This window comes from Streptomyces similanensis (assembly GCF_039543625.1).
Lineage (GTDB): Bacteria > Actinomycetota > Actinomycetes > Streptomycetales > Streptomycetaceae > Streptomyces > Streptomyces similanensis.
The window spans coordinates 1-114,668 of sequence record NZ_BAABKC010000006.1 but is presented as its reverse complement, the minus strand read 5'-3'; the positions used below and the strand labels follow the sequence as shown (position 1 = coordinate 114,668).

Annotated in this window: 98 protein-coding genes, 1 tRNA gene, 1 pseudogene and 1 riboswitch (1 of these 101 running past the window's edge); of the genes and pseudogenes, 56 read left to right on the top strand and 44 right to left on the bottom strand. The window is 72.9% G+C overall.

Translation table 11 applies throughout. The annotated features are described in order from the left end of the window. Positions 1-12, top strand: the 3' end of a protein-coding gene (locus ABEB07_RS02135; protein ID WP_176150401.1) for a ferritin-like domain-containing protein. Its footprint begins 732 nt before the window's first position; 12 of the gene's 744 nt are visible here — the last part of the coding sequence; the start codon falls outside the window, past its left edge; it ends in the stop codon at positions 10-12. Positions 13-74: 62 nt separating this feature from the next. Here the strand turns inward: ABEB07_RS02135 and ABEB07_RS02130 are convergent, their stop codons facing one another. From ABEB07_RS02130 to ABEB07_RS02115, 4 genes are all read right to left on the bottom strand, one after another. Then, positions 75-344 carry a hypothetical protein gene (locus ABEB07_RS02130; protein ID WP_176152113.1) on the bottom strand — a complete coding sequence of 90 codons (270 nt, stop codon included), beginning with the start codon at positions 342-344 and terminating at the stop codon, positions 75-77. A gap of 228 nt (positions 345-572) precedes the next feature. Further along, positions 573-800 (bottom strand): DUF3107 domain-containing protein, encoded by a 228-nt coding sequence (locus ABEB07_RS02125; protein WP_019980336.1) that lies wholly within the window; start codon positions 798-800, stop codon positions 573-575. Positions 801-971: 171 nt separating this feature from the next. Further along, entirely contained in the window at positions 972-1,616 is a 645-nt protein-coding gene (locus tag ABEB07_RS02120) for a TetR/AcrR family transcriptional regulator (RefSeq protein WP_176150402.1), read from the bottom strand. Positions 1,617-1,913: 297 nt separating this feature from the next. Further along, complete coding sequence (locus tag ABEB07_RS02115) at positions 1,914-2,141, bottom strand: hypothetical protein (protein ID WP_164589892.1); 228 nt, start codon at positions 2,139-2,141, stop codon at positions 1,914-1,916. A 195-nt stretch (positions 2,142-2,336) separates the two neighbouring features. Here ABEB07_RS02115 and ABEB07_RS02110 point away from each other — a divergent pair, with 195 nt between their 5' ends. From ABEB07_RS02110 to moeZ, 12 genes are all read left to right on the top strand, one after another. Further along, a complete protein-coding gene (locus ABEB07_RS02110) occupies positions 2,337-3,428 on the top strand; it encodes an alpha/beta fold hydrolase (protein WP_164589894.1) in 1,092 nt (363 codons plus the stop codon). 8 nt (positions 3,429-3,436) lie between these two features. Then, complete coding sequence (locus ABEB07_RS02105) at positions 3,437-5,101, top strand: DUF3152 domain-containing protein (RefSeq protein ID WP_345666738.1); 1,665 nt, start codon at positions 3,437-3,439, stop codon at positions 5,099-5,101. Positions 5,102-5,158: 57 nt separating this feature from the next. After that, a complete protein-coding gene (locus ABEB07_RS02100; RefSeq protein ID WP_343235777.1) occupies positions 5,159-5,251 on the top strand; it encodes an Ms4533A family Cys-rich leader peptide in 93 nt (30 codons plus the stop codon). Positions 5,252-5,450: 199 nt separating this feature from the next. Beyond that, on the top strand, positions 5,451-7,169 hold the full coding sequence (locus ABEB07_RS02095; RefSeq protein WP_345666737.1) for an ABC transporter substrate-binding protein: 1,719 nt from the start codon (positions 5,451-5,453) through the stop codon (positions 7,167-7,169). A gap of 4 nt (positions 7,170-7,173) precedes the next feature. Further along, a complete protein-coding gene (locus ABEB07_RS02090) occupies positions 7,174-8,184 on the top strand; it encodes an ABC transporter permease (protein WP_345666736.1) in 1,011 nt (336 codons plus the stop codon). After that, positions 8,181-9,188 carry an ABC transporter permease gene (locus ABEB07_RS02085; RefSeq protein WP_345666735.1) on the top strand — a complete coding sequence of 336 codons (1,008 nt, stop codon included), beginning with the start codon at positions 8,181-8,183 and terminating at the stop codon, positions 9,186-9,188. Before ABEB07_RS02090 ends, ABEB07_RS02085 begins: the two co-directional genes overlap by 4 nt. After that, entirely contained in the window at positions 9,185-10,849 is a 1,665-nt protein-coding gene (locus ABEB07_RS02080) for an ABC transporter ATP-binding protein (protein WP_345666734.1), read from the top strand. Before ABEB07_RS02085 ends, ABEB07_RS02080 begins: the two co-directional genes overlap by 4 nt. Positions 10,850-11,091: 242 nt before the next feature. Continuing rightward, a complete protein-coding gene (locus ABEB07_RS02075) occupies positions 11,092-12,813 on the top strand; it encodes a DUF3492 domain-containing protein (protein ID WP_345666733.1) in 1,722 nt (573 codons plus the stop codon). After that, positions 12,810-14,081, top strand: coding sequence for a hypothetical protein (locus tag ABEB07_RS02070; RefSeq protein WP_345666732.1), 1,272 nt, complete (start codon positions 12,810-12,812; stop codon positions 14,079-14,081). The genes ABEB07_RS02075 and ABEB07_RS02070 overlap by 4 nt, the downstream gene beginning before the upstream one ends. A gap of 625 nt (positions 14,082-14,706) precedes the next feature. After that, positions 14,707-15,669 carry an NAD-dependent epimerase/dehydratase family protein gene (locus ABEB07_RS02065; protein WP_345666731.1) on the top strand — a complete coding sequence of 321 codons (963 nt, stop codon included), beginning with the start codon at positions 14,707-14,709 and terminating at the stop codon, positions 15,667-15,669. Next, positions 15,657-16,439: a spherulation-specific family 4 protein gene (locus ABEB07_RS02060; RefSeq protein WP_345666730.1), complete on the top strand. Its 783-nt coding sequence runs from the start codon at positions 15,657-15,659 to the stop codon at positions 16,437-16,439. Before ABEB07_RS02065 ends, ABEB07_RS02060 begins: the two co-directional genes overlap by 13 nt. Positions 16,440-16,502: 63 nt before the next feature. After that, entirely contained in the window at positions 16,503-17,681 is a 1,179-nt protein-coding gene (moeZ, locus tag ABEB07_RS02055) for an adenylyltransferase/sulfurtransferase MoeZ (RefSeq protein ID WP_164583728.1), read from the top strand. A 114-nt stretch (positions 17,682-17,795) separates the two neighbouring features. Here moeZ and ABEB07_RS02050 read toward each other — a convergent pair whose 3' ends face one another. Both ABEB07_RS02050 and ABEB07_RS02045 read right to left on the bottom strand, forming a co-directional pair. Then, positions 17,796-19,343 (bottom strand): alpha/beta hydrolase, encoded by a 1,548-nt coding sequence (locus tag ABEB07_RS02050; protein ID WP_345666729.1) that lies wholly within the window; start codon positions 19,341-19,343, stop codon positions 17,796-17,798. A gap of 162 nt (positions 19,344-19,505) precedes the next feature. Further along, on the bottom strand, positions 19,506-22,532 hold the full coding sequence (locus ABEB07_RS02045; protein WP_345666728.1) for a lysylphosphatidylglycerol synthase transmembrane domain-containing protein: 3,027 nt from the start codon (positions 22,530-22,532) through the stop codon (positions 19,506-19,508). A 186-nt stretch (positions 22,533-22,718) separates the two neighbouring features. On the opposite strand from ABEB07_RS02045, the gene ABEB07_RS02040 reads away from it, so the two are divergent. The 5 genes from ABEB07_RS02040 to nudC all read left to right on the top strand — a co-directional run bounded on the left by ABEB07_RS02040 (position 22,719) and on the right by nudC (position 33,117). Continuing rightward, positions 22,719-23,111 carry an MGMT family protein gene (locus ABEB07_RS02040; RefSeq protein ID WP_176150413.1) on the top strand — a complete coding sequence of 131 codons (393 nt, stop codon included), beginning with the start codon at positions 22,719-22,721 and terminating at the stop codon, positions 23,109-23,111. 237 nt (positions 23,112-23,348) lie between these two features. After that, positions 23,349-26,825 carry an ATP-dependent helicase gene (locus tag ABEB07_RS02035; protein WP_345666727.1) on the top strand — a complete coding sequence of 1,159 codons (3,477 nt, stop codon included), beginning with the start codon at positions 23,349-23,351 and terminating at the stop codon, positions 26,823-26,825. 133 nt (positions 26,826-26,958) lie between these two features. Continuing rightward, positions 26,959-30,528, top strand: a complete 3,570-nt coding sequence (locus ABEB07_RS02030; protein WP_345666726.1) for a UvrD-helicase domain-containing protein — start codon at positions 26,959-26,961, stop codon at positions 30,526-30,528. A gap of 47 nt (positions 30,529-30,575) precedes the next feature. Beyond that, the gene (locus ABEB07_RS02025; protein ID WP_345666725.1) at positions 30,576-31,979 is read left to right on the top strand and encodes a dipeptidase; all 1,404 of its coding nucleotides are present in this window, start codon (positions 30,576-30,578) and stop codon (positions 31,977-31,979) included. 193 nt (positions 31,980-32,172) lie between these two features. Then, a complete protein-coding gene (gene nudC / locus ABEB07_RS02020) occupies positions 32,173-33,117 on the top strand; it encodes an NAD(+) diphosphatase (RefSeq protein WP_176150417.1) in 945 nt (314 codons plus the stop codon). A gap of 118 nt (positions 33,118-33,235) precedes the next feature. Here the strand turns inward: nudC and ABEB07_RS02015 are convergent, their stop codons facing one another. Continuing rightward, complete coding sequence (locus tag ABEB07_RS02015) at positions 33,236-33,478, bottom strand: mycoredoxin (protein WP_345666724.1); 243 nt, start codon at positions 33,476-33,478, stop codon at positions 33,236-33,238. 187 nt (positions 33,479-33,665) lie between these two features. On the opposite strand from ABEB07_RS02015, the gene ABEB07_RS02010 reads away from it, so the two are divergent. The 4 genes from ABEB07_RS02010 (at position 33,666) to ABEB07_RS01995 (ending at position 37,224) form a co-directional block, all read left to right on the top strand. Next, a complete protein-coding gene (locus ABEB07_RS02010) occupies positions 33,666-35,879 on the top strand; it encodes an ATP-dependent DNA helicase UvrD2 (protein ID WP_345666723.1) in 2,214 nt (737 codons plus the stop codon). A 165-nt stretch (positions 35,880-36,044) separates the two neighbouring features. Further along, a complete protein-coding gene (locus ABEB07_RS02005) occupies positions 36,045-36,362 on the top strand; it encodes a hypothetical protein (RefSeq protein ID WP_176150427.1) in 318 nt (105 codons plus the stop codon). A gap of 173 nt (positions 36,363-36,535) precedes the next feature. After that, positions 36,536-36,904 (top strand): WhiB family transcriptional regulator, encoded by a 369-nt coding sequence (locus tag ABEB07_RS02000; protein WP_030183342.1) that lies wholly within the window; start codon positions 36,536-36,538, stop codon positions 36,902-36,904. Next, positions 36,901-37,224 (top strand): hypothetical protein, encoded by a 324-nt coding sequence (locus tag ABEB07_RS01995; protein WP_164587617.1) that lies wholly within the window; start codon positions 36,901-36,903, stop codon positions 37,222-37,224. Before ABEB07_RS02000 ends, ABEB07_RS01995 begins: the two co-directional genes overlap by 4 nt. 178 nt (positions 37,225-37,402) lie before the next feature. Here ABEB07_RS01995 and ABEB07_RS01990 read toward each other — a convergent pair whose 3' ends face one another. Further along, positions 37,403-38,785 (bottom strand): ABC1 kinase family protein, encoded by a 1,383-nt coding sequence (locus tag ABEB07_RS01990; RefSeq protein ID WP_345666722.1) that lies wholly within the window; start codon positions 38,783-38,785, stop codon positions 37,403-37,405. Continuing rightward, entirely contained in the window at positions 38,778-39,995 is a 1,218-nt protein-coding gene (locus ABEB07_RS01985) for a TOMM precursor leader peptide-binding protein (protein WP_345666721.1), read from the bottom strand. Before ABEB07_RS01985 ends, ABEB07_RS01990 begins: the two co-directional genes overlap by 8 nt. Positions 39,996-40,257: 262 nt before the next feature. Between ABEB07_RS01985 and ABEB07_RS01980 the strand changes: the two genes are divergently transcribed. The 4 genes from ABEB07_RS01980 to ABEB07_RS01965 all read left to right on the top strand — a co-directional run bounded on the left by ABEB07_RS01980 (position 40,258) and on the right by ABEB07_RS01965 (position 44,182). Next, positions 40,258-40,875, top strand: a complete 618-nt coding sequence (locus ABEB07_RS01980) for a M48 metallopeptidase family protein (RefSeq protein ID WP_176150430.1) — start codon at positions 40,258-40,260, stop codon at positions 40,873-40,875. Positions 40,876-41,002: 127 nt separating this feature from the next. Beyond that, positions 41,003-42,718: a TerD family protein gene (locus ABEB07_RS01975; RefSeq protein ID WP_345666719.1), complete on the top strand. Its 1,716-nt coding sequence runs from the start codon at positions 41,003-41,005 to the stop codon at positions 42,716-42,718. Between the two features lie 12 nt (positions 42,719-42,730). Next, positions 42,731-43,411 (top strand): AIM24 family protein, encoded by a 681-nt coding sequence (locus ABEB07_RS01970; RefSeq protein ID WP_164587765.1) that lies wholly within the window; start codon positions 42,731-42,733, stop codon positions 43,409-43,411. A 15-nt stretch (positions 43,412-43,426) separates the two neighbouring features. After that, a complete protein-coding gene (locus ABEB07_RS01965) occupies positions 43,427-44,182 on the top strand; it encodes an AIM24 family protein (protein ID WP_176150432.1) in 756 nt (251 codons plus the stop codon). A 138-nt stretch (positions 44,183-44,320) separates the two neighbouring features. Here the strand turns inward: ABEB07_RS01965 and ABEB07_RS01960 are convergent, their stop codons facing one another. Continuing rightward, complete coding sequence (locus ABEB07_RS01960) at positions 44,321-44,836, bottom strand: NUDIX hydrolase (protein WP_176150433.1); 516 nt, start codon at positions 44,834-44,836, stop codon at positions 44,321-44,323. Then, positions 44,833-46,338 (bottom strand): zinc-dependent metalloprotease, encoded by a 1,506-nt coding sequence (locus tag ABEB07_RS01955; RefSeq protein WP_176150434.1) that lies wholly within the window; start codon positions 46,336-46,338, stop codon positions 44,833-44,835. The genes ABEB07_RS01960 and ABEB07_RS01955 overlap by 4 nt, the downstream gene beginning before the upstream one ends. A 191-nt stretch (positions 46,339-46,529) precedes the next feature. Here ABEB07_RS01955 and ABEB07_RS01950 point away from each other — a divergent pair, with 191 nt between their 5' ends. The 4 genes from ABEB07_RS01950 (at position 46,530) to ABEB07_RS01935 (ending at position 49,754) form a co-directional block, all read left to right on the top strand. Next, positions 46,530-47,642 (top strand): SDR family oxidoreductase, encoded by a 1,113-nt coding sequence (locus tag ABEB07_RS01950; protein WP_176150435.1) that lies wholly within the window; start codon positions 46,530-46,532, stop codon positions 47,640-47,642. Between the two features lie 162 nt (positions 47,643-47,804). Further along, positions 47,805-48,266, top strand: a complete 462-nt coding sequence (locus tag ABEB07_RS01945; RefSeq protein WP_345666717.1) for a molybdenum cofactor biosynthesis protein MoaE — start codon at positions 47,805-47,807, stop codon at positions 48,264-48,266. Positions 48,267-48,429: 163 nt separating this feature from the next. Next, positions 48,430-48,594 carry a hypothetical protein gene (locus tag ABEB07_RS01940; RefSeq protein ID WP_203634725.1) on the top strand — a complete coding sequence of 55 codons (165 nt, stop codon included), beginning with the start codon at positions 48,430-48,432 and terminating at the stop codon, positions 48,592-48,594. 62 nt (positions 48,595-48,656) lie between these two features. Next, on the top strand, positions 48,657-49,754 hold the full coding sequence (locus ABEB07_RS01935) for a YlbL family protein (RefSeq protein WP_345666716.1): 1,098 nt from the start codon (positions 48,657-48,659) through the stop codon (positions 49,752-49,754). Positions 49,755-49,820: 66 nt separating this feature from the next. Here the strand turns inward: ABEB07_RS01935 and ABEB07_RS01930 are convergent, their stop codons facing one another. After that, positions 49,821-50,363 carry a PPA1309 family protein gene (locus ABEB07_RS01930; protein ID WP_176150438.1) on the bottom strand — a complete coding sequence of 181 codons (543 nt, stop codon included), beginning with the start codon at positions 50,361-50,363 and terminating at the stop codon, positions 49,821-49,823. 175 nt (positions 50,364-50,538) lie between these two features. Between ABEB07_RS01930 and ABEB07_RS01925 the strand changes: the two genes are divergently transcribed. The 3 genes from ABEB07_RS01925 (at position 50,539) to ABEB07_RS01915 (ending at position 55,697) form a co-directional block, all read left to right on the top strand. Continuing rightward, on the top strand, positions 50,539-53,454 hold the full coding sequence (locus ABEB07_RS01925) for a UPF0182 family membrane protein (RefSeq protein ID WP_345666769.1): 2,916 nt from the start codon (positions 50,539-50,541) through the stop codon (positions 53,452-53,454). Between the two features lie 214 nt (positions 53,455-53,668). Further along, positions 53,669-55,501, top strand: a complete 1,833-nt coding sequence (locus ABEB07_RS01920; protein ID WP_345666715.1) for a TPR domain-containing protein — start codon at positions 53,669-53,671, stop codon at positions 55,499-55,501. Between the two features lie 122 nt (positions 55,502-55,623). Further along, a tRNA-Met gene (locus tag ABEB07_RS01915) sits at positions 55,624-55,697 on the top strand. A gap of 170 nt (positions 55,698-55,867) precedes the next feature. Here ABEB07_RS01915 and ABEB07_RS01910 read toward each other — a convergent pair. After that, positions 55,868-56,284, bottom strand: coding sequence for a Fur family transcriptional regulator (locus tag ABEB07_RS01910; RefSeq protein ID WP_345666714.1), 417 nt, complete (start codon positions 56,282-56,284; stop codon positions 55,868-55,870). Between the two features lie 144 nt (positions 56,285-56,428). Here ABEB07_RS01910 and ABEB07_RS01905 point away from each other — a divergent pair, with 144 nt between their 5' ends. Next, entirely contained in the window at positions 56,429-57,880 is a 1,452-nt protein-coding gene (locus ABEB07_RS01905; protein WP_345666713.1) for a catalase, read from the top strand. 85 nt (positions 57,881-57,965) lie between these two features. Here ABEB07_RS01905 and ABEB07_RS01900 read toward each other — a convergent pair whose 3' ends face one another. Further along, the gene (locus ABEB07_RS01900) at positions 57,966-58,367 is read right to left on the bottom strand and encodes a CBS domain-containing protein (RefSeq protein WP_176150442.1); all 402 of its coding nucleotides are present in this window, start codon (positions 58,365-58,367) and stop codon (positions 57,966-57,968) included. 147 nt (positions 58,368-58,514) lie between these two features. Then, complete coding sequence (hisN, locus tag ABEB07_RS01895) at positions 58,515-59,315, bottom strand: histidinol-phosphatase (protein WP_345666712.1); 801 nt, start codon at positions 59,313-59,315, stop codon at positions 58,515-58,517. A gap of 140 nt (positions 59,316-59,455) precedes the next feature. Here hisN and ABEB07_RS01890 point away from each other — a divergent pair, with 140 nt between their 5' ends. Further along, complete coding sequence (locus tag ABEB07_RS01890) at positions 59,456-60,091, top strand: TetR/AcrR family transcriptional regulator (RefSeq protein WP_345666711.1); 636 nt, start codon at positions 59,456-59,458, stop codon at positions 60,089-60,091. A gap of 56 nt (positions 60,092-60,147) precedes the next feature. On the opposite strand, the gene ABEB07_RS01885 is transcribed toward ABEB07_RS01890, so the two are convergent. The 4 genes from ABEB07_RS01885 to ABEB07_RS01870 form a co-directional block, all read right to left on the bottom strand. Then, positions 60,148-60,471 carry a DMT family transporter gene (locus ABEB07_RS01885; RefSeq protein ID WP_164584426.1) on the bottom strand — a complete coding sequence of 108 codons (324 nt, stop codon included), beginning with the start codon at positions 60,469-60,471 and terminating at the stop codon, positions 60,148-60,150. 136 nt (positions 60,472-60,607) lie between these two features. Continuing rightward, positions 60,608-61,618 (bottom strand): ribosome small subunit-dependent GTPase A, encoded by a 1,011-nt coding sequence (gene rsgA / locus ABEB07_RS01880; protein WP_345666710.1) that lies wholly within the window; start codon positions 61,616-61,618, stop codon positions 60,608-60,610. Positions 61,619-61,634: 16 nt separating this feature from the next. Continuing rightward, a complete protein-coding gene (aroA, locus tag ABEB07_RS01875; protein WP_345666709.1) occupies positions 61,635-62,963 on the bottom strand; it encodes a 3-phosphoshikimate 1-carboxyvinyltransferase in 1,329 nt (442 codons plus the stop codon). Between the two features lie 142 nt (positions 62,964-63,105). Continuing rightward, positions 63,106-63,828 (bottom strand): M50 family metallopeptidase, encoded by a 723-nt coding sequence (locus ABEB07_RS01870; RefSeq protein WP_164584429.1) that lies wholly within the window; start codon positions 63,826-63,828, stop codon positions 63,106-63,108. Positions 63,829-63,878: 50 nt separating this feature from the next. On the opposite strand from ABEB07_RS01870, the gene ABEB07_RS01865 reads away from it, so the two are divergent. The 10 genes and pseudogenes from ABEB07_RS01865 (at position 63,879) to ABEB07_RS01820 (ending at position 74,350) form a co-directional block, all read left to right on the top strand. Continuing rightward, positions 63,879-64,694 (top strand): SOS response-associated peptidase, encoded by an 816-nt coding sequence (locus ABEB07_RS01865; RefSeq protein WP_345666707.1) that lies wholly within the window; start codon positions 63,879-63,881, stop codon positions 64,692-64,694. Positions 64,695-64,740: 46 nt separating this feature from the next. Beyond that, entirely contained in the window at positions 64,741-65,427 is a 687-nt protein-coding gene (locus ABEB07_RS01860; RefSeq protein ID WP_345666768.1) for an alpha/beta hydrolase family protein, read from the top strand. 327 nt (positions 65,428-65,754) lie between these two features. Beyond that, entirely contained in the window at positions 65,755-66,450 is a 696-nt protein-coding gene (gene sigR, locus ABEB07_RS01855; protein ID WP_164585309.1) for an RNA polymerase sigma factor SigR, read from the top strand. After that, positions 66,447-66,761, top strand: a complete 315-nt coding sequence (gene rsrA / locus ABEB07_RS01850; RefSeq protein WP_176150448.1) for a mycothiol system anti-sigma-R factor — start codon at positions 66,447-66,449, stop codon at positions 66,759-66,761. Before sigR ends, rsrA begins: the two co-directional genes overlap by 4 nt. A gap of 195 nt (positions 66,762-66,956) precedes the next feature. Then, positions 66,957-68,261 (top strand): annotated as a pseudogene (locus ABEB07_RS01845) (HD-GYP domain-containing protein); the annotation flags it as partial. Between the two features lie 317 nt (positions 68,262-68,578). After that, positions 68,579-69,799 (top strand): HD-GYP domain-containing protein, encoded by a 1,221-nt coding sequence (locus ABEB07_RS01840; protein WP_345666767.1) that lies wholly within the window; start codon positions 68,579-68,581, stop codon positions 69,797-69,799. A 105-nt stretch (positions 69,800-69,904) separates the two neighbouring features. Further along, the gene (locus ABEB07_RS01835) at positions 69,905-70,885 is read left to right on the top strand and encodes a tetratricopeptide repeat protein (RefSeq protein WP_164589843.1); all 981 of its coding nucleotides are present in this window, start codon (positions 69,905-69,907) and stop codon (positions 70,883-70,885) included. 59 nt (positions 70,886-70,944) lie between these two features. After that, entirely contained in the window at positions 70,945-71,595 is a 651-nt protein-coding gene (def, locus tag ABEB07_RS01830) for a peptide deformylase (protein WP_164589842.1), read from the top strand. Positions 71,596-71,891: 296 nt separating this feature from the next. Next, complete coding sequence (cyc1, locus tag ABEB07_RS01825; protein WP_345666705.1) at positions 71,892-72,977, top strand: epi-isozizaene synthase; 1,086 nt, start codon at positions 71,892-71,894, stop codon at positions 72,975-72,977. After that, positions 72,974-74,350: a bifunctional albaflavenone monooxygenase/terpene synthase gene (locus tag ABEB07_RS01820; RefSeq protein ID WP_345666704.1), complete on the top strand. Its 1,377-nt coding sequence runs from the start codon at positions 72,974-72,976 to the stop codon at positions 74,348-74,350. Before cyc1 ends, ABEB07_RS01820 begins: the two co-directional genes overlap by 4 nt. 53 nt (positions 74,351-74,403) lie before the next feature. Here the strand turns inward: ABEB07_RS01820 and ABEB07_RS01815 are convergent, their stop codons facing one another. Beyond that, the gene (locus ABEB07_RS01815) at positions 74,404-75,369 is read right to left on the bottom strand and encodes a helix-turn-helix domain-containing protein (protein ID WP_176150452.1); all 966 of its coding nucleotides are present in this window, start codon (positions 75,367-75,369) and stop codon (positions 74,404-74,406) included. 93 nt (positions 75,370-75,462) lie between these two features. On the opposite strand from ABEB07_RS01815, the gene ABEB07_RS01810 reads away from it, so the two are divergent. Beyond that, complete coding sequence (locus tag ABEB07_RS01810; protein WP_176150453.1) at positions 75,463-75,735, top strand: hypothetical protein; 273 nt, start codon at positions 75,463-75,465, stop codon at positions 75,733-75,735. Here the strand turns inward: ABEB07_RS01810 and ABEB07_RS01805 are convergent. The 7 genes from ABEB07_RS01805 to nagB all read right to left on the bottom strand — a co-directional run bounded on the left by ABEB07_RS01805 (position 75,648) and on the right by nagB (position 83,970). After that, the gene (locus ABEB07_RS01805) at positions 75,648-76,667 is read right to left on the bottom strand and encodes a ribonucleotide-diphosphate reductase subunit beta (RefSeq protein ID WP_345666703.1); all 1,020 of its coding nucleotides are present in this window, start codon (positions 76,665-76,667) and stop codon (positions 75,648-75,650) included. The two genes, ABEB07_RS01810 and ABEB07_RS01805, sit on opposite strands and share 88 nt — an antisense overlap. Beyond that, positions 76,667-79,066 carry a ribonucleoside-diphosphate reductase subunit alpha gene (locus tag ABEB07_RS01800; protein WP_345666702.1) on the bottom strand — a complete coding sequence of 800 codons (2,400 nt, stop codon included), beginning with the start codon at positions 79,064-79,066 and terminating at the stop codon, positions 76,667-76,669. The genes ABEB07_RS01805 and ABEB07_RS01800 overlap by 1 nt, the downstream gene beginning before the upstream one ends. Before the next feature lie 121 nt (positions 79,067-79,187). Beyond that, a riboswitch (cobalamin riboswitch) is annotated at positions 79,188-79,324 on the bottom strand. A gap of 62 nt (positions 79,325-79,386) precedes the next feature. Further along, positions 79,387-79,893, bottom strand: a complete 507-nt coding sequence (locus tag ABEB07_RS01795) for a GNAT family N-acetyltransferase (protein WP_345666701.1) — start codon at positions 79,891-79,893, stop codon at positions 79,387-79,389. Positions 79,894-80,066: 173 nt separating this feature from the next. Beyond that, positions 80,067-81,695, bottom strand: coding sequence for a monocarboxylate uptake permease MctP (mctP, locus tag ABEB07_RS01790; RefSeq protein WP_345666700.1), 1,629 nt, complete (start codon positions 81,693-81,695; stop codon positions 80,067-80,069). Further along, positions 81,692-81,955, bottom strand: a complete 264-nt coding sequence (locus ABEB07_RS01785; protein ID WP_176150458.1) for a DUF3311 domain-containing protein — start codon at positions 81,953-81,955, stop codon at positions 81,692-81,694. Before ABEB07_RS01785 ends, mctP begins: the two co-directional genes overlap by 4 nt. A 177-nt stretch (positions 81,956-82,132) precedes the next feature. Continuing rightward, positions 82,133-82,897 (bottom strand): GntR family transcriptional regulator, encoded by a 765-nt coding sequence (locus tag ABEB07_RS01780; RefSeq protein WP_164589833.1) that lies wholly within the window; start codon positions 82,895-82,897, stop codon positions 82,133-82,135. Between the two features lie 287 nt (positions 82,898-83,184). Further along, complete coding sequence (nagB, locus tag ABEB07_RS01775; protein ID WP_176150459.1) at positions 83,185-83,970, bottom strand: glucosamine-6-phosphate deaminase; 786 nt, start codon at positions 83,968-83,970, stop codon at positions 83,185-83,187. 823 nt (positions 83,971-84,793) lie between these two features. Here nagB and ABEB07_RS01770 point away from each other — a divergent pair. Further along, positions 84,794-86,260 (top strand): sensor histidine kinase, encoded by a 1,467-nt coding sequence (locus ABEB07_RS01770; protein ID WP_176152119.1) that lies wholly within the window; start codon positions 84,794-84,796, stop codon positions 86,258-86,260. A 235-nt stretch (positions 86,261-86,495) separates the two neighbouring features. On the opposite strand, the gene ABEB07_RS01765 is transcribed toward ABEB07_RS01770, so the two are convergent. Then, positions 86,496-86,753, bottom strand: coding sequence for a WhiB family transcriptional regulator (locus ABEB07_RS01765; RefSeq protein WP_003992873.1), 258 nt, complete (start codon positions 86,751-86,753; stop codon positions 86,496-86,498). A 319-nt stretch (positions 86,754-87,072) separates the two neighbouring features. Beyond that, positions 87,073-88,041: a diacylglycerol/lipid kinase family protein gene (locus ABEB07_RS01760; protein ID WP_176150460.1), complete on the bottom strand. Its 969-nt coding sequence runs from the start codon at positions 88,039-88,041 to the stop codon at positions 87,073-87,075. A 136-nt stretch (positions 88,042-88,177) separates the two neighbouring features. Here ABEB07_RS01760 and ABEB07_RS01755 point away from each other — a divergent pair, with 136 nt between their 5' ends. Next, positions 88,178-88,660, top strand: coding sequence for a hypothetical protein (locus ABEB07_RS01755; protein WP_345666698.1), 483 nt, complete (start codon positions 88,178-88,180; stop codon positions 88,658-88,660). Positions 88,661-88,859: 199 nt separating this feature from the next. On the opposite strand, the gene ABEB07_RS01750 is transcribed toward ABEB07_RS01755, so the two are convergent. The 3 genes from ABEB07_RS01750 to ABEB07_RS01740 all read right to left on the bottom strand — a co-directional run bounded on the left by ABEB07_RS01750 (position 88,860) and on the right by ABEB07_RS01740 (position 90,922). Continuing rightward, positions 88,860-89,978, bottom strand: a complete 1,119-nt coding sequence (locus ABEB07_RS01750) for an RNA polymerase sigma factor SigF (protein WP_345666697.1) — start codon at positions 89,976-89,978, stop codon at positions 88,860-88,862. A gap of 17 nt (positions 89,979-89,995) precedes the next feature. Then, positions 89,996-90,412, bottom strand: coding sequence for an ATP-binding protein (locus tag ABEB07_RS01745; RefSeq protein WP_009190566.1), 417 nt, complete (start codon positions 90,410-90,412; stop codon positions 89,996-89,998). Between the two features lie 249 nt (positions 90,413-90,661). Continuing rightward, entirely contained in the window at positions 90,662-90,922 is a 261-nt protein-coding gene (locus ABEB07_RS01740; RefSeq protein WP_164588660.1) for a UBP-type zinc finger domain-containing protein, read from the bottom strand. 81 nt (positions 90,923-91,003) lie between these two features. On the opposite strand from ABEB07_RS01740, the gene ABEB07_RS01735 reads away from it, so the two are divergent. Further along, complete coding sequence (locus tag ABEB07_RS01735; RefSeq protein ID WP_345666696.1) at positions 91,004-92,599, top strand: Na+/H+ antiporter; 1,596 nt, start codon at positions 91,004-91,006, stop codon at positions 92,597-92,599. 37 nt (positions 92,600-92,636) lie between these two features. Here ABEB07_RS01735 and ABEB07_RS01730 read toward each other — a convergent pair whose 3' ends face one another. Continuing rightward, positions 92,637-93,602 (bottom strand): 1-aminocyclopropane-1-carboxylate deaminase/D-cysteine desulfhydrase, encoded by a 966-nt coding sequence (locus ABEB07_RS01730; protein ID WP_425588935.1) that lies wholly within the window; start codon positions 93,600-93,602, stop codon positions 92,637-92,639. Between the two features lie 248 nt (positions 93,603-93,850). Between ABEB07_RS01730 and ABEB07_RS01725 the strand changes: the two genes are divergently transcribed. The 3 genes from ABEB07_RS01725 to ABEB07_RS01715 all read left to right on the top strand — a co-directional run bounded on the left by ABEB07_RS01725 (position 93,851) and on the right by ABEB07_RS01715 (position 97,535). Further along, positions 93,851-95,257, top strand: a complete 1,407-nt coding sequence (locus ABEB07_RS01725) for a family 2B encapsulin nanocompartment shell protein (protein ID WP_164588692.1) — start codon at positions 93,851-93,853, stop codon at positions 95,255-95,257. Between the two features lie 118 nt (positions 95,258-95,375). Next, positions 95,376-96,545 carry a family 2 encapsulin nanocompartment cargo protein polyprenyl transferase gene (locus ABEB07_RS01720; protein WP_345666695.1) on the top strand — a complete coding sequence of 390 codons (1,170 nt, stop codon included), beginning with the start codon at positions 95,376-95,378 and terminating at the stop codon, positions 96,543-96,545. Positions 96,546-96,863: 318 nt separating this feature from the next. Then, positions 96,864-97,535, top strand: coding sequence for a GNAT family N-acetyltransferase (locus ABEB07_RS01715; RefSeq protein WP_345666694.1), 672 nt, complete (start codon positions 96,864-96,866; stop codon positions 97,533-97,535). 136 nt (positions 97,536-97,671) lie between these two features. Here ABEB07_RS01715 and ABEB07_RS01710 read toward each other — a convergent pair whose 3' ends face one another. Further along, complete coding sequence (locus ABEB07_RS01710; protein WP_345666693.1) at positions 97,672-98,418, bottom strand: VOC family protein; 747 nt, start codon at positions 98,416-98,418, stop codon at positions 97,672-97,674. A gap of 322 nt (positions 98,419-98,740) precedes the next feature. After that, positions 98,741-99,136: a superoxide dismutase, Ni gene (gene sodN / locus ABEB07_RS01705; protein WP_055688839.1), complete on the bottom strand. Its 396-nt coding sequence runs from the start codon at positions 99,134-99,136 to the stop codon at positions 98,741-98,743. 145 nt (positions 99,137-99,281) lie between these two features. Between sodN and sodX the strand changes: the two genes are divergently transcribed. After that, a complete protein-coding gene (gene sodX, locus ABEB07_RS01700) occupies positions 99,282-99,716 on the top strand; it encodes a nickel-type superoxide dismutase maturation protease (RefSeq protein WP_345666763.1) in 435 nt (144 codons plus the stop codon). Here sodX and ABEB07_RS01695 read toward each other — a convergent pair. Beyond that, complete coding sequence (locus tag ABEB07_RS01695) at positions 99,620-100,249, bottom strand: CGNR zinc finger domain-containing protein (protein ID WP_345666691.1); 630 nt, start codon at positions 100,247-100,249, stop codon at positions 99,620-99,622. The two genes, sodX and ABEB07_RS01695, sit on opposite strands and share 97 nt — an antisense overlap. 100 nt (positions 100,250-100,349) lie before the next feature. Between ABEB07_RS01695 and ABEB07_RS01690 the strand changes: the two genes are divergently transcribed. After that, a complete protein-coding gene (locus ABEB07_RS01690) occupies positions 100,350-101,126 on the top strand; it encodes a class I SAM-dependent methyltransferase (RefSeq protein ID WP_345666690.1) in 777 nt (258 codons plus the stop codon). 79 nt (positions 101,127-101,205) lie between these two features. Here the strand turns inward: ABEB07_RS01690 and ABEB07_RS01685 are convergent, their stop codons facing one another. The 3 genes from ABEB07_RS01685 to ABEB07_RS01675 are packed head-to-tail and all read right to left on the bottom strand — an operon-like array spanning position 101,206 to position 103,952. After that, the gene (locus tag ABEB07_RS01685; protein WP_345666689.1) at positions 101,206-102,012 is read right to left on the bottom strand and encodes an amino acid ABC transporter ATP-binding protein; all 807 of its coding nucleotides are present in this window, start codon (positions 102,010-102,012) and stop codon (positions 101,206-101,208) included. Next, positions 102,009-102,950, bottom strand: a complete 942-nt coding sequence (locus ABEB07_RS01680; protein WP_345666688.1) for an amino acid ABC transporter permease — start codon at positions 102,948-102,950, stop codon at positions 102,009-102,011. The genes ABEB07_RS01685 and ABEB07_RS01680 overlap by 4 nt, the downstream gene beginning before the upstream one ends. A 33-nt stretch (positions 102,951-102,983) precedes the next feature. After that, on the bottom strand, positions 102,984-103,952 hold the full coding sequence (locus tag ABEB07_RS01675; RefSeq protein WP_345666687.1) for an ABC transporter substrate-binding protein: 969 nt from the start codon (positions 103,950-103,952) through the stop codon (positions 102,984-102,986). A gap of 555 nt (positions 103,953-104,507) precedes the next feature. Between ABEB07_RS01675 and ABEB07_RS01670 the strand changes: the two genes are divergently transcribed. Together ABEB07_RS01670 and ABEB07_RS01665 are read left to right on the top strand one after the other, a co-directional pair. Continuing rightward, positions 104,508-105,731, top strand: a complete 1,224-nt coding sequence (locus ABEB07_RS01670) for an NAD(P)-dependent malic enzyme (RefSeq protein WP_164588948.1) — start codon at positions 104,508-104,510, stop codon at positions 105,729-105,731. A 231-nt stretch (positions 105,732-105,962) separates the two neighbouring features. Continuing rightward, positions 105,963-106,928 carry a zinc-binding dehydrogenase gene (locus ABEB07_RS01665; protein ID WP_164583104.1) on the top strand — a complete coding sequence of 322 codons (966 nt, stop codon included), beginning with the start codon at positions 105,963-105,965 and terminating at the stop codon, positions 106,926-106,928. Positions 106,929-107,018: 90 nt separating this feature from the next. Here ABEB07_RS01665 and ABEB07_RS01660 read toward each other — a convergent pair whose 3' ends face one another. The 5 genes from ABEB07_RS01660 to ABEB07_RS01640 all read right to left on the bottom strand — a co-directional run bounded on the left by ABEB07_RS01660 (position 107,019) and on the right by ABEB07_RS01640 (position 114,595). After that, a complete protein-coding gene (locus tag ABEB07_RS01660; protein WP_345666686.1) occupies positions 107,019-108,041 on the bottom strand; it encodes a PadR family transcriptional regulator in 1,023 nt (340 codons plus the stop codon). A 1-nt stretch (position 108,042) separates the two neighbouring features. Further along, a complete protein-coding gene (locus ABEB07_RS01655) occupies positions 108,043-108,894 on the bottom strand; it encodes a DUF4097 family beta strand repeat-containing protein (protein WP_345666685.1) in 852 nt (283 codons plus the stop codon). Positions 108,895-109,089: 195 nt separating this feature from the next. Continuing rightward, entirely contained in the window at positions 109,090-109,278 is a 189-nt protein-coding gene (locus ABEB07_RS01650) for a DUF6104 family protein (RefSeq protein WP_030597201.1), read from the bottom strand. Positions 109,279-109,391: 113 nt separating this feature from the next. Further along, positions 109,392-113,222: a multifunctional oxoglutarate decarboxylase/oxoglutarate dehydrogenase thiamine pyrophosphate-binding subunit/dihydrolipoyllysine-residue succinyltransferase subunit gene (locus tag ABEB07_RS01645; RefSeq protein ID WP_345666683.1), complete on the bottom strand. Its 3,831-nt coding sequence runs from the start codon at positions 113,220-113,222 to the stop codon at positions 109,392-109,394. Positions 113,223-113,503: 281 nt separating this feature from the next. After that, positions 113,504-114,595, bottom strand: a complete 1,092-nt coding sequence (locus ABEB07_RS01640) for a HAMP domain-containing sensor histidine kinase (RefSeq protein WP_345666761.1) — start codon at positions 114,593-114,595, stop codon at positions 113,504-113,506. Positions 114,596-114,668: the final 73 nt, after the last annotated feature.

The following is a 114,668-nucleotide window of genomic DNA, read 5'->3' as shown; positions in this document are numbered from 1 at the left end:
CTGGCCGCCTGAGCCCGGCTCCCGCGCGGCCGCCCTCCGCGGTCAGGCGAGGCGCCGGCGCCGTCGGCGGCGGATCACGCCGTCGCCGATCGTCGGCGCATCCTCCTCGCGGGGCGCAGCAGCAGGGAGAGCGAGGCGGCCGAGACGACCACCGCGCCGAGCAGGCTCGGCAGGACGGAGGCGGAGCCCAGCGCGCTGTGGGTGACGAAGTCGCCGAACAGGGCGCCCGCGACGCCGGTCGACAGCACCAGCGGCCGGGACGGCAGCCGGTGCGCCAGGCGGTGGAACGCCGCCAGGCCGAACAGCAGGCCCAGCACGGCGGAGCCGAGCGCCTCGAAGAACAACACGGTTCCCTCCCACACGGTCGGCCGGTGCTGACGGTCATATGCCGTCATACCCCTGACCTGCGGAACACAACCCTCCCCTATGGGCTGTTTGTGCGTTTCCCGTGAGCCGGCCGCGCACCGGGCGCCCGCTCGGAGAGAACCAGAGAGAACCAGCGAACCCGAGAGAACAGGGGAGGGGCCCGGCGGCAACCGCCGGGCCCCTCCCCTGTTCTTCCGCCTTAGCGCCTACAGCGCGCCGAAGCCCACCTTGCGCGGGGCCGGCTCGCCGAGCTCGACGTACGCGAGACGCTCGGCCGGGACCAGCACCTTGCGGCCGTGCTCGTCCACGAGGGACAGCAGCTGCGACTTGCCGGCCAGCGCCTCGGCCACCGCCCGCTCGACCTCCTCGGCGCTCTGACCGCTCTCCAGAACGATCTCGCGGGGCGCGTGCTGCACGCCGATCTTGACCTCCACGGCTATGTCCCTCCGACGGTCAGTGAAGTGCGCGACCTTCCGCGCCGTACCCAGCACACATTAGCCCGGTGAGGGGACGAACACGCTCCGCCGGGGCACGCCAGGAGCGAACAGCGCGCGGGAGAACGGCCGGAACCGGCCGTCGGCGCCCCGCCGTGCGGACGGCGGCGCTCAGTGCTGCTGGTCGCTGCCGTGCATCGGGAAGCCCGCGATGCCGCGCCACGCCAGCGACGTCAGCAACTGCACCGCCTGGTCCCGGGGGACGCTGCGGTCGCTGTGCAGCCAGGAGCGGGCGACGACCTGGGCGAGCCCGCCGAGACCGGAGGCGAGCAGCATCGACTCCGCGCGGGAGAGCCCGGTGTCCTCGGCGATGACCTCGCAGATCGCCTCGGCGCACTCGTTGGTGACCTTGTCGACGCGCTCGCGCACCAGGGGCTCGTTCGTCAGGTCCGACTCGAACACCAGCCGGAAGGCGCCGCCGTCGTCCTCGACGTACGCGAAGTAGGCGTCCATCGTGGCCCGGACGCGCTGCTTGTTGTCGGTGGTCGACGCGAGTGCGCTGCGCACGGACTGGATGAGCGACTCGCAGTGCTGGTCCAGCAGCGCGAGATAGAGGTCGAGCTTGCCGGGAAAGTGCTGGTAGAGCACCGGCTTGCTGACGCCGGCGCGCTCGGCGATGTCGTCCATCGCGGCCGAGTGGTAGCCCTGCGCCACGAAGACTTCCTGGGCGGCGCCCAGCAGCTGGTTCCGCCGGGCACGGCGCGGCAGGCGCGTGCCTCGCGGGCGTGCCGCCTCTGTCTGCTCGATGGCTGTCACGCCGCCTCCCGAAGTCGTCCCTTGTGCGGTGTGCGCCGCGCCGCCATCGTACTTTTCGGTAACCGTACTGTGCGCGGTGCGAGCACGAAATTTCACGGACCGGACGGTTCCGAAACGGCGCAGAACGTTTCACATGGTTCCAGGCCGGGCGCGGCCGCATCCCCGTCCAGCCGCCCGTCGAGCCGCCCGTCCGGCCGTGGGCCGCCCGCGCCGCCGCACGGCGGGGGCGGGCCGCCGGTGCGCGGGGCACCGGCGGACGCCCGCGTCACCGGCGGCCGCTCCCGGCCGCCCGGAGCCTCACCGGTAGTCGTCCTCGTCGAGGGAGACCACCCGGGCCTGCTCGATGAGGTCGCCCTCGCTCCCGCGGGCCGGGTCCACCTCCGTCAGCGAGTCGTCCTCCTCCGGCGCGACGTCGGTCTTCTGTTCGGCGGCGTCGCCCTCCGGTGCCTCGACGTCGATCTCGGTGCCGTTCTCGGCGGCGGTCTCGTCCTCGAACGTGTCGGGATCGGTCGGGTCGAATGCCATTGCTGGGCTCCCTTCTGGTGGACGTCCCCGCGAGAAGCGGGGGCTGTGCGGGTGCCCTCTGTACGAGCGTAGGAGACACCCGATCCGGACGCCATGCCGTGCGGGGCCCGAAGAGGGGCCCTCGGCGGCGATGCAGAGCCTCTTTGTGACGGCGAACACATGAACCACTACGTGATCGTCTCGTAACATTGCCGCATGTCCTCGACCGAGCTGCCTCCCGTGCCGCCCGCCAACGTTCTTCCCCGGGTGGCGCCCGTCGCGGTCGAGGAGGGCGAACGGCTGCGTTCGGTCGAACTGCCGGGCATCACCCTCACGGTGCGCTCCCGGCCCCCCGCCCGCGAGGACCTGCCGCCCGCGCTCTACGTCCACGGACTCGGCGGCTCCTCGCAGAACTGGTCGGCGCTGATGGCCCTGCTGGACGACACCGTCGACGGCGAGGCGCTCGACCTGCCGGGCTTCGGCGACTCCCCGCCGCCGGACGACGGCAATTACTCGGTCACGGCGCACGCGCGCGCGGTGATCCGCCTCCTCGACGCCTCCGGCCGCGGACCGGTCCACCTCTTCGGCAACTCGCTGGGCGGCGCCGTCTCCACGCGCGTCGCCGCGCTCCGCCCCGACCTCGTGCGCACGCTCACCCTGGTCTCGCCCGCGCTGCCCGAACTGCGCGTGCAGCGCTCAGCCGTGCCGACCGGGCTGCTCGCCCTGCCGGGCGTGGCCGCGCTGTTCACCCGGCTCACCAGGGAGTGGACGGCCGAGCAGCGGGTCCGCGGCGTCATGGCCCTGTGCTACGGCGACCCCGATCGGGTGACGCCCGAGGGCTTCCGCACCGCGGTGAGCGAGATGGAACGGCGCTTGCGGCTGCCGTACTTCTGGGACGCGATGGCACGCTCGGCGCGCGGGATCGTGGACGCGTACACACTGGGCGGCCAGCACGGGCTGTGGCGCCAGGCCGAGCGGGTGCTCGCGCCGACGCTGCTGGTCTACGGCGGCCGGGACCAGCTCGTGGGCTACCGCATGGCGCGGCGGGCGGCGCGGGCGTTCCGCGACTCCCGGCTGCTCACCCTGCCGGACGCGGGCCACGTGGCGATGATGGAGTACCCCGAGACGGTCGCGACCGCGTTCCGCGAACTGCTGACGGACACCGGGCAGCGGAGGGAACCGGCACGGCGCGGTCCGTCATCTGGTAAGCCGGGGGAATCGACGGAGCCCGGGGCGGAAGCCGCCGGACAGGGACATGAGGCAACCGATGCGGGGACTACCGGCATGAGCACGGGTATGGGGGGCTGAGGGGCCAGGTGGGACGGCACAGCCGCCGCGGACCCGCCCCCAAGGGCGACAGCGCGCAGACGACCGCAGGACGGGACGGACAGGACGGGCAGGGCGGCCGAGAGGGCCGGGACGGCCGGGATGTCCCGGGGGGCCGCAGCGACCAGGAGGGCCGGGAGGGCTCCGAAGGCCGGGACGGCCAAGAACGGCGAGGCCGCTGGAGCCGCCGAGAGGGCCGGGGGAGTCAGGACGGCGCCGAGGCGCCGGGTGCGGGCACCGCGGCGCGAGGCGTCCCGGACGGCACGCCGGCCCGGGGTGTCCCGCGCTTCCCGGGCGGCGGCGCCACGCCCGCCGGCGGTGCCCCGCGCCTTCCCGACGGCACGCCTGCCCACGGTTTTCCCCGTCTCCCCGACGGCACGCCCGCCCACGGCGTCCCGCGGGTGTCCGACGGCACGCCCGAGCGGGGAGTTCCGCAGGCTCGTGGGGTGTCCGACGGCACGCCCGCGCGGGGGGTGCCGCAGGCGCGTGGGGGGCATCCTGAGCAGCGGGAAGCCGGGGGCGGCTGGGGGCGGCTGGGCTCCCGGAGCGAGGACGCGGACGGCGGCGGGCGCGGTCGGCGCGGCTCCGCCGGCGGCGTCGGCACGGCCCCGTCCGCCGGCCCCGGTCTGCCCATCCCGAGGCAGCGGCAGGCGCCTCCGGGCGGCCCCCGGCAGGACTACCTCGACGCCTTCGACGAGGAGGACGACGTCTTCGCCCCCCGACCCGCCGGCGCCCCGCGGCGCCCGGCCGAGCCCGCCCCCACCGCCTCCGCCGTCCCGCCCGCCCGGAACGGCGGCGACCGCACCGCGGAGGGCGCCGCCGTTCCGGGCGCCGGCGACCCCGCCCGCGGCAAGGGCGTCGCCAAGGGCCGGACGTTCACCGGCATCGCGGCCGCCGCGGTCACCACCGTGCTCGCCGTCGTCGTCGCCGGACAGGTCACCGACGGCCACCCGGGCGCCGGGACGCCCGCGGCCTCGGGCGGTGCCGGCGACGCGCACGCCGCCGCGGCCCCGGACGGCAAGGCGCGCCCGGCGCCGTCCCCGCGCGCGGTGACGCTGACGTACGCCGAGAAGATGGACACCAAGTACCCGCTCAGTCCGGCGCTGAAGGGCTCGGGGAAGTTCGAGGCGGTGCCGGGCTTCGCCAAGGCGCCCGGCGGGGGACGCAAGTACACCTACCGCGTCGACGTCGAGCAGGGCCTCGGGCTGGACGGCGCGCTCTTCGCCGACGCCGTGCAGAAGACCCTCAACGACCGCCGCAGCTGGGCCCACGGCGGCGCCCGCACCTTCGAGCGGATCTCCTCCGGTGAGCCCGACTTCGTGATCACCCTGGCCAGTCCCGGAACCACCGCCGTCTGGTGCGCCAAGTCCGGACTGGACACCACCGAGGACAACGTCTCCTGCGACTCGGCCGCCACCGAGCGCGTGATGATCAACGCCTATCGATGGGCCCAGGGCTCCAAGACCTACGGCGACGCGATGTACGCCTACCGGCAGATGCTGATCAACCACGAGGTCGGCCACCGGCTCGGCCACGGCCATGTCAGCTGTCAGAAGAACGGCGCCCTGGCGCCCGTCATGCAGCAGCAGACGAAGTTCCTCGACCACGACGGAATCCACTGCCTGCCCAACCCCTGGCCCTATCCCGCGAGTTGACCGTCAACGTGTGGATCATGTTGACAATGCGCCGAATGGTCGTACATATTTCTGCGCATGTGGTCCCGTCATGCCGTCAACAGCGCCGCCATCCAGCTGGCGCTCTTCGGCGTGACCGCCCTCTGTGTGGCCGACATCCACTGTCGCTGACGCCCGCCCCCGGCGCGTGCGTCGCATCGCTTCCCCCTTCGCCGTGAACGGCCCCTCCGTGCTCGTGTCCTGAGCGCGGCGGCCGTGCGTCCACGGTCTCCCGACGACCCGCGCCGAGGCAGACGTCTGCTCACCTTCGTCTCACTCCTCGTCAATCTGTCTCGCGATCCGGGACACCCTCCGAGAGGTCGTCACTCCGATGCGTCAAACGTCCGTCAGAGCGCGCCGCGTGGCCGCGGCATCCGTCAGCCTGGTCGTGGCAGCGGGCGCCGCCGCCTGCGGCCCCAAGGACGGCGATGCCAAGAGCGGCGGCGGCGACGCGCGGCCCCACAAGGGCGGCACCCTCAGCGTCCTGAACGCCCAGCCGCAGGAGGACTTCGACCCGGCCCGCCTGTACACCTCCGGCGGCGGCAACGTCCCCTCGCTCGTCTTCCGCACCCTCACCACCCGCAACCGCGAGAACGGCGCCGCCGGAGCGAAGGTCGTGCCCGACCTCGCCACCGACACCGGACGCCCCAGCAAGGACGCGACCGTGTGGACGTACACCCTCAAGGAGGGTCTGAAGTACGAGGACGGCACGCCGATCACCTCCGCCGACGTCAAGTACGGCATCGAGCGTTCCTTCGCCCCCGAGCTCTCCGGCGGCGCGCCCTACCTGCGGGACTGGCTGGTCGGCGCCGCCGACTACCAGGGTCCCTACAAGGACAAGAAGGGCCTGGCCGCGATCGAGACGCCGGACAGCCGGACCCTCGTGTTCCACCTGAACAAGCCCGAGGGCGAGTTCCCGTTCCTGGCCACCCAGACGCAGTTCGCGCCGGTGCCCAAAAGCAAGGACACCGGCACCAAGTACGAGGAGCACCCGGTCTCCTCCGGGCCGTACAAGGTCGTCAAGAACGAGAACGACGGCGAGCACCTTCTCCTGGAGCGCAACCCCAACTGGTCGGCCGCCACGGACGCCGAGCGCAAGGCCTACCCGGACCGGATCGACGTGCGCTCCGGCCTGGACTCCTCGGTGATCAACCAGCGGCTCTCCGCCTCCCAGGGCGCGGACGCCGCCGCCGTCACCACCGACACCAACCTCGGCCCGGCCGAACTCGCCAAGGTCAGCGGGGACAAGACGCTGGCCGCCCGCGTCGGCACCGGACACTTCGGCTACACGAACTACATCGCGTTCAACCCGAAGGTGAAGCCGTTCGACAACCCCGAGGTGCGCCAGGCGATCGCCTACGCCGTCGACCGCTCCTCGGTCGTGAACGCGGCGGGCGGCTCCGCGCTGGCCGAGCCCGCCACCACCTTCCTGCCGAACCAGAAGTCCTTCGGCTACACGCCCTACGACCCGTTCCCGGCGGGGGCGTCCGGCAACGCCGCCAAGGCGAAGGAACTGCTGGCGAAGGCCGGCCACAAGAACGGCCTCACCGTCACCCTGACCCACTCCAACAGCAAGGACTTCGAGACCAGCCCGGAGATCGCGACCGCGATCCAGGACGCGCTGAAGAAGGCCGGCATCACGGTCAAGCTCCAGGGGCTCGAGGACAACGACTACAAGTCCAAGATCCACGACGTGAAGAGCGAGCCGGGCTTCTTCCTGGCCCACTGGGGCGCCGACTGGCCCTCCGGCGGCCCGTTCCTGGCCCCGATCTTCGACGGCCGGCAGATCGTCAAGGACGGCGCCAACTTCAACACCGGCCTGCTGAACGACACGTCAATCAACACCGAGATTGACGCGATCAACAAGTTGACCGATCTTGACGCCGCCGCCCGGCGGTGGGGCGCACTGGACAAGAAGATCGGCGAGCAGGCCCTGACCGTGCCGCTGTTCCACCCCGTCTACAAGCGCCTGTACGGCAAGGACGTCAAGAACATCGTGATCAGCGACTGGACCGGCGTGCTGGACATCTCCCAGGTCGCGGTGAAGTGACGCCGTGAGTGAGGTACTCGCCGCCTCCGAGGCCGCCGCGACGGACGTCTCCGTCCCGGCGGCCCCGGGGGCCCGCCCGTTCTGGCGGCGGCTGCGCGCGCAGCGCGCCGCCCTCGTCGCGGCGGCCGTCGTCGCCCTGCTCATCCTGGTCGCGCTCGCCGCCCCCCTGCTCACCGCGCTGGAGGGCCAGGACCCGACCAGCTACCACCCCGACCTGATCGACTCCGCGCGCGGCGGGGTGCCCGTCGGCGCCTTCGGCGGTGCCGGCGCCGACCACTGGCTCGGCGTCGAACCGCAGACCGGACGCGACCTGTTCGCCCGGCTCGTCTACGGGGCGCGGGTCTCGCTGGGCGTGGCGCTCGCCGCGACCGTCGTGCAGATCGCCATCGGCGTCGCGGTCGGCGTCGGCGCCGCGCTCGGCAACCGCTGGATCGATCAACTGTTGAGCCGGATCACCGACATCATCGTCGCCCTGCCGCTGATGATCATGTCACTGGCGCTGCTCGCGATCGTGCCGCAGAGCTTCCCTCGCCCGGTCCTGGTCGCCCTCGTCATCGGCCTGATCGCCTGGGGCAACACCGCCAAGATCGTCCGCGCCCAGACGCTCACCCTCAAGGGACTGGACTACGTCGCCGCCGCCCGGCTCAGCGGCTGGGGCGCCTGGCGGATCACCCGCCGCGAACTGCTGCCCGGCCTTGCCGCGCCGGTCATCACCTACGCCGCGCTGCTCGTCCCCATCAACATCTCCACCGAGGCCGCGCTGTCCTTCCTCGGGGTCGGCGTGAAGCCGCCGACCCCGTCCTGGGGACAGATGCTCACCGCGGCCGACGTCTGGTACCAGGCCGCCCCGCAGTACCTGATGCTCCCCGCCGGCGCCCTGTTCGTGACGGTCGTCGCCCTCACCGTCCTCGGCGACGGCGTGCGCACCGCCCTCGACCCGCGCGCCGCCTCCCGCCTGCGCGTCGGCACCGGCCGCAAGCGGGAGGCCGGGGCCGACAAGGAGGACACCGCATGAGCGCCTTCAGCGGGCTCACCGGATTCGTGCTGCGTCGGGCCGTCGGCGCCCTCGCCACCCTCTTCGCCCTCTCCGTCATCGTCTACGTCGTCTTCTACGCCGCCCCCGGCGACGTCGCCCAGATCACCTGCGGCCCGCGCTGCTCGCCGGAACAGGTGCACCAGGTCGCCCAGCAACTGCGCCTGGACGACCCGCTCCACGTGCGCTACTGGCACTTCCTCCAAGGCATCGTCGCCGGCCACGACTACTCCACGGGCACCTCGGTGGAGCACTGCCCGGCGCCCTGCCTCGGCGTCTCCTACCAGAGCGGCCGGCAGGTGATGGACATCATCACGGCCAAGCTCCCGGTGAGCCTGTCCCTGGTCTCCGGCGCGATGGTGCTCTGGCTGGTCCTGGGCGTCGGCACCGGCGTGCTCTCCGCCTGGCGGCGCGGCCGGATCTCCGAGCGGGTGCTCACGGCCGTCACCCTGGCGGGCACGGCCACTCCCGTGTTCGTCATCGGCCTGGTCCTGATGATCGTCGTCTGCGGCGAGTTCCAGTGGCTGCCCTTCCCGCAGTACGTGAGCCTCACCGACGACCCCGAGCAGTGGGCGTGGAACCTGGTGCTGCCCTGGCTCTCGCTCGCCCTGATCGAGGCCGCCACGTTCGCCCGCCTGACCCGGGCCGCCATGCTGGAGACGCTCGCCGAGGACCACATCCGCACCTTCCGCGCCTACGGCGTCGGCGAGCGGTCGGTCGTCGGCCGGCACGCGCTGCGCGGCGCCCTCGCGCCCGTCATCGCCCTGAACGCCAACAACCTGGGCTCGGCGGTCGGCGGCGCGGTGCTCACCGAGACCCTCTTCGGCCTGCCCGGCATCGGCCAGGAGCTGGTGCACGCGGTCGACGTCGTCGACCTGCCGGTGGTCGTCGGCATGGTCCTGATCGTCGGCTTCTTCGTGGTCGTCGCCAACACCGTCGCGGACGTCCTGTTCGCGGTCGCCGACCGACGGGTGGTGCTCGCATGAGTGCGATCGACAGCGCGGGTGACGCCCGCACCGATCTGGTCGAAGTGACCGACCTGAGCGTGGAGTTCGGGCCGGTGCGGGCCGTGGACGGGCTCTCCTTCCGGCTCGGCCGGGGCGCGGCCCTCGCGCTGGTCGGCGAGTCCGGCTCGGGCAAGTCGACGGTCGCCGCGGCGCTGCTGGGCCTGCACCACGGCACCGGAGCACGGGTGCGCGGCTCGGTCACGGTGGCCGGGACCGACGTACAGCGGGCGTCCGGCGAGGAACTGCGGCGGCTGCGCGGCGCGCGGGCCGCCATGGTCTTCCAGGATCCGCTGTCCTCGCTCGACCCGTACTACGCCGTCGGCGACCAGATCGCCGAGGTGTACCGCGTGCACACGCGTGCGTCGCGCCGGGCGGCACGCGCGCGTGCCGTCCAGGTGCTGGAGCGGGTCGGCATCCCGGACGCGGCGCGACGCTCCCGCTCGCGCCCGCACGAGTTCAGCGGCGGCATGCGCCAGCGCGCCCTGATCGCCATGGCGCTGGCGTGCGAGCCCGACCTGCTGATCGCCGACGAGCCGACCACCGCGCTCGACGTGACCGTTCAGGCGCAGATCCTCGACCTGCTGCACACGCTGCGCGAGGAGAGCGGCATGGGCCTGCTGCTCGTCACCCACGACGTGGGCGTCGCCGCCGAGAGCGTGGACGAGGTGCTGGTCATGCGGGACGGCCGGGCGGTCGAGCACGGCCCGGTCGCCGCCGTCCTCCGGGCGCCCTCGGCGGCGTACACCCGGGAACTGCTGGGCGCCGTGCCGCGCGTGGACGCCCCCCGCGCGGTCACGGGGAAGGCCGCGGAGAAGGCTCCCGGGACCGGTGAGGTGGTCCTGGCCGGTGAGGTGGTCCTGGAGGCGACGGGCCTGCGCCGCGAGTTCGGGCGCGGCGGCCGGGCGCTGACCGCCGTGGACGACGTGTCGCTGACCCTGCGCCGGGGCGAGACCGTCGGCGTCGTGGGGGAGAGCGGCAGCGGCAAGACCACACTGGGCCGGATGCTCGTCGGGCTGCTGGAGCCGACGGCCGGCGAGGTCCGGTTCGAGGGCCGCGCCCGGCACGGGACGCACCCGGCCGTGCAGATGGTCTTCCAGGACCCCGTCTCCTCCCTCAACCCGCGCCGCGGCGTGGGCGAGTCGATCGCCGACCCGCTGCGGGCGCGCGGCGAACGCGACGAGGGGCGCATCCGCCGGCGGGTGACCGAACTCCTGGAGCGCGTGGGGCTCGAAGGGGCGCACTACGACCGCTACCCGCACGAGTTCAGCGGCGGGCAGCGCCAGCGCGTGGGCATCGCGCGGGCGCTCGCCGCGGACCCCAGGGTGATCGTGTGCGACGAGCCCGTCTCCGCGCTCGACGTCACCACCCAGGCCCAGGTCGTCGCCCTGCTCGGCGAGTTGCAGCGGGAACTGGGGATCGCGCTCGTCTTCGTCGCCCACGACCTGGCCGTGGTGCGCCAGGTCAGCGACCGGGTCGCGGTGATGCACCGCGGCCGGATCGTCGAGGAGGGCCCGGCCGAGGAGGTCTACGGCGCGCCGCGCGACGCCTACACCAGGCAGCTGCTGGCCGCCGTTCCGGCGCTCGACCCCGAGGTCGCCGCCCGCCGCCGGGCCGCCCGCCGGGAGCCGGCCACGGCGTGAGGTCCAGGGGCCGCGGGATGAGGGCCCGCGCGGTGACGCCGGGTGGCGGCGCGAGCCGCTAGCGCGGTCAAACGCGACCCGCACGGGAAAGTCACGACCGTTCACCCCTTCTGGTGGCGCGATGGACAACCGTCCATCGCGCCACCGGCATGTCCGCATACCTTCGTCCCGCTGCGCGCCGCCGACACCGTTTCCGGCGGCCGTCCGCGCGGCCAGGGACGAAGGAGATCGGGGGTGCACGCGTGCGCATCGGACTGGTGACGGAGAGTGGCTATCCGTATGTGAGCGGTGACGCCGGACTCTGGTGCGAACGGCTCGTGCGCGGGCTCACCCAGCACGAGTTCGACCTCTACGCGCTCAGCCGCACCCGGCAGCAGGAGGACGAGGGCTGGCGCCCGCTGCCGCGGCACGTCGGCCGCGTCCGTACGGCGCCCCTGTGGACCGCGGGCGAGGACGACCGCGCGGGCTACGGGCGCCGCGCGCGCCGGCGCTTCGCCGAGTGCTACGGCGAACTGGCGGCGGCCCTGACCGCCAGGAGCGACGCCGACCTCGGCGACCCGGCCCGTCCGACCGGCCCGGACGCCGAGGCGGACCGTTTCGGCAGGGCGCTGTACGGACTGGCCGAACTCGCCCGCGACGAGGGCGGACTCGCGGGCGCCCTGCGCTCGGACACCGCCGTCCGCGCCCTCGAACGCGCCTGCCGCGCGCCCGGCGCACAGCGCGCCGCGCGCCAGGCGCGCGTGCCGGATCTCCTCGCCGTCGCCACCCGCCTGGAACGCGCCCTGCGCCCCCTCTCGCTCGACTGGCACGAGGAGGACGGCCTCGGCGCCGCCGACCTGTGCCACACGACGGCCGGCGGCGCCGCCGCGCTGCCCGGCCTCCTCGCCCGCCACTTCTGCGACGTCCCCCTCCTGGTCACCGAGTACGGCGTGCCGCTGCGCTCGCACTACCTGGCCTCCCGCGCCACCGGCGCCGCACCCGCCGTGCGGGCTCTGCTCGCCGCCTTCCACGGCGCCCTCGCCGCCGAGGTCTACCAGCGCGCCGCCCTGGTCACCCACGGCAACGCCCACGCCCGGCGCTGGCAGGAGCGCTGCGGCGCGGACCGCGCCCGGCTGCGCACCGTCCACCCCGGCATGGACGCCGCCCCCTTCACCGAGGTCGGCGAGGCCCCGCAGGCCGCCGCCCCGGACACGCTGGTGTGGGTGGGCCGCGTCGAGCCCGCCAAGGACCTGGTCTCCCTGCTGCACGCCTTCGCCCGGGTGCACACCGCACGGCCCGGGGCGCGGCTGCGGATCGTGGGCTCGGCGAGCGGTCCCGACGGCGCCGCCTACCTCGCCCACTGCAAGGCGGTGGCCGCCCAGCTCTTCCCGGACGAGGCCGCGGGCCCGCACACCGCCGGGGAGAACCCGGTCTCCTTCGAGGAGACCGGCGGCCCCGAGGCGCCCACCCCCGCCGACGCCTACGCGGCGGCCTCCGTGATCGTCCTGTCGAGCGTCGTGGAGGGCTTCCCGCTCGGCCTGGTCGAGGCCATGCTCTGCGGACGGGCGACCGTCACCACGGACGTGGGCGCCGTCGTCGAGGTCGTCGGCGGCACCGGCCTCGTCGTCCCGCCGCGCAATCCGCAGGCGCTCGCGGAGGCGTGCGCGACGCTGCTGGGCGACCCCGAGCGCCGTGCGCGCCTGGGAGCCGCCGCCCGCGCCCGCGCGCTCGAACTGTTCACAGTCGAGCAGAACACCGCCGCCTTCCACGGCCTCTACCTCGAAATCGTCGCGCGGAGCCCGGTCCGGCGCGTCGTCCTGGACCGCGCGGGCGAACCGCTCCCGTTCGCGGCCCCGGCCGAGGCCCATGTCGCCGGCCGCTGGACCGGCCCGCCCGCCGCCGCGACCCCGCGCACGGCGCGCGGCGGCCCCGCGTGGGCGGCGACCTCGCTCACCCGCTCCGCGGGTTCGGAGGCCGCCCGATGACCGCCCCCGAGCAGCGGCGGCAGCCACTCGCCCCCGGCCTCGACCTCGCCCCCGGCCTCGACCTCGGCCCCGGCCTCACCCCCGCCCCTGCCTCCGGCCTCGGCCCCGTCCTCGACCGCGCGCCGTCCGCCGCGTCCGCCGTGCCGCCCGTGTCCGGCACCGCCTCCCCGCGCGGCGGCGCCGACCCGGTCAAGGTGCTGATGCGCCGTCACCGTGACCTGTGCGCACACGCGGTCGACCCGCTGGAGATCGCCGCCGGCCTAGAGGCGCACGGGGTCACCGACCGCACCGCCGCGCGCTTCCGCCACCGCGACGTCTTCTCCCTCGCCGAGGAGATGTACGCCCGCGTCGCGCGCGACGCCGAGCCGGTCCCGTACCCGAGGAGCACGGACCAACCCCGCGCCGGGCTCGGGCCGTTCCTGCTCGCCCCGCTGCCCGGCGCCCTGTGCGCGGCGGGCCTCGCCGGACTGCGGCTGACCGACGGCCGCGCGCGCCTGGCGGTGGCCGCGGCCGCGGTCCTCGCCGTCGCCCTGGCCGTGCGCGCCGTGCTCCGCCGCGGCCCCCTGGCCACCGGCCGAGGCCGGCCGCCCGGCGACCGCGCTCCCGGCACCCGCGCCTGGACGTGCTGGCTCCTCGGCTACGCCGTGCTCGGCGACGGCCTGCTCGACGCGGCCGTCGGCGGCGGCCCCGACGGACTGCCCGACGGCACCGCCACCGGCCCCTGGCCCCTGGCCGCCGCGCCCGTGCTGGCGCTCGCCCTCGGCTGCGTCCCGGCGCTCTGCGCCGCCCACCTCTTCGCCGTGCGCGCCCGGCGGCGGCTGACGACCAGCCGCGGCCTGGACGAGTTCGCCGCCTCCGCACGGCCGCTGCTGCTGGGCCTGTTCGCCCTGTTCCTGGGCGCGCTGGCCGCGCTGCTCGCCGGGTGCGGCGCGGTCCTGCGCGAGCCCGCCGACCAGGCGCAGGTCCTCTCCCTGGGCGCCCTGCTGCTGCTCGCCCGCCTCCTCACCGTGCACGGCTTCCCCCACGCCCCCGCCGTCGCCCTCGGCACCGCCGCCCTGGCCGAGGCGGCCGCCCAGGCGAGCGTCTTCGCCGGCCGCCTCCCGGGCTGCGACGCGCTCGCGGTCCCGGTCGACACCGTGGTCGCCGCCTGGGGTCCGGGCGGGGTGCCCGCGCTGGTCTGCTCGGCGGCGGCCCTGGCCCTGCTGGCCCACGCGACCCACAACCTGAGCCGCGCCTCCGCACACGCCGGTACGGAGCCCCAGCCATGACACCCACCCAGCCACCCACCGCCCCCACAGTCGTCCACGTCCCGCACTCCGGCCCGGGCCTGGGCGTACGCCGGTGCGCAGGGCCGACGGTGAAGCGCGCTCAGCCGACGGCCGCCCACGCGGCGAGCGTCCCCACAGACACCCGCGCCCCGCACTCCGGCCCGGGCCTGGGCGTACGCCGGTGCGCAGCGCCGACAGCGAGGCGCGTCCAGCCGACGGCCGCGCCCGCCGACGCCCACGTCCCGCACCCTGACCCATGCCCCGGCGCACGCCGGAACGCACGCCGGGGCGCAGGGGCGGCCGTAAGGCGTGCCCGGCCGCCCACCGGCCCCGCGACCCGCGCCCCCGCAAACACCCGCGCCCCGCACCCCAGGTCGCGTCCGGCCGTGGCGCGCGTTCGGCCGGACGCCACCGGCGGCCGTGTGCCCGCCCCCGTAGACACCCGCGACCGCACCGGACCGGAGTCGCCGACGCGGCCGGTCCGGCGCGCGTCGTCGGCGACCGGCCGTACCGCCGGAGCCGATCGCACCACCCTTTTCGAAGGAGAACACCAGATGACCACCGCCCGATCCGGAGCGTCCGGAGCATCCGGGGCCACCGGAGCGCACATCCCGGGAGCCGCCCGATGAGGGTTCTGCTGATCGGAGCCAACGGATACCTCGGCCGGTTCGTCGCCGACCGCCTGCTCGCCGACCCGGCCGTCCAGCTCACCGCCCTCGGCCGCGGCGACGACGCCGACGTCCGCTTCGACCTCGCCACCGGCAGCCCGGGCGCGCTCACCCGCTTCCTGGACGCCGTCCACCCCGGCGTCGTCGTCAACTGCGCGGGCGCCACCCGCGGCGGCGCCCGCGAACTCACCCGGCACAACACCGTCGCCGTCGCCACCGTCTGCGAGGCCCTGCGCCGCAGCGGCTGCGGCGCCCGCCTGGTGCAGATCGGCTGCGGCGCGGAGTACGGGCCCAGCCAGCCCGGCTCCTCCACCGCCGAAGACGCCGTGCCCCGCCCCGGCGGCCCGTACGGCGTCAGCAAGCTCGCCGCCACCGAACTCGTCCTCGGCTCCGGTCTCGACGCCGTCGTCCTGCGGGTCTTCTCGCCCGCCGGGCCCGGCACCCCGGCCGGCTCCCCGCTCGGCCGGCTCGCCGAGGCCATGCGCCGCGCCATGCAGTCCGGCGACAGCGACCTCAAGCTCGGCGGCCTCGGCGTCCAGCGGGACTTCGTCGACGTACGCGACGTGGCGCGCGCCGTGCACGCCGCCTCGCTGTCGGCCGCCCAGGGCGTCATCAACATCGGCTCCGGCCGCGCCGTCCGGCTGCGCGAGGCCGCCTCCGTCCTGGCCCGCGTGGCCGGCTACGGCGGCACCCTGCTCGAACTCGACGCCCCGCCCGGCGGCCACCTCAGAGGCGGCATCGGCCACCCCCGCACCGACCCGGACCACCCCTCCCCGATGGCGTACCCGTACCCCGACGGCTGCGGCAGCTGGCAGCAGGCCGACGTGCGCACCGCCCGCGACCGGCTCGGCTGGCGGCCGCGGATCAGCCTGGAGGAGTCGCTCGCCGACATCTGGATGGAGGCGGCATGCCGCATCTGACCGGCACGGCGACCGGCTGCACGGCGACCGGCGGTCCGGCCACCGACGCTCCGGCCACCGGACTGCGCACCGGCCTCGGCGCGCCCGGCTGCGCCCACCCGCTGCTGGCCTCCGCCGAGTGGAACGCGCTGGCCCGGACCGGCGCCCCGCTGGACTGGGTCGTCCTCGACGTGGCGCACGGCGGTCCCGGCGTCCGGCCCGACCCGCACTGCCTGGACGCCGCCGGGCGGCTGCGCAACGCGGGCGTGCGGGTCCTCGGCCACCTCGACGCCGGCCACGGCGCCCGCTCCCGCGTCGAACTGGTCGCCGACGCGCACCGCTACCTGGAGTGGTATCGGGTCGACGGCTTCCTCCTGGAGCACTGTCCCGCCGACCGCGCGTCCCTGCCCGAGGTCCGCCGCACGGTCACCGCGCTGCGCGCGCTGCACGGCGAGGCCCACGTCGTCCTCGGCCACGGCACCCATCCGTACCCCGGATACGCCGAGAACGCCGACCAGTTGGTGACCTTCAACGGTCCCTGGCACCGCTACCGCTGGTCGCAGGCGGCCGAGTGGACCGCCGAGTATCCGCCCGAGCGCTTCTGCCACTTGGTGCACGGCGTGCCGCGCGGCCATCTCGACGAGGCGCTGCGCATCGCCCGCTGGCAGGGGGCGGCGACGATCTGGTTCACCGACCGCACGGACCGCGGCCGGCACGCCCGTCCCTGGGAGGGGCTGCCCGGCTACTGGGACGACATCGTCTCGCGTACCGGAACAGGTGTCTCGGAATGAAGAAAGGCGTGGCAGTGTTACGGAGAGAACAACTGTAGTGATTGACCGACCAACGGAGTCCCCGTGTCGTTGCCACCCCTGGTCGAGCCGGCTGCCGAGCTCACCGTAGACGAGGTTCGCAGGTACTCCCGCCACCTGATCATCCCGGATGTCGGGATGGACGGGCAGAAGCGGCTGAAGAACGCGAAGGTGCTCTGTGTGGGCGCCGGCGGCCTGGGCTCGCCGGCGCTGATGTACCTGGCGGCGGCGGGCGTGGGCACGCTCGGCATCGTGGAGTTCGACGAGGTCGACGAGTCGAACCTGCAGCGCCAGATCATCCACAGCCAGTCCGACATCGGCCGCTCCAAGGCCGAGTCCGCGCGGGACAGCGTCCAGGGCATCAACCCGTACGTGAACGTGATCCTCCACGAAGAGCGGCTCGAAGCCGAGAACGTGATGGACATCTTCAGCCAGTACGACCTGATCGTCGACGGCACGGACAACTTCGCGACCCGCTACCTGGTCAACGACGCGTGCGTGCTGCTGAACAAGCCGTACGTGTGGGGCTCCATCTACCGCTTCGACGGCCAGGCGTCGGTCTTCTGGTCCGAGCACGGCCCCTGCTACCGCTGCCTCTACCCGGAGCCCCCGCCCCCCGGCATGGTTCCCTCCTGCGCCGAGGGCGGTGTCCTGGGCGTGCTGTGCGCGTCCATCGGCTCCATCCAGGTCAACGAGGCCATCAAGCTCCTCGCCGGCATCGGCGAGCCGCTGGTCGGCCGTCTGATGATCTACGACGCCCTGGAGATGCAGTACCGCCAGGTCAAGGTCCGCAAGGACCCCGACTGCGCGGTCTGCGGCCAGAACCCGACCGTCACCGAACTCATCGACTACGAGGCATTCTGCGGCGTCGTCTCCGAGGAGGCCCAGGCGGCGGCGGCCGACTCCACGATCACTCCCAAGCAGCTCAAGGAGTGGATCGACGACGGCGAGAACATCGAACTGATCGACGTCCGCGAGCCGAACGAGTTCGAGATCGTCGCCATCCCGGGCGCCCGCCTGATCCCGAAGAACGAGTTCCTCATGGGCAACGCCCTGGAGGGCCTCCCGCAGGACAAGAAGATCGTCCTGAACTGCAAGACGGGTGTCCGCAGTGCGGAAGTCCTCGCCGTCCTGAAGTCCGCGGGCTTCTCCGACGCCGTCCACGTCGGCGGCGGCGTCATCGGCTGGGTCAACCAGATCGAACCCCACAAGCCGGTGTACTGAGCCTGTCGCCCGGTTCACCCGGGTTTCTCTCGGCGGGGGCCGCCCGCACCCAGGGTGCGGGCGGCCCCCGCCGCGTTCGCCGGACGCGGCGGGCGGGGGCGGGGGCGGGGGCGGTCAGGAGCAGACCGTTCCCGGGGCCGGCAGTCTGCCGTCGAGCAGGTAGCCGTTGACCGCGTTCTGGACGCACTTGTTCTTGCTGTCGTAGGCGCCGTGGCCCTGGCCCTTGTAGGTCAGCTCGACGGCGACGCCCTTGCCGAGCGCGTCCACCATCTTCTTCGCGCCCTCGTACGGGGTGGCCGGGTCGCCCGTGTTGCCCACGACGAGGACCGGCGCCGAGCCGGGCGCGCTCACGTCGGGGTGGTCGGCCGCGCCCTTGACCGGCCAGTCGGTGCAGCTCAGCATGGACCAGGCCAGGAAGTCCCCGAACAGCGGCGAGGCCGCCCGGAACGCGGGCAGCTTCTTCTGGACGTACGCCGCGTCGTACCGCTGCTTCTCGTCGGCGCAGTTGACGGCGACGTTCGCCGCCGCGAGGTTGCTGTACTCGCCGTTCTGGTCGCGGCCGTTCATCGCGTCGGACAGCAGCATCAGGATCCGGCCGTCGCCCTCGTAGGCGTCCTCCAGGCCCTCGGTGAGGGGCTGCCACAGTTCCTTGGAGTAGAGGGCCTGGGCGATGCCGTTGGTCGCCGCGGTCTGGGTCAGGCGGCGCGGGAAGATACCCTGGATCGGGTGGGCGTCGAGCTTCTTGAGCAGCGCGGCGATCCGGTTCTTCACGTCCTGCGCCGAGTCGCCGACGGGACAGTCGGCGACCTGCGACACACAGTTCCGCGCGAAGTTGTCCATGGCCAGCTGGAAGCCCTTGGCCTGGCCGAGCGAGCTCTGCTCGGGGTCCTGGGTGGGGTCGACGACCCCGTCGAGGACGGCGCGGCCGACCTTGTGCGGGAACAGGTGGGCGTACACGCCGCCCAGTTCGGTGCCGTAGGAGATGCCGAAGTAGTGCAGCTTCTCGTCGCCGAGGACCTGGCGCATGAGGTCCATGTCGCGGGCCGCGTCGGTGGTGCGCACGTACGGGAGGACCTTGCCGGAGTTCTTCTCGCAGGCCGCGTTGAACCGAGCGGTGTTCTTCAGGTACGTGGCCCGCTCGGCGGCGTCGTCGGGGGTCGCGTCCTGCTGGAAGTACTGGTCCAGCTGGCTGTCGCTCTCGCACACCACGGGCGTGCTGCGGCCCACCCCGCGCGGGTCGAAGCTGACCAGGTCGTAGCGGGTGCGCAGCTTGGCGTAGTCCGGGGCGAAGGAGGGCAGGGTGCTCACGCCCGAGCCGCCGGGGCCGCCGAAGTTGAAGATCAGCGAGCCGATGCGCTTGCCCGGTCCGCTCGCCTTCGCCCGGATCAGCGCGATGCCGATCGTCTCGCCGTTCGGCTTGGCCCAGTTCAGGGGCGCCCGCATCGTGGCGCACTGCCAGGCGCCGCCGCCCGGCGGCGGGGACGGCGCCGTGCCGCCGCCCTCGGCCGCGGAGGGCGGCGGGCAGTCCTTCCAGGCCGGCGTCTGCCCCGACGGGGCCCCGCCGCCCGGGCCGGTGTCGTCGCCGCACCCCGCCAGCAGGGCGGCCAGCAGGACGGCGGTCGAGGTCAGGGCGGCGGCGCGCAGCCCGCGGGGGTTCGGCATGCCCCCATCCTCACGCCGCGGGCGGCCGCCCGCGCGGGACGCGGGCCGTCCGGGCTACGCGGCTACCGGGAGCCCTTACGGCCGCGGCCACAGGGGTCCCGTACGGCTGCGGCCACCGGGGTCCTGTACGGCTGCGGCGACAGGGACCCTCTGCGGCTGCGGCTACAGGGATCCCTTGCGGCTGAGGTGGTTGAAGGCCAGCCAGCCCGGCAGCACCGGCAGCCACAGGGTCAGCAGCCGGAACATCAGCACCGCGGGCGCGGCCACCTCCTTGGGCAGCCCCACGGCGATCAGACCGACCGTCAGCGTCGCCTCGACCGCGCCCACGCCGCCCGGGGTCGGCGCGGCGGAGCCGAGCGCGTTGCCGGCCAGGAAGACGACCGCGACGCTGGCGATGCTCAGCGAGGTCGACTCGTCGCCGAACGCCCGGATCGAGGCGTCCAGACACATCACGAAGCAGGCCGTCAGCAGCAGCATGCCGCCGATGCCGGTGATCAGCTTCTGCGGCCGCTGGAGCACGTCCAGCATGCGCGGCACGACGCCCGCGAACAGCGACCGTACGCGCGTGACGACGAACTTCCGCAGGAACGGCACCGAGGTGACCACCAACACCAGCACCGCGACCGTCAGCAGACCCGCGATGACCGTCCGGGACGGCGAGAGCGACGGCGTCTTCTCGGTGCCGGTCAGATAGCCGAACGACAGCAGCATCAGGATGTGGCAGCCGAGCCCGAACAACTGCGACGCGCCGACGCTGGCCACCGCGAGCCCGGGGCGTACGCCGGCGCGCTGGAGGAAGCGCGTGTTCAGGGCCACGCCGCCGACCGCCGCCGGCGCGACGATCTTCACGAACGACCCGGCGACCTGCGCCGCCACGGTCCGCACGAAGGGCACCCGCTCCGGTACGAACCCGAGCAGCGCCATCGCAGCGGCCACGTAGCTGAGCGCCGAGAACAGCACCGCCGCGATCAGCCAGCCCCACTGGGCGTGCACGAAGAGCGTGCCGAACTGGAGGTGCGTGAGCTGGGTCAGCAGGTAGTACGCGCCGATGGCGCCCGCGATGAAACTGATCAGGGTGCGCGGCCGCACCCGCTCCAGCCGGGCCGGCTCGACCGGCGCCTGCGGCCTGATCCGCAGCACCTGGTGCCGGATCTGCGTCAGCAGATCCTCCTCGCGGGCCTCCTCTATGGCCTCGTCGATGGCCCGCTTCTCGGCCCGCGCCTCGGCCCGCTCCGCCTTCTTGGCGCCCTTGTCGCGCTTGTCGGTCCGCTCGGTCCGCTCGGTCCGCTCGGTGCGTTCGAGTCGTTCGGTCCGCTCGGCCTTTTCGGCTTTTTCGGCCCCTGCGGCCGTCGTTTCGGCCTGGTCGGTCCCGTCCGGCCGGCCGGGGCCGTCGGCCGCGGGCTGTCCGGCGCCGTCCTTCTCGGCCTGCTCCAGCCGGGCCAGCTTGGCCTGCCGGGACGCCTCCAGAACCGCCTCGCGCTCCCGCTGCGCCCGCTCCCGCGCCAGCCTGCGCAGCGTGGCGCGGGTGCCGCGGGTCAGCGCGATGGGCTGGAGCATCGGCAGGCAGTCGGCGACCGCGTCGGGGCCCAGCACGCCGACCGCGGAGGCCACCGCGCGCTCGGCGCCCACCCGCAGGCCGAGCGTCGTCACCAGCTGTGCCACGTCCATGCGCAGCAGCAGATCGCCGGCCGCGATCTCACCGCCGCGCAGATCGGTGAGGACCACCCTGCCGGAACGATCCACCACGATCGCGTCACCCGCGAGCCTGCGGTGCGCGATGCGCCGCGACTGGAGCGCCCGCACCTGCTGCCAGGTGTGGTGCAGCAACGCGTCGGTGATCTCCTCGTCGGCCAGCGAGTCCAGGGTGCGCCCGCCGGTGTGCTCGTAGACCAGCATCACGGCGTCGGGGCCCAGCTCGGAGGTCGCGATCAGCTTGGGCGCGTTGGCGCCGGCCGCGATCGCCGCGTACGCGAGCAGCGCCTCCTGCTCCAGGGCCTGGCGCAGCGACTGGAGGCTGCTGCGGGTGGCGAAGCCGCGCAGGGTGAGGTTGCGCCACACCCGGTAGAAGAAGCCCTGCGCCTGCTGCTCGCGGTCGACGACCGTGACGTCCAGCGGCGGACCGTCCTCCAGGGTGACGAAGTAGCGCCGGCCCCGGTCGCCGTTCTCCGCCGCGGTCTCCGCCAGCTCCTCGCGGGCCGCGCTGACGGGGTGGAAGCCCACGGTGCGCAGGCCCGCCATGAGGGTCCGTCCGGTGGGCCGTACGTTCGGCGAGCCGACCGCGTACAGGGTGCCGTAGGCGATGGTCCAGCCGATCAGCACCGTCAGGATGATCGAGAACGGTGTCGTGTAGCCGGTGACCAGCATCGAGAAGGCGTCCAGCAGCAGCACGATCAGCAGCACCGAGCGCCAGCGCGGTCTGCGGGACATGCCGACCGCGGTCATGTAGGCGATGACCGGGGCGAGATAGCCGTGCACCGGGTCGGTCAGCGCGTGCAGGTCGCCGGGGGAGGGCTGGGTGAGCGCCTCCTGGATCGAGTGCGGGGCGGCCTTGGCCACCCACAGGTCGGTGGCGAGCGTCACCCCGTGCGCGAGGACCGCCGCGAGGACGCCGTCGGCGATGCGCAGCCCGTCGCGTTTGATCAGGCGTTCGATCGCGAAGGCGACCGGCACCAGCAGGATCGCGATGCTGGACACCAGGCCGGCGATCTTGATGAGCAGGTCGGGCGCCTGTCCGGTGCCCTTGTTGATGTCCTGTTCGAGGCCCGAGGTGGTGCCGTGCGCGAACGCGGCGATCGCCAGGAGGATCACGATCGCGAGCACGCCCACCAGGAGCCGCATCAGGTCCGAGGGCCGGTGCACGCGCGCGGGGAGCAGCGGTTCGTCGCCCTCCACCTCGTCGATGTGGGTCACCTCCGCGCCGCCCGGCTGCTCCGGCCGCCGCCCCGAGGCCGCCCGCTCGTCGGCCGAACGGCCCTGGTCCTCGGCCGGGCGGTCGTCTCGTTCGTCGGCCGGGCGGTCGTCGCGCTCCTCGGTCGAACGTTCCTGGTCATCGGCCGAACGGCCCTGGTCCGTCATACGATCCTGGTCCGCCGTACGATCCTGGTCCGCGCCGCCGGCGCCCGGGTCCGGGCGCGACGAGACCCCAGAGGTGCCCTCCGCGCCGTCGGGGTGCACACCCTGCTGCTTCATGCTCTCTTCTTGGTCTCGTATCACCGGTCACCGCCCGCACGATGGTGGCATGCCCCACCGACACACGGGGGCATCAGGGTGCGGGTGCGGGGTCCGCCAGTCTGCCGGAAGCACGGCGCGGCGGCGAGGGGCACATCCCGTCCGGGGGCCCGCGCACTGTCGGTGCGGTACGGCAGGATGGGGCGGATGAGCGAAGTGAGCGCGGGGGGCGACGGCGGCGCGGGGCCGGCCGAGGCGCTGCCCGAGTACGCCGAGCGGGTCCTGGAGGTCGCCGAGCTGGTCCCGCCGGGCCGCGTCATGACCTACGGCGACGTCGCCGAATGGCTGGAGGCGGGCGGACCGCGCCAGGTCGGCCGGGTGATGGCGCTGTACGGCGGAGCCGTGCCCTGGTGGCGGGTGGTACGCGCCGACGGGAAGCTCCTCCCGGGCCACGAACTGCGCGCCCTGGACCACTACCGCGCCGAGGGCACGCCCCTGAAGGAGGCGAGCAGGGCGGCCGAGGGCCATCTGCCCCGGCTCGACATGGGGCGGGCGCGCTGGGACGGCGGCAGCGGGGGACGTGCGCAGGGTCACACCTGACAGCTTCCGCCATCCGGCGGCCCCGGGGGGAGCCCGTGGCCCGTACGGGCGAATCCGGGGACGTTCCCGAGATGCCGTACGTTCGGAGGGGACCTCCGTCCGGACGGGACCTTCGGACGGAACCTCTCCTCCAAAGGAACATCCGTAGGAACATCCGTTCGGAGAGGGCCTCCGCGACCCCGGCGCCCGGCGCCGACGCTAACAGACCCCCGCACCCCACCAGGACCGGCGAACCACGTGAGCACCTCCCCCAGCACCAGGCCCCTGCCGCACCTCCAGGTACGGCAGGGCGACCATGGCGCCTACCGGCTGGTGCGCACCCCTCCGGCGGCGCCGGACCCCCCGCGCCTCGACCCCGTCCAGCAGGCCGTCGTCGGCCACGAGACCGGGCCCCTGCTCGTCCTCGCCGGTCCGGGCACCGGCAAGACCACCACCCTGGTCGAGTCCGTCGCCCGCCGTGTCGCCCGCGGCCAGGACCCCGAACGGCTCCTGGTGCTGACGTTCAGCCGCAAGGCCGCCGTCGAACTGCGCGACCGCATGGCGCTGCGCACCGGAGCGGCGCACGCGCCCCGCGCGACCACCTTCCACTCGTTCTGCTACGCCCTGGTCCGCGCCCACCAGGACAGCGGCCTGTTCGTGGAGCCGCTGCGGCTGCTGTCCGGCCCCGAGCAGGACGTCACCGTCCGCGACCTGCTGGCGGGCCAGGCCGACCTGGAGCGGCTGGGGCTCGCGCACGTGCGCTGGCCGGACGAGCTGCGCGCCTGCCTGACCACCCGGGGCTTCGCCGACGAGGTCCGCGCGGTCCTCGCCCGCAGCCGCGAACTGGGCCTCGGACCGGGCGCCCTGGCCGCCTTCGCGCGCCGCATCGGCCGCCCCGACTGGCAGGCCGCGGCCGTCTTCCTCGCCGAGTACCTCGACGTCCTCGACCTCCAGGGCGTGCTCGACTACGCCGAACTCGTCCACCGCGCGGTGCTCCTCGCCCGCCGCCCCGAGGTCGCCGACCGCCTCGCCGCGCGGTACGACGCGGTCTACGTCGACGAGTACCAGGACACCGACCCGGCGCAGGTACGGCTGCTGCGCGCGCTGGCCGGGGGCGGCCGCACCCTGCTCGCCTTCGGCGACCCCGACCAGTCGATCTACGCCTTCCGGGGCGCCGATGTCAACGGCATCCTGCAGTTCCCGCAGACCTTCCCGCGCGTGGACGGCGCCCCCGCGCCCGTCGCGGTGCTGGGCACCTCGCGCCGCTCCGGGGCCACGCTGCTGAACGCGACCCGGGAGCTGACCCGGCGCATGCCGCTCACCCGCCTCCCGGCGGACAAGGTCCGCGCCCACCGCGAACTGGTCGCCGAGCGGGACGGCGGCCGCGTCGAGGTGCACACGTACCCGACGCCGGGCGCCGAGGTGGACAACGTCGCCGACATCCTGCGCCGCGCCCACCTGGAGGACGGCGTCCCGTGGGGCGAGATGGCCGTCCTGGTGCGTGCCGGCGCCCGCACGATACCCACCCTGAGGCGCGCCCTGACGGCGGCCGGCGTCCCCCTGGACGTCGACGGCGACGACCTGCCCCTGCGGCACGAACCGGCGGTGGCCCCGCTGCTGACGGCCCTGCGCGCGGTGGCGACGGCGGAGGCGGCGGCCCACCGCTCCGAGCCGACGGGCCCGGGACCGACACCCGAGGCGGCCGAGCCCGGGGCGGCCGAGTCGGCGGACTCCGATCCGGTGGACTCCGATCCGGTGGACTCCGAGCCGGCGGTATCCGATCCGGTGGACTCCGAGCCGGCGGTATCCGATCCGGCGGAGTCCGCCCCGGTGCGGGACTCGCAAGAGCCCCCCGCCCCCTGCTGGCTTGACACCGAGACCGCCCTCACCCTCCTCGCCTCCCCCCTCGCGGGCATGGACACCGCCGACCTGCGCCGCCTCGGCCGCGCCCTGCGCGAGGAGGAGCGGGCCGCGGGCAATCCCGTACCGCCCCCCTCCGACGCGCTGCTCGCCCGCGCGCTGGCCGAACCGGAGCGCCTGGTGGCGCACGATCCGGCGTACGCGCGGGGTGCCCAGCGCCTGGGCGCGCTCCTCAGGAAGGCCAGGGAGCGCCTGGCGGGCGGCGGCACCGCCGAGGAGGCGCTGTGGGACCTGTGGGAGGGCACGCCGTGGCCCGGCCGTCTGGAGCGGGCGGCGCGCCGCGGCGGCGCGGCCGGCCGCAACGCCGACCGGGACCTGGACGCCGTGTGCGCGCTGTTCGCGACCGCGGGCCGGGCCGAGGAGCGCACCGGCGGCCGGGGCGCGCTGAACTTCCTGGAGGAGATCGAGGCCCAGGACATCGCCGCCGACACGCTCACCCGGCGCGCCGTACGCCCCGACGCCGTGCGCCTGATGACCGCGCACCGCTCCAAGGGCCTCCAGTGGCGGCTGGTCGTCGTCGCGGGCGTCCAGGAGGGCCTGTGGCCGGACCTGCGCCGCCGCGGCTCCCTGCTGGAGGCCGACCGCATCGGCCGCGACGGACTCGCCGAACCGCTCACCCCGGGCGCGCTGCTGGCCGAGGAGCGCCGGCTGTTCTACGTGGCCGCCACCCGCGCGCGCGAACGGCTGGTCGTCACCGCGGTGAAGGCCCCCGCCGAGGACGGCGACCAGCCCTCCCGCTTCCTGGCCGAACTCGGCGTCGCGCCCCAGGACGTCACCGGCCGCCCCCGCCGCCCGCTGTCCGTGGCGGCGCTCGTCGCCGAGCTGCGCGCAACGACCGTCGACCCGGACGCGTCCGAGGCCCTCAGGGCGGCCGCCGCCCGCCGGCTGGCCCGGCTCGCCGCGCTCGCCGACGACGAGGGCCGCCCGCTGGTCCCCACCGCGCACCCGGACCGCTGGTGGGGCATGGCCGAGCCGACCGCGAGCAAGGTGCCGCTGCGCGACCGCGACCAGCCCGTCGTGCTGTCCGGCAGCGCCCTGGACCAACTCGCCAACACCTGCGCCCTGCAATGGTTCCTCGGCCGGGAGGTGAAGGCCGACACGCCCGCGAGCGCCGCCCAGGGGTTCGGCAACGTGGTCCACGTCCTGGCCGATGAGGTCGCCTCCGGCCGCACCCCCGCCGACCTCGCGGTCCTCATGGAGCGCCTGGAGACCGTGTGGAACGCCCTCGCCTTCGACGCGCCCTGGAAGTCGTCCCAGGAACGCGACAACGCGCGCGTGGCGCTCGAACGCTTCCTGAAGTGGCACGTCCTGGACCGCTCCGGGCGCACCGCGGTGGCCAGTGAGCACACCTTCGACGTGACCCTGACCGCCGGCGGGCACCAGGTGCGCATCCGCGGCTCCATGGACCGGGTCGAGGCGGACGGCGAGGGCCGCGCCTACGTCGTCGACTTCAAGACCGGCAAGCAGGCCCCCACCGGCGCCGAGGTGGCCCGCCACCCGCAGCTGGCCGTCTACCAGCTGGCCGTCCGCGAGGGCGCCGTGGACGAGGCGTTCGACGGCGTACGGCCCGAGCCGGGCGGCGCCGAACTCGTCCAGCTGCGCCAGGGCGCGGCCAAGCGGGACGGCGGCGAGAGCCTGCCCAAGGTGCAGGCCCAGGAGCCGCTGGCGGGGGAGTGGGTCGGCGATCTGCTGGCGACCGCCGCGGGCAAGGTCCTGGACGAGCGGTTCACGCCGACCGCGGGAGCGCACTGCGCGCACTGCTCGTTCCGGTCCTCGTGCAGCGCCCGCCCGGAGGGCCGCCACGTGGTGGAGTGAGACGCGCGGAGCACGCGACGTCCGTGGCGCCAGGCACGTGACGAACCGCACCACCCGAGCTGACCTGGGCGTTTCCCGACCCGGCGGGGCGGTCCGGCGCCCGGTGTCAGTGCCCGCCGCTAGCCTCTTCGACGTGCCCGCCCGTATCACCGACCCCGAACAGCTCAAGGAGCTCCTGGGGATCCCGTTCACCCCGGAGCAGACGGCCTGCATCGTCGCGCCGCCCGCCCCGCAGGTGATCGTGGCCGGCGCCGGGTCCGGCAAGACGACCGTGATGGCCGCCCGCGTGGTCTGGCTGGTCGGCACCGGCCAGGTCGCCCCCGAACAGGTGCTCGGCCTCACCTTCACCAACAAGGCCGCCGGCGAACTGGCCGAGCGCGTCCGCAAGGCGCTGATCAGGGCCGGCGTCACCGACCCGGACGTCATCGACCCGGACAGCCCGCCCGGCGAACCGGTGATCTCCACCTACCACGCCTTCGCCGGCCGTCTGCTGACCGACCACGGCCTGCGCATCGGCCTCGAACCGAGCACCCGGCTGCTGGCCGACGCCACCCGCTTCCAGCTCGCCGCGCGCGTGCTGCGCGAGGCCCCCGGCCCCTACCCGGCGCTGACCCGCTCCTTCCCGGACCTGGTCAGCGACCTCCTCGCCCTCGACGCCGACCTCGCCGAGCACCTCGTACGCCCCGAGGACCTGCGCGCGTGGGACGCCGGGCTGCTGGGCGAGCTGGAGAGCGCCAAGCTGTCCAACGCCGACCTGCGCAAGGTCCCCGAGACGGCCGCCGCCCGCCGGGAACTGGCCGGGCTGGTGCTGCGCTACCGGGCCGCCAAGCGGGAGCGCGACCTGCTCGACTTCGGCGACCAGATCGCGCTGGCCGCCCGCCTCGCGCGGCTGCCCGAGGTCGGCCGGCTGCTGCGCGAGGAGTTCCGGGTCGTCCTGCTGGACGAGTACCAGGACACCTCGGTCGCCCAGCGCATCCTGCTGGCCGGCCTCTTCGGCGCCGGCACCGGCCACCCGGTGACCGCCGTGGGCGACCCCTGCCAGGCGATCTACGGCTGGCGCGGCGCCTCGGTCGCCAACCTGGACGACTTCCCCGACCACTTCGCGCACGCCGACGGACGCCCCGCCACCCGGCAGGCGCTCAGCGAGAACCGCCGCAGCGGCGGCCGCCTGCTCGACCTCGCCAACGGCCTCGCCGCACCGCTGCGCGCCATGCACGCGGGCGTGGCGGCGCTGCGCCCGGCCCCCGGCGCCGAACGCGACGGCCTGGTGCGCTGCGCGCTGCTGCCCACCCACGCCGAGGAGATGGCCTGGCTCGCCGACTCCGTCGCCCACCTGGTGCGCACCGGGACGGCGCCCGGCGAGATCGCCGTCCTGTGCCGCACGGCGGCCGACTTCGCCGAGATCCAGGGCGCCCTGGTCGCCCGTGACGTGCCCGTCGAGGTGGTCGGCCTGTCCGGGCTGCTGCACCTGCCCGAGGTGGCCGACCTCGTCGCCGTCTGCGAGGTCCTCCAGGACCCGGGCGCCAACGCCTCCCTGGTACGGCTGCTGACCGGCCCGCGCTGGCGGATCGGGCCGCGCGACCTCGCGCTCCTGGGCCGGCGGGCCCGGCTGCTCGTGGCACACGCGCGCGTGGCCGACGACGACCCGGACCGCCGGCTCGCCGAGGCCGTCGAAGGCGTCGACCCGGCCGAGGTGATCTCGCTCGCCGACGCCCTCGACACGTTCCTGGAGACCCCGCTGGACGCGCGCGGGGACGACGACCGGCTGCCGTTCTCGCCGGAGGCGCGGGTGCGCTTCGCCCGGCTCGCGGCCGAACTGCGCGACCTGCGCCGCGCGCTGTCCGACCCGCTGATGGACGTACTGCACCGGGTGCTGGCCGTCACCGGCCTGGAGGTGGAGCTGTCGGCGTCCCCGCACGCCCTGGCCGCCCGCCGCCGCGAGACCCTGTCGAACTTCCTGGACGTCGCCGCCTCCTTCGCCGCCACCGAGCGCGAGGCGTCCCTGCTGGCGTTCCTCGGCTTCCTGCGCACCGCCGCCCAGTACGAGAAGGGCCTCGACAACGCGCTGCCCGGCGGCGAGAACACCGTCAAGGTGCTCACCGCGCACCGGTCCAAGGGCCTGGAGTGGGACGTCGTGGCCGTACCCGGACTGGTCACCGGCACCTTCCCGAGCGCCCAGGGACGCGAGAAGTGGACCGCCCAGGCCAAGGTGCTCCCGCACGCCCTGCGCGGCGACGCCGACACCCTGCCCGACATCGCCGCCTGGGACGCCAAGGGCATGAAGGCCTTCCACGAGGCCATGAAGGACCACCAGCACACCGAGGAACTGCGCCTCGGCTACGTCACCTTCACCCGCCCCCGCTCCCTGCTCCTCGGCTCCGGCCACTGGTGGGGCCCCACCCAGAAGAGGCGCCGCGGCCCGTCCGACTTCCTCCTGGCGCTGCACGACCACTGCGCCGCCGGACACGGCGAGACCGAGGTGTGGACGGACGAACCGGCCGAGGACGCGGAGAACCCGGCCCTGCACGGGGCCGCCGCCGACCAGGTCTGGCCGCTGCCCCTGGACGAGACGGCGCTGCGCCGCCGCCGCGCCGCCGCCGCGACCGTCCGCGCCCACCTGGACGCCCTCGCCGCGCGCGCGGACGACACCGCGCGCCCGGCCCGGGCCGCAGGAACGCACGACGACCCCGACTGGCCCCCGCCCCCGGAGGACGACGAGCCGCCCTACGACGAACCCGGTTACGACGAACCCGGTTACGACGAACCCGGTTACGACGAGGACGCCCCCTTCGCCGACGAGGACCCCGGCGACTGGGACTCCTGGAGCGGCGACCGCCCCGCGATCCCGCACCAGACGCTGCCCCCGGAGGAACCAGGAGCCCAGCCCCACCCCGAGCCCGCAGAGATGGCCCCCGACCCTGACGCCCTGGAGACCGCCCCCGAGCCCGACACCGCAGGGACCGCCCCCGCCCCGGAGGACGACCGCCCGGACGCCCCCCTCACCCCGGAGGAGGCCCGCGTCATGGCCTCCTGGGACCGCGACCTGGACGCGCTCGCCGGGGAACTGCGGCGCGCCCGGCAGAGCGTCACCGACGTGCCCCTGCCGACCACGCTGACCGCGACGCAACTGCTGCGCCTGGCCGCCGACCCGGAGGGCTTCGCGCGGGAGCTGGCGCGCCCCATGCCGAGCCCCCCGCAGCCCGCCGCCCGGCGCGGCACCCGCTTCCACGCCTGGGTCGAGACCCGCTTCGAGGCGCTCACCCTGCCCATGCTGGAACCGGAGGAGCTGCCCGGCGCCGACGCCGAGATCGCCGACGAACGCGACCTGGAAGCCCTCAAGGAGGCGTTCGAACGCACCGAGTACGCGCACCGCACCCCCCTGCGCGTCGAGACCCCGTTCCAGCTCGCCGTCGCCGGCCGGGTCGTACGGGGCCGGATCGACGCCGTCTACCGGGAGGGCGACGGCGAGAACGCGACGTACGAGATCGTCGACTGGAAGACGAGCCGCTCGCGCACCGCCGACCCGCTCCAGCTCGCCGTGTACCGGCTGGCCTGGGCCGAGCAGCACGGCGTACCGCTGGAGCGCGTCACGGCCGCGTTCGTGTACGTGCGCACCGGCGAGGTGGTGCGTCCGCGCAGCCTGCCGGGCCGGGCCGCGCTGGAACGGCTGCTGCTGGCGGAGCCGGACGGCGAGGCGGTGTGACGAACCGCCCGAACCGGATGGCACCGAGTGCCGCTAGGCTCGGGAGCATGAGCCAGACCCCGGACAGCGCCGTCCGCACGTACATCGAGCAGCACTGCAGCGCCTTCCTCGACGACCTCGCCGAGTGGCTCCGCATCCCCTCCGTGTCGGCCCAGCCCGACCACGCGCCCGACGTACAGCGCAGCGCCGACTGGCTCGCCGCCAAGCTCCTGGAGACCGGCTTCCCGACCGTCGAGGTCTGGCCGACGCCCGGCGCCCCGGCCGTCTTCGCGCACTGGCCGGCCGAGGACCCGCACGCCCCGACCGTCCTCGTCTACGGCCACCACGACGTGCAGCCGGCCGCCCGCGAGGACGGCTGGGACAGCGAGCCCTTCGCACCCGAGGTGCGCGACGGCCGCCTCTACGCGCGCGGCGCGGCGGACGACAAGGGCCAGGTGTTCTTCCACACACTCGGCGTCCGCGCCCATCTCGCCGCCACCGGCCGCACCGCCCCGGCCGTCCACCTCAAGCTGCTGATCGAGGGCGAGGAGGAGTCCGGCTCCCCGCACTTCCGGGCGCTGGTGGAGAGCCGCGCCGACCGGCTCGCCGCCGACGCGGTGGTCGTCTCGGACACCGGCATGTGGTCCGAGGACACCCCGACGGTATGCACCGGGATGCGCGGCCTCGCCGAGTGCGAGATCCGGCTGTACGGCCCCGACCAGGACATCCACTCCGGTTCGTTCGGCGGCGCCGTGCCCAACCCGGCCACCGCCGCCGCCCGCCTGGTCGCCGCCCTGCACGACGAGCACGCGCGCGTGGCCGTCCCCGGCTTCTACGACGGCGTGGTGGAGCTGACCGACCGCGAGCGCGAGCTCTTCGCCGAGCTGCCCTTCGACGAGGCCCGCTGGCTGCGCACCGCCAAGTCGTACGCCGCCCACGGCGAGGCCGGGCACACCACCCTGGAACGCGTCTGGGCCCGTCCCACCGCCGAGGTCAACGGCATCGGCGGCGGCTACCAGGGCCCCGGCAGCAAGACGATCATCCCGGCCTCGGCGATGGTCAAGCTGTCCTTCCGGCTGGTCGCGGGCCAGGACCCCGACCACATCGAGAAGGCCGTCCGCGCCTGGGTGGACGAGCAGGTGCCCGACGGCATCCGGCACGAGACGGTGTTCGCCGCCGCCACCCGCCCGTGCCTGACCCCGCTGGACCACCCGGCCCTGCGGTCCGTCGCCCGCGCCATGGGCCGCGCCTTCGGCACACCGGTCCTCTTCACCCGCGAGGGCGGCTCGGGCCCGGCCGCCGACCTCCAGGAGGTCCTGGGCGCACCCGTCCTCTTCCTGGGCATCTCCGTCCCCTCCGACGGCTGGCACGCCCCGAACGAGAAGGTCGAGCTCGACCTGCTGTTCAAGGGCGTCGAGACCAGCGCGTACCTGTGGGGCGACCTCGCCGAGCACTGGCGCGAGGCGTCCTGAGGGACGGCCGCCGCCCGGGGCCCCGTCCCGCACGGGCACCCCGCCCATGCGGAGCACATCGCCCGTGCGGAGCACACTGAAAAGGCCGCCGCGCCCCCGCCGGGCGCCGCCGGACCGATCGCCTCCCGCCCTACGTCCCGCCGAACCGCCGCCGAACACCACCGTTGCCGTACTGGGGGAGTTGGAAGCACCCGTGACCACCTGGACCGACCACACCACCGACCGCCCCATCTCGCTCACCGCGCCCAGCGGCGTCGACCGGGCCGCCCACCACCGGCTGGACGAGGCCTGGCTCGCCGCGGCCTGGAGCCACCCCTCGACCCGCTGTTTCGTGGTCTCCGGCGGCCAGGTGCTCATCGACGAGACGCCCGACGGCCGCACCGAGCTCGTCATGACGCCCTCCTTCGAGGCCCCGCTCACCGAGGCGCACCGCTACTTCCTGGGCACGGACGAGGACGGCGTCAGCTACTTCGCGCTCCAGAAGGACTCGCTGCCCGGCCGCATGGACCAGTCCGCCCGCGCGGCCGGCCTGCGCGAGGCGGGTCTGCTGCTGTCGCCGCGCGACGCCGGCCTGATGGTGCACGCGGTGGCCCTGGAGAACTGGCAGCGCCTGCACCGCTTCTGCTCCCGCTGCGGCGAGCGCACCATGATCGCCGCCGCCGGTCACATCCGCCGCTGCGCGGCCTGCGGCGCCGAGCACTACCCGCGCACCGACCCCGCGGTGATCATGGCCGTCACCGACGACGAGGACCGCATCCTCCTCGGCCGCCAGGTGCACTGGCCCGAGGGCCGCTTCTCCACGCTGGCCGGCTTCGTCGAGCCCGGCGAGTCCATCGAGGCGTCGGTGCGCCGCGAGGTGCAGGAGGAGGTCGGCATCGCCGTCGGCCGGGTGGAGTACGTGGCCAGCCAGCCCTGGCCGTTCCCCTCCAGCCTGATGCTGGGCTTCATGGCGCACGCCACCTCGACGGAGATCGACGTCGACGGGGACGAGATCCACGAGGCCCGCTGGTTCTCCCGCGAGGAGCTGCGGGCGGCCTTCGAGTCCGGCGAGGTCCTGCCGCCCTACGGCATCTCCATCGCGGCCCGGCTGATCGAGCTGTGGTACGGCAAGCCGCTGCCGACCCGGGGCTTCGTCTGAGCGCACGCGAGCGCGCGAGCAACGAGAAGGCGGCCTCCGACATCGTCGGGGGCCGCCTTCTCGTGAGGCCGGCGCGGGGCCGCGAGCCGCCCGGGAACCGAGCGGCGGGCGATCGCCCTCAGACGCCGATCTTCTGCTTGACCTGCGCCAGCGAGGGGTTCGTCAGCGTCGAACCGTCCTCGAAGAGCACGGTCGGAACCGTCTGGTTGCCGCCGTTGGCCTTCTCGACGAAGGCCGCGGAGTCCGGGTCCTGCTCGATGTTGATCTCGGTGTAGGCGATGCCTTCGCGGTCCATCTGGCTCTTGAGCCGGCGGCAGTAGCCGCACCACGTGGTGCTGTACATCGTCACGGTGCCCGGCATGTCTCTCGCGCTCCTTCGGCGGGTCGGGGTCGTTGGTCGCAGTGAGGGAACGCACGGCGCCGCTCCGTCATTCCCACGGGGGGTACCGCGAGGCGGAGGCGTGACGCCCGTCGCATTAGTACGACCGCAAGGCCGCGCCTGTGGACAACCGCCTCGGCCGTCTCGTGGGACCTGGCAGCATGGCTGTGTGACAGCAGCAACGCACTCCACCCTCTTCCCGCGGGTACCGGACTCCGCCGACGCCGTGCTGGACGGGCTCGACCCGGAGCAGCGCGAGGTGGCCACCGCGCTGCACGGTCCGGTGTGCGTGCTGGCGGGCGCCGGCACCGGCAAGACCCGCGCCATCACCCACCGCATCGCCTACGGGGTGCGGGCCGGGATCCTCCAGCCGGCCAGCGTGCTCGCCGTCACCTTCACCAACCGCGCCGCCGGCGAGATGCGCGGCCGGCTGCGCCAGCTCGGCGCGCACGGCGTGCAGGCCCGCACCTTCCACTCCGCGGCCCTGCGCCAGCTCCAGTACTTCTGGCCGAAAGCGATCGGCGGCGGCATGCCCCGTCTCGTCGACCGCAAGATCCAGCTCGTCGCGGACGCGGCCGCCGCCTGCCGCGTCCGGCTGGAGCGGGGCGAGCTGCGGGACGTCACCGCGGAGATCGAATGGGCCAAGGTCACCCAGACCGTCCCGGCCGACTACACCCTCGCAGCCGCGAAGGCCGGCCGCTCGACACCGCGCGACGCGGCCGAGATCGCGCAGCTCTACTCCGTCTACGAGGACCTCAAGCGGGACCGCTCGGTCATCGACTTCGAGGACGTCCTGCTGCTGACCGTCGCCGTCCTCCAGGACCGGCGCGACATCGCCGAACAGGTCCGCTCCCAGTACCAGCACTTCGTGGTGGACGAGTACCAGGACGTCAGCCCGCTCCAGCAGCGGCTGCTGGAGCTGTGGCTGGGGGACCGGGAGGACCTGTGCGTCGTGGGCGACGCCAGCCAGACGATCTACTCGTTCACGGGAGCAACCCCCGACCACCTCCTCGACTTCCGGGCCCGCCACCCCGGCGCCACCGTCGTCAAGCTGGTGCGCGACTACCGCTCCACCCCGCAGGTCGTCCACCTCGCCAACGGACTGCTCGCCCAGGCCCGCGGCCGCGCCGCCGACCACCGGCTGGAACTGATCTCCCAGCGGCCCGCCGGCCCCGAACCCGAGTACACCGAGCACCCCGACGAGCCCGCCGAGGCCGAGAGCGCCGCCCGCCGCATCCGGGACCTGCTCGCCGCGGGCGTCCCGGCGAGCGGGATCGCGATCCTGTTCCGCACGAACGCCCAGTCCGAGACCTACGAACAGGCCCTCGCCGACGCCGGCGTCCCCTACCAGCTGCGCGGCGCCGAGCGCTTCTTCGACCGGCCCGAGGTGCGCAAGGCGGGCGTCGCCCTGCGCGGCGCGGCCCGCTTCGGCGGCAACGACCACCTCCTGGACGACGCCGTCGACCTGCCCTCGCAGGTGCGCGCCGTGCTCTCCGGCGAGGGCTGGACACCGCGGCCGCCGGCCGGCTCCGGCGCCGTCCGGGAGCGCTGGGAGTCGCTGGCCGCCCTGGTCAACCTCGCCCAGGACTTCGCCGCCGCCCGGCCCGGCGCCACCCTGGCCGACCTGGTCGCCGAGCTGGACGAGCGGGCGAACTCCCAGCACGCGCCCACCGTCCAGGGCGTCACCCTCGCCTCGCTGCACTCGGCCAAGGGCCTGGAGTGGGACGCCGTCTTCCTGGTCGGCGTCGCCGAGGGCATGATGCCGATCGCCTACGCCCGCACCGACGAGCAGATCGAGGAGGAGCGCCGCCTGCTCTACGTCGGCGTAACCCGCGCCCGCGAGCGCCTGTACGTGTCCTGGTCGCTGGCGCGCTCTCCCGGCGGCCGCCCGAACCGCCGCCCCAGCCGGTTCCTCGACGGACTGCGCCCCGGCTCGGCGGGCCGGACCGGCCGGGCGGCCCCGGCGGCGGCCGGAGGCGTCGAGCGCGGGTTCGGCGCGTCCGCCGGGCGGACGAGCGCCCAGCCGGACGTGCGGCGGCGCGTGCAGCGCGTCCCGGCCCGCTGCCGGGTGTGCGGCCGCACGCTCACCGACGCCGGCGAGATGAAGCTGATGCGCTGCGACGACTGCCCCTCCGACATGGACGAGGGCCTGTACGAGCGGCTGCGCGAGTGGCGCGAGGGGCAGGCGCGGCGCGGCGGGCTGCCGGCCTTCTGCGTCTTCACCGACAGGACGCTGATGGCCATCGCCGAGGCCGCTCCCGACGACGAGCGCGAGCTGGCCCGCATCCCCGGTGTCGGCCTGCGCAAGCTGCGCCGTCACGGAGCCGATGTGCTCGCCATCTGCGCAGGCCAGGAGCCCGGGGACGAGGAGAGCGGGGACTGATGCCAACTCGTCGGAAAAATAGTTTGCGCATGCCCCGGCAATCCCCATAGGTTCTTGGTCACGGGGACAGCGGCCTTCCTGAGGCCCCGTTTTCGTGCTCTACTTGCATATCCATGCGGACCGGTGTCACCCGGTCCCCCTAGACGCCGAGAGGAGGCGATTCCAGTGATCAGCATCAGCAGCTTCGTCAGCACCGCCAAACTGACCGATCGCTCGGTCGTCTCCCTGTGCATGCTCGGCGTCTCGGACCAGGGCACCGGTCTGTCCGGCATTTCCGCCGCGCGTCCGGAGTCCTCCCTGCCGCTGACGGGTCTTCCCGTCCGCGAGGGCAATGAGCGACCGACCAAGGCACTGGAAGCGGTAGCGGCACGGGCGCATGCCTATGCCTTTACGGCGGCCGGTGCCGGCGACCGGAAGCAGACGACGCAGCACCACCTGATGTGGGCCTTCCGTGGGCCAGAACCCTGGAGTGATCCAGCCTGATCGTCGATCAGGCCGGCGCCTTCAGGGCCGCGGAACCCCATCCGGGATCCGCGGCCCTTCTGTTTTCCCCGAACGGGGACGACGGAGCGAAGGGGCCTCGGGACAAGAAAAGACCCGGTACCCAGCCGCCACCCGGCCCACCGGCCGGAACGACCAGACGAGGAAGACGAACCGTGCAACTCGAAGCGCACGCCCCGTCCGTACCGCCTTCCGACACGATCCCCAAGCCCGGTCTCACGGAGGACCCGACCTTGATCCCCCTCACCGCGCTCACCGCGCTCGACGACGCCATCGAGAACCTCGGCGTGCCCGTCCCCTGCCGCTCCTACGACCCGGAGGTCTTCTTCGCCGAGTCGCCGGCGGACGTGGAGTACGCCAAGTCCCTGTGCCGCACCTGCCCGCTGATGGAGGCCTGCCTCGCCGGCGCCAAGGAGCGGCGCGAGCCGTGGGGCGTCTGGGGCGGCGAGCTGTTCGTCCAGGGTGTCGTCGTCGCCCGGAAGCGGCCCCGCGGCCGCCCGCGCAAGAACCCGGTCACAGCATGAACACCCCAGGAACCATCGACCGTCCCCTCACGCGAGACCCCCAGAAGCAGGCCCCGATGAAGCCGTCCACCAGCGAGCCCGCAGGCTCCGCGACCGAAGACGTCACCACCACCGGCGCGAACGACTCGCGCCAGAACAGGACCCGAGAGATGCAACTCATCCCCGAAGCCATGGCACGTGCGCATATGCACGAGCGACTGCGGGAGGTGGACGCGGAGCGCCACGCCTTGCGCGTGGTGACCGCCCGCCGGATGCAGCGCCGCGCCGAGCGCGCCTCGCGGCGCGCCCGCCGCGCGCTCGCGATGGCGGTCATGCACTGATCCACCCGCTCACCGCGAGGTGAGCACCGCCCGCAGAGGCGACCCGTCGAGGGGGCCGGCCCGACCGAACGGACCGGCCCCCGCCGCGCGTCCGCCCCACCGGGGCCAGCCAGCCAGCCAGCTGGAGCCCCGCCGGGGCATGCCGGCCCGCCGGGGCCCGTCGAGGTGGGCCGTCGGGTCATGCCTCGGCGGCGGTCTCCCGGTCCTCCTCGGGGCGGTCCTCCTCCGGCTCGGCGACGAAGCCGGGCAGCCACTCCTCCAGCTCCTCCCGCAGCCGCACGGTGGCCCCCAGCTGGCACAGCACCCCGATGGTGCTCAGCGTCACCCGGTGGATCAGCAGATAGGACGGCGGCAGGTTCAGCCGCTTGCCCAACTGGTAGGCGGGGGAGCGGGGATCGGCGATACGGGCCGCCTGACCACGCATCCAGCCACGGGTGAACGTGAACTCCGTCACCCGCGCCGGCTCGATGATCGGCAGCAGGTAGTCGAGGACCGCCTCCGGGTCCAGTTCGATCGACTCCTTGACGAAGCCCTCCGCGCACAGCATGTCGTAGACCGCGTCGGCCTCGCCGTCCAGCGTCATCCGCAGGGACTGGCCGATCGGCGCCGGCAGCCCGCCCGGCAGCCGGTCCACGGTGCCGAAGTCCAGCACGCCCAGCCGCCAGTCCGCCGCGCCGTCCGGGCCGCCGGGCAGCAGCCGGAAGTTCCCCGGGTGCGGGTCGGCGTGCAGCAGGCCGGTGCGGGCCGGACCGGAGAAGAGGAACCGGGCCAGCAGCTGGCCGGCCCGGTCGCGCTGCTCCCGGGTGCCGTCCGCGATCACCTCCGACAGCGGCACGCCGTCGATCCACTCGGTGACCAGGACCTGCTCGCGCTGGTGCACCACCGCGGGGACGACGACGTCCGGGTCGTCGGCGAACTCCGCCGCGTGCGCCTGCTGCGCCCCCGCCTCCAGGCCGTAGTCCAGTTCCTCGGAGACGCGGTCCCGCAGCTCGGTGATCAGGGGCTTGATGTCCATGCCGGGGATCAGCGGGCCCAGAAGGCGGGCGAACCGGCTCAGCTGGCTCAGATCCGACAGCAGGGCGTCGCCGGCGCCGGGGTACTGCACCTTCACCGCCACCTCGCGGCCGTCGTGCCACACCGCCCGGTGCACCTGTCCGATCGAGGCGGCCGCGGACGGCTTGTCCTCGAACTCCACGAACAGGTCGCGCCAGTCCTCGCCGAGCCGCTCCGCCAGCACGGCGTGCACGGTGCGCGTCGGCATCGGCGGCGCGGCCTCCTGGAGCTTGGTCAGCGCCGCCCGGTAGGGCCCGGCGACCTCCTCGGGCAGCGCCGACTCGAAGACGGACAGGGCCTGCCCGAACTTCATGGCCCCGCCCTTCAGCTCGCCGAGGACCTTGAAGAGCTGGTCGGCGGTGCGCTGCTGCAACTCGCGGCCGACGATCTCCGCGGACTCGCCCACGATCCTCTTGCCGAGTCCCCAGGTCGCTCTCCCGGCGAAGCCGAGCGGGAGCGCGGCGAGCTTGGCGGTCCGGGTGACCGCCTTGCGGGGAAGATCAGACATGCGCCCTCCAAGTCCCAGCCGGCCGTGCCGCCCGAGCTGCCTGACGGCAGGGCGTCGGTGACGGCCGTTGCCCAGCCATTGTCGCGCGTGGCTCGCCCTCTTTTGAGGTGTCTTCCGCCACGGTCCCGTGCGCCGCGCCGCAGGGACAGTCCGGATGCGGCCACACCGGCCGCCCGTGCCAGTTCAGTCCGGGCGCGGACACCTCCCAGCGGACGCCCGCGCTGGAAGGGGTCTCCCCGTCCAGGAAGGCCAGCGCGTGCGCCGCCGCGAGCCCGGCGACGGTCGTGGCCAGCGCCAGGTCGCAGGGCCGCACCGGGCGGGCTCTGCCCGAGCGCCACTGGGCGACCAGTCGCGGCCAGGTCCCGTCCCGCTCCGCGCGGTCCCGGTGCAGGCACTCGGCGCAGCTCGTCTGGCCGGGCAGGACGAGCGGGCCCACCACGCCGGTGGCCTCCACCACCCCGGCGTACAGGTGCGGGGTGCCCGAGGCGATCAGGGAGGCCGCCGTGGCCGGGTCGGGCGCGTGCACGTCCAGGTCGTCGCGCGGGGCGATGATCACCAGGCCGTGGCCGGGCTCGTCCCCCGCGGAGCCGGTGCGGTGTCCGCGGCGCGCCGTGCGGTCCGGGGCCGCGCGGCGCACGGCGCGGCGCGCCGCCTCGGAGCGGCGTTCGCCGACGGCCTCGGCGGGCAGCCCGCCCGGGGCGACGTCCCACGGTTCGACGCGGCCGCCGTCGAGCACGTCGACCTCGCCGACCCCCGCGCCGGACAGCAGGGCGGCCAGCACCGCCCCGACCCGGCCGGCCCCGCGCACCCGCACGCGCAGACCGCGCCGGGCGGCCAGCCGGTCGACGGCCTCTCCCGGCCCGCGCGCCACCAGGGAGAGCGCGGCGAGGTCGGGCCGCAGCCGGTCCATGACCTCCTTGTCCTGCCGCAGCGCCCCGGCCGCGGGCCCGCCGCCGCGGGCGTCGTCGAGCAAACCGGCGTCGGCCAGCCGCCGCACCAGCCGGTCCACCTGCCCGTCCGGCAGGCCCGTCCGCCGCCCCTCCTCCCGCAGCAGCGGCAGGCCGCGGGCGCCGTTGAGCAGTTCGAGGAGGCCGCCCGTGGCCGGGTCGAGCGGGCCGAGCGTGAGCGCGTGCGCCGGGGTCATCCCGAACTGCACGGTGTTCAGGTCCCGCCAGCCGCGCCGTAGCGCGGGCTTCACCACCGGATGCATGTGAGCCCCCGTAACCCGAAGTGAGAAGGAACAAGCCGAAAGCCGAAAGCGAAAGCAGAAAACGCCCGAAAGACCGCGTACGCCGGAGAACCGGTCATTGTTCCGCCGACGGGAGCCAGCATGCCCGGTCCGGGAAATCCGTGCGGAAAGTTGTCCACAGGCAGGGGGTATTCGTCGTACGAATCAGACGGTCGGTGGGCGATCGGCACGGAACCGTCCCCGACCCGGGACTTCTCCGGCCCGCACCCGGTACGGTCGGGGCGTGTCCGCCGACCCACTGCACCGCGCCAAGGCCCCCCAGCGCAGCAAGACGAGTCCGCCGCCGAGCGGCGCGGCGGCGAGCGCGATCGAGGTGCGCAGGAGCGACCGCCGCCGCCGGACGGTCTCCGCGTACCGCGAGGGCGATCGGACGATCGTGCTGATCCCCGCCCGGATGTCCGAGGCGGAGGAGCGGCGCTGGGTGGGCGTCATGCTCGACAAGCTGGCCGCCCAGGAGAGCCGGCGCACCCTCGGCGACGGCGAGCTGGCCGCGCGCGCCGAGCGGCTGTCGGCCCAGTACTTCGACGGCCGCGCCCGGCCGGCCTCGGTGCGCTGGGTCACCAACCAGAACACCCGCTGGGGCTCGTGCACCCCGGCGGAGGGCAGCATCCGGCTCTCGCACCGTCTCAAGGGCATGCCGGAGTACGTCGTCGACTACGTCCTCCTGCACGAGCTGGCCCATCTGCTCGTCCCCGGCCACGGCCCCCGCTTCTGGCGGCTGCTGGAGGCGTATCCGCGCACCGAGCGGGCCCGCGGCTACCTGGAAGGGGTGGCGGCCGCGAGCCGTCTGCCGCACCTGCCGGACCCGGACGAGGACCGACCGCCCGCCCCGGCCCGCTGACGCCGGCTGCCCGGCTCGCCCGGGCGGGGATTGTGTACCGGGTCTGTACCGACTCGGCCCGGCGTGCGGGTTTGCCGTTAGCCTGGCGCAACGCACTCGCACTCGGGATGGGGGACGGTCCTCAGGCATGCCCAGGGAATTCCAACGCGGCCACAAGGCCAGGATCAGCGACCTGACCGCGGGCACGGATCTGTACGTCGGCGTGCAGATCTCGGCCCCGGGACTGACCTTCGACATCAGCTGCTTCGGCCTCGACGCCGACGAACGGCTCTCGGACGACCGGTACTTCGTCTTCTTCAACCAGCCGAAGTCCCCCGAGGAGGCCATTCAGCTTCTGGGCGCCCAGGCCGGCGACACGGAGTCCTTCAGGGTCACGCTCGACCGGATCCCGCCGCGGATCCACAAGCTGGCGTTCACGGCGACGATCGACGGCGCCGGCCAGATGTCGCAGATCGCCCCCGGGTATCTGCGCATCGTGGCGGGCGGCGAGGAAGTGGCCCGGTACGCGTTCGACGGCTCGGAGTTCTCCACCGAGCGCGCCGTGATGCTGGGCGACATCTACCTGAAGGACGTGTGGCGGTTCGCCGCGGTCGGACAGGGGTTCGACGGCGGCCTCGACGCGCTGCTGAAGAACTTCGGCGGCGAGGTGCTGGAGGAGGAGTCCGCCCCGGCGCAGGCCCCGCAGCAGCCGCAGAGCGGCGGCGCCCCGGGCTTCGCCCCGCCCGCCTTCGGCGTGCCCTCCGCCCCACCGGCGTCCACCCCGCCCGCGCCGCAGCCCGCCGCGCAGGGCTACGCGCCGCCGCCCGCACCCCAGGGCTACACGCCGCCCCCGGCGGCCACCCCGCCGCACACGCCGACGCCCTCCGTGCACGCCGCGCCGACCATCGTCGCGCCCCTGTCCCCGCCCCCCGGCGGCACCGTCCCGCCCCCCGCGCCGGCCCCCGCGCCCTACGGGCACCCCGGCCAGCAGCCGCCGCCCTACGGCCACCAGCCCCCCGCCCCCAGCGCGCCCCCGCCGCCCGGCTACGGCCGGCCGACGCCTCCGCCCGGCTACGGCCGGCCCACCGCGCCGCCCGGCTACGGCCAGCCCACCACGCCGCCCGGCTACGGCCAGCCTCCCTCCGGCCAGGTCCCTGGCCAGGGCGCGCCCTACGGCGTCCCGCAGGCCGCCGCTCCCCAGGGCGCCGGCGTGGCCGCCGCGCTCCAGAAGTACAAGGAGACGCCGACCGGGCAGCGCTGGACCCCGCAGAACGGCAAGCTGATCCGCGCCGACCTCGGCGTCGGCGGTCAGCCCGTGCTGGCCCGGCAGGGCAGCATGGTGCTCTACCAGGGCAAGGTCGACTTCAGCTACAAGGGCGCGGGCTTCGCCGGCCGCGTCGTCGGCAACGCCACCGGCCAGGAGATGCAGCTGATGCGCTGCACGGGCCAGGGCCAGGTGTTCTTCGCCGAGGAGTCCACCCATCTGCACCCGGTCGAGCTCCAGGGCGACGCGATCTGCGTCTCCGCCGAGAACGTCCTCGCCTTCGACGAGAGCCTCCAGTACGAGGTCCGCCGCATCGAGGGGCACGGCATCCCCGGCGGCGCGCTGTTCACGATGCAGTTCCAGGGCACCGGCACCATCGTCGTCAAGACGCACGGCACGCCCGTCGTGCTGCCGGTGACCCCGACGACGTTCGTCGACTCCAACGCCGTCGTCGCCTGGTCCGCCGCCGCCCAGGTGATCGTCTCCAGCCAGGTGCGGATGCGCCGCAACGCCTACCCCGGCCACACCGGAGAGGGCGTCAACCTGCAGTTCCGGGCCGCGCCCGGCAACTTCGTCGTCGTCCAGCCGTACGAGGTCTAGAGGGAGCCCGTCATGAACCAGCCGCTCGCGGGCTACGCCCCCGCACCCGTCACGGCCCGCATGGAGAACCACGGCAGCCACATGCTGAAGGTCGCCCTGCAGACCGGCAACGACCTCTTCGCGCGCGTGGGGTCGATGGTCGCCTACGAAGGCTTCATCCAGTACGAGCCCAACCCGCCGGCCGTACGCCAGATCGCCCGCGACTGGATCACCGGCGAGGGCGCCCCGCTGATGAAGTGCACCGGCGACGGCCTGCTCTACCTCGCCGACTACGGCGCCGACGTCGTCGTGATCAACCTCGGCGGCGACGCCATCTCGGTGAACGCCACCAACCTGCTGGCCTTCGACGCGAGCCTCCAGTGGGGCGTCGAGCGGGTCAAGGGACTGGCGAAGTTCGCGGGCCAGGGCCTGTGGAACACGAAGATCTCCGGGCAGGGCTGGGTCGCGCTCACCTCCCGGGGCACGCCGATCGTCGTCGACTGCGGCGGCGGCGAGAACGAGACCTACGTCGACCCGGACGCCCTCGTCGCCTGGTCGCCGAACCTGAAGGTCAAGGGCAAGCGCAGCTTCAAGGCGCAGTCCCTGATCGGCCGGGGCAGCGGCGAGGCCTACCAGATGGCCTTCTCCGGCACGGGCATCGTCGTCGTACAGCCCAGCGAGGACAGCACCGACCGCCTCCGGGTCCGGGGCTGAGGGGGAACAGGAATCATGCAGAGCCCGCTTTTCGCCTTCAACGACGCCCAGACCCAGGAGCGCTGGAGCCTCCAGAACAAGCAGATGCTGCGCGTCGTCCTGGAGGGCCACGACGACGTCCTCGCCCGCAAGGGCACGATGGTCGCCTACCAGGGACTCGTCGAGTTCGACGCCGAGTACCAGAACACCGGCCAGGCCTACGCGCGGGCGCGCACCGGCGAGGGCCTGGACCTGATGCGCTGCCACGGGCAGGGCACCGTCTACCTGGCCAACCTCGCCCAGTACGTCCATGTGATGGACGTCGAGCAGGACGGCCTGACGGTGGACAGCAGCTATGTGCTGGCGATGGACTCCTCGCTGCACCACGAGGTCATCGCCGTCGACAGCGTCTACGGCATCTCCGGCTCCGGGAAGTACCAGCTGAACATCACCGGCCGCGGCAAGGTCGCCCTGATGACCTCCGGCGCGCCGCTGCTGATGCAGGTGACGCCCGACAAGTACGTCAACTGCGACGCCGACGCCATCGTCGCCTGGTCCACCGGCCTGCGGGTGCAGATGCAGGCGCAGACGCACTCCTCGGGGGTGTGGCGGCGGCGCGGCAGCACCGGTGAGGGCTGGGAGCTGAGCTTCATGGGCAGCGGCTACGCCCTCGTCCAGCCCAGCGAGCTGCTGCCGCCGCAGAACGCGGTGATCGGGCAGGGCGTCGCCGCGCAGTTCGGCATGGGCCAGCAGGGAGCGCGGGGGCAGAACCAGGGCAACGCCTGGAGCTGAGCCGGGCCCGCCGCGCACGACGCGGCAGAGCTGCACAGAGACGAGCAGAGACGAGCAGAGACGAGCAGAGACGAGCTAGAGACGAGCAGAGGTAAGGGGCGACCGTCATGGCGGTCGCCCCTTACCCGTGTGCCCGGGTCAGAGCCTGGCGCGGGTCGCCGCCAGCAGGCGGACGACCGACTCGTCGGCCACCTCCGCGACCGCGTCGTAGTCGAACCAGCGCAGGTCGAGGGACTCGTCGCTGATGGACTCCACCGCGCCGGGCGGGGCGATCGCCGCGTACTGGACGTCCAGGTGCCAGGCGCACGGCGTCGGATGGCGGTCCAGACGGACCGGGCCGCCGGGCGCCAAGGTCAGCCCCTCGATGCCCGACTCCTCCGTCGCCTCGCGCAGGGCGGCGGCCGTGAGAGTCGTGTCGTCCAGCTCGCAGTGGCCGCCCATCTGGAGCCACATCCGCATCTTCTTGTGCAGGGTCAGCAGCACCCGGCCGCGCTCGGGGTCGACGACCAGGGCGCTCGCGGTGATGTGACCGGCCGTGCACGCCTTCCACAGGCCGTCCGGGTGGGCCGCCAGATGGTCCAGGTAGACCTGGCGCAGCTCCGGCTGGTCCTCGTACCCCTTGAGGACGAGGACCGCGTCGTCGTGGAGGCTCACTCGGCGCCGTCGCCCTCGCCCCGGCCGTCCCGGCCGTCGCCGTCCTCGCCGTCCGGGCCCTTGTCGTCCCGGCGGCCCTTGTCGTCCTCGGCCGCGTCCTTCTTGCGCAGGTCGGGCTGGGGGGCGTTGCCGCTCGCCGCCTCGCCGAGCATCTTGTCCAGCTCGGAGAAGTCCAGCTGCTCGCGGTGCACGAAGCCGTCTGGGTCGTCCAGGTCGGCGGCGGTCGGGAGCATGTCCGGGTGGGCCCACAGGCCGTCCCGGCCGTCCACCCCGCGCGCGTCGGTGAGCGACGCCCACAGCCGCGAGGCGTCCCGCAGCCGGCGCGGGCGCAGTTCGAGACCGATCAGCGTGGCGAACGTCTGCTCGGCCGGACCGCCCGAGGCCCGGCGGCGCCGCAGGGTCTCGCGCAGCGCGTCGGCGGACGTCAGACGCGGCTTCGCGGCCGCGTGGACCACCGCGTCCACCCAGCCCTCCACGAGCGCCAGAGCGGTCTCCAGACGCGCCAGGGCGGCCTTCTGCTCCGGCGTGTCCTCCGGCTGGAACATGCCCTGCTGGAGAGCGTCCTGCAACTGCTCCGGGTTCTGCGGGTCGAACTGGCCGACCACGTCCTCCAGCTTGGCGGTGTCGACCTTGATCCCGCGCGCGTAGCCGTCGACCGCGCCGAACAGGTGCGAGCGCAGCCACGGCACGTGCGTGAACAGGCGCTGGTGGGCGGCCTCGCGCAGGGCGAGGTAGAGCCGCACCTCGTCCTGGGCGACGCCCAGGTCCTTGCCGAACTTCTCGATGTTCACCGGCAGCAGGGCGGCCTTGCCGGCCTGGCCCAGCGGCAGGCCGATGTCGGTCGAGCCGACGACCTCGCCGGCCAGCACGCCGACGGCCTGGCCGATCTGCGTGCCGAACATGGCGCCGCCCATGGAACGCATCATGCCGATCAGCGGGCCGGCCATGGCCTGCATCTCCTCGGGCAGCACGTCGCCCATGGCGGTGCCCACGCGCTCGGCGACCGGGTCGACCAGCTCCTGCCAGGCCGGCAGGGTCGCCTCGACCCACTCCGCGCGGGACCAGGCGACGGCGGAGGCCGCGCCGGAGGGCAGGGACGTCACGTCGTCCAGCCACAGGTCGGCCAGGCGCACGGCCTCCTGGACGGCGGCGCGCTCGGCGGGGCCGACGCTCGCGTCCTTGGTGCCGTCCGACGTGCCCTGGGCGACCGTCTGGCGGGCGATCTGCTTGGCCATGTCCCAGTTCACCGGGCCGCCCTCGTAGGAGAGCATCTGGCCCAGCTGCTGGAACGCGGCGCCCAGGTCGGTGGGGTTCAGCGAGCCGAACATGGCAGCGAGCGGATTGTCGGCGCCGGGCCCGCCAAGGCCTCCGGCCCCGGGCCCGAAACCGAACGGGTTGGCCGGTCCCTGCCCACCACCGCTCTGCTGGTCCTTCTTCTTGCCCTCGTCGCCGTCGTCCGGCTCCTCCGGCGGAAGGCCGAATCCGAATGGGGTGTCACTCACGGGGTTCCTCGGCTGGTAAGGCCACCGGTTCTTCCGGCGGCGCGGCTGCCCGACATCACCACCCAGCGTAGACACCGCGGGCGGTTCGGGCCTCGGTGCTCCGCCGACACGGCGCCTGCGGCAGGATGGATGCCACCTGGTACGTACGCGTCATTCGCGCCCGTATGGAAGACAACCGCTGGAGACGCCCGGTGAGTTCCCCAGATCCACAGGTTCGCGCAGCGCGAAACCACGAGAGCACTCCCGCCGTGCGCGGACCCGTCGTCGCGGTCACCGGAGCCGCGAGCGGCGTCGGCGCCCTGCTCACCGAGCGGCTGGCCGCCTCCGACGAGATCCGGCGGGTCGTCGCCATCGACGAGCGGCGCGGGGAGTGCGAGGCGGCGCGCTGGCACATCCTCGACGTGCGCGATCCGGCCATCGCCGACAAGCTGCGCGGCGCCGACGTCGTCGTGCACCTGGCGCTCGACCTCGACCTGGAGAGCGACGCCGCCGCCCGCACGGCGTACAACGTCCGGGGCACGCAGACCGTGCTGACCGCGGCCGCGGCGGCCGGGGTGCACCGGGTCGTGCTGTGCACCTCCACGATGGTCTACGGCGCGCTGCCGGACAACGAGCTGCCGCTGTCGGAGGACGCGGAGCTGCGGGCGACGGCGGAGGCGACCGGGGTCGGCGACCTGCTGGAGGTCGAGCGGCTGGCGCGCCGCGCGCCGCGCGCGCACCCCGGGCTGAACGTCACCGTGGTGCGCCCCGCCGTGCTCGTCGGTGGCACCGACACCGCGCTGACCAGGTACTTCGAGTCGCCCCGGCTGCTGGTGGCGGCCGGGTCGCGGCCCGCGTGGCAGTTCTGCCACGTGGAGGACCTGTGCGGGGCGCTGGAGTACGCGGTGCTGGAGAAGGTCGACGGTGAGCTGGCCGTGGGGTGCGACGGGTGGCTGGAGCAGGAGGAGGTCGAGGAGCTGAGCGGGATCCGGCGGATGGAGCTGCCGTCGGCCGTCGCGCTGGGCGCGGCCGCGCGGCTGCACCGGATCGGGCTGACGCCGTCGCCTGCGGGGGACCTGGCGTACACGATGTATCCCTGGGTGGTCAGCGGTAGCCGGCTGCACGACGCGGGATGGCGGCCGAAGTGGACCAACGAGGAGGTGCTCGCGGAGCTGCTGGCGGAGGTCTCCGGGCGGCACACCGTGGTCGGGCGGCGGCTGGGCCGCAAGGACGCCACCGCGGCGGGGGCCGCGGGGGCGACGGTCGCGCTGCTGGGCGCCGCCGCGGTGGTGCGGCGGGCCCGGAAGGCGCGGCGGCGGATCTGAGCGCCCGGGACGGGCGCCTCGCCGCTCCTCGCCGCTCCTCGCCGCTGCTCGCCGCTCCTCACCGTGCCTCGCCGCTCCTGTAGGACCTCACAAAGGCGCACGCGCGCGTGCCGGGTGAAAGCGCTATTCCGGGGCGTCGGGGCGGTGCGGCACGATGGGGGTATGGCTCCGAGCAACGATCACCCCGGCGAGTACGCCGCCGACGATCCCATCAAGCTGATCGCCGTCCGGGACACCGCGCTCTCCCTGGACGAGGTGTTCCGGGCCGTCGGGGACGACGCCGCCGGCGGGACCGCGCTGTTCGTGGGGACCGTGCGCAACCACGACGGGGGCGCCGACGTCGACGCGCTCGGGTACTCCTGCCACCCCAGCGCCGAGGCCGAGATGCGGCGGATCGCCGAGAAGGTCGCCGCCGACCACCCGGTGCGGGCGCTGGCCGCCGTGCACCGGGTGGGGGACCTGCGGGTCGGCGACCTCGCCGTCGTCGTCGCCGTGTCGTGCCCGCACCGCGGGGAGGCCTTCGCGGCCTGCCGCAAGCTGATCGACGACCTCAAGCACGAGGCGCCGATCTGGAAGCACCAGAGGTTCTCCGACGGCACCGAGGAGTGGGTGGGCGCCTGCTAGAGCCGGGGCCGTACCCGAGCGGCCCCGGGCCGGACCCGGGCGGCCCCGCACACGGTGTCCTGGGTTGCGTAACCCACCCCCGGGCATGAGCGTTGTCAGAGCGGATGGTTAATCTGCTGATCAGTCAGTTGCGATCGCTCGAGATCGGCGTTGGGAGGTCGGCATGGCGGCGCTCGCCTGGTTGCTGATTCCGCTCGTGGCCGCGATAGCCGCGGGCCTGTGGGGGAGCTGGGCCAACCGCACCCGCAGAATCCGCAGCGACGGCCCCGAGCTGGACGGATACGCCCGGTTCCGCGAGGCCATGGAGAAGTCGACGTCCGGCACCTGAGGCGGCCGCACGGACGGCGGCCCTGACGGTGCGCGGACAGGTACGTCCCGTACTGTCGAGTCATGCCACGCCGCACCGCGACGATGCTCGCCTCCACCCTGATGCTGATCGCGCTCCTGTGCGCGGGGGTCTTCCTCCCCGTGCCCTACGCGGAGATGTCCCCGGGACCGACGGTCAACACGCTCGGCGAGCACGGCGGCGAACCGGTGCTGCAGATCTCCGGGCACAAGACGTACCCGACCGACGGCCACCTCAACATGACGACCGTCCGCGTGACCAGCGCCGACTACCGGATGAACCTGGTCGAGGCGGTCTACGGCTGGCTGGCGCACGACGACAAGATCGTCCCGCACGACACGCTCTACCCCGACGGCAAGACGGAGCAGCAGTCGACCCAGGAGAACGCCGAGGAGTTCAGCCAGTCCCAGGAGAGCGCCAAGGTGGCGGCGCTGAAGGAACTCGGCATCCCGGTGAAGTCGTGGGTGATCGTCTCCACCGTGGTCAAGGACACCCCGGCCGAGGGCAGGCTGCACGCCGGCGACGTCATCAAGGCCGTGGACGGCACCGCGGTCAAGCAGCCCTCGGACGTCGCCGCGCTGGTCACCAAGCACAAGCCGGGGCAGAAGGTCGTCTTCACGATCATCCCGGCGAAGGACCAGGCCGCCGCCGCCAAGCAGAACAGGACGGCGACCGTCAGCAAGGACGTCGCCCTCACCACGGCCGAGTCCGACGACACCGGGGCCAAGCGCGCCATAGTCGGCATCTCCGCCGGGACCGACCACACCTTCCCGTTCACGATCGACATCAAGCTCGCCGACGTCGGCGGCCCCAGCGCGGGGCTGATGTTCGCGCTCGGCATCTACGACAAGCTCACCCCGGGCAGCCTGACCGGCGGGAAGTTCGTGGCCGGCACCGGGACGATCGACGACGACGGCAAGGTCGGCCCGATCGGCGGCATCGAGATGAAGACCGTCGGCGCGCGCGACAAGGGCGCCCAGTACTTCCTGACGCCCGCCGAAAACTGCGCCGCCGCGGCCGAGGACACCCCCTCGGGGCTCACCCTGGTCAAGGTGAAGACCATCGGCGACGCCCTCGGCGCCCTCAAGGACATCGACGCCGGCAAGACCGCCGACCTGCCGAAGTGCACCGCCAAGAGCTGAGCGCGCCCCTCCCGCACGCCCCGGCGCGCGGGAAGAACCCGCGCGCCGGGCCCAGGACGGCGGTCCTCAGTCCTCGAACGTCGCCGCCAGCGCGTCCGCCAGCCCCGGCACCAGAGCGGAGCCGGTGAGGACCTCCGTGGCGGCGTCCTTCTCGCGCAGCCGCACCGCCGAATCGCGGTCGCCCCCGCGCAGGACGGCGACCGTCATGCGGACCTCCTGGCGCTCGGGGTGACCGGCCACCCACTGGGCGAGCTTCGCCTCGTTCAGCCCCTCGGGGACCTGCGCCTCGGCGGACGGCGGCAGCATCAGGCGCTCCACGGTCAGCGCGCAGCCGGCCACGGCGTCGGGCCAGGCGATGGTGGCGAGGAACTCGTCGAGCGGCTGGTTCGACGGGATCTCCTCCTGCTCGATCGGGGTGAGACCGGAGGTCTCCTGCTCGTCGGCGAGGCCGAGCTGCGCCGCGAGGGCGGGTTCCTGGGTCCGCAGCCGCGCGGTGTCGACGAGGGCGAAGAGGCGAGCGGGCTGGTCCCAGCCGAGGCCGGAGGCGTACTCGTCGATCTCGAGCACGGCCCGGGTGAGGGGGTTCGCTGCCATGGGAGTGTTGGACATGGTCACAATCCTGCCTCGTTACCGGCCGAAATCGGGAACCGAGTAAGCGGTGAGTAAGTTGCATAGGTGTGGGCCCGGGAACCCAGGGCGCACCGTGGGGCCCGCGAACACGGGGGCCTGACGCGACCACAGTGACCAACAGCGAACTTTCGAGGTGCGCACCTTGGCTTTCCAGATGCCGGACCGCGGCGGCGGCCCCACGGGGCCGCGGATCAGAGTCGGCCGCCCGTCCCGGCGAGCTAGGACCCTGCTCATGACATTGGGCGTCCTGGTCGTCCTGGCCATGGCGTTCACGATGTTCGCCGGATTCTGGACGGACTGGCTGTGGTACCGGTCGGTGCACTACTCGTCGGTCTTCACCACCACCCTGTCGACCAAGGTCGGACTGTTCTTCGTCTTCGGGCTGCTGATGGCGGCGGCCGTCGGCTTCAACGTCTGGCTGGCCCACCGGCTGCGGCCGCCGCTGAGCGCCATGTCGATGGAGCAGCAGAACCTCGACCGCTACCGGATGGGCATCGCGCCGTACCGCAAGTGGCTGCTGTGCGCGGTGACCGCGCTGGTGGGCCTGGTCGCGGGCGCCTCCGCCGCCGGTCAGTGGCGGACCTGGCTGATGTGGGTCAACGGCGTCCCGTTCCACAAGACGGACCCGCAGTTCCACCTCGACATCTCCTTCTACGCCTTCGACCTGCCCTGGTACCGGTTCCTGCTGGGCTTCGGCTTCGCCGCGGCGGTGCTGTCCCTGATCGCCGCCGCGCTGACCCACTACCTGTACGGCGGGCTGCGGGTCTCCAGCCCCGGCCCGCGGGCCACGGCCGCGGCGACCGGGCACCTGTCGGTGCTGCTCGGCGTGTTCGTCGCCCTCAAGGCCGTCGCCTACTGGCTCGACCGGTACGGACTCGCGGTCAAGTCCAGCGACTTCAAGGCGACCGGCGACTGGACCGGCCTCAGGTACGTCGACGCCAACGCCTATCTGCCGGCCAAGACGATCCTGTTCTGCATCGCGGTCATCTGCGCGCTGCTGTTCTTCGCCACCCTGTGGCGGCGCACCTGGCAGCTGCCCGTCATCGGCTTCGGCCTGATGGTGCTCTCGGCGATCCTGATCGGCGGCCTGTACCCGGCGCTCGTCCAGAAGTTCGAGGTCCAGCCCAACGAGCAGGCCAAGGAGGCGCCGTACGTCGAGAAGAACATCAAGGCGACGCGCGCCGCCTACGGCATCGACGACACCAAGGTGTCCCCGTACGACGGAGTCAGCACGACGAAGGACAGGTCGACGCTGCGCGACGACGTCGACAAGACGGCGAGCACCCGCATACTCGACCCCAACATCGTCTCGCCCACCTTCCAGCAGAACCAGCAGATCCGGGGCTACTACGCCTTCCCGAACAACCTGGACGTCGACCGGTACCCGACCAAGGACGGCAAGGTCCAGGACACGGTCGTCGGCCTGCGCGAGCTGAACCTGGACGGCGTCAAGAAGAACTGGATCAACACCCACTTCCGGTACACCCACGGCTACGGCCTGGTCGCCGCCAAGGGCACCGAGGCCAGCAACGGCGAGCCGGTCTTCACCGAGAAGGACGTGCCGTCCACCGGCGACCTCGGGACGTACGAACCGCGGGTCTACTACGGCGAGAAGACCACCACCTACTCGATCGTCGGCGGTCCCCAGAAGGAGATCGACTATCCGGCGGGCGACGGTGAGGCGACCACCACCTACCGGGGCGGGAGCGGCGTCAGTCTCTCCGGCACGCTCAACCGGGCGGCGTACGCGGTGGCGTTCGGCGAGCCGCAGATCCTCTACTCCGGTGCCATCGGCGACGGTTCGCGGATTCTGTACAACCGCACGCCCAAGGAGCGCGTCGAGGCGGTGGCGCCCTGGCTGACCATCGACGGCGACGCCTATCCGGCGGTGGTGGACCACCGCATCCAGTGGATCGTCGACGCCTACACGACGACGAACGGGTACCCCTACGCCTCCCGTACGACGCTCGGCGACACCACGGCGGACTCGCTGACCTACAACAACGACCAGCGCGCGGTGGTGGCCCAGCAGAACCGGGTCAACTACATCCGCAACTCGGTGAAGGCGACCGTCGACGCCTACACCGGCGAGGTCAAGCTGTACCAGTGGGACACCGAGGACCCGGTCCTGAAGACCTGGATGAAGGCGTTCCCCGGCACGGTGAAGGCCAAGGCGGACATCTCCGCCGACCTGATGGCCCACCTGCGCTACCCGCAGGATCTGTTCAAGGTGCAGCGTGAACTGCTCACCCGCTACCACGTGACGGACGCGCAGACCTTCCTCAGCGGCAGCGAGGTGTGGCAGGTGCCGGTCGACCCGACCAACAAGTCGGGCAACTCGGTGCCGCCGTACTACCTGACGATGAAGATGCCCGACCAGGACGCGCAGGCGTTCTCGCTGACGACGACCTTCACGCCGAACGGCCGGGAGACGCTGAGCGCGTACATGGCGGTGGACTCCCAGGCGGGCACGCCCGACTACGGCAAGATCAGACTCCTGAAGCTGCCGGCGAGCACGACGGTCGGCGGCCCCAAACAGGTGCAGAGCCAGTTCAACTCCAACTCGCAGCAGAACATCGCCGAGTTCGTCCGGCTCATCAGAGGCGGCGACTCGGAGATCGAGTACGGCAACCTGCTGACGATCCCGCTCGACGACGGGCTGCTCTACGTCGAACCGGTCTATGTGCGCGGTGGACAGCTCAAGTACCCGCTGATGCGCAAGGTGCTGGTGAGCTTCGGCGGCACCACGGCGTTCGAGGACACCCTCGGCCAGGCCCTCGACAAGGTGTTCGGCACGTCCGGATCGGGGAACCCGCCACCGGACACCGGCACGACGAAACCGCCGGGTTCGGCCGACCCGACGGTCGAACAGGCCCTGAAGGACGCCCAGAAGGCCTTCGACGACGGCCAGAAGGCGCTGAAGGTGCCCGACTTCAAGGCCTACGACGAGGCCCAGAAGGAGCTCCAGGCCGCCCTCAAGCGCGCCGAGCAGGCGCAGGCGGCGGCGGACAAGGCCGCGGGCTCGGGCGCCAAGAACGGTGCCAAGAACGGCGCGAAGAGCGGCGGCTGACCGTCGCAGTCGACGCGAGGCCCGGGTCCGATGCGGATCCGGGCCTTCCGTTCGTGGGCGAACGGATGTGCCGACGTGCAGGACCGCCGCGCCGCCGTGGGGAGTTGGGCCAAATGTGTTTGACTTGTCTCTCTGTGGGCATGTCGACAAAACGCTGAAGTGACCTCACTGGCTGCGGTATACCAGGTGTACCCGGGTTGCGGGTGGTGCGACGATGGACGTTATGGGGGACAAGGTAACTCTGTTCGATTCAGGGCGATTTGCGCTGGCAGTCGATCCCGTGGAGATCGTGGACGGGGCCCGGGACGAGACGGGCGCCGCCGCCGACGAGGTCGCCGAGCTGGCGCGCCGCCGGCTGGCCGCCGAGGCGGGCGACGCCGAGGCGATGAGCGTCCTCGGCGCCATGCTGCTGCGCCGGGGCGACCTCGACGCGGCCGAACCCCACCTGCGGGCCGCCACCGCGGCCGGCGACCGGGCCGCGGCCAACAACCTGGGCGTGCTGCTCCAGCAGCGCGGCTACCCGGACGAGGCGGCCGGCTGGTGGCGCATCGCCGCCGTCGCCGGCTCCGCCCCGGCCGCGCACGCGCTCGGCCGGCACCACCGCGAGCGCGGCGACGAGCCCGCCGCCGAGTACTGGCTGCGCCAGTCCGCCGAGCAGGGACACGTGCTCGGCGCCTACGCGCTCGCCGACCTGCTGGACCACCGCGCCGACGCCGGCGCCGAGCGCTGGATGCGGATCGCCGCCGAGCGCGGGCACCGCGAGGCGGCGTACCGGCTGGCCCGGGCACTGGACCGGCGGGCCACGGAGGCGGGCGCCGACGGCGGGGGCGCGGAGCCGCGGGCGGAGGCCGAGCAGTGGTACCGGCAGGCCGCCGCGCGCGGCCACCGGCGCGCCGCGCTGCACCTCGGCGCCATCCTGGAGGGCCGCGGCGAGCTGAAGGAGGCCGGCCGCTGGTACCTGACGTCCGCCAAGGACGGCGAGCCGCAGGCCGCCTGCGCCCTCGGCTTCCTGTTGCGCGACGCCGGGGACACCGAGAGCGCCGCCGTGTGGTGGCTGCGCGCCGCCCAGGACGGCGACGGCAACGCCGCCAACGCGCTGGGCGCGCTGCACGCCGAGCGCGGCGAGACCCAGACCGCCGAGCGGTGGTACCGGGCGGCGATGGACGCCGGCGACGTCAACGGCGCCTACAACCTCGCCCTGCTCTGCGCCGAGCAGGGCCGCACCACCCAGGCCGAGCAGTGGTACCGGCGCGCGGCCTACGCCGGCCACCGCGAGGCCGCCAACGCGCTGGCCGTCCTGCTGCTCCAGGGCGGCGACACCGCCGGGGCCGAGCCGTGGTTCTCCAAGGCGGCGGAGGCCGGGAGCGTGGACGCCGCCTTCAACCTGGGCATCCTCTACGCGGGCCGGGACCTGACGGCCGAGGCCCTGAGGTGGTACGAGCGGGCGGCCGCCGCCGGACACACCGAGGCGGCGCTCCAGGTGGGCATGGCCCGGCTGGCCGCCGGGGACGAGCAGGACGCCGAGCGGCATCTGCGGTGCGCGGCCGGCGGCGGCAGCGCGGAGGGCGCCTACCGGCTGGCGACCGTGCTCGACGCCCGCCGCCCGCCCGTGCCCGCCCACGAACTCGGGGAGTCGGCGGTCCACGAGAAGACCGAGTGCGAGGAGTGGTACGAGCGGGCCGCGACCCAGGGGCACCGGCGCGCGCAGGTACGGGTCGGGATGCTCGCCGCGGCCCGCGGCGACGTGGTCGAGGCGGCGCGGTGGTACCGGACCGCGGCGGAGGCCGGCTCGCGCAACGGCGCGTTCAACCTGGGGCTGCTGCTGGCCCGGGAGGGCAGCGAGCCGGAGGCGGTCGTGTGGTGGACCCGGGCCGCCGACGCCGGGCACGGCCGGGCGGCGCTGCGCCTGGCCCTCGTCCACGCCCGCCGCGGCGAACTGGCCGAGGGCCAGCGCTGGGCCGACCGCGCCGCGGCCCTGGGCCCCCGCGAGGTGGCCGCCCGGGCGACCCGCCTCAGGGACGCCCTGCGCGAGGAGCTGTCCGCGTGACCGCCGGCTCCCGGACCGGGGATCTCCACCCCTTCCCCGGACCGGGCCGAACGGTCCGCGGGACGCTCTCCATAAGCGATTTGCATCCGGGGCCGTCGACCACGTAGTGTTCCATTCATCGACGCGGGGTGGAGCAGCTCGGTAGCTCGCTGGGCTCATAACCCAGAGGTCGCAGGTTCAAATCCTGTCCCCGCTACTGAAGACCTAGGGCCGGAATCCGATCAGGATTCCGGCCCTAGGTGTATGCGCGTCCGGTGGCGCGTTCGCCGACGCACAGCGCGAAGCCCCGGCGCTCCAAGTGGCAGCGCGAAGCCCCGGCACTTCCCGTGCCGGGGCTCGTCGTCGTGCGGGTCGGGCGGTCGCCCGTCAGGCGGCGGCGCAGTTCGGGCAGAGGCCGCGGTACGTCACCTCGACGTCCGAGACCGTGAAGCCGAAGCGCTCGGAGTCCGGCAGGTCCGCCAGCGGGTTGCCGCCCGGGTGGACGTCCCGGATCGCGCCGCAGCCGGCGCACACCAGGTGGTGGTGCGGCCGGTGGGCGTTCGGGTCGTACCGCTTGGCGCGCCTGTCGGTGCTGACCTCCAGCACCTCGCCCAGCGTGACCAGCTCGCCCAGCGTGTTGTAGACGGTCGCGCGGGAGATCTCCGGCAGCTTCGCCACGGCGCGCGCATGGACCTCGTCGGCCGTCAGGTGCACGTGGTCGCCGTCCAGGACCTCGGCCACGACGCGACGCTGCGCGGTCATCCGCCATCCGCGTCCGCGCAGCCGTTCCAGAAGGTCGCTCATACCCACCAGCCTAACAGCAAAGGGACACAGATCCCGAACGAGTGTGAACTTGGAGTTCAACTTGACTTAGACAATGTCCATTGTAGGATCGAGCCTGGCTTTGGCCAAGCGACAGGATCAGACGGATTTTCCGCAGGAGGCGACGTGACCCAGGGACCGCTCACGACGGAGGCCGGTGCTCCGGTGGCCGACAACCAGAACAGTGAGACCGCGGGTGCCGGCGGGCCGGTGCTCGTCCAGGACCAGCTCCTGCTGGAGAAGCTCGCCCACTTCAACCGTGAGCGCATCCCGGAGCGCGTGGTGCACGCCCGCGGCGCCGGCGCCTACGGCACCTTCACGGTCACGGCCGACGTCACCCGGTACACGCGCGCCGCGTTCCTCTCCGAGGTCGGCAAGCGGACGGAGACCTTCCTCCGCTTCTCCACCGTGGCCGGCAACCTCGGCGCCGCGGACGCCGTGCGCGACCCGCGCGGCTTCTCGCTGAAGTTCTACACCGAGGAGGGCAACTACGACCTCGTCGGCAACAACACCCCGGTGTTCTTCATCAGGGACGCCATCAAGTTCCCCGACTTCATCCACACCCAGAAGCGCGACCCGTACACCGGTTCGACCGAGCCGGACAACGTCTGGGACTTCTGGAGCCTGTCGCCGGAGTCCACGCACCAGGTGACCTGGCTGTTCGGCGACCGCGGCATCCCGGCGTCGTACCGCCACATGGACGGCTTCGGCTCGCACACCTTCCAGTGGAACAACGAGGCCGGCGAGGTCTTCTGGGTCAAGTACCACTTCAAGACCGACCAGGGCATCAAGTGCCTGACCGCCGAGGAGGCGGACGTCCTGGCGGGCCAGGACCCCGACTCCCACCAGCGCGACCTGCGCGAGTCGATCGAGCGCGGCGACTTCCCGACCTGGACGGTCGGCGTGCAGATCATGCCCGCCGCCGAGGCCGCGACCTACCGGTTCAACCCGTTCGACCTGACCAAGGTGTGGTCGCACGCGGACTACCCGGTCATCGAGATCGGCAAGCTGGAGCTGAACCGCAACCCGGAGAACGTCTTCGCCGAGGTCGAGCAGTCGGTCTTCTCCCCGGCGCACTTCGTGCCCGGCATCGGCCCGTCCCCGGACAAGATGCTCCAGGGCCGCCTCTTCGCCTACGGCGACGCCCACCGCTACCGCGTCGGCATCAACGCCGACCACCTGCCGGTGAACCGCCCGCACGCCACCGAGGCGCGCACCAACTCCCGTGACGGCGCCCTCTACGACGGCCGCCACAAGGGCGCGAAGAACTACGAGCCGAACAGCTTTGGCGGCCCGGTGCAGACCGGCCGGCCGCTGTGGCAGCCGGTCCCCGTCTCCGGCGTCACCGGCGACCACGAGGCGCCGCTGCACGCCGAGGACAACGACTTCGTCCAGGCCGGCGACCTCTACCGGCTGATGACGGACGAGGAGAAGGACCGCCTGATCGGCAACCTGACGGGCGCCCTCGCGCAGGTCTCGCGCGAGGACATCGTCGAGCGCGCGATCGCCAACTTCCGCCAAGCGGACGCAGACTTCGGCAAGCGGCTGGAGGCCGCGCTCCAGGCCCTGCGTGGCTGACTCCAGCACTGGACCGCTTGTCGTCGGCGACGGGCCGGGCCCCCTCGGGGGCCCGGCCCGTCGGCGTGCCGCCGGGCGGGCGCGCTCAGGCCGGAACGCGCGCCGCGGGCCGCCGCTTCGGCGCCCAGCAGCGGATGATGTCGCGGACCGAGACGATGCCCGCCGGTTCGCCGTCCGCCAGGACGATCAGGTGGCGGAAGCCGCCGTGCGCCATGGCGCCGGCCGCCTCCTCCAGCGTCCAGGACGGCGCGGCGAAGACGACGTCGGTGGTGGTGTGGGCGTGGGCGTACTCCGTGTCCGGGTTCTGGCCGAGGCCCACGGAGTTGAGGATGTCCCGTTCGGTGAGGATGCCGATGCCGCCGGCGTCGGGATCGTGCACCACGGCCGCGCCGACGCGGCGCGCGGACATCAGGACGGCTGCCTGCCGCAGGGTGTGTGCGGGGCCGATGGTGAGGACCACCGTGCTCATGGCGTCGCGGACGAGCATGGGATGGAGCCACCTCCTCCTGGAATCCACTTCGTGCGGGGATTCACAAGTTCACAAGTGGGGGACTCCCAGAGTCGCAGGCGGAGCACGGGTCAACAAGGGGGCGCGCGCGGCCGACCGGGGGCGCGCGCAGGCGTCCCTCTGGTCTCAGTGACGCCGGTTGAGATACCCCAGCATCTCGTCGTGCAGGATCCCGTTGGACGCGGCCGCGTTCCCGCTGTGCGGGCCGGGGCGGCCGTCCAGGCCGGTGAACGTGCCGCCGGCCTCCGTCACGATGATCGCGTTCGCGGCCATGTCCCACAGCGACAGCTCGGGCTCCGCGCAGAAGTCGACCGACCCCTCGGCGACCATCATGTACGGCCAGAAGTCGCCGTAGGCCCGGGTGCGCCAGACCTCGCGGGTCAGGTCCAGGAACCCGTGCAGCTGGCCCTGCTCCTCCCAGCCGCTGAGCGAGGAGTACGCGAAGGACGCGTCCGACAGCTGGGCCACCTGGGAGACCCGGAGCCGGGAGGCCTGGGACAGGCTGCGGCCGGTGAAGGCGCCGTGCCCCCGCGCGGCCCACCAGCGGCGGCCGAGCGCGGGCGCGGAGACGACGCCGACGACGGGCTGGTAGCCGCCCTCGCCGGCCTCCATCAGCGAGATCAGCGTGGCCCACACCGGGACGCCGCGTACGTAGTTCTTGGTGCCGTCGATGGGGTCGATCACCCAGCGGCGCGGGCCGGTGCCCTGGACGCCGTACTCCTCGCCGAGCACCGCGTCGCGCGGGCGGGCGCGCTGGAGCTGGCCGCGGATCAGCTCCTCCGCCGCCTTGTCCGCTTCGCTGACCGGAGTCATGTCCGGCTTCGTCTCGACCTTGAGGTCGAGGGCCTTGAACCGGTCCATGGTGGCGGCGTCCGCGGCGTCCGCGAGGACGTGGGCCAGACGCAGGTCATCGAGGTAGTCGGGCATGGGGGAACGGTATCGGCCCGGCGTGCCGGGGGGCCAGCCAGGACGGGGCGCGCGTCGCCCGGGTCGCGCCGAGGACCCTTGACAGTGCTCGCGGGCGCGTCAAATCTGGCAGCGGAGCCGCTCGGCCCGGGGAGGCGACGATGCCCGCAGCTCGGGAATCCCTGCTGGACGCCGCGTACGTCGCGCTGGCCCGGCTGCCGTGGCCGGCGGTGCGGATGGTGGACGTGGCCGCGGCGGCCGGGGTCTCCCGGCAGACCCTCTACAACGAGTTCGGCGGCAAGGACGGGCTGGCCCGGGCGCTGGTGCGCAGGGAGGCGGCCGGTTTCCTGGCCGGGATCGACCGCGCGCTGGCCGGGACCGCCGATCCGCGGGAGCGGCTGACCGCCGCCGCCGAGTGGACCGTCGCGGCCGCCCGGGGGAACGCGCTGGTCAAGGCCCTGCTCACCGGCTGCTGGAGCGACCGGCTGCCCACGCCGGCGGGTGCGGTGGCGGGCGGGGAGTCGGGCGGAGTGGCCTGGTCGGCGGCGTCGTACCTGCCCGCCGTTCCGGCCCAGCGGTGGCCGGCCGGACCGCCGCTGTCGCCCGGCGGCCTGCTGGCGGCGGCCCGCGACCGCGCCGCGGCCGCCGTCTCCGCGCCGCGGGCGGCGGACGCCGTCCCGGCCGACGTCTGCGAACTGGTGTTCCGGCTCGCGCTGTCCTGCGTGACGGCGCCGCCGGGCGAGGGCGGGACCGCCGCACTGGTGCGCGGCGCGCTGCGCCACCGGCGACCGGTCTGAGCCACGGCCCGCCGGCCCCACTGGCCCCGCCGGCCCCGCCGGTCCCGGCAGGGACGTCAGTGCTGGGAGCCGGACAGCTGGAGTCCGATCACGCCGATGATGACGAGGCTGATCGAGACGATCTTCAGCACCGAGACCAGGTCGTCCAGGAAGACCATGCCGTAGATCGCGGTGCCCGCCGCCCCGATCCCGGTCCACACCGCGTACGCGGGCCCCACGTCGAGCTTGCGCAGCGACAGGGTGAGCAGGCCGAAGCTGCCGAGGGCGAAGCAGCAGAAGGCGATGGTCGGCCAGAGCCGGGTGAAGCCGTGGGAGAGTTTCAGACACACCGCGAAGCCGGTCTCGAGCAGTCCCGCGACGATGACCAGCAGCCACGCCATGTGCCGTCCTCCGTAGGTCGTGTCCGCGTCTCCGTGGCCGCTCCGGCTCGGTGCGATTATGCACTTACCGGCCCGGCCCCGGGGCAAACAACGCGGAGATCACCGACCGTCCCGCGGCGCCGGGCGAGGCCGCGGGTCAGTCGCCCTCCGTGCGCTCGCGCGTGGCCAGCAGCCGGCGCAGCGAGTAGAGCCGGGCGGGGTCCGCGTGGCCGTCCGCCACCCACGCGTCCAGCGCGCAGTCCGGCTCGTCGTGGCTGCACGCGCGCGGGCAGCCCTCGGTGCCGGGCTCCAGGTCGGGGAAGGCGTGGATGACGCGGGACGGGTCGATGTGGGCGAGCCCGAAGGACCGTACGCCCGGGGTGTCCACGACCCAGCCGCCGTCGCTCGCCAGGGGCAGCGCGAGCGCCGAGGTGGTGGTGTGCCGGCCGCGGCCGGTCACCGCGTTCACATGCCCGGTGACGCGCCGGCGCTCCTCGGGGACCAGCGCGTTCACCAGGGTGGTCTTGCCGACGCCGGAGTGGCCCACGAACGCCGTGACCCGTCCGTCGAGGAACGTGCGCACCCGGTCCGCCGCACCGCCGCTCTCCAGCTCCTCGCGGCTGGTGACGACGTAGGGGATGTCCAGGTCGCCGTACAGCTCCAGGAGCTTGTCCGGCGGGGCCAGGTCCGACTTGGTCATGACGAGCAGCGGCTCCAGGCCGCCGTCGAACGCCGCCACCAGGCAGCGGTCGATCAGCCGCGGCCGGGGCTCGGGGTCGGCGAGCGCGGTGACGATGGCCAGCTGGTCGGCGTTGGCCACGACCACGCGCTCGTAGGGGTCGTCGTCGTCCGCGGTGCGGCGCAGCACCGAGGTGCGCTTCTCGATGCGGACTATGCGCGCGAGGGTGTCCTTCTTGCCGGACAGATCGCCGACCAGGGCCACCTGGTCGCCCACGACGGCGGCCTTGCGGCCCAGTTCGCGCGCTTTCATCGCCAGGATCGTGCGGCCGTCGACCAGGCAGGTCAGCCGGCCCCGGTCGACGGTGAGGACCATGCCCTCGGCGGCGTCCTCGTGCTTGGGGCGGATGTTCGTCCGCGGGCGGTTGCCCCGGCGGTTGGGCCGGGAGCGGATGTCGTCCTCGTCGGTGTGCTTGCCGTAGCGGCGCATGTCTGTTCCCCGCGTCCTACGCCCCGAGCATCCCGGTCCACAGCTCGGGGAAGTCCGGCAGGGTCTTCGCCGTCGTCGCCACGTTCTCGATCTGGACGCCCTCCACCGCCAGGCCGATGATCGCACCGGCGGTGGCCATGCGGTGGTCGTCGTAGGTGTGGAAGATCCCGCCGTGCAGCCGGCGCGGACGGATGTGCAGACCGTCGGCGGTCTCGGTGACGTCGCCGCCCAGCTCGTTGATCTCCTTGGTCAGCGCGGCCAGCCGGTCCGTCTCGTGCAGCCGGAGGTGGGCCACGCCCCGCAGGGTCGAGGGCGACTCCGCGAGCGCGGCGACCGCGGCGATGCCCGGGGTCAGCTCGCCGACCTCGCTCAGGTCCACGTCGATGCCGCGCACCGCGCCGGAGCCGGTGAACACCAGTCCGTAGTCGGTGAGTTCGCAGGAACCGCCCATCTCCGTGAAGATCTCCCGCAGCCGGTCGCCCGGCTGGGTGGTGCGGGCCGGCCAGTCCGGGACGACCACCTTGCCGCCGGTCACCAGCGCCGCCGCCAGGAACGGCTGCGCGTTCGACAGGTCCGGCTCCACGGTCAGGTCCCGGCCGAGCAGCGCGCCCGGCGTGACCCGCCACACGTTCGGCTCGCCGCCCGACTCCGGGGTGTCCACCTGGGCGCCCACCGCGCGCAGCATGTCCACCGTCATCCGGATGTGCGGCAGCGACGGCAGCGTCGCGCCGACGTGGCGCACCTCGACGCCCTGGTTGAAGCGCGGACCGGACAGCAGCAGGGCGCTGACGAACTGGGAGGACGAGGAGGCGTCGATCTCCACCGCGCCGCCCTCCAGGGCGCCGCCGCCGTGTACGGTCAGCGGCAGCGCGCCGCGGCCGTCGTCGTCGATCCGGGCGCCGAGCGTGCGCAGCGCGTCGATGACGCCGTGCAGCGGACGTTCGTACGAACGCGGATCGCCGTCGAAGCGGACCGGGCCGTCGGCCAGCGCGGCGACCGGCGGCAGGAAGCGCATCACCGTGCCGGCGTTGCCCACGTCGACCGTCGCCGGGCCGTGCAGCCCCGCCGGGATGACCCGCCAGGCCTCGCCCGAGGCGCCCGCGCCGGAGGCGGAGGACACCGTCTCCTCGATGCCGACCCCCATCGCCCGCAGGGCGCCGGCCATCAGCAGCGTGTCGCGCGAGCGCAGCGGGCGGCGCAGCCAGCCCGGCTCCGAGGCGAGCGCGGCGAGCACCAGGGCGCGGTTGGTGACCGACTTCGACCCGGGCACGTGGACCGTCGCGTCGACGGCTCCGCTCGCGTGCGGGGCGGGCCAGAGGGCGGTGTCAGCGGGGTTCGAGGCCATGGGCCCACTCTATAAGGAGGCCGTCCGCCCGGCCGTCCCGCGCGAGGGCCGCCGACCTGCCGGGCCGCCGGGCTACTGGGCCGCCGGTCCACCGGCCTGCCGGGCCGCCAGTCCGCCGGTCCGCCGGGGAGGGCCCGCGGACTCACAGCCCGAGCAGCCAGCGCCCCCCGCCCATCAGCGAGCACAGCGACACGGCGTGGAACAGGAACAGCCACAGGCCCGCCGGCGCGTGCGTGAGCCGCGCCAACTGGTCGGCGTCCGAGTCGCCGCCGCCCTCGCGGGCGCGCCGGACCTGGAGTTCGAAGGCCGGCCGCACCCCGCCCAGCAGCAGGAACCACACCACCGCGTACGCGAACACCGCCTGCACCTGCGGCCCGGCCAGCCACGACACCAGCAGGAACGTGCCGCCGGTGAGGAGCACGGTCAGCACCCCGTAGGCGTTGCGGATCATCACCAGCATCGCCAGCAGCAGCGCCGTCGCCGCCCACAGCAGCAGCGTGATGCGCCCGGTGGCGAGCAGCGCCGCGCCGCCCAGGCCCAGCAGCGGGGGAGCGGTGTAACCGGCGGCGGCGGTCAGGATCATGCCGAGGCCGTACGGCTTGCCCCGGCTGAGGGTGAGGCCGCTGGTGTCGGAGTGCAGCCGTATGCCGGTCAGCGTGCGCCCGGTGAGCAGCGCCACCAGCCCGTGACCGCCTTCGTGCGCGATCGTGATGGCGTTGCGCGCCACCCGCCACAGCGCGGCCGGGACGACGACGGCGAGCGCGACCAGCGCCGTGCCGGTCACCACCCACCGGTCGGGGTTGGGCTGGGTGCCGAGGAGCCGGTCCCAGAGGTCGGGCAGCGCGGTCGCGGCGAGGCGGTCCATGGTGCGGAGTGGCTCCCTTGAGCGGTGCGGGGTCTGGCAGTGTTGCACGTATGTGCGGACGGTATGCATCGAGTCGCGGAGCCGAGGATCTCGCGCAGGTCTTCGGGATCGAGAAGTGGGAGCCCGGGGAAGTCCTCGCCCCCGACCACAACGTGGCCCCGACCAAGGCGGTCCACGTCGTCCTGGACCGCCCCCTGAAGGACGCCGGCGACACGCGGCCGGTTCGCCAGCTGCGCACGCTGAGGTGGGGTCTGGTGCCGTCGTGGGCGACGTCCCCCGACGGCGCCGCCCGCATGATCAACGCGCGCGCGGAGACCGTGCACGAGAAGCCGTCGTACCGGCGCGCCTTCGCCGCCCGCCGGTGCATCGTGCCCGCCGACGGCTACTACGAGTGGGTCACCGGCGAGCAGGAACGCGAGCTGGAGGTCGAGGGGCGGCGCAAGCGCCCGCGCAAGCAGCCCTACTTCGTGACCCCGGCCGACGGCTCGGTCTTCGCGATGGCCGGGCTCTACGAGTTCTGGCGCGACCGCGCGCTGCCCGACGACCACCCGGGGGCCTGGTGGGTGACGTGCTCGGTGATCACCACGGAGGCGGAGCGCGGTCCGCTGGCGGCCGCCCCGGCCGAGGGGCCGCGGGCGCTCGCCGACATCCACCCCCGGATGCCGCTCATGCTCACCCCGGACCGCTGGGACGCCTGGCTGGACCCGGCCCGCACCGACCCGGACGACCTGCGCGCCCTGCTGGCCCCGCCGCCCCCGGGGCTGCTGCGCGCCTACCCGGTGTCCACCGCCGTCAGCAACGTCCGCAACAACGGACCGGAGCTGCTGAAGGAGCTGCCCGCACCCGAAGAGGGCACACTCTTCTGACGTGAGCCCCGACAGCCCCGAAGCGAGGACCGAGGTGACGACCCAGGTGGCGTCCGACGCGAGCGCCGAGACCGCCGAGACCGCCGAGACCGCCGAGACCGCCGAGACCGCCGAGACCGTCGAGACGGAGGCGGGCCCGGCCCGGATCACCTGGCGCCGCGCTGCCGTGCCCCGGCTCGTCCTCGCCGTCGGCCACGGCGCGGGCGGCGGCATCGAGGCGCGCGACCTTCAGGCGCTGGCCGGTGCGCTGCCCGCGCACGGCGTCACCGTCGCGCTGGTGGAGCAGCCCTGGCGGGTGGCCGGCAAAAAGGTGGCGCCCGCGCCGAAGACGCTGGACACCGGCTGGCGCGGGGTGTGGCCGGTCCTCGCCGGGGCGGGGCTGCCGGTGGTGGCGGGCGGCCGGAGCGCCGGCGCGCGCGTCGCCTGCCGCACGGCGCGCGAGCTGGGCGCGCACGCCGTGCTCGCCCTCTCCTTCCCGCTGCACCCGCCGGGCCGGCCGGAGAAGTCCCGGGCGGCGGAACTGCTCGGCGCCGGTGTGCCCACGCTCGTCGTCCAGGGCGGCAACGACCCGTTCGGCAGGCCGGCGGAGTTCCCCGAGGGCGGCCACGAACTGGTCGCGATCCCCGGCGCCGATCACGGCTTCGCCGTCCCCAAGCGGGCGGAGCCGACCCAGGAGCAGGCGCTGGAGCTGCTCACCGACGCCGTCACGCGGTGGACCGCGGCGCTCGGGTGACGCCGGCCGGCGGCCGGGAATGCCGGACCTCCCCGCGCTGTTGAGCGGGACGTACGTGCTGGTCGCCGGCACCGAAGTCGTAGGGAAGTCGTAGGAGAGGGAGTCCGCCGCATGGGTTGCACCGCGTGCCCGCCCGTCGCCCGCCGTCCGGTGGAGACGGCGCGTCCGGCCGAGACCGAGTCCGGCCGCGGCAGCCGCGCCGACCTGGAGTGGACGGTGCTGCGCACGGCCAAGGCCGCCCCTATTCGAGCGGCGGCGGGCGCGGGTCGTCGTCTATCCTCCGAAACGAGTGGGATCTCTCTCGGTCCCACGACATCGCTTGAGGAGGTGGGTCCGGTTCCCGGTACCGACGCAGGGACCGACGACGGCCACGCGGAGCTGCCCGAGGGCCAGGGCACGGGCGCGTCCGCGTCCGCCGAGTCGACCGCCGAGCGCAGCGCGCGCTTCGAGCGGGACGCGCTCGAATTCCTCGACCAGATGTACTCGGCCGCGCTGCGCATGACGCGCAACCCGGCCGACGCCGAGGACCTGGTGCAGGAGACGTACGCCAAGGCGTACGCGTCCTTCCACCAGTTCCGCGAGGGCACCAACCTCAAGGCGTGGCTGTACCGCATCCTCACCAACACCTTCATCAACTCCTACCGCAAGAAGCAGCGCGAACCCCAGCGCAGCGCGGCGGAGGAGATCGAGGACTGGCAGCTCGCCCGGGCCGAGTCGCACATGTCGACGGGCCTGCGTTCCGCCGAGTCGCAGGCGCTGGACCACCTGCCGGACTCGGACGTGAAGGAAGCGCTCCAGGCGATCCCCGAGGAATTCCGCATCGCCGTGTATCTCGCCGATGTCGAGGGCTTTGCGTACAAGGAGATCGCGGACATCATGGGGACACCCATCGGCACGGTGATGTCCCGGCTGCACCGGGGCCGCCGTCAGCTGCGCGGCATGCTCGAGGACTACGCCCGCGACCGCGGACTGGTCCCGGCCGGCGCCGGCAAGTCGAACGAAGCGAAAGGCTCGGGCTCATGAGCTGCGGAGAGCCGCATGAGACGGACTGCGGTGAGGTACTCGACCACCTGTACGAGTTCCTCGACAGTGAGATGCCGGAAGTCGATCGCACCAAGTTCGAGCACCACTTCGAGGAGTGCTCGCCCTGCCTGGAGAAGTACGGCCTTGAGCAGGCCGTGAAGAAGCTGGTCAAGCGGTGCTGCGGACACGACGACGTCCCCGCCGACCTGCGCGCCAAGGTCATGGGGCGGATCCAGCTGATCCGCTCCGGCGACCAGGGCGGCTCCGGGCGCGACGTACTGCCCCCGCCCGGCGCTCCGCAGGGGACCTGAGCCCGACCGCCCCTTGCCGACCGCCCCTTCCCAGGCGCCCCCGGAGCGGTCGCCGAGCGCCGAACCGGCGTCCACTTCCTGACTGTATGTCACTCGAACGTGCTAATCCGCGGGTTATCGGCCCGCGGAGGCCCCCTCGTCCGGCCTAGGCTCGAACCCACTGGCCGTGGACAGGCGTGACCGGGGAGGGGCGTCATGGAGGCCGTTCCACCCCAGGCCCGCGCGTACGTCGCCTGCGCCGTCCTCGCCGCCCTGCTCTGTCTGCTGCCGCTGCCCGCGACCCACGCCCCCTGGTGGGTGCTGGCCCTGCTGGCGGCGCTCTACGCCGGCTGCAAGCGGCTCGCCCCGCGGCAGCTGGCCGGCCCGTTCTACCCCGTGCTGCTGGCCGCCGTCTTCCTGCTGCCGCCGCCCGTCGCCGCGTTCGTGCCCCTTCCCGGGGCGCTGCTCGCGCGCACCGGACAGCGGCCCGAGGCGCCGCGCCGGATCTGGCGGGCGGCCCAGCTGGTGCTCGCCGTGTGGGCCGCCGGCCGCACGCACTGGGAGCTGGGCGGGCGCGACGCGGTCGTCACCTCCGACTTCCCCTACGCCCTGCTGCCCGCCGCGCTCGCCGTCACGGTGTTCTGCCTGGTGCTGACCGCGCTGGAGGGCGGGATGCTCGCGCTCACCGAGCGGGTCGGGACGTACCGGGCCTGGCGGGGCCTGTTCGCCCGTTCGCTGGCGCCCGTCGCGGTGCACGGGCTCGCCGGGCTGATGATGGCCGTGCTCTGGCGCAGCCGCTACGGCCCGGTCGCCGCCCTCCTCGTCCTGCTGCCGATGTACGTGACCTGGTGGGCGTACGCGCAGTACCACCGCGAGCGCGCCGCCCACCAGGCGACCATCCGGGCCCTGGTGCAGGCGGTCGACATCAAGGACGGCTACACGCGCGGCCACAGCGAGCGGGTCGGGCAGGCGTCCGTGCTGATCGCCCGCGAACTGGGCCTGGCCGACGAGCGGGTGGAGACGCTCCGCTTCGCCGGCATCCTGCACGACGTCGGGAAGCTGGGCGTCCCCACCCGGCTGCTGCGCAAGGAAGGACCGCTGACGCCCGAGGAGCGGCGGGTGATCGAGCTGCACCCCGAGTACGGGCACGAGATGGTGCGGGGCATCTCCTTCCTGGACGAGGCCCGCTCCGCGATCCTGCACCACCACGAACGGCTCGACGGCAGCGGCTATCCCTACGGGCTGAGGGGCGGCCAGATCCCCGAGTGCGCCCGGGTGGTGGCCGTCGCGGACGCCTTCGACGCGATGACGTCCACCCGCTCCTACCGGCGGGCCCGGCCGGTCGGCGCCGCACTGGCGGAGCTGGAGCGGTGCGCGGGCGCGCAGTTCGACCCGCGGATGGTCACCGCGCTGGTCCGCGCCGTCGACCACCACGGCTGGCACCCGACGGTCACCGCCGAACCGACCCCACCGGCCCCCCGTACCCCGCCACCCCACACCCCGCCCACCACCCCGGACCCACACCGCCCCCCGCCTCCCGTCGGCTCGTACCCGGCTGAGCCGCCCTCCGCCGCCCCGCACCCGGCCCAGCCGTCCGCCGACCCGCACCCGTCTCAGCCGCCCACCGCCGTCCCCGGCCCGCACCAAACCCCGCCCGCCCCGGCGCCCGGCCCGCGCCGCGTTCCGTCGGCCGCCGCCGACCCGGACGCCCACCGCGCCTCGCCGGCCGCCCCCGCCCCGCCGCCCGCCCGGAAGCACCGCTCCGGCCACCGCAGAGCGCGCCGGTGAAGGCGTCGGCGGGCGCGTCGGTGAGCGCGCCGGTGGGCGAGTGCCGGCTGATGGTCCTCATCCGGGGCGCCGCCCTCCTCGTGGCGCTGCTGTCCCTGACGGTCACCCTGTGGACGGGGCTGGCCGAGCGCGGGACCGCGCTCGCCTTCGGGGTGCTGGTGCTCGTCGGGGAGCTGACCCGGTGGTCCGGCGAACAGGTCCGCGAGGCCGCGCCGCTCGGCGCCGCGGGCGCGCTGTCGTACGCGCTGCTCGGCGAGAACGCGGGCCGGGCCGGCCACCACGACGCCTTCCAGGTCGTGGCCGTCGTGCTCGCCGCCGCCCTGCTCGGCAGCGTGCCGCACATCGCGCGCGGGCACGGCCCGACCCTCGACCACCTGGCGCGACGCGTCCTGACCGTCTTCTTCGCCGCCGTCTGCTTCCAGCCGCTGTACGGCCGGGGGGCGTTCCGGGACTGGATCGGACCCGCGTACGCCCTGCTGCTGGTGGCGCTGCTGGCGCTGACCGCCCTGTGCGGCGCCGTGCTCTCGGCCGCGCCGCTGCACTGCCGCACCCGGTGGCCGTTCGGGCCGCTGCTGCGCGAGGAGCTGCGCGGCCTGCTGGGCATCGGCCCGGCGGTGTGCGCGACGGGCGCGGTGATGGCCCTCGCGGTCGCCGTCGTGGGCCTGTGGGCGCTGCCCGTCCTCGCGGTGCCGCTGCTGCTCGCCCAGCTGTCGCTGCGCCGGTACGCGGCCGTGCGGGCCACCTACCGGCAGACCATCGCCTCCCTGGCCCGGGCCACCGAGGTCGCCGGGTACACCCCGGCCGGACACGCCCGGCGGGTCGCCGCGCTCAGCCGGGCCGTGGGCCGCGAGCTGGGCCTCGCGGAGCCCGAGCTGACCGTCCTGGAGCACGCGGCGCTCATGCACGACATCGGACAGCTCAGCCTGGTCGACCCGGTGCCCGCCGGCGCCACCGCGGGCCTGCCCGCCGAGGAGCAGCGCCGCATCGCCCTGCTCGGCGGGGCCGTGGTGCGCCGCAGCGGGGTGGGCCGGGAGGTCGCGGTGGTGGTGGAGCGGCAGGCCGACCCCTGCCCGGAGCAGCCGCTGCCCGCGCGGATCGTCCGGGCGGTGAACGCCTACGACGAGAAGGCGCGCGCCGCCGGACCCTGCGGACCGCTCACGGCGCTGGAGGAGCTGCGCCTGGCCACCGCGGACGACTACGCCCCGGACGTGGTCGAGGCGCTGGCCCGGGTGCTCGCACGGGAGAGTCTTCCGTCGCCCGTGACGGGGTAACCCATGGGTAATGAGCGCCGCTGAAGCCGTACGTGGTTGGATGCGAAAGGAAAGGGTGTCCGGGGGCAGAGCCAGCCCAAACGACGGAACTGGCAGGCAGGAATCGTGAGGATCTTCGGCAAGGGACGGCACCGGCCCTCCGCCTCCTGGCGGCAGGCCACCGACCGCGCGTTCACCCTGATCGGCGACGGCCGGTACGAGGACGCGGGCGCACTGCTGACGCGCGCCGCCGACCTGGAACCCTGGCTGTCGGAGTCCTGGTTCAACCTCGCCCTGCTGCACAAGTTCCGGCACGACTGGGAACAGGCCAGAGCGGCCGGCCTGCGCGCCGTGGCGCTGCTGGAGAAGGAGACCGGCGCGCCCGACTGGTGGAACGTCGGCATCGCCGCCACCGCGCTCCAGGACTGGCCGCTGGCCCGGCGGGCCTGGCAGGCCTACGGCCTGAAGGTGCCCGGCGGCGCGACCGAGGCGGGCGAGCCGCTGGGCATGGAGCTGGGCAGCGCGGCGGTGCGGCTGTCGCCGGAGGGCGAGGCCGAGGTGGTGTGGGGCCGGCGGCTCGACCCGGCCCGGATGGAGGTGCTGTCCATCCCGCTGCCGTCCTCCGGGCGGCGCTGGGGCGAGGTCGTGCTGCACGACGGCGTGCCGCACGGCGAGCGGACCACCGCCGCCGGGCACAGCTACCCCGTCTTCGACGAGATCGAGCTGTGGGCGCCCTCGCCGGTGCCCACCTGGGTGGTGCTGCTGGAGGCGGCCACCGAGGCCGACCGGGACGCCCTGGAACAGCTCGCCGCCGACGCCGGGTTCGCCGCCGAGGACTGGTCGTCCTCGGTGCGGCTGCTGTGCCGGACCTGTTCGGAGTCGCGGATGCCGTCCGACGAGGGCGACGGCGTGCACCTGGACCCGCACGACCACAGCGAGCCGGGGCACCCCGGACCGCTGGGCCACCGTACCGACGGGCAGCTGTGGGTGCCCGAACGGGAGTGCGGGGTGGCCGCGCCGGCCGCGCTGGTCAGGGGGCTGCTGGACGGCTGGGTGGCGGACAGTCCGGACTCGCGGGACTGGCGGGACCTGGAAGAGGTCTGCTGAGGATTCCCCGTACTCTTAGTCGGCATCAGTCATTCCAGGAAGGCAGGCGTACGTCGGTCATGGCGCAGCAGGACACCGATCAGCAGCACGCGGGCGTGCTCCCCGTCGACGACGAGGGCTACGTCGTCGACACGGAGGACGCCGAGGAGCGCGAGACGGCCTGGCGCGAGCGCGGCGCCTCGCGGCCGATCACGGTCGTCGGCAACCCCGTCCTGCACAAGGAGTGCAAGGACGTCACGGAGTTCGGCGAGGAGCTCCAGCAGCTGGTCGCCGACATGTTCGCCAGCCAGCGCACCGCCGAGGGCGTGGGCCTGGCCGCCAACCAGATCGGCGTCGACCTGAAGGTCTTCGTCTACGACTGCATGGACGACGAGGGCGTCCGGCACGTCGGCGTGGTCTGCAACCCCAAGCCGGTCGAGCTGCCCGCCGACCGGCGCCGGCTGGACGACAGCAACGAGGGCTGCCTGTCCGTGCCGACCGCCTACGCGCCGCTCGCCCGCCCCGACTACGCCGAGGTCACCGGCCAGGACGAGCGCGGCCACGCGATCAAGGTGCGGGGCACCGGCTACTTCGCACGCTGTTTGCAGCACGAGACCGACCACCTGTACGGGCAGCTGTACATCGACCGGCTCTCCAAGCGCGAGCGCAAGGACGCGCTGCGGCAGATGGCCGAGAACGAGCCGCGCTACCCCGTGGTCGCCAACGACTGAGCCCACCGCGGCAGTCGGGGCGCCAGAGACCCTGGAGGCCCCCGTGAACGGCGCCCGACCGGACGAACGGTCAGGCGCCGTACGTGTGTCCTGCCCCTGTTCGATCCTTTGTGCGCATTGATCGAATCAAATCGGTCACACAAGGGGATGTTCTCGGCATCCACGGCGATGGCTGGGCCAAATCCGTTCCCAGAACGGTCAGTTGTAGTGCTGAATGGGAGGACGGGGATACAGGACGGCGTGCGCCGGACACAGCGTCAGGGGCGGGCGCCGGCGGCGGCTGAGAGGGGTTGTTCGTGCCGGCTTTCCCATACAGCACAACATCGACATCGACGACGGTCGCGGTGCCGCCGTCACTGGCCCTGCCGGTGATCGAGGCGGCGTTTCCCAGGCGGCTGCACGCCTATTGGCCCCGGCTCCAGGAGAACACCCGCAGCTGGCTGCTGGAAAAGCGGCTCATGCCGGCGGACAAGGTGGAGCAGCACGTCGACGGCCTGCGCTACACCGACCTCATGGCGGGCTACTACCTCGGCGCCCCCGACGAGGTCCTCCAGGCCATCGCGGACTACAGCGCCTGGTTCTTCGTCTGGGACGACCGGCACGACCGCGACATCGTCCACCGCCGGCCCGTCGCCTGGCGGCGGCTGCGCCGCGCGCTGCACGCGGCGCTCGACGCGCCGCGGGAGCACCTGAACCACCCGGACACCCTGGTCGCGGCCTTCGCGGACAGCGTGCTGCGGCTGTACGGGTTCCTGCCGGCGACGTGGAACGCCCGCTTCGCCCGGCACTTCCACGCGGTGATCGAGGCGTACGACCGTGAGTTCCACAACCGCACCGAGGGCGTCGTGCCCACGGTCGAGGAGTACCTCGCGCTGCGCCGGCTCACCTTCGCGCACTGGATCTGGACCGATCTGCTGGAGCCGAGCGCGGGCCGTGAACTCCCCGACGCCGTCCGCGAAAACCCCGCGTACCGGCGCCCGGCACTGCTCAGCCAGGAATTCGCCGCCTGGTACAACGACCTGTGCTCACTGCCCAAGGAAATCGCGGGCGACGAGGTGCACAATCTCGGCATAAGTCTTGTCAAACACGAAGGACTCAGCCTGGAGGAGGCGATCGCGGAACTCCGCCGCCGGGTCGAGGAATGCATTTCCGATTTCCTGGTCGCCGAACAGGACGCGTTACGTTTCGCGGACTCCCTGGCGGACGGAACGGCGCGCGGAAAGGAACTCGGCGCCGCCGTGCTGTCCTGCGTCGCGAACATGCGGAACTGGTTCAGTTCCGTCTACTGGTTCCACCATGAATCCGGCCGGTACATGGTCGACAGCTGGGACGACCGCTCCACACCCCCGTACGTCAGCAACGAGACGGCAGGTGAGAAATGACCGTCGAATCGGTCAGGCCCGAGGACCGGTCCCGGGCCGGAGACGAGCCGCTGGAGCCCCCGGTCGCCGCCGGCGCCGTCCCGTTCCTCGGCCACGGCCTCCGGCTGGCCCGCAACCCGCTGGCCTTCCTGACCGGGCTGCGCGACCACGGCGACGTCGTCCGCCTGCGGCTCGGCCCCAAGACGCTCTACGCCGTCACCGCGCCCGCCCTCACCGGAGCGCTGGCGCTCAGCCCCGACTTCATCGTCGCCGGACCGCTCTGGGAGTCCCTGGGCGGCCTGCTCGGCAAGGAGGGCGTGGCCACCGCCAACGGCCCGCTCCACCGCCGTCAGCGGCGCACCATCCAGCCCGCCTTCCGGCTCGACGCGATCCCCGGGTACGGGCCGATCATGACCGAGGAGGCGCACGGGCTGGTGGAGCGCTGGCGCTCGGCCGACGTGCTCGACGTGACCAGGGAGTCCTTCCGGGCGGCCGTGCGCGTCGCCGCCCGCTGCCTGATGCGCGGCAGCTACATGGACGACCGCGCCGAGCGCATCTGCGCGGCGCTGGCCACCCTGTTCAGCGGCATGTACCAGCGGATGGTCGTCCCGCTCGGACCGCTCTACAAGCTGCCGCTGCGGTCGAACCGAGAATTCAACCGGGCCTTGGCCGATTTCCATCTCCTGGTGGACGAGATCGTCGCCGACCGCCGGGCGAGCGGTCAAAAACCGGACGATTTGCTGACGGCTTTGCTGGAGGCGACGGACGAGAATGGCGATCCCATCGGGGAACAGGAGATCCATGATCAGGTCATTGCCATCCTGACCGCGGGAAGCGAAACCGTCGGTTCCACGATCATGTCGCTCCTTCTCGCCCTGACCGAGTACCCGGAACTCGGCGGCAAGATCCGCGACGAGGTGGAAACGGTCACGGAAGGCCGCCCGGTCGCATTCGAGGACGTCCGAAAACTGACGTACACCGCCAATGTCGTCGTCGAGACATTGCGACTGTATCCGGCCGTGTGGATATTGACGCGCCGGACGGTCGCCGACACCCGGCTCGGCGGATACCGCATTCCGGCCGGAGCGGACGTCATCTACAGCCCCTACGCCGTCCAGCGCGACCGGCGCTCCTTCGCTCGGCATGAGGAGTTCGACCCCGGACGCTGGCTGCCGGGACACTCCGACGAGGTCCCCAAGTACGCGATGAGCCCGTTCAGCGTGGGCAACCGCAAGTGCCCGGGCGACCACTTCTCGATGGCCGAGCTCACCCTGCTCACCGCGGCCGTCGCCGCCGCCCTCCGGTTCGACCAGGCCCCCGGCTCCGACCCCAGGCCGCGCATCGGGATCACCCTGCGCCCGCGCCGTCTGCTGCTGCGGGCCCTGCCCCGCTGACCGGCCGCGGCCGGGACCGCCCCGGCGGGAACCCGGCCGCGCCGGACGCGCGTTCAGGCGGCCTGCGGGCCCCTGAACGTGCGCCGGTAGGAGTGCGGCGTGGTGCCCAGCGTCCGGACGAACTGGTGCCGCAGCGCGGCGGCGGTGCCGAACCCGGTCCGGTCCGCGATCGCGTCCATCGTCTCGTCCGTCCCCTCCAGCAGCCGCTGCGCCAGCAGCACCCGCTGCCGCAGGATCCACCGGTAGGGAGTCGTCCCCGTCTCCTGCTGGAAACGGCGGGCGAAGGTGCGCGGGGACATCAGCGCGCGGGCGGCGAGCTGCTCGACGGTGACCTCCTCGTCCAGGTGCCGCTCCATCCAGACCAGCACCTCGCCCACCGTGTCGCACCGCGACTTCGGCAGCGGCCGTTCGATGTACTGCGCCTGCCCGCCGTCCCGGTGCGGCGGCACCACCATCCGCCGGGCGATCTTGTTGGCGACCTCCGGTCCCTGCTCCTGGCGCACGATGTGCAGACAGGCGTCGATCCCGGCGGCCGTCCCGGCCGAGGTGATCACCGTGCCCTCGTCCACGTAGAGGACGTCCGGCTCCACCACCACGTGCGGGTACTGCCGGCGCAGCTCGGCCGCGTGGCGCCAGTGCGCCGCGCAGCGCCGCCCCTCCAGCAGTCCCGCCGCGCCCAGCACGAACACCCCTGAGCACACGCTCAGCACCCGCGCGCCCCGGTCCACGGCCCGCACGAGGGCGGCCAGCAGCGCGGGCGGGTGGACCCGGGTCGCGAAGTCGTTCCCGGCCGGCACGGCGATCAGATCCGCCTCCTCCAGCCGGTCGAGCCCGTAGGGCGTGCTGACGCTCAGCCCGCCCACGTGGGTGCTCAGCGACGGGCCCTCGGCGGAGACCACGGCGAAGTCGTAGACGGGCAGGCCGTCGTCGCTGCGGTCGATCCCGAAGACCTCGCAGACGACGCCCAGTTCGAAGGGATGCACACCGTCGAGCAGGACGGCGGCCACGTTCTCCAGCATGCGGCCAGTGTGCCTTACCAGTGGCAGGAATTTGAAGATGTGCGGCAGTCCTGCCACTCACGGCCGGAGGGATCCGGCGCGAGAGTGGAGGACATGAACACAGACCAGATCGAAGCCCTGATCGGACTCCTCGCGACCTTCGGACTCCTGGTCCTGATGGCGCTCCCCGCCGCCCTCGGCGTCGTGCGCGACAAGCGCATCGACCGCCAGATCAGGCAGGCGCGGCGGGAGCACGCGGACCAGGAAGCCCGTGAGGCCCTACAGCGACAGCAGCGGTCTCAGAAGTCCTCGTCCAGGTCGACGGTGCCCTCCACCGCCACCTGGTACGCCGACGGACGCCGCTCGAAGAAGTTGGTCAACTCCTGAACCCCCTGGAGCTCCATGAAGGAGAAGGGGTTCTCCGAGCCGTACACCGGAGCGAAGCCGAGCCGGGTCAGCCGCTGGTCGGCGACGCACTCCAGGTACTGCCGCATCGACTCGGTGTTCATGCCCGGGAGGCCGTCACCGCACAGGTCGCGCGCGAACTGCAGCTCGGCCTCGACGGCCTCCCGCAGCATGTCGGTCACCTGCTGCTCCAGCCGGTCGTCGAAGAGGTCCGGCTCCTCCTTGCGGACGGTGTCCACCACGTCGAAGGCGAACGACATGTGCATCGTCTCGTCGCGGAACACCCAGTTGGTGCCGGTGGCCAGGCCGTGCAGCAGGCCCCGGCTGCGGAACCAGTAGACGTAGGCGAACGCGCCGTAGAAGAACAGGCCCTCGATGCAGGCGGCGAAGCAGATCAGGTTGAGCAGGAACCGCCGGCGGTCCGACCGGGACTCCAGCTGGTCCAGCTTCTCGACCGAGTCCATCCACTTGAAGCAGAACTCCGCCTTCTCGCGGATGGAGGGGATGTTCTCCACCGCCGCGAAGGCCGCCGCCCGGTCGTCCGGGTCGGGCAGGTAGGTGTCCAGCAGCGTCAGATAGAACTGGACGTGCACGGCCTCCTCGAACAGCTGGCGCGACAGGTACAGGCGCGCCTCCGGGGAGTTGATGTGCTTGTAGAGGGTGAGCACCAGGTTGTTGGCGACGATCGAGTCGCCGGTGGCGAAGAAGGCCACCAGACGGCCGATGAGGTGCTGCTCGCCCGGGGTGAGCTTGGCGAGGTCGGCGACGTCCGAGTGGAGGTCGACCTCCTCGACGTGCCAGGTGTTCTTGATGGCGTCCCGGTAGCGCTCGTAGAAGTCCGGGTAGCGCATGGGGCGCAGGGTCAGTTCGAAGCCCGGGTCGAGCAGGTTCTGGGTGGAGCGGTCGGTGGTCATTACTGGCATGCCTCGCAGGACTCGGGGTTTTCGAGGGAGCAGGCGACGGCGTCCGGATCGGCCGCCTGCTGGACGGGAAGGGGCGCCTGGGCGCGGGTCTGGCCCTGGGCGGCGCGGGCGATCCGGGTCGCCGGGCGCGAACGCAGGTAGTACGTCGTCTTCAGACCCTGCTTCCAGGCGTACGCGTACATCGAGGAGAGCTTGCCGATGGTCGGCGTCTCCAGGAACAGGTTCAGCGACTGGGCCTGGTCGAGGAACGGGGTGCGGGCGGCGGCCATGTCGATCAGGCCGCGCTGCCCGATCTCCCACGCCGTGCGGTACAGCGCCCGCACCTCGGCCGGGATCCAGGCGAAGCTCTGCACCGAGCCGTTGGCCTCGCGCAGCGCCTCACGGGTGCGGGCGTCCCACACGCCCAGCGCCTTCAGGTCGTTCACCAGGTAGGAGTTGACCTGGAGGAACTCGCCGGAGAGCGTCTCGCGCTTGAACAGGTTGGAGACCTGCGGCTCGATGCACTCGTAGACGCCCGCGATCGAGGCGATGGTGGCGGTCGGCGCGATCGCCAGCAGCAGCGAGTTGCGCATGCCGACGGCGGCGATCCGCTCGCGCAGCGCCGCCCACCGCTCGGGCCAGGTCAGGGACACGTCGTAGTGGTCGGGGTGCAGCACGCCGCGGGCGGTGCGGGTCTTCTCCCAGGCCGGCAGCGGCCCGTGCCGCTCGGCGAGGTCGGCGGACGCCTCGTAGGCGGCGAGCATGATCCGCTCGGCGATCCGGGTGGACAGGGCCTTCGCCTCGGCGGAGTCGAAGGGCAGGCGCAGCTTGAAGAAGACGTCCTGGAGGCCCATCATGCCCAGGCCGACCGGCCGCCAGCGGGCGTTGGAGCGGCCCGCCTGCTCGGTCGGGTAGAAGTTGATGTCGACCACGCGGTCCAGGAAGGTCACGGCGGTGCGGACGGTCTCGTCCAGCCGCTCCCAGTCGATGGCACCCTCGCTCCCGTCGCTCCCGTCGTCCCCGGCGCGCACGAACGCGCCCAGGTTGACCGAGCCCAGGTTGCACACCGCGGTCTCGCCGTCGTCGGTGACCTCCAGGATCTCCGTGCACAGGTTCGAGGAGTGAATCACGTGGCCCGGCTCGGCCGTCTGGTTGGCGGTGCGGTTGGCGGCGTCCTTGAAGGTCATCCAGCCGTTGCCGGTCTGCGCCAGGGTGCGCATCATCCGGCCATACAGCTCGCGGGCCGGCATCGTCTTCCTGGCCAGGCCCTTCGCCTCGGCCGCGCGGTAGGCGGCGTCGAACTCCGCGCCCCACAGGTCCACCAGCTCGGGCACGTCCGCGGGCGAGAACAGCGACCACCGCGCGTCCTCGTCGACCCGGCGCATGAACTCGTCCGGGATCCAGTGCGCCAGGTTCAGGTTGTGGGTGCGGCGGGCGTCCTCGCCGGTGTTGTCCCGCAGCTCCAGGAACTCCTCGATGTCGGAGTGCCAGGTCTCCAGGTAGACCGCGGCCGCGCCCTTGCGCCGGCCGCCCTGGTTCACGGCGGCCACCGAGGCGTCCAGGGTCTTCAGGAACGGCACGATGCCGTTGGAGTGGCCGTTGGTGCCGCGGATCAGCGAACCGCGCGAACGGACGCGGGAGTAGGCGATGCCGATGCCGCCGGCGTGCTTGGAGAGGCGGGCGACCTGGTGGTAGCGGTCGTAGATGCTGTCCAGCTCGTCCTGCGGGGAGTCGAGCAGGTAGCAGGACGACATCTGGGGGTGCCGGGTGCCGGAGTTGAAGAGCGTGGGGGAGGAGGGCAGGTAGTCGAGGCGGCTCATGAGCCCGTAGAGCGCCGTGACCTCGTCCACGGAAGGGGCGGTGTCGTCCTGTGCGAGGCCGCTCGCCACCCGCAGCATGAAGTGCTGGGGCGTCTCGATCACCTTGCGGGTGATCGGGTGCCGCAGCAGGTAGCGGCTGTGCAGGGTGCGCAGGCCGAAGTAGCCGAAGCGGTCGTCGGCGGCCGGGTCGACGGCCGCGTCGAGCCGCGCGGCGTGCAGCCGCACGAACGCGGCGGTGCGGTCCGCGACCAGCCCCTCGCGGTGGCCGACCGTGATCGCCTCGGTGAAGCGGGTGACGCCCTGCGAGGCGGCCTCGGCGCGGATGGCGAGGGTCAGCAGCCTGGCCGCCAGCCGCGAGTAGGCGGGGTCCTCGGAGATGAGCCCGGCGGACGCCTCGGTGGCCAGCTCGCGCAGCTCGGCCTCGTCGGCGTGCGCGGAGCGGCCGCGCAGCGCGGCGGCGGCGACCCGGCCGGGGTCGGCGTCGGGGAGGTCGGCGGTCAGCTCGGTCAGGGTCCGCAGCAGCGCGGCACCGGGACCGTCGGTCTCCAGGCGGTGGACGACTGAAGCCGGATCCGCAGGCGCGATGGTCACTTGGGGCTCTCCCTCGCTCGGCACGGGGCCTCGCCGAGGGCATGCGGCAGTACACGAGCGCACGCGGCGTCGCGTCCACCGGCCCATTCCACGAGGCCCGGACGTCGGCACCCGGACCGGACGGCCGGGCGCACTGTCGACAGGTCCTCGGACTGACGCACGTACCCGGCCATAAGGGCACATGTGTACGTGTACACCGTTGCGGGACAGTTCCGGATTCGCACCGGATTCCCCTGCGACGACAGCGAGCACGAGCATACATCTTGTGCCGGGTGAGGGAGCCACCCCCATATGTAGTGTCGTGGTGACTGCGCAGCGTGTCAGAGGTGCAACGCGTAGGTGAGCAGGGAGAGGTCCAGGAGGTCCGGCAGGGGCTTCCAGTCGCGGTCGGGGGTGCGCGCGAAGCCGAGGCGCTCGTAGAGGCGGTGGGCGGCGTGCATCGTCGGCTGGGTGGACAGGACCAGGCGTGCGCACCCCGAGGTGGCCCGCGCACGGTCGACACAGGCCCGTACGAGCGCCTCCCCGACGCCCCGGCCGCGGGCCGCGTGATCGACCGCGAGCATCCGGATCTCGGCCTCCCCGGGTCCGGCGATGTCGGCCATGGCGCCGCCCGACGGCACGAAGGCGACCGCGCCGAGCACGCCGCCGTCCCGCACGGCCACCAGCACCTCGGCCGCGGCGGCCCGCCCGGCCACGTCCCGCAGCACCCCGAGATACGCGTCGTCCTCCCCGAAGTCGAGCAGCCCGTCCCGCAGATAGGCCCGAGCGGTGATCTCCCCGACCACCCCGTACTCCGCGGGCTCGGCCCGCCGCACCACGATGTCCATGTGCGGAGTCTGCCGCAGTTGCACGACGGCGGACCGCTGGTTTTCCGGCGCCGTGAGGCCGCCCGGGGCCGTCCGGGGCCGTGCCCACGGCATCCGTCCGGAGTCGTGGCGCACGGGGACGGCGAAGGGCCGCCGGAGAGTGCTCCGGCGGCCCTTCAAGCGTCCGTGCGGGATCAGTGGGCGCTGCCGGCCGTGGCCGGGGGCAGCTCCACCGCGACGCCGGGGTCGCCCGCGTCCTTGACGTAGTCCTCCGGGCTGGTCTCGTCGACGCCCTCGGGCGCCTTCAGCGCCCGCAGGACGAAGGTCAGGACCACCGTGACGACCACGTTGAGCACGAACGCCGTCAGGCCGATGTAGCCGATCTCGCCGATGCCCGGGATCTCCTTGGCCGAGCCGCCGAAGTGCTTCTGGGTCGGCGAGGCGACGCCGTAGGCCGCGAGCGTGCCGTAGACCATGCCGACCGCCCAGCCGGCGAGCAGCGCCCAGCGGTGGAACCAGCGGGTGAACAGGCCGCCCACTAGCGCCGGGAAGGTCTGGAGGATCCAGATGCCGCCCAGCAGCTGGAAGTTGATGGCGACCGTCTTGTCCATCGTCAGGACGAAGACCAGCGCGCCCACCTTCACCAGCAGCGACACGATCTTGGAGACCTGGGCCTCCTGCTTCGGCGTGGCGTCCTGCTTGATGAAGTCCTTGTAGATGTTGCGGGTGAACAGGTTCGCCGCCGCGATCGACATGATGGCGGCCGGCACCAGCGCGCCGATGCCGATGGCCGCGAAGGCCACGCCCGCGAACCAGTCCGGGAACATGTCCTCGAACAGCTGCGGGATCGCCAGCTGCCCGTTCTGCACCTTCACGCCCGCCGCGATCGCCATGAAGCCCAGCAGCGCGAGCAGGCCCAGCATCAGCGAGTACAGCGGCAGGATCGTGGTGTTGCGGCGGATCACCTCACGGCTCTTCGAGGACAGCGTCGCGGTGATCGAGTGCGGGTACATGAACAGCGCCAGCGCGGAGCCCAGGGCGAGCGTGGCGTACGTCCACTGGTTCGCCTCGCCGGGCACGACCGCGCCGCGCGGTTTGCCGGTGGCCGGGTTGGTCTGCGCGAAGGCGTCGCCGGCCTTGGCGAAGATGTCGTCGAAGCCGCCCAGCTTGATCGGGATGTAGATGATCGCGACCGCGATGACGATGTAGATGAGCGCGTCCTTCACGAACGCGATCAGCGCCGGCGCGCGCAGCCCCGAGGAGTACGTGTACGCCGCCAGCACGCCGAAGGCGATCAGCAGCGGCAGGTCCTTGACGAACCAGTTGGTGTTCTCGCCGCCGCCGACGCCCATCACGTCCAGCACCGCCTGGATGCCGACCAGTTGCAGCGCGATGTACGGCATGGTGGCGAGGATGCCGGTGAGCGCCACCGCCAGCGACAGGCCCTTGGAGCCGAACCGCCCGCGCACGAAGTCGGAGGTCGTCACGTACCCGTGCCGGTGCGAGACCGACCACAGGCGCGGCAGGAAGGTGAAGATCAGCGGGTAGACCAGGATCGTGTACGGCACCGCGAAGAAGCCGGCCGCGCCGGTCGCGTAGATCGCCGCGGGCACGGCCACGAAGGTGTACGCCGTGTACAGGTCGCCGCCGAGCAGGAACCAGGTGACCCAGGTGCCGAACGACCGGCCGCCCAGGCCCCATTCGTCGAGGCTGTGCTCGTTCTCGGCGCGGCGCCAGCGGGCGGCGAGGAAGCCCATGGCGGTGACCAGGACGAAGAAGAAGATGAAGACGCCGAGCGCGACGCCGTTGACGCCGTCCTTCATCGCGCCGCACCGTCCTTCCGGGTCGCGCGGGCGCGCTGGTCGTGCTGCCAGAGCCGGTGGGCGAGCACCGTGAGGATCGTGGAGATGATCACCCACAGCATCTGGTACCAGTAGAAGAACGGGATGCCGATGAACGCCGGGTCGGTCTTCGCGTACGAACCGACCCACAGCATCGCCACGAACGGGGCGACGAGGCAGAGGCCGATGACGACCCGCACGGGCGTCACCGCCCCTCCGCCGGCTCCTGAGGCATCTGACATGTGCGGCTCCGTCCCCTCGCTGACCCAGACCATCGGTGCGATGCGCAGGCAATCTAGGTCACGGCGCCGAGGAAACGGAACCCCTTGTCCGCATACCGGTTGACGTCCGCCGCGCACGGCCGGCCGGCGCGGTCGAACGGACTCGGCCGGGTCCGGCCGGCGGCCCGGTCCGCCGGGTCAGTCCACCGGGCGCTTCAGGCGCGCGACGAACTTGTAGCGGTCGCCGCGGTAGACCGAGCGCACCCACTCCACCGGCTCGCCCGCGCGGTCCAGCGAGTGGCGGGACAGCAGCAGCATCGGCAGGCCCACGTCGGTGCCGAGCAGCCCGGCCTCGCGCGGGGTGGCCAGCGAGGTCTCGATGGTCTCCTCGGCCTCGGCGAGGTGGACGTCGTAGACCTCGGCGAGAGCGGTGTAGAGGGAGGTGTACTTCACCAGGCTGCGGCGCAGCGCCGGGAAGCGCTTGGCCGACAGATGGGTGGTCTCGATGGCCATGGGCTCGCCGTTGGCCATCCGCAGCCGCTCGATGCGCAGCACCCGGCCGCCGGCCGTGATGTCGAGCAGCTCGGCGAGCCGGTCGTCGGCGGTGATGTAGCCGATGTCCAGCAGCTGCGAGGTCGGCTCAAGGCCCTGGGCGCGCATGTCCTCGGTGTAGGAGGTGAGTTGCAGCGCCTGGGAGACCTTCGGCTTGGCGACGAAGGTGCCCTTGCCCTGGATGCGCTCCAGCCGGCCTTCGACCACCAGTTCCTGGAGCGCCTGGCGCACGGTGGTGCGCGAGGTGTCGAACTCGGCCGCCAGCGTGCGCTCCGGCGGCACCGGCGTCCCGGGCGCCTGTGTCCGGGTCATGTCGAGCAGATGCTTCTTCAGACGGTAGTACTTGGGCACGCGCGCGGTACGGACGGTCGCCCCACCCTCGTTCTCCGCACTGCTGACGTCGGTGCTCATGCTCCGCCTTCCCGGCTCGGGTGCCGAAGCGGCCGACATCCCATCGGCCACGGCTCACATCGTGGCACGGCTTCTCGCGCCGGGTGCTCACCCGCACGCTCCGTGATCTCCTCTGTATACCGCCGTGACCCAGGCTGGTCTAGTCCAACGTCCGACATGGGGACGGCGTCCCGCGGGGCCGGGCGGGCGGCGGGCGGGAGCCGGGGCGGCCCCGCCGGAGGCGACGGACGACGGCGCCGGCCCCCGCTGCGGGGCCGGCGCCGGTGCGTCCGGGGCGGCGGCGCCGCTCAGACGCCCTGCCACTCGGGCTTGTTGGCGTAGGTGTGGCGGAAGTAGTCGGCGAGCTTCAGCTTGCCGGCGGCGGCCTCGTCGACGACCACCGTGGCGTGCGGGTGCAGCTGGAGCGCCGAGGCCGGGCAGACCGCCGCGACCGGGCCCTCGACGGTCGCGGCGACCGCGTCCGCCTTGCCCTCGCCGGTCGCCAGCAGCACCAGGTGCCGGGCCTCCAGGATGGTGCCGATGCCCTGGGTGATGACGTGGTGCGGCACCTGGTCGACGTCGCCGTCGAAGAAACGCGCGTTGTCCACCCGGGTCTGCTCGGTCAGCGTCTTGATCCGCGTCCGCGAGGCGAGCGAGGAGCACGGCTCGTTGAACCCGATGTGCCCGTCCGTCCCGATGCCCAGCAGCTGGAGGTCGACGCCACCGGCCTCGGCCAGCGTCCGGTCGTACGCCTCGCAGGCCGCCTGCACGTCCTCGGCGGTGCCGTCCGGTCCGAGGAACGCCTCCATGCCGATGCCCAGCGGCTCCAGCACCTCGCGGCGCAGTACGGAGCGGTAGGACTCGGGGTGGTCGGCGGGCAGTCCGACGTACTCGTCGAGCTGGGCGATCCGGGCCCGCGAGGCGTCCGCCGCGCCGGAGCGCACCTTGGCCGCCAGCGCCTCGTAGACGGGGAGCGGGGTGGAACCCGTGGCCACGCCGAGCAGCGCGTCGGGCTTGCGCCGCAGCAGCCGCGCCATGGCCTCGGCGATGAGCTCGCCGCCCGCTGCGGCGTCCGGAACGATGACAACTTCCACGCTGGGCCTGCCGATCTGAGGAGAACCGAAGAGAGGACCGGACCCGGTCGAGGGGCCTGTGGTTTAGACCAATCTAGCAGAACGGCCCTTGCGGGGCGCGGGCTCCGACGCCCCCGACACACCGTTCCGACGACGTATCGATCAAGGTCTCCCGGGCCGGTCCGGCTCGGGAGACCGGGCCGGACCGGCGGTGCGGCGATCAAGGACGCCCGCGGCGGACGTACGGCCGGGGAGCGGCGGGTGTGCGGCGGCGCGCAAGCGGCGCGCGGGGGCGTGAGAGGGGGGCGGCCGGGGGACTCGCGGAAATTGCCACCGTCCGGCGGCCCCGCGGCCGAGCCGGGCGGGCTAGGCTGCTCCCCGGTGACGTTCCGGCGTCCGGCCGGTGACCGCATCCGACCCGTACCGGTCCGTCCGATCGGCGGGAAGGGCCGGGAAGGGCCGAGAAAGGGCGACGAACACCGCCCCGCTCATGGACAGGCACAAGTGGTCTAGTCCAGAATCGAGGAGAAGTCCTCGAACGGCGGACCGCGAGCGGCACCGCCCGCGAGCGACACACGAACGCACGAGCCTCCGTCCTCCCCGCACAGGAGGACGGACCGAGGAACCGGTGCTCTCTGCCCTGACTGCTCCGGCTCCTCATCCTTCGGCCGACCGGGACCGCACACCCCACGGCCGATATTGCTCCGGGCTGCGGTGCCGGGAGGGCTGAGGGTCCCTCTCAGGCGCCGCGGCCCGCGGGTGTCTCCGGAGCCGTTCCGTGGCCGCGCGGCCCGATATTTCGAGACCGTACAAACCCCCGGGTACGCTCGCAGACGTGCCCTCCATGAACGAACTCGTACGCCAGCACACCGCGCTCGACGACTCCGACCTCGAGTGGCTCCACCTGCTGGTCTCGGAGTGGCAGCTGCTCTCCGACCTCTCCTTCGCCGACCTGGTCCTGTGGGTCCCCACCCTCGACGGCACCCGCTACGTCTCGGTCGCCCAGATGCGCCCGAACACCGGCCCGACCTCCTACCAGGACGACATGGTCGGCCACCTCGTGCCGCGCGGCCGCCGCCCGATGCTGGACGCGGCGCTCGACGAGGGCCGGATCGTGCGCGAGGGCGACCCGGAGTGGCGCGAGGAGGTCCCGGTCCGCGTCGAGTCCATCCCGGTACGGCGCGAGGGCCGCGTCCTCGGCGTCATCGCGCGCAACACCAACCTGCTCACCGTGCGCACCCCGAGCCGGCTGGAGCTGACGTATCTCCAGAGCGCCTCCGACCTGGCGCAGATGATCGCCGCCGGAACGTTCCCCTTCCCGGACCAGCAGGTCGACATGGACGCCTCGCCGCGCGTCGGCGACGGACTGATCCGGCTGGACGCGGACGGCGTCGTCCAGTACGCCTCGCCGAACGCGCTCTCCGCCTACCACCGGCTCGGCCTCGCCTCCGACCTGGTCGGCCACCACCTCGGCGAGGCGACGGCCGAACTGGCCCCGTCCCGCGCCCCCGTGGACGAGGCGCTGGTGAAGCTGGCCAGCGGCTGGGCGCCCCGCGAGTTCGAGATCGAGGCGAGCGACGGGGTGATCCAGTTCCGGGCCATCCCGCTCAAACCCAAGGGCACCCGCATCGGTTCGCTGGTGCTGCTCCGCGACGTCACCGAACTGCGCCGCCGCGAGCGTGAGTTGATCACCAAGGACGCGACGATCCGGGAGATCCACCACCGGGTCAAGAACAACCTCCAGACGGTGGCGGCCCTGCTCAGGCTGCAGGCCCGGCGGATCGGCTCCGAGGGCGGACGGGAGGCCCTGGAGGAGGCCGTGCGCCGGGTCGGCTCGATCGCCATCGTGCATGAGACGCTGTCTCAGAACTTGGATGAGCGGGTGGAGTTCGACGAGATCGCCGACCGGGTGCTGGCGATGGTCGCGGAGATCTCGCCGGGCAAGGTGACCGGCCGGCGCACCGGCCGGTTCGGCATCCTGGACGCCGAGGTGGCCACGCCGCTGTCCATGGTGCTCACCGAGATCCTGCAGAACGCCCTGGAGCACGGCTTCCGGGAGGGCGACACCGGCACGGTCGAGGTCTCCGCGGTCCGCGGCGGCACCTCCCGCGAGTCCCGGCTGCTGGTCACCGTCCAGGACGACGGGGTGGGCCTGCCCGAGGACTTCGACCCGCACCGCTCGGGCAATCTCGGCCTCCAGATCGTACGAACCCTGGTCGAGGGGGAGTTGGGCGGTTCCTTCGACATGGTCCCGGCCCCGGACCGCGGTACGCGCGTGATCCTGGACCTCCCGGTCGAGGCCCACAAGTAACCGGGCCAGCGTCCGGGCCGTCGGGCCACGCCGGTGGGCCGCGGCAGGCGCACGGCAAAGAGCCCCGGACCTCGAAAGGTCCGGGGCTAGTCGCTTCGTGCTTCCCCGTCGCGGGACGCCTCCGCTCGAAGAGCGGGGGGCCACCGGGGGGTACTGCGCGCTGCGGCTCGGGGGCGGGAGATGCGTACGCGCTGTACGCGCCGCCAAGCTCAGGCTGTCAGCGGGGTGGCTGTGGTCAGGCGGAGGCCTGACGAGCCCGGTTGCGGGCGGCGCGGCGCTTCATCGCGCGGCGCTCGTCCTCGCTGAGACCACCCCAGACGCCGGAGTCCTGACCGGACTCGAGCGCCCACTGCAGGCACTGCTCGATAACCGGGCAGCGACGGCAGACGGCCTTGGCTTCCTCGATCTGCAGCAGCGCAGGACCGGTGTTGCCGATGGGGAAGAAGAGCTCGGGGTCTTCCTCGCGGCAAACGGCGTTGTGACGCCAGTCCATGGCTGCTACCTCTCCTTGGTATTACGTGCAAGTTGCTTGTGAATGTGAACGCTTTCACGAATCCCTCAACAAGTGAAGGGCCGACCGTCAGGTTTCCCTGGCGTGGTCCTGTGGATTGAAGAGGGGTTCCGGTGATCTCTGGGGCCCGTGTGGTGGGCCGCCCCGATCGCCATGTAGAGACTCGCAAACCTCGGCGGCGGATACAACCCCTTCCGGAAAGTTTTTTTTGATTCCTCGGTGTCGACTAGGTCACAGCCGTACTTCCATGGGGTGGACCCTGGCCTAAACGTTCGAGTGAAAGGACTTTCGGCCCTTCCACTCACACAATCACACGCAGTGCACGGCGTACGCCTGTGAACGTCACGCTCGTTCGCAGTCCCAGGTGGTCGCCGTCCATCTGGAGGGGGAGCGGCACCTTCGAATGCAAGGTGAAGCGGCTCAGATCGTGCAGTGACAGGGCGTGCCGGCCCTGGGGTCCGCGTTCGGGGGACGAAGTGAGCAACTGCGTGCCATACCGGGCGACCGCAGCCGTGGAGAGCCGGCTGAGACCGAGCACGTCGAGGCCCGTGTCGAACGAGGCCTTGGGTGAGGTGTACATCGCGCGATTGCCGAGATACGTCCACGGCGAGGTGTTCGAGACTATGGCGACCACCAGATCGGCGACCGGGTCCTCGCCGTCCCGCCGCACGGTGATCGTGCCGTGCCGCCGGTTCGGCTCGCCGAGGAACTGGCGGACGACCTGCCGCACGTACAGCGCGTGCGTGGACTTCTTGCCGCGCTCGCGCTGCTGCTCGACCCGGCCGACCACGCCCGCGTCGAAGCCGAGGCCGGCGTTGAAGGTGAACCAGCGCTCGGGCACGGCGGCGTCCTCGGTGCCCGGCGTCCCGGAGGCCAGGCCCAGGCCGACCGTGCGCTCGCTGCCGTCCCGCAGGCCGTCCAGGATCGCGCCGGTGGCCTCCACCGCGTCGTTGGGCAGGCCCAGGGCGCGGGCGAAGACGTTGGTGGAGCCGCCGGGCACCACGGCGAGGCGGGGCAGCCGCTCGGGGTCGGGGCCGCGGTGCAGCAGGCCGTTGACCACCTCGTTGACGGTGCCGTCGCCGCCGAGGGCCACCACCAGGTCGATCTCGCCGCTGTCCGCGGCCTGGCGGCCCAGGTCGCGGGCGTGGCCGCGGTACTCGGTGGTGACCGCCTCCAGCTTCATCTCGCTGGCGAGCGCGTGGATCAGGACGTCGCGCGTACGTGCGCTTGTGGTGGTTGCCGCCGGATTGACCACGAGAAGTGCACGCATGGGTTGCAGGGTACCTACTGGGCAGTACTCCGCCCAGGCCGAGGTAGGGATCGGGTAAGAGGGGGAGGCGTGAGCCCGGACACGGCGGCGCGGCCCGCACGGCCCGCGCCCGGGGCTCGAGGGCTACTCTTCAGGGGTGAGCAGTCAGCAGAAACCCGTTGCCGGCGCCGCCGACACCACGGACCCCACCGACACCACGACGGACACCGCCGGGCCGCGGCCGCGGCGGCTGACGTACGCGGCCGCGCTGTCCGCGCTGGAGGCGCTCGCGCTGGTCGTGGGCGGGGTCTGGATGCTCGTCCTCGGCGTCACGGGTGACGACCGGCAGCAGGCCGTCACCGGCGGGATCACCGTCCTGGTGCTCGCGCTGCTGCCGCTGCTGGCCGCCCGGGGGCTGCTGCTGCGGCGCGGCTGGAGCCGCGGACCGGCCGTCATCACCCAGATCATGGCGCTGCCCGTCGCCTACAGCCTGCTCAAGGCGGACGGCCTGGCCGTCCCGGCCGGCATCGCGCTCGCGGCGGTCGCGGTGACGTCGCTGGTCCTGCTGGTCAACCCGGCGACGACCCAGGCCCTCGGCATCAGGGGTCCGGGCCGAACCCAGGAGAGCGACCAGCGCTGAGCGGCCGGCACCGATCAACCGGCACTGCTCGATCGGCACTGCTCATCCGGCGCTGCTCATCCGGCGCTGCTCATCCGGCACTGATCGGTCAGCGGCGATCGGCCGGCACTGAGCGGTCGGCGCCGGCGGCACGGCCCCGCGCGGGCGGGCGTGCGTGCCGCTCGGTCAGGTCAGGGAACGTGCGGCCGCCGCACCGCCGTCACTCCTCCACCAGCAGTTTCTCCCGCAGCTGGGCCAGGGTGCGGGCCAGCAGCCGGGAGACGTGCATCTGCGAGATGCCGACCTCCTGCGCGATCTGCGACTGGGTCATGTTGCCGAAGAAGCGCAGCAGCAGGATCCGCTTCTCGCGCGGCGGGAGGTCCTCCAGCAGCGGCTTCAGCGACTCGCGGTACTCCACGCCCTCCAGCGCCTCGTCCTCCGCGCCGAGGGTGTCCGCGACCGCCGGGGACTCGTCGTCCGTGTCGGGGACGTCCAGGGACAGCGTGGAGTAGGCGTTGGCCGACTCCAGGCCCTCCAGGACCTCCTCCTCGGAGATGGCGAGCTTCTCCGCCAGCTCGTGCACCGTGGGGGAGCGGCCGTGCAGCTGGGACAGCTCCGCGGTCGCCGTGGTGAGCGCGAGCCGCAGCTCCTGGAGCCGGCGCGGCACCCGCACCGCCCAGCCCTTGTCCCGGAAGTGCCGCTTGATCTCGCCGACCACCGTCGGGGTCGCGTAGGTGGAGAACTCCACCCCGCGCTCCGGGTCGAACCGGTCGACCGACTTGATCAGGCCGATGGTGGCGACCTGGGTGAGGTCGTCCAGCGGCTCCCCGCGGTTGCGGAAGCGCCGCGCCAGGTGCTCGACGAGCGGAAGGTGCATGCGGACCAGCTGGTTGCGCAGCTCCGCGTACCGCGGGTCGCCGTCGCCCAGGGCGCGCAGCTGCACGAACATCGCGCGTGCTCCACTGCGGTCGTGCGCGTCGTGATGCGTGCCGTGCACGCGGGAGACGCTCGGCGCGCCGTCCTCGGAGTTCCGCTCGTGCTCGCCCATCGTCCCGCCCGTCGCCCTTCCCCGGGCCCCCGCCCCCGGCGAGGCGGGGGCGGCGGGGCCCCTCCGCCCCGCGGCGTCCTCCGGACGCACGCCCGGGGAAGCGGTCCCCGGGCCTTCGTCGTCCGGATGCGGCCTGGCCTGCTCGGGGATGCCGTCGATGCCGCCGGCCGGCCGCGGGGCCCCCGCCGGGCCGTCCGGGCCGTCCTCGGCCGGGGTCCCGGCCCCGTCCGCGCGGGGCGGCCTCCCGCCCTCGCCCGGCCGTTCCCATGTGCCGCGCTCTTCGTCCCGCACCGGCCCGTCCCCGTTCCTCACGCCGGCCCGGGTCCCGCGCCGCGCTGTTTGTAGAGGCTGATCGAAACGGTCTTGTCCTCGTCCACCGCGGAGGAGACCTTGCCCGCGAGCGCGGACAGCACGGTCCAGGCGAAGGTGTCCCGCGAGGGCGCGTGGCCGTCCGTGGTGGGGGCCGAGACCGTGACCTCCAGCGAGTCGTCGACCAGCCGGAAGACACAGCTGAGCACCGAGCCGGGCACGGCCTGCTGAAGCAGGATCGCGCAGGCCTCGTCCACCGCGATGCGCAGGTCCTCGATCTCGTCCAGGGTGAAGTCCAAACGGGCCGCGAGGCCGGCCGTGGCCGTCCGCAGCACCGACAGGTAGGCACCCGCAGCCGGCAGCCGGACCTCCACGAAGTCCTGGTTCGCCGCGGGCTCGCCTGCGATCTGGGACACCCTCACCTCCAAGGTGGTACAAGCTTTTTCGGGGCCGAGGGTCGCCCCCCGGGTCACGCGACGCGTGGTTCAGCGGTGACGCTACCGCGCTCTCGACATTACTGTCCCTGGGACCCCGACCCCGGCTGTCACTCATAGTAAACGTACGAATACGCTCCGTGTCTAGGGGTGCGGCGGCCTCAAATGGGAACAGCGCGCGCCGGGTTGACGTACCCAGGCGTCACACCCTCGAACCGTCCGGAGCCCTGGTCACACGAGTACGTGATCCACGAAGCACCAGCGCCAGTCCTCACCCGGCTCGAACGTCCGCATCACCGGGTGCCCGGTGTCCTTGTGGTGCTTGGTGGCGTGCTGATTCGGCGAGGAGTCGCAGCACCCCACGTGCCCGCAGGTCAGGCACAGCCGCAGCTGGACCGGGTGCGTGCCGTCGGCCAGGCACTCCAGGCACGTCTCGCTGCGGGGGTCGGGCTCCGGATTCGGCAGCGCGCCGGTGTGCGTGCACTGTTTCATGATTGCCAGATTACGACTTCCCCGCGCGCGACCACGCGGAACGGGCGGACGGGACGGAACGACGATGGGCGGGCGAGGACGATGGACGTGATGCCGCTGCTGTTGCTGGTGGCGGGCAGCGCCGCGGTGGCCGGGGCGGCCCGGCGCACCCCGGTGCCGGCGCCGCTGCTGCTGGTCGCCGCGGGGCTGGCGGTCTCCTACCTCCCCGGGGTGCCCGACTACACCCTCGACCCGGCGGTCGTCCTGCCGCTGCTGCTGCCCCCGCTGCTGTACACCTCGGCCATCGACAGCTCCTACCTGGACCTGCGCGCCCAGGTGCGGCCGGTGGCGCTGCTCTCGGTCGGATACGTGCTCTTCGCGACCTTCGCGGTCGGCTGGGCCGCCTACCTGCTCGTGCCGGACCTGCCGCTGACGGCCGCCCTGGTGCTGGGCGCGGTGGTGGCGCCGCCGGACGCGGTCGCGGCGACGGCGGTGGCCCGCCGGGTCGGACTGCCCTCGCGCATCACCACGATCCTCCAGGGCGAGTCCCTGCTGAACGACGCCACCGCCATCACCGCCTACAAGGTCGCCCTGGCCGCCGCGGTCGGCGAGAGCGCGACGTGGGCCGGAGGAGTGGAGGAGTTCCTGCTCGCGGCGTTCGGCGGCGTCGGCGTAGGACTGGTGCTGATGGCGCCGCTGCACTGGCTGCGCACCCATCTGAAGGAGGCGCTCCTGCAGAACAGCCTCTCGCTGCTGATCCCGTTCGTCGCCTACGGCGTCGCCGAGCAGGTGCACGCCTCCGGGGTGCTCGCGGTCGTCACCGTCGCCCTCTACCTCGGGCACCGCGCGTGGGAGGTCGACTTCGCCACCCGGCTCCAGGAGGAGGCCGTGTGGAAGATGGTCGCCTTCGTCCTGGAGTCCGCGGTCTTCGCGCTCATCGGGCTCCAGCTGCCGGTCGTGGTCCGCGGACTCGACACGTATGCCGGCGCCGACGCCGTCCTGTACGCGGTCGTGCTCTTCCTGGTCGTCGTCGCGGCCCGGTTCGTGTGGGTGTACCCGGCGGCGTTCCTGCCTCGGCTGCTGTCCCGGCGGGTGCGGGAGCGGGAGGAGAACCCCACCTGGAGGGGCGCCATGGTCACCGCCTGGGCCGGGATGCGGGGCGTGGTGTCCCTGGCCATCGCCTTCTCCATCCCGCTCACGGTGCACGGCGGCGGCCCCTTCCCGCAGCGCAACCTGCTGCTGTTCCTGACCTTCACCACCGTCATCGGCACCCTGGTCGTCCAGGGCCTGACCCTGCCCCCGCTGATCCGCCTGCTGAGGTTCCCCGGCCACGACGAGCGGGCCGCCACCCTCGCCGAGGCGAACGCCCAGGCACAGGCCTCGCTGGCCGCCGAACGGCGCCTGGAGGAACTGCTCGCCGACGAGCGCAACACCCTGCCCCCGCCGCTGGCCGAACGGCTCCGCGCCGTCCTGGAGCGCCGCCGCAACGCCGTCTGGGAACGCCTCGGCCAGACCAACCCCGTCACCGGCGAGTCGGTCGACGACACCTACCGGCGCCTGTCTCGGGACATGATCGGCGCCGAGCGGGAGGTCTTCGTCCGGCTGCGCGACGGCCGCTACATCGACGACGAGATGCTGCGCGTGCTGCTGCGCCGACTGGACCTGGAGGAGGCGGCCGTCTACCGAGAGACGGCGTGAGGCCGCCTCCCCGGAGCCCCGCGCCGAGGGGGGCGGCTCAGGACTCGTCCGGGAAGGGGCGGCCCGTGACGACCGCCGCGAGCGTCGTCCCGCGCGCGAAGGCGCCCTCGGCCGCCAGGGCGGCCAGCGCGTACAGCAGCTTGGCGACGTAGAGGCGCTCGACCGGCACGCCGTGGCGGGCGGTGAAGTCCGCGGCGAAGGACTCCAGCTCGGGCGTGGTGCGGGCGTAGCCGCCGAAGTGGAAGCGCTCGTCCAGCGACCAGTCGCCCCGGCGCCCGCCGAAGGCCTCCTCCTGCAAGGTCCGCACGTCGGCGCCCAGGAAGCCGCCCTTCAGGACCGGTACGCCCAGGGCGCGCCGGCCGGGCGGCAGCCCGGCGGCCAGGCCCGCGAGGGTGCCGCCGGTGCCGCAGGCCACCGCGGCGACGTCGGCGTGCGCGCCCAGCTCCGCGCCCAGCGCGCGGCAGCCGCGCACGGCGAGCGCGTTGCTGCCGCCCTCCGGCACGACGTGCGCCTCCCGCGCCCCGACCGCCGTCAGCACCTTCGCCAGGGTCTCCGGCTCGGCCTTGCGGCGGTACGTCGTGCGGTCGAGGAAGTGCAGCCGCATCCCGTCGGCCGCGCACCGGGCCAGGGACGGGTTCAGGGGGCGGTCGGCCAGCTCCTGCCCGCGCACCACGCCGACGGTGGACAGACCGAGCAGCCGGCCCGCCGCCGCGGTGGCGCGCAGATGGTTGGAGTACGCGCCGCCGAAGGTGACGATCGTCCGCCCGCCCGCGGCCTGGAGGTTCGGCGCGAGCTTGCGCCACTTGTTGCCGATCAGCTCCGGGTGGATCAGGTCGTCCCGCTTGAGCAGCAGCCGCAGCCCGCGCCGGGTGAAACGGTCGTCGGCCAGCTCCTGCAACGGGGACGGCAGCCGGGGAGCCAAGGCGGCGGGGCCGGCGGGGCTGACGGGGCTGACGGGGCCGGCGGGACCGGCGGGGCTGGCGGGGTCGGCGGAGCTGGTCACCGGGCCATTGTCCCGGAGCGGGCCGGGGAGCGCACGGGGCGGCGCGGCGGCGCGCGGTCCCGTGCGCCGCCGGGGGAACGGCGGCGCGCGCCCCCGGCCGGACCACCTCCTGTGCCCGGCCAGGCGATGATCCATTCCCGCTCTTTCGTGTAATAGCACCGACACGGTGCGTGATGGAAGGCTGGCGCATGCAAATCGATGCCCGGTTCCGACCGAGTGCCGGGCATGAGTCGGGAGGGCAATTCTCTATGTCGGTAGGCGAAGAGGTCCGTACGGAGCAGGGCCGGCCGCAGCAGAGCCTCGGCACGGCGGCCGCGCGGAACCTGGCCACCACCACCAAGTCCGTACCCCAGATGCAGGAGATCAGCTCGCGCTGGCTGTTGCGCATGCTGCCCTGGGTCGACGTGCAGGGCGGCACCTACCGGGTGAACCGGCGGCTGACCTACGCCGTCGGCGACGGCAGGATCACCTTCGTCAAGACGGGCGACCGGGTCGAGGTGATCCCCGCCGAACTCGGCGAACTGCCCGTGCTGCGGGGCTTCGAGGACGACGACGCGCTCTCCGAACTCGCCTCGCGCTGCCGGCAGCGCGAGATCGGCGCCGGACAGGTGATCGCCTCGTTCGGCAACCAGCAGGAGGAGGTGTACCTGCTCGTCCACGGCCGCGCCGAGAAGGTCGGCACCGGCCCCTACGGCGACGACCAGGTCCTCGGCATCCTCGCCGACGGCGCCTACTTCGGCGAGCACGCGCTCCTGGACCCCGACGCCATCTGGGAGTACACGGTCCGCGCGGACACCACGTGCACCGTCCTCGTCCTGTCCCGGCACGACTTCGAGCAGGTCACCGAGCGCGCCACCTCGCTGCGCGAGCACCTGAGGAGGCTGCGCTCGATCCCCGGCCAGCGCACCAACAAGTACGGCGAGAAGGAGGTCGACCTCGCCGCGGGCCACAGCGGCGAGCCCGACATCCCGCACACCTTCGTCGACTACGAGGCCCGGCCCCGCGAGTACGAACTGAGCATCGCCCAGACCGTGCTGCGCATCCACTCGCGCGTGGCCGACCTCTACAACCAGCCGATGAACCAGACCGAGCAGCAGCTCCGGCTGACCGTCGAGGCGTTGAAGGAGCGCCAGGAGCACGAGCTGATCAACAACCGCGACTTCGGTCTGCTCCACAACTGTGAGTACGACCAGCGGATCCAGCCGCACGACGGCGTGCCGAGCCCCGACGACATGGACGAACTGCTCAGCCGGCGCCGCGGCACCAAGCTCTTCCTGGCCCACCCGCGCGCCATCGCGGCGTTCGGCCGCGAGCTGAACAAGCGGGGTCTGGTGCCCGAGACCATCGACATGGGCGGCAACCGCATCCCCACCTGGCGCGGGGTGCCGATCTTCCCGTCCAACAAGATCCCGGTCACCGAGGCCCGGACCAGCTCCATCATCGCCATGCGTCTGGGCGAGGAGGACCAGGGCGTCATCGGACTGCGCGCCCAGGGCATCCCGGACGAGATCGAGCCGAGCCTGTCCGTGCGGTTCATGGGCATCAACGAGCAGGCGATCATCAAGTACCTGGTGACGTCGTACTTCTCGGCGGCCGTGCTGGTGCCGGACGCGTTGGGCGTCCTGGAGAACATCGAGGTCGGCCGTTGGCGCTGACGCTCCCCGCCCGCCCGCGGTGTCCGCGCCCGCCGGCCCAGGTAGGACACCCCGGGGACAGGGACCCGGTACCGCCGGCGCAGCCACCAGTGTTCGCGGACTCTCCGAGGGGGAGCGGATGGCCGAGTTCATGACGGAGACGACACCACGCCCACCCGGTGGCCCCGACGCCGTGCCGACGGCGCGGCCGGGACCCGCGGCGCCCGCCACGGCGTTCCCCCGGCCCGCCCCGGGCGGCCCCGGCGGCGCCCCGGCGGCGGCGCCCGACGGCCACGACGCGGCGGTGATCCTCGACCGCGCCCGGTCGTATGTCGACCCGGAACTGCGCTCGGCCGTCGCCTCGCTGCCGTCGTCCCTGCGCCGGGTCGCCGGCTACCACTTCGGCTGGGAGCACGCCGACGGCACCCCCGCCACGGGGAACGCGGGCAAGGCGATCCGTCCCGCCCTGGTCCTGGCCGCGGCCGAGGCGATCGGCGGGGCGCGGGGGCGGGCGGCCGCGGCGCGGGCGGCCGCGGCGGTGGAACTGGTCCACAACTTCACGCTGCTGCACGACGACGTGATGGACCGGGACACCACCCGGCGGCACCGGCCCACCGTGTGGACGGTGTTCGGCGACCCCGACGCCATCCTGACCGGGGACGCCCTCCAGGCGCTCGCCCTGCGCATGCTCGCCGAGGACCCGCACCCGGCCGCCCCGGCCGCCGCGGCGCGGCTCGCCGCCTGTGTGGTGGAGCTGTGCGCGGGCCAGCAGGCGGACACGGCGCTGGAGAGCCGCGCGCCGCACGAGGTGACGCTCGCGGAGGTGCTCGCCGTGGCCGAGGCCAAGACGGGCGCGCTGCTGGGCTGCGCGTGCGCCGTCGGCGCGCTGTACGCGGGGGCGGACGAGGAGGAGGTGCGGGCGCTGGACGCCTTCGGCCGGCAGGCCGGGATGGCGTTCCAGCTCATCGACGACGTGATCGGCATATGGGGCGACCCCGAGCGCACCGGCAAGCCGGCCGGCGCCGACCTCGCCGCCCGCAAGAAGTCGCTGCCGGTGGTCGCCGCGCTCACCTCCGGCACCCCGGCGGCCGCCGAACTCGCCGATCTGTACGCCCGGCCGCACCAGGAAGGGGAGGAGGAGCGCGCCACCGTGGCGGTGGAGCGGGCGGGCGGCCGGGACTGGGCCCAGTCGCAGGCGGCCGACCGGATGGCCCAGGCGGTCCACGAACTGTCCCGGGCCGTCCCGGACCCCGCCGCGGCGGGCGGTCTGCTGGCCCTGGCCGAGTTCGTGACCAGGCGCACCAGCTGACACCGGCCCGGGGCGTCGGCGCCACTCGATGACGCCGCGCACCTCGCACCACGGGTCCACAACTCCATAGGTCCCCAGGTCCACGACCCGGCAGGGAAGCCCCGCGGCGGGGGCGGGGCTTCCCCCGGCGTGGTGGACGCAGGCCCCGGAGCCACCGGGTCCGTACGGCTCCTGACCCCGTACGGCCCCCGGCGGCTCCGGCCCGGCGGGTCCCGCACTTCCCCACGGTGTGCGGGGCCCGCTCCTCACTGCGCCCCGCCTCCCGGGTACGCTCAACTCCCTTGTTCCCAAGGCTGTTTGAAGGAGAAGGGGCGGAAGATGGGTGTGGTGATTCGGGCGGCGGGCGCCGACGACCGGGAGCTGGTCGTGCGGCTGCTGGACGAGGCGTTCCAGGACGACCCGGTGAGCGGCTGGGTCTTTCCCGGGCAGGACTACCGCCGCCTGACCCACCACCGGCTGATGGCCGCGTTCACCGACATCGTGTTCGCCGAGGGCCGCATCGATGTCACCGAGGACGGCTCGGCGTGCGCGCTGTGGCTGTCCGTGCCCGCGAACGGCCACGAGGAACCGGAGGCGGACGCCGTCGCGGGCGCGTCCACCGGCACGGGCGAGGCCGACGACGCGGTGCGGCTGCGGGAGGCCGTCGACCCGGCGAACCCCCGGGTGGAGGAGATAGCCCGGCTGCTGGCCGGGACCCACCCGGCTGGCCGTGCCCACGAGTACCTGTGGATGATCGGCGTCGCACCCAGGCGCCAGGGCGAGGGCCTGGGCGCCGCGCTGATCCGGCACGTCCTGGACCGCTGCGACCGCGAGGGGCTGCCGGCCTATCTGGAGGCCAGCAGCCCCCGCAGCGCCAAGCTCTACGAACGCCTGGGCTTCGCCGCCACCGGCCGCACTCTCGACCTGCCGGACGGCCCGAAGATGTGGCCGATGTGGCGCGAGCCGCGCAACGAGCCGGCGACCGCGCCGACACCGTCCCCGGTCAACTGACCGCAGCCATAGCACCGTTCCCAGAAAACTGACTGCCGCCTCAGCGCCGCACCCGGTCAACTGACCGCCGTCTCGGAGCCATACCGGAGAAACCGACCGCCGTCTCAGCGCCGTTCCCGGGAAACCGGCCGCTGTCTCAGCGGCGTCCGGCGGCGGGCAGTCCGCCCGTCTCCGGGTCCCGTCCGGTCAGGCAGTACAGACCGCCGGCCGGGTCGCGCAGCACGGTCCAGTGGGGATGGTCGGCCACCCGGGTCGCGCCCAGCCGCTCGTGGTCGGCACGGGTGGCGGCGAGGTCCGCGCAGGCGAGGTCGAGATGGGCGGCCGCGGGCCGCTCCTCGTCCAGACGTTGCAGCAGGACCCGGACCGGAAGCCCGGCCGGCGGCGTGAGGACGTGGAACTCGGTCCGGGAGCCCGGCAGCGACTCCCAGTCGTCCAGCAGCGCGTTCCAGAAGGCGACTTCGGCGCCCCAGGCGGACGGCGGGACGTCGAGGCACACCTGGTCGAGCCGACTGCCGCGGACGACGGGCGGGCGCGCCGACTCCCCGTCCCAGGGCACCGCGCAGAACGACCGCCCGCCGGGGGAGCGCAGAACGGCCCAGTCTCCGTGGTCGGCGACGACCGCGGCCCCGAGCCGCACCGCCGCCGCCCGCAGGCCAGGAACGTCGTCGCCGACGAGGTCGAGATGCGCGCCGCCGTCCCCCGAGGCGACGGCCTGCGCCTTGACGCACGCGTCCGAGCCGCCCGGCAGCAGGGTGACGAACTCGCCCTCGTCGCCCCGGAGTCCGGACAGCCGGGTGCCGGTCACGGCGGTCCAGAACTCCAGGGCGCGCGCGAACCGCTCGGCGGGCCGGTCGACGAAGGCGTACGTCCAACGGATGCTCATGCCGTGATCGTAGGACGGCGGCGGAGCGGGCGTTCGGTCATGAAGAGTGATGCCCTCGACCATCGCGGAGGGTTCCCCGGCACCCGTTGTGGAGGGCCACTGCTGTCGTCCGACTGCTCGAGCTCCGCGCCGACCGAACCCGCCCGCTCACGCACCCGACGTCGCGCGTCGTTCTGGCAGACGGGGGCAGGGCCTGATGGGTGACAGGAAAGACGACCGCACCCGGCCTCATGGCCACCGTGTTCGGCGGCCCGCGGACCGGGTGCGGGCAGGTAGGTGATGCGAACCCGCGTCACCGCGGGGCGCGTCGCCTGGCCGGAGATCAAGCCTTCTTGGTCTCCCAGAAGATCTTGTCGATCTGGGCGATGTGGTCCAGGGCCTTCTGGCCCGTCGCCGGGTCGGTGGAGGCCTTGGCGGCGGAGAGGGCCTTCAGCGTGTCGTTGACCAGCTGGTGCAGCTCCGGGTACTTCTCGAAGTGCGGGGGCTTGAAGTAATCGCTCCACAGCACGGAGACGTGGTGCTTGGCCAGCTCGGCGCGCTGCTCCTTGATGACGGTGGCACGCGCCTGGAAGTGCGGGTCGTCGTTGCCGGCCATCTTCTCCTGGACGGCCTTCACCGACTCCGCCTCGATGCGGGCCTGGGCCGGGTCGTACACGCCGCAGGGCAGGTCGCAGTGCGCGCTGACCTTGACCTTGGGGGCAAACAGGCGGGAAAGCATGGAGCATTCCTTCCTCGTGATCGTCTTCTCAGGTGGGACATTACTCCCTGCGAGACGTGTTTTCTCGGGTGCCCCCTTGGGCTTAGGACAAAAGTCCAGGGTCAGACTGAGACTGGTGGAGGAACGGACCGGGGAGGTGCCGGGGATGCCGGAGCTGTCGCAGGAGACCGAGCACAGGGCCGCCGTGGTGCCTTTTGGGCTGGCCGAGGTGACCGGGCCGTCCATGGTGCCGACGCTGTACCACGGGGACCGGCTGGTGGTGCGGTACGGGGCCCGGATCCGACCGGGTGACGTGGTGGTGCTGCGCCATCCGTTCCAGCAGGACCTGCTGGTCGTCAAACGGGCGGCCGAGCGGCGCGAGGGCGGTTGGTGGGTGCTCGCGGACAACGCCTGGGCCGGGGGCGACAGCACCGACTACGGCACCGTCCCGGAGGAGCTGGTGCTCGCGAAGGTGTGGTTCCGCTACCGGCCGCGGCGGCCCGTTCAGCGCTCCGGGCCGGCGCTGGTGCGCTGGGCGCTGTCGGCGGTCAGGCCCGTGCTCGCCGACCGGTCGGCCTCCAGGCGCTTGCGGGCGCGGTAGGCGGCCACGTTGGCCCGGGTGGCGCAGCGGTCGGAGCAGTAGCGGCGCGAGCGGTTGGTGGAGGTGTCGAGGTAGGCGTTGCGGCAGGGCGCGGCCTCGCACAGGCCCAGCCGGTCCACGCCGTACTCGGTCAGGTGGAAGGCGAGGCCCATCGCGGCGATCGCCGCGTACCCGGCCGTGGCGTTCGACGGGTGGTCGGCCAGGTGCATGTGCCACAGCGGGCGGCCGTCCTCGTCGCGGTGGTCGTGCCCGGAGATCTGCGGGCTGACCGGGAACTCCAGCAGCAGTGAGTTCAGCAGTGCCACGGCCAGCGTCTCGTCGCTGTGGTCGGCCGCCTCGAAGACCGCCCGCAGCCTCGCCCGCACCGAGCGGAAGCGGGTCACGTCGGCCTCGGCGGCGCGGCGGGCCGCCGAGCCGTTGGCGCCGAACAGGTCGCGCACCGCCTCCACCGACGTCAGGGTGTCCTTGCCCCGGGCCGGTTCCTCGGTGTTGACGAGACGGACGGCGTAGTCCGAGTAATAGGCCAGTTCCACTTGTAGTCCTTACCGGTGTGCTCTAGGGTCGTGAGCGCGACCTTGTAACAGACGGTCGTGCTTCCAGGGTATTACGCGACCTACGTCAGGGAGGGCGATGATGACGGACACGAGCGCGGACATCACCACCACGGGGACCGACTGGCGGGCCTGGCAGGAGAGCTGGGACCGGCAGCAGGAGTGGTACATGCCCGACCGGGAGGACCGCTTCAGCATCATGCTCGACATGGTGGAGGCCCTCGTCGGCACCGCGCCGCGCGTGCTCGACCTCGCCTGCGGCACGGGCACCATCACCGCCCGCCTGCTCGCCCGCCTCCCCGAGGCCACCAGCACCGGCGTCGACCTCGACCCGGCGCTGCTCGCCATCGCCCGCGGCACCTTCGAGGGCGATGAGCGGGTCTCCTTCGTCACCGCCGACCTGAAGGACCCCGACTGGACGGCGCGGCTGCCGCACGGCTCCTACGACGCCGTCCTGACCGCGACGGCCCTGCACTGGCTGCACAGCGAACCCCTCGCGGCCCTCTACGGATCGGTCGCGGGACTGGTCCGCGACGGCGGCGTCTTCATGAGCGCGGACCACATGATCGACGACACCACCCCGCGGATCAACGCCGCCGAGCGCGCCCAGCGGCACGCCCGCATGGATCAGGCCAAGCAGGCGGACGCCCTGGACTGGGCCGAGTGGTGGCAGCTGGCCGCGCAGGACCCCGTGCTGGCCGGGCCGACCGCCCGCCGGTTCGAGATCTACGGCGAGCACGCCGACGGCGACATGCCCTCGGCCGCCTGGCACGCGCGGGTGCTGCGCGAGAAGGGCTTCGCGGAGGCCCGCCCGGTGTGGTGCTCCCCGTCGGACACGCTGCTGCTGGCGCTGAAGTAGACCGCGCACCGGCCCCCGGGCGCACGCGGAAGGGGCGGTACGGAGATCTCCGTACCGCCCCTTCGCCGTCATGCGCCGGTTACAGCACCTTGGACAGGAACGACTGGGTGCGCTCGTGCCGCGGGTTGGTCAGCACCTCGCGCGGGTGGCCGGACTCGACCACCACGCCGTCGTCCATGAAGACGAGGTTGTCGCCCACTTCGCGGGCGAAGCCCATCTCGTGGGTGACGACGACCATCGTCATGCCGGACTCGGCCAGGTCGCGCATGACGTCGAGGACGTCGCCGACCAGCTCCGGGTCGAGCGCCGAGGTCGGCTCGTCGAACAGCATCAGCTTCGGGTCCATGGCCAGGGCCCGGGCGATCGCCACCCGCTGCTGCTGGCCGCCGGACAGCTGCGAGGGGTAGTGGCCGGCCCGGTCGGCCAGGCCCACCCGCTCCAGCAGGCTCATCGCCCGCTCCCGGGCCTCTCCCTTGCCGACGCCCTTGACCTGGACCGGCGCCTCCATGACGTTCTCGACGGCCGTCATGTGCGGGAACAGGTTGAAGCGCTGGAAGACCATGCCGATGTCCCGGCGCTTCATGGCGACCTCGCGGTCGCGCAGCTCGTAGAGCTTGTCGCCGCTCTGGCGGTAGCCGACGAGGTCGCCGTCGACGTACAGCCGGCCCGCGTTGATCTTCTCCAGGTGGTTGATGCACCTGAGGAAGGTCGACTTGCCGGAGCCGGAGGGGCCGATGAGGCAGAACACCTCGCCCGGCCTGACCTCCAGGTCGATGCCCTTGAGGACCTCCACCTGGCCGAAGGACTTGTGCACGTCCTCCGCCCTGACCATCGCGACGGAGGCGTCGCGGGGGGTGGCGTCCTGCTTCGTGAGCTTGTCGCTCATGCGCCCACGGCTCCCTTCGGCCGGCCGATGGAGAACATGTTGGCCTTGACCTTCTGCCACGGCGTCGGCGGCAGGCTGCGGCTGGAGCCGCGCGCGTAGTAGCGCTCCAGGTAGTACTGGCCGACGCTGAGGACCGAGGTGAGGATCAGGTACCAGGCGGCGGCGAGGAAGTACATCTCCACCGGGGAGCCGGAGACCGTGCCGATGTCCTGGGCGTAGCGGAACAGCTCGGGATACTGGACGGCCGCCACGAGCGAGGTCGTCTTCAGCATGTTGATGACTTCGTTGCCCGTCGGCGGCACGATCACCCGCATGGCCTGCGGGATGACGATGCGGAGCAGGGTCTTGCCGTGGCTCATGCCCAGCGCGTGGGCGGCCTCGGTCTGGCCCTCGTCGACGGCGAGCAGGCCGGCGCGGCAGATCTCCGCCATGTACGCCGCCTCGTTCAGACCCAGGCCGAGCAGCGCCGTCAGCAGCGGCGTCATGAAGTTCGACCAGTAGTCCTTGTAGAACGGCATCAGGTTGATGTACTCGAAGACCAGGCCCAGGTTGAACCAGAGGAACAGCTGGACCAGGACCGGGGTGCCGCGGAAGAACCAGATGTAGAACCAGGCGATGGACGAGGTCACCGGGTTCTTCGACAGGCGCATCACCGCGAGGACGATGCCGCCGACGATGCCGATCAGCATCGACAGGACCGTCAGCAGGAGGGTCTTGCCGACGCCGGTGGTGATCCGGTCGTCGAAGAAGTAGTCGGGGATGGCATGCCAGTTGATCTTGCCCTGGCCGAACGCGTAGACGATCGCGACGAGCAGGGCGATCGCGATGACGGCGGTGACGTACCGCCCGTAGTGGCGGACCGGGATGGCCTTGACGGCCTGCGGTCCGGCGGGGGGCGTGCCCTGGGGCTCCGCCGTCTTGTCGATGTCAGCACTCACGGGTGTTGCCTCTCAGCGGCCGCGCGGGGGCGGTCACTTGCCGCCGTTGACGGCGGACTGCTTGACGGCGCCGTCCTCGGCGCCCCACTTCGCCAGGATCTTCTGGTACTCGCCGTTCTTGATGATCGCGTCCATCGCGGCCTTGAGCGCGTCGCGCAGCTGCGTGCTGTCCTTGGCCACGGCGATGCCGTACGGGGCCGCCTCGACCTGGTCGCCGACGATCTGGAAGTCCTTGCCGCCGCCGGAGGTCTTGACCGCGTAGGCGGCGACCGGGAAGTCGGCGGAGACGGCGTCGGCGCCGCCCGAGCGCAGGCGGGTCTCGGCCTGCTGGTTGTCGTCGAACGCCTGGATGGTGAGCTTCTCGCCGCCCGGACACTTCTTCGCCTCGGCCTTGGCGAGGTCCTCCGAGACCGTGCCGCGCTCCACGGCGATCTTCTTGCCGCACAGGTCGGACCAGGAGGCGATGCCCTTGGTGTCGCCCTTGCGGGTGTAGATGGAGACGCCGGCCTGGAGGTAGTCGACGAAGTCGACGCCCTCGCCGACCTTCTTGCCCGTGGTCGAGTCCACGCCGTCCTGACGGTTCTTGTTGTCCGTCATCGCCGACATCGCCATGTCGTAGCGGTTGGAGCGCAGACCGGTGAGCAGGGCGTCGAAGGTGCCGTTCTGGAAGTCGAACGTCACGCCGAGCTGCTTGCCCATCGCCTCGGCGAGGTCCGGGTCGATGCCGGAGGTCTTGCCCGAGGCGTCCTTGAACTCGACCGGCGCGTAGGAGATGTCGGAGCCGACCCGGATGACGCCCTTGTCGCGGATCGAGGCCGGGAGCTTGCCGGCCAGCGGGGCGGAGGCGGACGACGCGTTGTCGGACGACTTGTCCGTGTCCTTGGTGTCCTTGGTCTGGTCACCGCAGCCGGTGAGCATCAGGGCGCCTGCGACCGCGAGCGCACCGACCGCTGCCAGACGGGAGTGCGCGGCGGTCGTACGACGGGTGGAGCGTGCGGTCATGGTGGTTCCTCCGGCGGATGGGTGGCTTTGCCGATGGGTGGTGGGGTCGGCGACAACACACACCTTCGGGTGTCGCGACCTCGTGCGATTGACGCATCTTGCCATTCGGGATGAGCCAATCAGGGGACTCGCCATGTCAAAATCGGATAACGGGCGACCCCCGAACCCCTCAAAGCCGCCCTCTCAAGGCCGGACCATCTGCGGGAATGACTCCTTACGGCCGCAAGATCTTCGGCCCGTCTCCGGCTGTGGATCAAAGGAACAGGTCTTTTGGGCGATTCCAGGGCCTTGTCAAGCATTCGACGCGCACTTGTCCCCATATTGGGCCAAGTGTCGGTGTGTCGTCATGTGACCTTCGCGTTATGGACTCGTCGCCGACGCGGTCCGTCCGGTATGAAGGTTCTTTACACCCCTCATCCGGGGCTCAGGGCGCGTGTGCGGCGCGCCCGACGCGTATGCGCCCGAAGCATCACTCACTGGGCTGTGCGCGGCCTCGCCCACCCCTCACCAGGAGTGGCCACCCTCAAACCATGAACAATTAAGGGGTAAAACCAAGTGGCAGCGGAGATCGTCAATCCTCGCAGCGACAGCAGTACGGATCAGGACGGCGGGGCAGAGCCGCTGGATTCCTTCGATCCGGCGTTCGCGCTGCACCGCGGCGGCAAGATGGCCGTGCAGGCCACCGTGCCCGTCCGAGACAAGGACGACCTGTCCCTGGCGTACACGCCCGGCGTCGCGCGGGTGTGCACCGCCATCGCCGAGCAGCCGGAACTGGTCAACGACTACACGTGGAAATCGTCCGTGGTCGCCGTCGTGACCGACGGAACGGCCGTGCTCGGCCTCGGTGACATCGGTCCCGAAGCCTCCCTCCCGGTGATGGAGGGCAAGGCGATCCTGTTCAAGCAGTTCGGCGGCGTGGACGCGGTGCCGATCGCCCTCGCCTGCACCGACGCCGACGAGATCGTCGAGACCGTCGTGCGGCTCGCGCCGTCCTTCGGCGGCGTCAACCTGGAGGACATCTCGGCCCCCCGGTGCTTCGAGATCGAGCGCAAGCTCCAGGAGCGCCTGGACATCCCGGTCTTCCACGACGACCAGCACGGAACGGCGGTCGTCACCCTCGCCGCGCTGCGCAACGCGGCCCGGCTGAGCGGACGCACCATCGCCGAGCTGCGCGCCGTCATCTCCGGCGCCGGCGCGGCCGGTGTCGCCATCGCCAAGATGCTGGTCGAGGCCGGCATCGGCGACGTCGCGGTCGCCGACCGCAAGGGCATCGTCTCGGCCGACCGGCAGGACCTCACCTCGGTCAAGCGCGAGCTGGCCGAGTTCACCAACAAGGCCGGCCTCACCGGGACGCTGGAGGACGCGCTCGACGGCGCCGACGTCTTCATCGGCGTCTCCGGCGGCACCGTGGCCGAGGAGGCCGTGGCCTCCATGGCGAAGGGCGCCTTCGTCTTCGCCATGGCCAACCCGAACCCCGAGGTGCACCCCGACGTCGCGCACAAGTACGCGGCGGTCGTGGCCACCGGACGCTCCGACTTCCCCAACCAGATCAACAACGTCCTCGCCTTCCCCGGCATCTTCGCCGGGGCGCTCCAGGTGCGGGCGTCGCGGATCACCGAGGGAATGAAGATCGCGGCGGCCGAGGCGCTGGCCGGGGTCGTCGGGGACGACCTCGCCGCGGACTACGTGATCCCCTCGCCGTTCGACGAGCGGGTCGCCCCCGCCGTGACGGCGGCGGTGGCCGCGGCGGCGCGCGCCGAGGGCGTCGCCCGTCGCTGACGTGAGCCGGCGCGAGCCGGTGTGAACCCGAATGGCCCCGCCCGAAAGAGCGGGGCCATTCTCGTGCCCGCGCCCGCCGACGACGCGCCGCGCGCCCGCCGACGACGCGCCGCGCACCCGCCGACGAGCGCGCCGCGTACCCGGCGGTACGCGGGCGGCAGTTGGCAAGAGGGTGTGTCTCACAGGGCCGTGCGGTTCCGCAGGCGTCGGCACGCCCCTATCGTCAAGGTCATGTTCGCTGTCTACGCCGCCCGAATCGACCGCGACCAGCCGCTGAACGGACTGGAGTCGGGGGAGCGCCCGGCCCCCGAGGCCCGCCCCGGCTGGAGCACCGTCAACGTCAGGGCCGCCTCCCTGAACCACCACGACCTCTGGTCGCTCAAGGGGGTGGGCCTGTCCGAGGACAAGCTGCCCATGATCCTCGGCTGCGACGCCGCAGGCGTCGACGAGGACGGCAACGAGGTCGTCCTGCACTCCGTCATCGGACAGAGCGGCCACGGGGTCGGGCCCGAGGAGCCCCGCTCCATCCTGACCGAGCGCTACCAGGGCACCTTCGCCGAGCAGGTCGCCGTCCCCACCTGGAACGTCCTGCCCAAGCCCAAGGAGCTCTCCTTCGAGGAGGCCGCCTGCCTGCCCACGGCCTGGCTCACCGCCTACCGCATGCTGTTCACCAACGCGGGCGTACGCCCCGGCGACTCCGTCCTGGTGCAGGGCGCCGGCGGCGGTGTCGCCACCGCCGCGATCGTGCTCGGCAAGGCGGCCGGCCTGCGGGTCTTCGCCACCAGCCGCGACGAGGCCAAGCGCAAGCGGGCCCTCGAACTCGGCGCGGTGGAGGCGGTGGAGTCGGGCGCACGGCTGCCGCAGCGGGTGGACGCCGTGATCGAGACCGTCGGCGCGGCCACCTGGTCCCACTCGGTGAAGTCGCTGCGCCCCGGCGGCACCCTCGTCATCTCCGGCGCCACCAGCGGCGACCGACCCTCCCACGCCGAGCTGACCCGGATCTTCTTCCTGGAGCTGAAGGTGGTCGGCTCCACCATGGGAACCAAGGACGAGCTGGAGGACCTGCTCGCCTTCTGCGCCGCCACCGGGGTGCGCCCCGTCATCGACGAGGTGCTGCCGCTCGACCGCGCCCGCGAGGGCTTCGAACGGCTGGCCACCGGCGACCAGTTCGGCAAGATCGTCCTCACCGGCTCCTGACCCGGCCGACCCGCCCGGGGCCCGCGCACCGCGGGCCCCGCGCCCATCGCGCCGCGCCCCGCACGCCGCGTCCATTACGCCGCGCGTCGCTCAGACCTTCGGGCCGCGCAGCAGGGCGCCGATGTGGGCCGCCGCCGTCGACAGATGGCGGCGCGCGTCCTGGAGCTGGTCGGCGGTGATGCCCTGGTCGCGGGCCGCGTCGCGGATGTCGTCCCGGAAGCGGTCCAGCAGCCGGTCCAGGTCGCGGGCCGGGTCGCCGGTGGAGTCCTCGTGCGCCCAGGACGGTTCGTAGGCGGCCGGGAAGTCCTCCGGGGTCCGGGAGTACTCGGCGCGCGCCGACGCCTCACCGCCCGGCGGCCGGCCGAACCCGAAGTTCTTGCCGAAGTCGCCGAACTCCTTGGCCAGCTCGGTCAGCCCGTCACGCACCCCGGTCGGCCAGTCGCCGCGCGCGAAGTGGTCCTGCACCTGCTCCTGCACGTGCCGGGCGACCCGCTGGAACTCCTCCTGCGCCTGGGCCCGGGCCCGCTCCTGCGCCTCCTTGGCCTGGCGCCGGGCCCGCTGGGCCTCCTCGCGAGCACGCCGGCTCTCGTCCTTGGCGCGCCGGGCCTGCTCCTTCCACTCCTGCTTGACCCGGCGCATCTCCTCCTTGGCGGCGCGCCAGGCCTCCTTCTCCTCGCCCGGCTCCTCCGCCCAGGACTCCGAGCCGCCGTTCTTCGCGGAGCCCTGCCGGGCTTCGGACGCCGCCGCGCGCATCTCCCGGCGCAGGTCGCCCGCCGCGCCCCGCACGTCGGCGCGGATCTCGGCGGCGAGTTCGGCGACCGACTCGCGGATCTCCAGCTCCAGATCGGCCAGTTCACCGCTGCGGTCGGCGAGTTCGGCGCGGCCGGCGTCCGTGATGGCGTAGACCTTGCGGCCGCCCTCGGTGGTGTGGGTGACCAGGCCCTCGGTCTCCAGCTTGGCCAGCCGGGGGTAGACGGTGCCCGCCGAGGGCGCGTACAGCCCCTGGAAGCGCTCCTCCAGCAGCCGGATCACCTCGTAGCCGTGGCGCGGGGCCTCGTCGAGCAGCTTGAGCAGGTACAGACGCAGACGTCCGTGGGCGAAGACGGGAGGCATGTCAGAGCACCTTCTTGTCGGTCGTGGCGTCCCAGGAGTCGTCCGCCGCCGGTGGGCGCCGCAGCAGGGCGATGGAGCCGGAGACGGTCGTCGCCTTCAGCCGGCCCTGGCCCGTGCCCAGCCGGCCGGTGATCCGCTTGGCGCCCCACTGGCCGCCCACCCGGAGGTCCTCGAACGCGTTGGACACCGAACCGCTCGCGGTGTTCGCCTCCACCTCGGTGTCCGCGGGGTGGGGCAGGCGGATGGCGATCTCACCCGAGACGTTGGTCAGGGCGATGTCCGTGGGGCGGCCCGCCGGGTCGATGTCGATGATCATCGAGCCGCTCACCGAGTCCGCCCGCACCGAGGAGCCGGCGCCCTCGACCACCGTCAGGTCGCCGGAGACCGAGTGGAAGCGCAGGTCGCCGGAGAGGGCCTGCGCCTCCAGGCTCCCGGAGACGGTGTCGGCGCGCACCGGGCCGGTGACGCCCACCAGCGTGGTGTCGCCGGTGACGCCCCTGACCTCCGTGCGTCCGGCTATGCCGGAGACCACCGCGGCGGCGCCGACGACCCCGACCTCCACGCGGGTGCCCGCCGGGACGGCCAGGGAGACCACGGCGCTGCGCCGCCAGCCCTTGCGGTCGAGCCACTTGAGGAAGCCCTTCCAGGGCAGGTCGTCGTAGGCGACGGTCAGCGTGCTCCCCTGCTGGGTGACCAGCAGGGGAGGGCCCTCGATCTCGGACACCTCCATGCGGGCGGCGTCCTCGTCCGTGCCCACGACGTTCACCGTGCCGTTGACGATGCGGACGTTCAGTGCGGTGACGGGCTTGTCGAAGGTGAGCTTCCCGGGCTCTCCCACGGACCACTCGGACATGGTGCTGACCTCCTGAGAAGAGCTGAGAAGAGCTGAGAAGAACGGATCGAAACGGGGTGAACCAGTGCGAACGGGGACGACGACGCGACGCGCCATATCGTGTCCTTCACAAGACACGATATATCGCGGGCACGGAAAGTCAAGACACACGAAAGGGCGCCCCCGAAGGGGCGCCCTGCGGGCCTGCCGACGGCCCTACTCGTCGTCCTCGTCGTCCTCGTCGTCCAGCCGGGCCAGCCAGGTGGCCAGCCGCTCCACCGGAACCTCGAAGTCCGGGTTCAGGTCGACGAAGGTACGCAGCTGCTCGGCCAGCCACTCGAAGGTGACCTCCTCCTCGCCCCGCCGCTTCTCCAGCTCTTCGATGCCACGGTCAGTGAAGTACATGCGCCCAGGATAAGTGCGCCGAAAGGCCGCGGAAACGGCCGGGCCGCATCCCCCGGCGGGGATGCGGCCCGGTCACGTACGACCCGCGGGGCGGACGGCGCCCCGCGCGGCGCTCACGCCTCGAACACCTCGCGCACCAGCTGCTCCTGCTCCGCCTGGTGCCGCTTGGCGGAGCCCACGGCGGGGGAGGAGGAGTGCGGGCGGGAGATGCGGCGCAGCCGCTCGCTGTGCGGCACGTCCGCGCCGACCGCGAGGTCCAGGTGGTCGATCAGGTTGAGCGCGATGAACGGCCAGGCGCCCTGGTTCGCCGGCTCCTCCTGCGTCCACAGGTACTTCTCGGCGTTCGGGTACTTCTTGATCTCCGCCTGGAGCTCGGCGCCCGGCAGCGGGTACAGGCGCTCGATGCGGATGATCGCGGTGTCCGTCGCGCCGCGCTTCTTCCGCTCGGCGTCGAGGTCGTAGTAGACCTTGCCGGAGCAGAAGACGACCTTCTTCACGGCGTTCGGCTCGACCGAGGCGTCGCCGATGACCGGGCGGAAGCCGCCCGTCGTGAACTCCTCCGTCTTCGAGGCGGCGGCCTTCAGGCGCAGCATCGACTTCGGGGTGAAGACCACCAGCGGCTTGTGGTGCGGGTTGTGCACCTGCCACCGCAGGAGGTGGAAGTAGTTCGACGGCAGGGTCGGCATCGCGACCGTCATGTTGTTCTGCGCGCACAGCTGGAGGTAGCGCTCGATGCGGGCCGAGGAGTGGTCCGGGCCCTGGCCCTCGTAGCCGTGCGGCAGCAGCAGCGTGACGCCGGAGGTCTGGCCCCACTTCTGCTCGGCGGCCGAGATGTACTCGTCGATGACCGACTGGGCGCCGTTGGCGAAGTCGCCGAACTGGGCCTCCCACATCACCAGCGCGTCCGGGCGGGTCAGCGAGTAGCCGTACTCGAAGCCCATGACCGCGTACTCGGAGAGCAGCGAGTCGTAGACGTTGTAGCGGGCCTGCTCGTCCGCCAGGTACAGCAGCGGCGTGTAGTCCTCGCCGGTCTCGCGGTCGATGAGGACCGCGTGGCGCTGGCCGAAGGTGCCGCGGCGGGAGTCCTGGCCGGACAGCCGGACCGGGGTGCCCTCCAGCAGCAGCGAGCCGATGGCGAGGGTCTCGCCCATGCCCCAGTCGATGGTGCCGTCCTCGACCATCGCCGCCCGGCGCTGGAGCTGGGGCAGCAGGCGCGGGTGCACGGTGAAGTGCTCGGGCAGGTTGACCTGGGACTCGGCGATCCGCTTGACGGTCTCGGCGGAGATCGCCGTGTCGACCTGGGCCGGGAAGCCCGCCTGCGGGTCCTGGGTCTCCGGGGCGGCCGGCTGCGCGGTGGCCTCGCGGACCTCCGTGAAGACCTTCTCCAGCTGGCCCTGGTAGTCCTGGAGCGCCTGCTCGGCCTCTTCCAGGGTGATGTCGCCGCGACCGATCAGGGACTCGGTGTAGAGCTTGCGCACCGAGCGCTTCTTGTCGATCAGGTCGTACATCAGCGGCTGGGTGAAGGCCGGGTTGTCCGACTCGTTGTGACCGCGGCGGCGGTAGCAGATGAGGTCGATCACCACGTCCTTGTTGAACGCCTGGCGGAACTCGAAGGCGAGCCGCGCGACGCGGACCACGGCCTCCGGGTCGTCGCCGTTCACGTGGAAGATCGGGGCCTCGATCATGCGGGCCACGTCGGTGGCGTACATCGAGGAGCGCGAGGACTCCGGGGCGGCGGTGAAGCCGACCTGGTTGTTGATGACGATGTGGACCGTGCCGCCGGTGCGGTAGCCGCGCAGCTGCGACATGTTCAGGGTCTCGGCCACCACGCCCTGGCCCGCGAAGGCCGCGTCGCCGTGGATCGCCACCGGCAGGACGGTGAAGTCCGTGCCGCCCTTGTTGATGACGTCCTGCTTGGCGCGGGCGATGCCCTCGATGACCGGGTCGACCGTCTCCAGGTGGGAGGGGTTGGCGGCCAGCGAGACCTTGATCTGCTCGCCGTCCAGGCCGGTGAAGGTGCCCCCGGCGCCCAGGTGGTACTTCACGTCGCCGGAGCCGTGCATCGACTTCGGGTCGAGGTTGCCCTCGAACTCGCGGAAGATCTGCGCGTAGGACTTGCCGACGATGTTGGCCAGCACGTTGAGGCGGCCGCGGTGGGCCATGCCGATGACGACCTCGTCCAGCCGCGACTCGGCCGCGGAGTCGATGACCGCGTCCAGCAGCGGGATGACGGACTCGCCGCCCTCCAGGGAGAACCGCTTCTGGCCGACGTACTTGGTCTGCAGGAAGGTCTCGAAGGCCTCCGCCGCGTTCAGCCGGCGCAGGATGCGCAGCTGCTCCTCGCGCTCCGGCTTGGAGTGCGGGCGCTCCACGCGGTCCTGGATCCACTTGCGCTGCTTGGGGTCCTGGATGTGCATGAACTCGATGCCGACCGTGCGGCAGTACGAGTCGCGCAGCACGCCGAGGATGTCGCGCAGCTTCATCATCGACTTGCCGGCGAAGCCGCCGACGGCGAACTCGCGCTCCAAGTCCCACAGGGTGAGCCCGTGCTCGGTGATGTCCAGGTCGGGGTGCTTGCGCTGCTGGTACTCCAGCGGGTCGGTGTCGGCCATGACGTGGCCGCGCACCCGGTAGGAGTGGATCAGCTCGAAGACGCGGGCGGCCTTGGTGACGTCGTCGTCGTGGCTGGCGTCGATGTCCTTGAGCCAGCGGACCGGCTCGTAGGGGATGCGCAGCGCCTCGAAGATGTCGTCGTAGAAGCCGTTCTCGCCGAGCAGCAGGTTGGCGACCTGGCGCAGGAACTCGCCGGAGGCGGCGCCCTGGATCACCCGGTGGTCGTAGGTCGACGTGAGCGTCATGACCTTGGAGATCCCGAGCTTGTTCAGGGTGTCCTGGGAGGTGCCCTGGAACTCCGCCGGGTAGTCCATGGAGCCGACGCCCATGATCACCGACTGGCCGGGCATCAGGCGCGGCACGGAGTGGACGGTGCCGAGGCCGCCGGGGTTGGTCAGGGAGACCGTGACGCCGGTGAAGTCGTCCATCGTCAGCTTGCCGTCGCGGGCGCGGCGGACGATGTCCTCGTAGGCCTGCCAGAACTCGAAGAAGTTCAGCGTCTCGGCCTTCTTGATGGCGGCCACGACGAGCTGGCGGTCACCGTTCGGCTTGACCAGGTCGATGGCCAGGCCGAGGTTGACGTGCGGCGGCTTGACCAGGGTCGGCTTGCCGTCCTTCTCGCCGAACGCGTGGTTCATCGAGGGCATGGCCTTGATGGCCTGCACCATGGCGTAGCCGATGAGGTGCGTGAAGGAGATCTTCCCGCCCCGGGCCCGCTTGAGGTGGTTGTTGATGACGATGCGGTTGTCGAACAGCAGCTTCACCGGGACGGCGCGCACGGAGGTGGCCGTGGGGAGTTCCAGGGAGGCGTTCATGTTCTTGACGACCGCGGCGGACGGGCCGCGCAGCGTCACGAACTCCGGGCCCTCGGGGGCCGCGGCGGCGGGCTCGGCCGGCGCCTTGGCGGCGGCCGGCTTCGCGGGCGCCGGGGCCTTCACCGCGGCGGGCTTCGCCGGGGCGGCGGCCTTGGCCGGGGCGGCGGGCTGCGCCGGGGCGGCCTGAGCCGGGGCGGCCTGGGCCTGAGGGGCCTGAGCCTGAGCCTGGGGAGCCGGGGCCTGGGCGGCGGGCGCCGGCTGGGGCGTCGTGCCGGCTCCGTCGGCCCCCGCGGCCGCGGAGCCCGACGGAGCCGAGGAGTCAGCCGCGGCCGCCCCCGGCTTGTAGTCGGCGAAGAAGTCCCACCAGGCACGGTCTACGGAGTTCGGGTCCTGGAGGTACTGCTGATAGATCTCGTCGACGAGCCACTCGTTGGCACCGAAGGCCGCCGCGGGGTTCTTCCCGTCCTGGCTGGTCTCGGTGGAGATGCTCGAGTTACTGGGGGACTGTGGCGACACGGCGGCAACCGCCCTCTTCCGCTTCACAAGGTGATGGACAGCGGGAATAAAGGCTACGCCTCCCGGACCGGGTAGGTCAGGTCGGGCCCGTTCATCGTCGCGTAAGTCACATCGAAAGCTGTGTTTCGGGGCTTGAAATGGCGGGAAACAAGCGTGGTTCACCCGCGTGCGGGAAGGGTGGACCCGGGTCCGGCCCGTACGAGGCGCGGTCCCCTGGCTGATCACACGTGTCCGTCTGCCCGGACGCTCGTGGATCTTGTGGTTCCGGCTCGAACTTTACGTCAACTTTGAACTGCGGGGAGCCCCGGAAGGGTGATGAGGATCCGGCAGCCGCGCTCGGATTCGGCCACACCGATCCGGCCGCCGTGCAGATCCACCGCCCAGCGCGCGATCGCCAGCCCGAGCCCGGTGCCGCCGTCGCTGCCCGGACCGTGCGGCCGGCTCACCTGGCCCCGGTTGAACCGCTCGAAGACGCGGTGCCACTCGGAGCGCGGGATGCCGGGCCCCTCGTCCAGGACCTCCAGCTCCAGCGACTCCGGCTGCGTCCCGCGCCGCGCCTTCACCGTCACCCGGCCGTGCGGCGGGCTGTGCTTGACGGCGTTGTCGATCAGGTTGGCGAGCACCTGGTGGACCCGCTCCGGGTCGGCGTGCGCGGTCAGCTCGGGCGGGGAGACGTCCAGGCGCAGATGGACGTCCTTACGGGTGTGGCTGCCGGAGCCGGAGGCCATCGACGCGCGCGCGGAGGCGACCATGTTGGCCTCCTTCAGCACCCCCGACAGATACGGCCACACCTCGAAGCGGCGCATCTTCAGCGGCACGACGCCGTTGTCCAGGCGGGACAGGTCCAGCAGCGTCTCCACCAGCCGGCCGAGCCGCTCGGTCTGCTTCAGCGCGGTGCGCATGGTCTCCGCGTCGGGCTCGGTGAACCCGTCCACGATGTTCTCCAGCACCGCGCGCAGGCCCGCGATCGGGGTGCGCAGCTCGTGCGAGACGTTCGCCACCAGCTCCTTGCGCTGCTGGTCCTGGGCGGCCAGCTCGTCCGCCATGCGGTTGATCGTCTGGGCCAGGTCGCCCAGCTCGTCGCGGCGGTTCTCACGCACCCGGCGGGTGTAGTCGCCGTGCGAGATCGAGCGGGCCACCGCGTTCATCTCGTCCAGCGGCGCGGTGAGCGAGTGCGCCACGAACTGCGTGATGAGCAGGGTGGCGATCATCGAGAAGACCATGATGAAGCGCAGCTCGGTCCTGGTGTGTACGGCGATCATCGACAGACCCGTCGTGATCAGCACCGAGATGACGACCAGCGCGCCGAGCTTGGTCTTGACCGAGAAGCCGAGCCGGGTCCGCACCGGGCGGCCGAGGCCGCCGCCGGCCAGGCGGCCGGGCCTGCCCCGGGCCGGTACGCCGCCGCCGGTACCGGCCGGGACCGGGCGCGCGCCGGCGCGCACG

Excerpts from the sequence above, each read along its gene's own strand:
- ABEB07_RS02115 (WP_164589892.1), bottom strand. The coding sequence starts at position 2,141 with ATGGCATTCGACCCGACCGATCCCGACACGTTCGAGGACGAGACCGCC.
- ABEB07_RS02110 (WP_164589894.1), top strand. The coding sequence starts at position 2,337 with ATGTCCTCGACCGAGCTGCCTCCCGTGCCGCCCGCCAACGTTCTTCCC.
- ABEB07_RS02100 (WP_343235777.1), top strand. The coding sequence starts at position 5,159 with ATGTGGTCCCGTCATGCCGTCAACAGCGCCGCCATCCAGCTGGCGCTC.
- ABEB07_RS02095 (WP_345666737.1), top strand. The coding sequence starts at position 5,451 with ATGCGTCAAACGTCCGTCAGAGCGCGCCGCGTGGCCGCGGCATCCGTC.
- ABEB07_RS02085 (WP_345666735.1), top strand. The coding sequence starts at position 8,181 with ATGAGCGCCTTCAGCGGGCTCACCGGATTCGTGCTGCGTCGGGCCGTC.
- ABEB07_RS02080 (WP_345666734.1), top strand. The coding sequence starts at position 9,185 with ATGAGTGCGATCGACAGCGCGGGTGACGCCCGCACCGATCTGGTCGAA.
- ABEB07_RS02070 (WP_345666732.1), top strand. The coding sequence starts at position 12,810 with ATGACCGCCCCCGAGCAGCGGCGGCAGCCACTCGCCCCCGGCCTCGAC.
- ABEB07_RS02065 (WP_345666731.1), top strand. The coding sequence starts at position 14,707 with ATGAGGGTTCTGCTGATCGGAGCCAACGGATACCTCGGCCGGTTCGTC.
- ABEB07_RS02060 (WP_345666730.1), top strand. The coding sequence starts at position 15,657 with ATGCCGCATCTGACCGGCACGGCGACCGGCTGCACGGCGACCGGCGGT.
- ABEB07_RS02050 (WP_345666729.1), bottom strand. The coding sequence starts at position 19,343 with ATGCCGAACCCCCGCGGGCTGCGCGCCGCCGCCCTGACCTCGACCGCC.
- ABEB07_RS02045 (WP_345666728.1), bottom strand. The coding sequence starts at position 22,532 with ATGAAGCAGCAGGGTGTGCACCCCGACGGCGCGGAGGGCACCTCTGGG.
- ABEB07_RS02040 (WP_176150413.1), top strand. The coding sequence starts at position 22,719 with ATGAGCGAAGTGAGCGCGGGGGGCGACGGCGGCGCGGGGCCGGCCGAG.
- ABEB07_RS02025 (WP_345666725.1), top strand. The coding sequence starts at position 30,576 with ATGAGCCAGACCCCGGACAGCGCCGTCCGCACGTACATCGAGCAGCAC.
- ABEB07_RS02015 (WP_345666724.1), bottom strand. The coding sequence starts at position 33,478 with ATGCCGGGCACCGTGACGATGTACAGCACCACGTGGTGCGGCTACTGC.
- ABEB07_RS01995 (WP_164587617.1), top strand. The coding sequence starts at position 36,901 with ATGAACACCCCAGGAACCATCGACCGTCCCCTCACGCGAGACCCCCAG.
- ABEB07_RS01990 (WP_345666722.1), bottom strand. The coding sequence starts at position 38,785 with ATGTCTGATCTTCCCCGCAAGGCGGTCACCCGGACCGCCAAGCTCGCC.
- ABEB07_RS01985 (WP_345666721.1), bottom strand. The coding sequence starts at position 39,995 with ATGCATCCGGTGGTGAAGCCCGCGCTACGGCGCGGCTGGCGGGACCTG.
- ABEB07_RS01975 (WP_345666719.1), top strand. The coding sequence starts at position 41,003 with ATGCCCAGGGAATTCCAACGCGGCCACAAGGCCAGGATCAGCGACCTG.
- ABEB07_RS01970 (WP_164587765.1), top strand. The coding sequence starts at position 42,731 with ATGAACCAGCCGCTCGCGGGCTACGCCCCCGCACCCGTCACGGCCCGC.
- ABEB07_RS01965 (WP_176150432.1), top strand. The coding sequence starts at position 43,427 with ATGCAGAGCCCGCTTTTCGCCTTCAACGACGCCCAGACCCAGGAGCGC.
- ABEB07_RS01945 (WP_345666717.1), top strand. The coding sequence starts at position 47,805 with ATGGCTCCGAGCAACGATCACCCCGGCGAGTACGCCGCCGACGATCCC.
- ABEB07_RS01940 (WP_203634725.1), top strand. The coding sequence starts at position 48,430 with ATGGCGGCGCTCGCCTGGTTGCTGATTCCGCTCGTGGCCGCGATAGCC.
- ABEB07_RS01935 (WP_345666716.1), top strand. The coding sequence starts at position 48,657 with ATGCCACGCCGCACCGCGACGATGCTCGCCTCCACCCTGATGCTGATC.
- ABEB07_RS01930 (WP_176150438.1), bottom strand. The coding sequence starts at position 50,363 with ATGTCCAACACTCCCATGGCAGCGAACCCCCTCACCCGGGCCGTGCTC.
- ABEB07_RS01925 (WP_345666769.1), top strand. The coding sequence starts at position 50,539 with ATGCCGGACCGCGGCGGCGGCCCCACGGGGCCGCGGATCAGAGTCGGC.
- ABEB07_RS01920 (WP_345666715.1), top strand. The coding sequence starts at position 53,669 with ATGGACGTTATGGGGGACAAGGTAACTCTGTTCGATTCAGGGCGATTT.
- ABEB07_RS01910 (WP_345666714.1), bottom strand. The coding sequence starts at position 56,284 with ATGAGCGACCTTCTGGAACGGCTGCGCGGACGCGGATGGCGGATGACC.
- ABEB07_RS01900 (WP_176150442.1), bottom strand. The coding sequence starts at position 58,367 with ATGCTCGTCCGCGACGCCATGAGCACGGTGGTCCTCACCATCGGCCCC.
- hisN (WP_345666712.1), bottom strand. The coding sequence starts at position 59,315 with ATGCCCGACTACCTCGATGACCTGCGTCTGGCCCACGTCCTCGCGGAC.
- ABEB07_RS01890 (WP_345666711.1), top strand. The coding sequence starts at position 59,456 with ATGCCCGCAGCTCGGGAATCCCTGCTGGACGCCGCGTACGTCGCGCTG.
- ABEB07_RS01885 (WP_164584426.1), bottom strand. The coding sequence starts at position 60,471 with ATGGCGTGGCTGCTGGTCATCGTCGCGGGACTGCTCGAGACCGGCTTC.
- rsgA (WP_345666710.1), bottom strand. The coding sequence starts at position 61,618 with ATGCGCCGCTACGGCAAGCACACCGACGAGGACGACATCCGCTCCCGG.
- aroA (WP_345666709.1), bottom strand. The coding sequence starts at position 62,963 with ATGGCCTCGAACCCCGCTGACACCGCCCTCTGGCCCGCCCCGCACGCG.
- ABEB07_RS01870 (WP_164584429.1), bottom strand. The coding sequence starts at position 63,828 with ATGGACCGCCTCGCCGCGACCGCGCTGCCCGACCTCTGGGACCGGCTC.
- ABEB07_RS01865 (WP_345666707.1), top strand. The coding sequence starts at position 63,879 with ATGTGCGGACGGTATGCATCGAGTCGCGGAGCCGAGGATCTCGCGCAG.
- rsrA (WP_176150448.1), top strand. The coding sequence starts at position 66,447 with ATGAGCTGCGGAGAGCCGCATGAGACGGACTGCGGTGAGGTACTCGAC.
- ABEB07_RS01840 (WP_345666767.1), top strand. The coding sequence starts at position 68,579 with ATGGTCCTCATCCGGGGCGCCGCCCTCCTCGTGGCGCTGCTGTCCCTG.
- def (WP_164589842.1), top strand. The coding sequence starts at position 70,945 with ATGGCGCAGCAGGACACCGATCAGCAGCACGCGGGCGTGCTCCCCGTC.
- ABEB07_RS01820 (WP_345666704.1), top strand. The coding sequence starts at position 72,974 with ATGACCGTCGAATCGGTCAGGCCCGAGGACCGGTCCCGGGCCGGAGAC.
- ABEB07_RS01815 (WP_176150452.1), bottom strand. The coding sequence starts at position 75,369 with ATGCTGGAGAACGTGGCCGCCGTCCTGCTCGACGGTGTGCATCCCTTC.
- ABEB07_RS01810 (WP_176150453.1), top strand. The coding sequence starts at position 75,463 with ATGAACACAGACCAGATCGAAGCCCTGATCGGACTCCTCGCGACCTTC.
- ABEB07_RS01805 (WP_345666703.1), bottom strand. The coding sequence starts at position 76,667 with ATGACCACCGACCGCTCCACCCAGAACCTGCTCGACCCGGGCTTCGAA.
- ABEB07_RS01795 (WP_345666701.1), bottom strand. The coding sequence starts at position 79,893 with ATGGACATCGTGGTGCGGCGGGCCGAGCCCGCGGAGTACGGGGTGGTC.
- mctP (WP_345666700.1), bottom strand. The coding sequence starts at position 81,695 with ATGAAGGACGGCGTCAACGGCGTCGCGCTCGGCGTCTTCATCTTCTTC.
- ABEB07_RS01785 (WP_176150458.1), bottom strand. The coding sequence starts at position 81,955 with ATGTCAGATGCCTCAGGAGCCGGCGGAGGGGCGGTGACGCCCGTGCGG.
- ABEB07_RS01780 (WP_164589833.1), bottom strand. The coding sequence starts at position 82,897 with ATGAGCACCGACGTCAGCAGTGCGGAGAACGAGGGTGGGGCGACCGTC.
- ABEB07_RS01770 (WP_176152119.1), top strand. The coding sequence starts at position 84,794 with ATGAACGAACTCGTACGCCAGCACACCGCGCTCGACGACTCCGACCTC.
- ABEB07_RS01765 (WP_003992873.1), bottom strand. The coding sequence starts at position 86,753 with ATGGACTGGCGTCACAACGCCGTTTGCCGCGAGGAAGACCCCGAGCTC.
- ABEB07_RS01760 (WP_176150460.1), bottom strand. The coding sequence starts at position 88,041 with ATGCGTGCACTTCTCGTGGTCAATCCGGCGGCAACCACCACAAGCGCA.
- ABEB07_RS01740 (WP_164588660.1), bottom strand. The coding sequence starts at position 90,922 with ATGAAACAGTGCACGCACACCGGCGCGCTGCCGAATCCGGAGCCCGAC.
- ABEB07_RS01735 (WP_345666696.1), top strand. The coding sequence starts at position 91,004 with ATGGACGTGATGCCGCTGCTGTTGCTGGTGGCGGGCAGCGCCGCGGTG.
- ABEB07_RS01725 (WP_164588692.1), top strand. The coding sequence starts at position 93,851 with ATGTCGGTAGGCGAAGAGGTCCGTACGGAGCAGGGCCGGCCGCAGCAG.
- ABEB07_RS01720 (WP_345666695.1), top strand. The coding sequence starts at position 95,376 with ATGGCCGAGTTCATGACGGAGACGACACCACGCCCACCCGGTGGCCCC.
- ABEB07_RS01715 (WP_345666694.1), top strand. The coding sequence starts at position 96,864 with ATGGGTGTGGTGATTCGGGCGGCGGGCGCCGACGACCGGGAGCTGGTC.
- ABEB07_RS01710 (WP_345666693.1), bottom strand. The coding sequence starts at position 98,418 with ATGAGCATCCGTTGGACGTACGCCTTCGTCGACCGGCCCGCCGAGCGG.
- sodN (WP_055688839.1), bottom strand. The coding sequence starts at position 99,136 with ATGCTTTCCCGCCTGTTTGCCCCCAAGGTCAAGGTCAGCGCGCACTGC.
- sodX (WP_345666763.1), top strand. The coding sequence starts at position 99,282 with ATGCCGGAGCTGTCGCAGGAGACCGAGCACAGGGCCGCCGTGGTGCCT.
- ABEB07_RS01690 (WP_345666690.1), top strand. The coding sequence starts at position 100,350 with ATGACGGACACGAGCGCGGACATCACCACCACGGGGACCGACTGGCGG.
- ABEB07_RS01685 (WP_345666689.1), bottom strand. The coding sequence starts at position 102,012 with ATGAGCGACAAGCTCACGAAGCAGGACGCCACCCCCCGCGACGCCTCC.
- ABEB07_RS01675 (WP_345666687.1), bottom strand. The coding sequence starts at position 103,952 with ATGACCGCACGCTCCACCCGTCGTACGACCGCCGCGCACTCCCGTCTG.
- ABEB07_RS01665 (WP_164583104.1), top strand. The coding sequence starts at position 105,963 with ATGTTCGCTGTCTACGCCGCCCGAATCGACCGCGACCAGCCGCTGAAC.
- ABEB07_RS01660 (WP_345666686.1), bottom strand. The coding sequence starts at position 108,041 with ATGCCTCCCGTCTTCGCCCACGGACGTCTGCGTCTGTACCTGCTCAAG.
- ABEB07_RS01655 (WP_345666685.1), bottom strand. The coding sequence starts at position 108,894 with ATGTCCGAGTGGTCCGTGGGAGAGCCCGGGAAGCTCACCTTCGACAAG.
- ABEB07_RS01650 (WP_030597201.1), bottom strand. The coding sequence starts at position 109,278 with ATGTACTTCACTGACCGTGGCATCGAAGAGCTGGAGAAGCGGCGGGGC.